The sequence below is a fragment of the Mycolicibacterium boenickei genome (assembly GCF_010731295.1).
GTDB lineage: Bacteria > Actinomycetota > Actinomycetes > Mycobacteriales > Mycobacteriaceae > Mycobacterium > Mycobacterium boenickei.
This window is the reverse complement of the sequence record NZ_AP022579.1, coordinates 1,242,836-1,358,178: the sequence shown is the minus strand read 5'-3', so window position 1 is coordinate 1,358,178 and position 115,343 is coordinate 1,242,836. Positions and strand designations below refer to the sequence as shown.

110 protein-coding genes and 3 tRNA genes (2 of these 113 running past the window's edge) are annotated in these 115,343 nt (G+C 67.1%); 48 read left to right on the top strand and 65 right to left on the bottom strand.

The window, feature by feature from the left end; all coding sequences use genetic code 11:
* The 10 genes from G6N57_RS06325 to G6N57_RS06280 all read right to left on the bottom strand — a co-directional run.
* A protein-coding gene (locus G6N57_RS06325; RefSeq protein ID WP_077739743.1) for a PPE family protein crosses the window boundary here: on the bottom strand, positions 1–92 show its start. The gene continues 1,237 nt to the left of window position 1, outside the view; 92 of the gene's 1,329 nt are visible here — the first part of the coding sequence; it begins with the start codon at positions 90–92; its stop codon lies beyond the left edge, outside the window.
* 42 nt (positions 93–134) lie between these two features.
* Positions 135–428, bottom strand: coding sequence for a PE family protein (locus G6N57_RS06320; protein ID WP_077739742.1), 294 nt, complete (start codon positions 426–428; stop codon positions 135–137).
* A 180-nt stretch (positions 429–608) separates the two neighbouring features.
* Positions 609–2,360, bottom strand: coding sequence for a type VII secretion protein EccCb (gene eccCb, locus G6N57_RS06315; protein ID WP_077739741.1), 1,752 nt, complete (start codon positions 2,358–2,360; stop codon positions 609–611).
* 2 nt (positions 2,361–2,362) lie between these two features.
* On the bottom strand, positions 2,363–4,591 hold the full coding sequence (eccCa, locus tag G6N57_RS06310) for a type VII secretion protein EccCa (protein WP_077739740.1): 2,229 nt from the start codon (positions 4,589–4,591) through the stop codon (positions 2,363–2,365).
* Entirely contained in the window at positions 4,588–6,030 is a 1,443-nt protein-coding gene (gene eccB / locus G6N57_RS06305; RefSeq protein ID WP_077739739.1) for a type VII secretion protein EccB, read from the bottom strand. The genes eccCa and eccB overlap by 4 nt, the downstream gene beginning before the upstream one ends.
* 2 nt (positions 6,031–6,032) lie before the next feature.
* Positions 6,033–7,757, bottom strand: a complete 1,725-nt coding sequence (gene eccA, locus G6N57_RS06300; protein ID WP_077741793.1) for a type VII secretion AAA-ATPase EccA — start codon at positions 7,755–7,757, stop codon at positions 6,033–6,035.
* Positions 7,750–8,307 carry a secretion protein EspD gene (locus tag G6N57_RS06295; RefSeq protein WP_077739738.1) on the bottom strand — a complete coding sequence of 186 codons (558 nt, stop codon included), beginning with the start codon at positions 8,305–8,307 and terminating at the stop codon, positions 7,750–7,752. The genes eccA and G6N57_RS06295 overlap by 8 nt, the downstream gene beginning before the upstream one ends.
* Before the next feature lie 14 nt (positions 8,308–8,321).
* Positions 8,322–9,170 carry an ESX secretion-associated protein EspG gene (locus G6N57_RS06290; protein ID WP_077739737.1) on the bottom strand — a complete coding sequence of 283 codons (849 nt, stop codon included), beginning with the start codon at positions 9,168–9,170 and terminating at the stop codon, positions 8,322–8,324.
* Positions 9,171–9,179: 9 nt separating this feature from the next.
* A complete protein-coding gene (locus G6N57_RS06285) occupies positions 9,180–9,491 on the bottom strand; it encodes an ESX-1 secretion-associated protein (protein WP_077739736.1) in 312 nt (103 codons plus the stop codon).
* A gap of 31 nt (positions 9,492–9,522) precedes the next feature.
* A complete protein-coding gene (locus G6N57_RS06280; protein WP_077739735.1) occupies positions 9,523–11,028 on the bottom strand; it encodes an EspA/EspE family type VII secretion system effector in 1,506 nt (501 codons plus the stop codon).
* A gap of 392 nt (positions 11,029–11,420) precedes the next feature.
* Between G6N57_RS06280 and G6N57_RS06275 the strand changes: the two genes are divergently transcribed.
* Complete coding sequence (locus G6N57_RS06275; RefSeq protein ID WP_097926321.1) at positions 11,421–12,917, top strand: MinD/ParA family ATP-binding protein; 1,497 nt, start codon at positions 11,421–11,423, stop codon at positions 12,915–12,917.
* 13 nt (positions 12,918–12,930) lie between these two features.
* Here G6N57_RS06275 and G6N57_RS06270 read toward each other — a convergent pair whose 3' ends face one another.
* Entirely contained in the window at positions 12,931–13,713 is a 783-nt protein-coding gene (locus G6N57_RS06270) for a transcriptional regulator (protein WP_077739734.1), read from the bottom strand.
* 386 nt (positions 13,714–14,099) lie between these two features.
* Here G6N57_RS06270 and G6N57_RS06265 point away from each other — a divergent pair, with 386 nt between their 5' ends.
* Positions 14,100–14,393 carry a WhiB family transcriptional regulator gene (locus G6N57_RS06265; protein WP_019344794.1) on the top strand — a complete coding sequence of 98 codons (294 nt, stop codon included), beginning with the start codon at positions 14,100–14,102 and terminating at the stop codon, positions 14,391–14,393.
* Between the two features lie 234 nt (positions 14,394–14,627).
* On the opposite strand, the gene G6N57_RS06260 is transcribed toward G6N57_RS06265, so the two are convergent.
* Entirely contained in the window at positions 14,628–14,894 is a 267-nt protein-coding gene (locus G6N57_RS06260; protein ID WP_077739733.1) for a DivIVA domain-containing protein, read from the bottom strand.
* Between the two features lie 44 nt (positions 14,895–14,938).
* On the opposite strand from G6N57_RS06260, the gene G6N57_RS06255 reads away from it, so the two are divergent.
* Complete coding sequence (locus G6N57_RS06255) at positions 14,939–15,904, top strand: pirin family protein (protein WP_077739732.1); 966 nt, start codon at positions 14,939–14,941, stop codon at positions 15,902–15,904.
* Here the strand turns inward: G6N57_RS06255 and G6N57_RS06250 are convergent.
* The 4 genes from G6N57_RS06250 to G6N57_RS06235 form a co-directional block, all read right to left on the bottom strand.
* Positions 15,901–16,404 (bottom strand): pyridoxamine 5'-phosphate oxidase family protein, encoded by a 504-nt coding sequence (locus G6N57_RS06250; protein WP_077739731.1) that lies wholly within the window; start codon positions 16,402–16,404, stop codon positions 15,901–15,903. The two genes, G6N57_RS06255 and G6N57_RS06250, sit on opposite strands and share 4 nt — an antisense overlap.
* Positions 16,405–16,486: 82 nt before the next feature.
* Complete coding sequence (locus G6N57_RS06245) at positions 16,487–17,644, bottom strand: hypothetical protein (protein WP_077739730.1); 1,158 nt, start codon at positions 17,642–17,644, stop codon at positions 16,487–16,489.
* Between the two features lies 1 nt (position 17,645).
* Positions 17,646–20,105, bottom strand: coding sequence for a GAP1-N2 domain-containing protein (locus tag G6N57_RS06240; protein WP_077739729.1), 2,460 nt, complete (start codon positions 20,103–20,105; stop codon positions 17,646–17,648).
* A complete protein-coding gene (locus G6N57_RS06235; protein WP_077741792.1) occupies positions 20,102–22,045 on the bottom strand; it encodes a SaeA-related protein in 1,944 nt (647 codons plus the stop codon). Before G6N57_RS06235 ends, G6N57_RS06240 begins: the two co-directional genes overlap by 4 nt.
* A 226-nt stretch (positions 22,046–22,271) precedes the next feature.
* Between G6N57_RS06235 and G6N57_RS06230 the strand changes: the two genes are divergently transcribed.
* The 3 genes from G6N57_RS06230 to rfbA are packed head-to-tail and all read left to right on the top strand — an operon-like array spanning position 22,272 to position 24,638.
* Positions 22,272–22,913 (top strand): nitroreductase family protein, encoded by a 642-nt coding sequence (locus G6N57_RS06230; RefSeq protein ID WP_077739728.1) that lies wholly within the window; start codon positions 22,272–22,274, stop codon positions 22,911–22,913.
* Positions 22,914–22,943: 30 nt separating this feature from the next.
* Entirely contained in the window at positions 22,944–23,717 is a 774-nt protein-coding gene (ygiD, locus tag G6N57_RS06225) for a 4,5-DOPA-extradiol-dioxygenase (protein ID WP_077739727.1), read from the top strand.
* A gap of 54 nt (positions 23,718–23,771) precedes the next feature.
* Positions 23,772–24,638, top strand: coding sequence for a glucose-1-phosphate thymidylyltransferase RfbA (gene rfbA / locus G6N57_RS06220; RefSeq protein ID WP_077739726.1), 867 nt, complete (start codon positions 23,772–23,774; stop codon positions 24,636–24,638).
* Here rfbA and G6N57_RS06215 read toward each other — a convergent pair whose 3' ends face one another.
* A complete protein-coding gene (locus G6N57_RS06215; protein ID WP_077739725.1) occupies positions 24,639–25,442 on the bottom strand; it encodes an alpha/beta fold hydrolase in 804 nt (267 codons plus the stop codon).
* 89 nt (positions 25,443–25,531) lie between these two features.
* Positions 25,532–25,614: transfer RNA gene (locus tag G6N57_RS06210), tRNA-Leu, on the bottom strand.
* A gap of 275 nt (positions 25,615–25,889) precedes the next feature.
* Here G6N57_RS06210 and G6N57_RS06205 point away from each other — a divergent pair.
* The 7 genes from G6N57_RS06205 to pknB all read left to right on the top strand — a co-directional run bounded on the left by G6N57_RS06205 (position 25,890) and on the right by pknB (position 35,580).
* The gene (locus tag G6N57_RS06205; protein ID WP_097926322.1) at positions 25,890–27,329 is read left to right on the top strand and encodes an FHA domain-containing protein; all 1,440 of its coding nucleotides are present in this window, start codon (positions 25,890–25,892) and stop codon (positions 27,327–27,329) included.
* Between the two features lie 131 nt (positions 27,330–27,460).
* Entirely contained in the window at positions 27,461–27,928 is a 468-nt protein-coding gene (locus tag G6N57_RS06200) for an FHA domain-containing protein FhaB/FipA (RefSeq protein ID WP_029110475.1), read from the top strand.
* An 85-nt stretch (positions 27,929–28,013) separates the two neighbouring features.
* Positions 28,014–29,528: a PP2C family protein-serine/threonine phosphatase gene (locus tag G6N57_RS06195; RefSeq protein ID WP_097926323.1), complete on the top strand. Its 1,515-nt coding sequence runs from the start codon at positions 28,014–28,016 to the stop codon at positions 29,526–29,528.
* Positions 29,525–30,940, top strand: a complete 1,416-nt coding sequence (locus G6N57_RS06190; protein ID WP_077739724.1) for a peptidoglycan glycosyltransferase RodA — start codon at positions 29,525–29,527, stop codon at positions 30,938–30,940. Before G6N57_RS06195 ends, G6N57_RS06190 begins: the two co-directional genes overlap by 4 nt.
* Complete coding sequence (gene pbpA, locus G6N57_RS06185) at positions 30,937–32,412, top strand: D,D-transpeptidase PbpA (protein WP_077739723.1); 1,476 nt, start codon at positions 30,937–30,939, stop codon at positions 32,410–32,412. Before G6N57_RS06190 ends, pbpA begins: the two co-directional genes overlap by 4 nt.
* A gap of 22 nt (positions 32,413–32,434) precedes the next feature.
* Positions 32,435–33,712, top strand: a complete 1,278-nt coding sequence (locus tag G6N57_RS06180) for a serine/threonine-protein kinase (protein WP_097926324.1) — start codon at positions 32,435–32,437, stop codon at positions 33,710–33,712.
* Positions 33,709–35,580 carry a Stk1 family PASTA domain-containing Ser/Thr kinase gene (gene pknB / locus G6N57_RS06175; RefSeq protein WP_077739721.1) on the top strand — a complete coding sequence of 624 codons (1,872 nt, stop codon included), beginning with the start codon at positions 33,709–33,711 and terminating at the stop codon, positions 35,578–35,580. The genes G6N57_RS06180 and pknB overlap by 4 nt, the downstream gene beginning before the upstream one ends.
* Here the strand turns inward: pknB and G6N57_RS06170 are convergent.
* The gene (locus tag G6N57_RS06170) at positions 35,558–36,232 is read right to left on the bottom strand and encodes an aminodeoxychorismate/anthranilate synthase component II (RefSeq protein WP_077739720.1); all 675 of its coding nucleotides are present in this window, start codon (positions 36,230–36,232) and stop codon (positions 35,558–35,560) included. The genes pknB and G6N57_RS06170 overlap by 23 nt on opposite strands.
* A 31-nt stretch (positions 36,233–36,263) precedes the next feature.
* Complete coding sequence (locus G6N57_RS06165) at positions 36,264–37,013, bottom strand: DUF881 domain-containing protein (protein ID WP_077739719.1); 750 nt, start codon at positions 37,011–37,013, stop codon at positions 36,264–36,266.
* 94 nt (positions 37,014–37,107) lie between these two features.
* Between G6N57_RS06165 and crgA the strand changes: the two genes are divergently transcribed.
* Both crgA and G6N57_RS06155 read left to right on the top strand, forming a co-directional pair.
* Positions 37,108–37,392 (top strand): cell division protein CrgA, encoded by a 285-nt coding sequence (crgA, locus tag G6N57_RS06160; protein WP_036443688.1) that lies wholly within the window; start codon positions 37,108–37,110, stop codon positions 37,390–37,392.
* 155 nt (positions 37,393–37,547) lie between these two features.
* Positions 37,548–37,964 carry a PH domain-containing protein gene (locus G6N57_RS06155; RefSeq protein WP_077739718.1) on the top strand — a complete coding sequence of 139 codons (417 nt, stop codon included), beginning with the start codon at positions 37,548–37,550 and terminating at the stop codon, positions 37,962–37,964.
* A 76-nt stretch (positions 37,965–38,040) separates the two neighbouring features.
* Here the strand turns inward: G6N57_RS06155 and G6N57_RS06150 are convergent, their stop codons facing one another.
* Entirely contained in the window at positions 38,041–38,568 is a 528-nt protein-coding gene (locus G6N57_RS06150; protein ID WP_036443685.1) for a peptidylprolyl isomerase, read from the bottom strand.
* 147 nt (positions 38,569–38,715) lie between these two features.
* Between G6N57_RS06150 and cwsA the strand changes: the two genes are divergently transcribed.
* Complete coding sequence (cwsA, locus tag G6N57_RS06145) at positions 38,716–39,117, top strand: cell wall synthesis protein CwsA (RefSeq protein WP_077739717.1); 402 nt, start codon at positions 38,716–38,718, stop codon at positions 39,115–39,117.
* 107 nt (positions 39,118–39,224) lie between these two features.
* Positions 39,225–39,521 carry a hypothetical protein gene (locus G6N57_RS32285; RefSeq protein WP_174814459.1) on the top strand — a complete coding sequence of 99 codons (297 nt, stop codon included), beginning with the start codon at positions 39,225–39,227 and terminating at the stop codon, positions 39,519–39,521.
* Positions 39,522–39,744: 223 nt separating this feature from the next.
* Here the strand turns inward: G6N57_RS32285 and G6N57_RS06130 are convergent.
* The 11 genes from G6N57_RS06130 to dnaA all read right to left on the bottom strand — a co-directional run bounded on the left by G6N57_RS06130 (position 39,745) and on the right by dnaA (position 52,211).
* Positions 39,745–39,817, bottom strand: a tRNA-Ala gene (locus G6N57_RS06130).
* Positions 39,818–39,970: 153 nt separating this feature from the next.
* Positions 39,971–40,044: transfer RNA gene (locus G6N57_RS06125), tRNA-Ile, on the bottom strand.
* Between the two features lie 56 nt (positions 40,045–40,100).
* Complete coding sequence (locus G6N57_RS06120) at positions 40,101–41,009, bottom strand: DUF3566 domain-containing protein (protein ID WP_077739716.1); 909 nt, start codon at positions 41,007–41,009, stop codon at positions 40,101–40,103.
* Between the two features lie 52 nt (positions 41,010–41,061).
* Positions 41,062–43,569, bottom strand: a complete 2,508-nt coding sequence (gene gyrA, locus G6N57_RS06115; RefSeq protein ID WP_036443680.1) for a DNA gyrase subunit A — start codon at positions 43,567–43,569, stop codon at positions 41,062–41,064.
* Between the two features lie 95 nt (positions 43,570–43,664).
* Complete coding sequence (locus G6N57_RS06110) at positions 43,665–43,946, bottom strand: putative quinol monooxygenase (RefSeq protein WP_077739715.1); 282 nt, start codon at positions 43,944–43,946, stop codon at positions 43,665–43,667.
* Between the two features lie 12 nt (positions 43,947–43,958).
* Positions 43,959–45,986, bottom strand: coding sequence for a DNA topoisomerase (ATP-hydrolyzing) subunit B (gene gyrB, locus G6N57_RS06105; protein WP_077739714.1), 2,028 nt, complete (start codon positions 45,984–45,986; stop codon positions 43,959–43,961).
* 211 nt (positions 45,987–46,197) lie between these two features.
* Complete coding sequence (locus G6N57_RS06100) at positions 46,198–46,776, bottom strand: DUF721 family protein (RefSeq protein ID WP_077739713.1); 579 nt, start codon at positions 46,774–46,776, stop codon at positions 46,198–46,200.
* On the bottom strand, positions 46,773–47,927 hold the full coding sequence (recF, locus tag G6N57_RS06095; RefSeq protein WP_077739712.1) for a DNA replication/repair protein RecF: 1,155 nt from the start codon (positions 47,925–47,927) through the stop codon (positions 46,773–46,775). Before recF ends, G6N57_RS06100 begins: the two co-directional genes overlap by 4 nt.
* Positions 47,928–47,939: 12 nt before the next feature.
* A complete protein-coding gene (gene gnd, locus G6N57_RS06090) occupies positions 47,940–48,833 on the bottom strand; it encodes a phosphogluconate dehydrogenase (NAD(+)-dependent, decarboxylating) (RefSeq protein ID WP_077739711.1) in 894 nt (297 codons plus the stop codon).
* A 25-nt stretch (positions 48,834–48,858) separates the two neighbouring features.
* Entirely contained in the window at positions 48,859–50,052 is a 1,194-nt protein-coding gene (gene dnaN / locus G6N57_RS06085) for a DNA polymerase III subunit beta (RefSeq protein ID WP_036443673.1), read from the bottom strand.
* 623 nt (positions 50,053–50,675) lie between these two features.
* Complete coding sequence (dnaA, locus tag G6N57_RS06080; RefSeq protein ID WP_077739710.1) at positions 50,676–52,211, bottom strand: chromosomal replication initiator protein DnaA; 1,536 nt, start codon at positions 52,209–52,211, stop codon at positions 50,676–50,678.
* 515 nt (positions 52,212–52,726) lie between these two features.
* On the opposite strand from dnaA, the gene rpmH reads away from it, so the two are divergent.
* The 11 genes from rpmH to G6N57_RS06025 all read left to right on the top strand — a co-directional run bounded on the left by rpmH (position 52,727) and on the right by G6N57_RS06025 (position 61,315).
* Positions 52,727–52,870 (top strand): 50S ribosomal protein L34, encoded by a 144-nt coding sequence (rpmH, locus tag G6N57_RS06075; protein ID WP_003898363.1) that lies wholly within the window; start codon positions 52,727–52,729, stop codon positions 52,868–52,870.
* 21 nt (positions 52,871–52,891) lie between these two features.
* Positions 52,892–53,248, top strand: coding sequence for a ribonuclease P protein component (gene rnpA, locus G6N57_RS06070; protein WP_077739709.1), 357 nt, complete (start codon positions 52,892–52,894; stop codon positions 53,246–53,248).
* Entirely contained in the window at positions 53,245–53,598 is a 354-nt protein-coding gene (yidD, locus tag G6N57_RS06065; protein WP_077739708.1) for a membrane protein insertion efficiency factor YidD, read from the top strand. Before rnpA ends, yidD begins: the two co-directional genes overlap by 4 nt.
* On the top strand, positions 53,591–54,667 hold the full coding sequence (gene yidC, locus G6N57_RS06060) for a membrane protein insertase YidC (protein ID WP_077739707.1): 1,077 nt from the start codon (positions 53,591–53,593) through the stop codon (positions 54,665–54,667). Before yidD ends, yidC begins: the two co-directional genes overlap by 8 nt.
* 39 nt (positions 54,668–54,706) lie before the next feature.
* Positions 54,707–55,249, top strand: a complete 543-nt coding sequence (locus G6N57_RS06055) for a Jag family protein (RefSeq protein WP_077739706.1) — start codon at positions 54,707–54,709, stop codon at positions 55,247–55,249.
* Between the two features lie 58 nt (positions 55,250–55,307).
* Positions 55,308–56,024: a 16S rRNA (guanine(527)-N(7))-methyltransferase RsmG gene (rsmG, locus tag G6N57_RS06050; protein ID WP_077739705.1), complete on the top strand. Its 717-nt coding sequence runs from the start codon at positions 55,308–55,310 to the stop codon at positions 56,022–56,024.
* Between the two features lie 2 nt (positions 56,025–56,026).
* A complete protein-coding gene (locus tag G6N57_RS06045) occupies positions 56,027–57,013 on the top strand; it encodes a ParA family protein (RefSeq protein ID WP_097926326.1) in 987 nt (328 codons plus the stop codon).
* Between the two features lie 68 nt (positions 57,014–57,081).
* Complete coding sequence (locus G6N57_RS06040) at positions 57,082–58,122, top strand: ParB/RepB/Spo0J family partition protein (protein WP_077739703.1); 1,041 nt, start codon at positions 57,082–57,084, stop codon at positions 58,120–58,122.
* 222 nt (positions 58,123–58,344) lie between these two features.
* The gene (locus tag G6N57_RS06035) at positions 58,345–59,220 is read left to right on the top strand and encodes an acetyltransferase (RefSeq protein WP_077739702.1); all 876 of its coding nucleotides are present in this window, start codon (positions 58,345–58,347) and stop codon (positions 59,218–59,220) included.
* A 90-nt stretch (positions 59,221–59,310) separates the two neighbouring features.
* Positions 59,311–59,892, top strand: a complete 582-nt coding sequence (locus G6N57_RS06030; RefSeq protein ID WP_077739701.1) for a TetR/AcrR family transcriptional regulator — start codon at positions 59,311–59,313, stop codon at positions 59,890–59,892.
* 40 nt (positions 59,893–59,932) lie between these two features.
* Positions 59,933–61,315 carry a family 1 glycosylhydrolase gene (locus G6N57_RS06025; RefSeq protein ID WP_077739700.1) on the top strand — a complete coding sequence of 461 codons (1,383 nt, stop codon included), beginning with the start codon at positions 59,933–59,935 and terminating at the stop codon, positions 61,313–61,315.
* Between the two features lie 44 nt (positions 61,316–61,359).
* On the opposite strand, the gene G6N57_RS06020 is transcribed toward G6N57_RS06025, so the two are convergent.
* The 8 genes from G6N57_RS06020 to G6N57_RS05985 form a co-directional block, all read right to left on the bottom strand.
* Positions 61,360–62,553 (bottom strand): N-acetylmuramoyl-L-alanine amidase, encoded by a 1,194-nt coding sequence (locus tag G6N57_RS06020; protein WP_077739699.1) that lies wholly within the window; start codon positions 62,551–62,553, stop codon positions 61,360–61,362.
* A 111-nt stretch (positions 62,554–62,664) separates the two neighbouring features.
* The gene (gene trxA / locus G6N57_RS06015; RefSeq protein WP_077739698.1) at positions 62,665–62,997 is read right to left on the bottom strand and encodes a thioredoxin; all 333 of its coding nucleotides are present in this window, start codon (positions 62,995–62,997) and stop codon (positions 62,665–62,667) included.
* Between the two features lie 34 nt (positions 62,998–63,031).
* On the bottom strand, positions 63,032–63,967 hold the full coding sequence (gene trxB / locus G6N57_RS06010; RefSeq protein ID WP_036443651.1) for a thioredoxin-disulfide reductase: 936 nt from the start codon (positions 63,965–63,967) through the stop codon (positions 63,032–63,034).
* Between the two features lie 81 nt (positions 63,968–64,048).
* Entirely contained in the window at positions 64,049–64,801 is a 753-nt protein-coding gene (locus G6N57_RS06005; protein ID WP_097926327.1) for an RsmA family anti-sigma factor, read from the bottom strand.
* A complete protein-coding gene (gene sigM / locus G6N57_RS06000) occupies positions 64,752–65,414 on the bottom strand; it encodes an RNA polymerase sigma factor SigM (RefSeq protein ID WP_077739696.1) in 663 nt (220 codons plus the stop codon). The genes G6N57_RS06005 and sigM overlap by 50 nt, the downstream gene beginning before the upstream one ends.
* A 99-nt stretch (positions 65,415–65,513) precedes the next feature.
* Complete coding sequence (murJ, locus tag G6N57_RS05995) at positions 65,514–69,233, bottom strand: murein biosynthesis integral membrane protein MurJ (protein ID WP_163646612.1); 3,720 nt, start codon at positions 69,231–69,233, stop codon at positions 65,514–65,516.
* Complete coding sequence (locus G6N57_RS05990; protein ID WP_220098785.1) at positions 69,233–71,725, bottom strand: DUF6049 family protein; 2,493 nt, start codon at positions 71,723–71,725, stop codon at positions 69,233–69,235. The genes murJ and G6N57_RS05990 overlap by 1 nt, the downstream gene beginning before the upstream one ends.
* A complete protein-coding gene (locus tag G6N57_RS05985) occupies positions 71,722–72,525 on the bottom strand; it encodes an NUDIX hydrolase (protein ID WP_077739694.1) in 804 nt (267 codons plus the stop codon). The genes G6N57_RS05990 and G6N57_RS05985 overlap by 4 nt, the downstream gene beginning before the upstream one ends.
* Before the next feature lie 84 nt (positions 72,526–72,609).
* Here G6N57_RS05985 and G6N57_RS05980 point away from each other — a divergent pair, with 84 nt between their 5' ends.
* Both G6N57_RS05980 and G6N57_RS05975 read left to right on the top strand, forming a co-directional pair.
* Positions 72,610–74,076, top strand: coding sequence for a CCA tRNA nucleotidyltransferase (locus G6N57_RS05980; protein ID WP_077739693.1), 1,467 nt, complete (start codon positions 72,610–72,612; stop codon positions 74,074–74,076).
* 18 nt (positions 74,077–74,094) lie between these two features.
* Entirely contained in the window at positions 74,095–74,589 is a 495-nt protein-coding gene (locus G6N57_RS05975; RefSeq protein WP_097926550.1) for a pullulanase, read from the top strand.
* Between the two features lie 26 nt (positions 74,590–74,615).
* Here G6N57_RS05975 and G6N57_RS05970 read toward each other — a convergent pair whose 3' ends face one another.
* From G6N57_RS05970 to G6N57_RS05960, 3 genes are all read right to left on the bottom strand, one after another.
* On the bottom strand, positions 74,616–75,671 hold the full coding sequence (locus tag G6N57_RS05970) for an IS110 family RNA-guided transposase (RefSeq protein ID WP_163646610.1): 1,056 nt from the start codon (positions 75,669–75,671) through the stop codon (positions 74,616–74,618).
* Positions 75,672–75,980: 309 nt separating this feature from the next.
* The gene (locus G6N57_RS05965) at positions 75,981–76,757 is read right to left on the bottom strand and encodes a TIGR03084 family metal-binding protein (RefSeq protein ID WP_077739692.1); all 777 of its coding nucleotides are present in this window, start codon (positions 76,755–76,757) and stop codon (positions 75,981–75,983) included.
* A gap of 23 nt (positions 76,758–76,780) precedes the next feature.
* Positions 76,781–78,064 carry an MFS transporter gene (locus G6N57_RS05960; RefSeq protein ID WP_077739691.1) on the bottom strand — a complete coding sequence of 428 codons (1,284 nt, stop codon included), beginning with the start codon at positions 78,062–78,064 and terminating at the stop codon, positions 76,781–76,783.
* An 89-nt stretch (positions 78,065–78,153) separates the two neighbouring features.
* On the opposite strand from G6N57_RS05960, the gene G6N57_RS05955 reads away from it, so the two are divergent.
* Positions 78,154–78,759 (top strand): YqgE/AlgH family protein, encoded by a 606-nt coding sequence (locus tag G6N57_RS05955; protein ID WP_036390722.1) that lies wholly within the window; start codon positions 78,154–78,156, stop codon positions 78,757–78,759.
* A gap of 17 nt (positions 78,760–78,776) precedes the next feature.
* Here the strand turns inward: G6N57_RS05955 and G6N57_RS05950 are convergent, their stop codons facing one another.
* Both G6N57_RS05950 and G6N57_RS05945 read right to left on the bottom strand, forming a co-directional pair.
* Positions 78,777–79,127, bottom strand: coding sequence for a hypothetical protein (locus G6N57_RS05950; protein WP_077739690.1), 351 nt, complete (start codon positions 79,125–79,127; stop codon positions 78,777–78,779).
* A 58-nt stretch (positions 79,128–79,185) separates the two neighbouring features.
* Positions 79,186–80,085, bottom strand: coding sequence for an LpqN/LpqT family lipoprotein (locus G6N57_RS05945; RefSeq protein WP_097926180.1), 900 nt, complete (start codon positions 80,083–80,085; stop codon positions 79,186–79,188).
* A gap of 211 nt (positions 80,086–80,296) precedes the next feature.
* Here G6N57_RS05945 and leuS point away from each other — a divergent pair, with 211 nt between their 5' ends.
* The gene (gene leuS, locus G6N57_RS05940) at positions 80,297–83,170 is read left to right on the top strand and encodes a leucine--tRNA ligase (protein WP_077739688.1); all 2,874 of its coding nucleotides are present in this window, start codon (positions 80,297–80,299) and stop codon (positions 83,168–83,170) included.
* 48 nt (positions 83,171–83,218) lie between these two features.
* Here the strand turns inward: leuS and G6N57_RS05935 are convergent, their stop codons facing one another.
* Entirely contained in the window at positions 83,219–83,893 is a 675-nt protein-coding gene (locus G6N57_RS05935) for an SDR family oxidoreductase (protein WP_077739687.1), read from the bottom strand.
* Between the two features lie 77 nt (positions 83,894–83,970).
* On the opposite strand from G6N57_RS05935, the gene ggh reads away from it, so the two are divergent.
* On the top strand, positions 83,971–85,311 hold the full coding sequence (gene ggh / locus G6N57_RS05930; RefSeq protein WP_077741790.1) for a glucosylglycerate hydrolase: 1,341 nt from the start codon (positions 83,971–83,973) through the stop codon (positions 85,309–85,311).
* A 6-nt stretch (positions 85,312–85,317) separates the two neighbouring features.
* Here the strand turns inward: ggh and G6N57_RS05925 are convergent, their stop codons facing one another.
* The 7 genes from G6N57_RS05925 to G6N57_RS05895 form a co-directional block, all read right to left on the bottom strand.
* On the bottom strand, positions 85,318–85,800 hold the full coding sequence (locus G6N57_RS05925; RefSeq protein WP_077739686.1) for a MarR family winged helix-turn-helix transcriptional regulator: 483 nt from the start codon (positions 85,798–85,800) through the stop codon (positions 85,318–85,320).
* 90 nt (positions 85,801–85,890) lie between these two features.
* Positions 85,891–86,628: an amino acid ABC transporter ATP-binding protein gene (locus tag G6N57_RS05920; RefSeq protein ID WP_077739685.1), complete on the bottom strand. Its 738-nt coding sequence runs from the start codon at positions 86,626–86,628 to the stop codon at positions 85,891–85,893.
* The gene (locus G6N57_RS05915) at positions 86,628–88,400 is read right to left on the bottom strand and encodes an ABC transporter substrate-binding protein/permease (RefSeq protein WP_077739684.1); all 1,773 of its coding nucleotides are present in this window, start codon (positions 88,398–88,400) and stop codon (positions 86,628–86,630) included. Before G6N57_RS05915 ends, G6N57_RS05920 begins: the two co-directional genes overlap by 1 nt.
* Positions 88,401–88,445: 45 nt before the next feature.
* Entirely contained in the window at positions 88,446–89,111 is a 666-nt protein-coding gene (locus G6N57_RS05910; protein WP_077739683.1) for a GntR family transcriptional regulator, read from the bottom strand.
* 88 nt (positions 89,112–89,199) lie between these two features.
* Entirely contained in the window at positions 89,200–90,009 is an 810-nt protein-coding gene (locus G6N57_RS05905; protein ID WP_077739682.1) for an LLM class F420-dependent oxidoreductase, read from the bottom strand.
* Between the two features lie 15 nt (positions 90,010–90,024).
* Positions 90,025–92,097: a PhoX family protein gene (locus G6N57_RS05900; protein ID WP_077739681.1), complete on the bottom strand. Its 2,073-nt coding sequence runs from the start codon at positions 92,095–92,097 to the stop codon at positions 90,025–90,027.
* Positions 92,098–92,223: 126 nt separating this feature from the next.
* Positions 92,224–93,123 carry an Rv0045c family esterase gene (locus G6N57_RS05895; protein ID WP_036443620.1) on the bottom strand — a complete coding sequence of 300 codons (900 nt, stop codon included), beginning with the start codon at positions 93,121–93,123 and terminating at the stop codon, positions 92,224–92,226.
* A gap of 47 nt (positions 93,124–93,170) precedes the next feature.
* Here G6N57_RS05895 and G6N57_RS05890 point away from each other — a divergent pair, with 47 nt between their 5' ends.
* Positions 93,171–93,491, top strand: a complete 321-nt coding sequence (locus tag G6N57_RS05890) for an antibiotic biosynthesis monooxygenase family protein (protein ID WP_077741789.1) — start codon at positions 93,171–93,173, stop codon at positions 93,489–93,491.
* 71 nt (positions 93,492–93,562) lie between these two features.
* On the opposite strand, the gene G6N57_RS05885 is transcribed toward G6N57_RS05890, so the two are convergent.
* The 3 genes from G6N57_RS05885 to G6N57_RS05875 form a co-directional block, all read right to left on the bottom strand.
* Positions 93,563–94,654, bottom strand: coding sequence for an inositol-3-phosphate synthase (locus tag G6N57_RS05885; RefSeq protein WP_077739680.1), 1,092 nt, complete (start codon positions 94,652–94,654; stop codon positions 93,563–93,565).
* Between the two features lie 59 nt (positions 94,655–94,713).
* Positions 94,714–95,259: a PadR family transcriptional regulator gene (locus G6N57_RS05880; protein ID WP_077741788.1), complete on the bottom strand. Its 546-nt coding sequence runs from the start codon at positions 95,257–95,259 to the stop codon at positions 94,714–94,716.
* Positions 95,260–95,387: 128 nt separating this feature from the next.
* The gene (locus tag G6N57_RS05875) at positions 95,388–96,263 is read right to left on the bottom strand and encodes a DUF1707 SHOCT-like domain-containing protein (protein ID WP_077739679.1); all 876 of its coding nucleotides are present in this window, start codon (positions 96,261–96,263) and stop codon (positions 95,388–95,390) included.
* Positions 96,264–96,332: 69 nt separating this feature from the next.
* On the opposite strand from G6N57_RS05875, the gene G6N57_RS05870 reads away from it, so the two are divergent.
* The 3 genes from G6N57_RS05870 to G6N57_RS05860 all read left to right on the top strand — a co-directional run bounded on the left by G6N57_RS05870 (position 96,333) and on the right by G6N57_RS05860 (position 100,964).
* Complete coding sequence (locus G6N57_RS05870) at positions 96,333–96,755, top strand: DUF5318 domain-containing protein (protein ID WP_036443617.1); 423 nt, start codon at positions 96,333–96,335, stop codon at positions 96,753–96,755.
* 241 nt (positions 96,756–96,996) lie between these two features.
* Positions 96,997–99,300: a transglycosylase domain-containing protein gene (locus G6N57_RS05865; protein WP_322790649.1), complete on the top strand. Its 2,304-nt coding sequence runs from the start codon at positions 96,997–96,999 to the stop codon at positions 99,298–99,300.
* Entirely contained in the window at positions 99,297–100,964 is a 1,668-nt protein-coding gene (locus G6N57_RS05860) for a glycosyltransferase family 87 protein (protein WP_077739677.1), read from the top strand. Before G6N57_RS05865 ends, G6N57_RS05860 begins: the two co-directional genes overlap by 4 nt.
* A gap of 166 nt (positions 100,965–101,130) precedes the next feature.
* Here the strand turns inward: G6N57_RS05860 and G6N57_RS31830 are convergent, their stop codons facing one another.
* Positions 101,131–101,805 (bottom strand): hypothetical protein, encoded by a 675-nt coding sequence (locus tag G6N57_RS31830; protein ID WP_179968387.1) that lies wholly within the window; start codon positions 101,803–101,805, stop codon positions 101,131–101,133.
* A gap of 157 nt (positions 101,806–101,962) precedes the next feature.
* Here G6N57_RS31830 and rpsF point away from each other — a divergent pair, with 157 nt between their 5' ends.
* The 6 genes from rpsF (at position 101,963) to G6N57_RS05825 (ending at position 106,537) form a co-directional block, all read left to right on the top strand.
* The gene (rpsF, locus tag G6N57_RS05850; protein ID WP_003884149.1) at positions 101,963–102,253 is read left to right on the top strand and encodes a 30S ribosomal protein S6; all 291 of its coding nucleotides are present in this window, start codon (positions 101,963–101,965) and stop codon (positions 102,251–102,253) included.
* A gap of 69 nt (positions 102,254–102,322) precedes the next feature.
* On the top strand, positions 102,323–102,826 hold the full coding sequence (locus G6N57_RS05845; RefSeq protein WP_077739675.1) for a single-stranded DNA-binding protein: 504 nt from the start codon (positions 102,323–102,325) through the stop codon (positions 102,824–102,826).
* A gap of 36 nt (positions 102,827–102,862) precedes the next feature.
* Complete coding sequence (gene rpsR, locus G6N57_RS05840) at positions 102,863–103,123, top strand: 30S ribosomal protein S18 (RefSeq protein ID WP_003884147.1); 261 nt, start codon at positions 102,863–102,865, stop codon at positions 103,121–103,123.
* Positions 103,124–103,134: 11 nt separating this feature from the next.
* Positions 103,135–103,590: a 50S ribosomal protein L9 gene (gene rplI / locus G6N57_RS05835; protein WP_077739674.1), complete on the top strand. Its 456-nt coding sequence runs from the start codon at positions 103,135–103,137 to the stop codon at positions 103,588–103,590.
* 500 nt (positions 103,591–104,090) lie between these two features.
* The gene (gene dnaB, locus G6N57_RS05830) at positions 104,091–105,476 is read left to right on the top strand and encodes a replicative DNA helicase (protein ID WP_036443607.1); all 1,386 of its coding nucleotides are present in this window, start codon (positions 104,091–104,093) and stop codon (positions 105,474–105,476) included.
* A gap of 302 nt (positions 105,477–105,778) precedes the next feature.
* Positions 105,779–106,537, top strand: coding sequence for an alpha/beta fold hydrolase (locus G6N57_RS05825; RefSeq protein ID WP_077739673.1), 759 nt, complete (start codon positions 105,779–105,781; stop codon positions 106,535–106,537).
* Between the two features lie 76 nt (positions 106,538–106,613).
* On the opposite strand, the gene G6N57_RS05820 is transcribed toward G6N57_RS05825, so the two are convergent.
* Positions 106,614–107,453 (bottom strand): SDR family NAD(P)-dependent oxidoreductase, encoded by an 840-nt coding sequence (locus tag G6N57_RS05820; RefSeq protein ID WP_077739672.1) that lies wholly within the window; start codon positions 107,451–107,453, stop codon positions 106,614–106,616.
* Positions 107,450–107,788 carry a hypothetical protein gene (locus tag G6N57_RS05815; RefSeq protein ID WP_077739671.1) on the bottom strand — a complete coding sequence of 113 codons (339 nt, stop codon included), beginning with the start codon at positions 107,786–107,788 and terminating at the stop codon, positions 107,450–107,452. Before G6N57_RS05815 ends, G6N57_RS05820 begins: the two co-directional genes overlap by 4 nt.
* Before the next feature lie 242 nt (positions 107,789–108,030).
* Between G6N57_RS05815 and G6N57_RS05810 the strand changes: the two genes are divergently transcribed.
* The 3 genes from G6N57_RS05810 (at position 108,031) to G6N57_RS05800 (ending at position 109,756) form a co-directional block, all read left to right on the top strand.
* Complete coding sequence (locus tag G6N57_RS05810; RefSeq protein WP_097926183.1) at positions 108,031–108,858, top strand: MerR family transcriptional regulator; 828 nt, start codon at positions 108,031–108,033, stop codon at positions 108,856–108,858.
* 108 nt (positions 108,859–108,966) lie between these two features.
* Positions 108,967–109,302, top strand: coding sequence for a hypothetical protein (locus G6N57_RS05805; RefSeq protein ID WP_077739669.1), 336 nt, complete (start codon positions 108,967–108,969; stop codon positions 109,300–109,302).
* 31 nt (positions 109,303–109,333) lie between these two features.
* Positions 109,334–109,756: a hypothetical protein gene (locus tag G6N57_RS05800; protein ID WP_077739668.1), complete on the top strand. Its 423-nt coding sequence runs from the start codon at positions 109,334–109,336 to the stop codon at positions 109,754–109,756.
* Positions 109,757–109,814: 58 nt separating this feature from the next.
* Here G6N57_RS05800 and G6N57_RS05795 read toward each other — a convergent pair whose 3' ends face one another.
* Positions 109,815–110,495, bottom strand: coding sequence for a maleylpyruvate isomerase N-terminal domain-containing protein (locus G6N57_RS05795; RefSeq protein ID WP_077739667.1), 681 nt, complete (start codon positions 110,493–110,495; stop codon positions 109,815–109,817).
* A complete protein-coding gene (locus tag G6N57_RS05790) occupies positions 110,488–111,870 on the bottom strand; it encodes an FAD-dependent oxidoreductase (protein ID WP_133118343.1) in 1,383 nt (460 codons plus the stop codon). The genes G6N57_RS05795 and G6N57_RS05790 overlap by 8 nt, the downstream gene beginning before the upstream one ends.
* A 190-nt stretch (positions 111,871–112,060) precedes the next feature.
* Here G6N57_RS05790 and G6N57_RS05785 point away from each other — a divergent pair, with 190 nt between their 5' ends.
* Positions 112,061–112,774 carry an SDR family oxidoreductase gene (locus tag G6N57_RS05785; protein ID WP_077741787.1) on the top strand — a complete coding sequence of 238 codons (714 nt, stop codon included), beginning with the start codon at positions 112,061–112,063 and terminating at the stop codon, positions 112,772–112,774.
* Positions 112,775–112,791: 17 nt separating this feature from the next.
* Here the strand turns inward: G6N57_RS05785 and G6N57_RS05780 are convergent, their stop codons facing one another.
* A complete protein-coding gene (locus tag G6N57_RS05780) occupies positions 112,792–113,682 on the bottom strand; it encodes a serine hydrolase (protein ID WP_077739665.1) in 891 nt (296 codons plus the stop codon).
* Between the two features lie 173 nt (positions 113,683–113,855).
* Here G6N57_RS05780 and G6N57_RS05775 point away from each other — a divergent pair, with 173 nt between their 5' ends.
* Positions 113,856–114,293, top strand: a complete 438-nt coding sequence (locus G6N57_RS05775; RefSeq protein WP_077739664.1) for a hypothetical protein — start codon at positions 113,856–113,858, stop codon at positions 114,291–114,293.
* A gap of 6 nt (positions 114,294–114,299) precedes the next feature.
* On the opposite strand, the gene G6N57_RS05770 is transcribed toward G6N57_RS05775, so the two are convergent.
* The 3 genes from G6N57_RS05770 to G6N57_RS05760 form a co-directional block, all read right to left on the bottom strand.
* Positions 114,300–115,061, bottom strand: a complete 762-nt coding sequence (locus tag G6N57_RS05770) for a DUF1906 domain-containing protein (protein ID WP_036443583.1) — start codon at positions 115,059–115,061, stop codon at positions 114,300–114,302.
* A gap of 119 nt (positions 115,062–115,180) precedes the next feature.
* Positions 115,181–115,321: a hypothetical protein gene (locus G6N57_RS05765; protein WP_162563923.1), complete on the bottom strand. Its 141-nt coding sequence runs from the start codon at positions 115,319–115,321 to the stop codon at positions 115,181–115,183.
* Between the two features lie 21 nt (positions 115,322–115,342).
* Position 115,343, bottom strand: partial view of a DNA gyrase subunit A gene (locus G6N57_RS05760; protein WP_077739663.1) — a 1-nt sliver only. Its footprint extends 2,156 nt past the window's final position; just 1 of its 2,157 coding nucleotides falls inside the window; its start codon lies off the right edge, out of view — the gene reads right to left on this strand; the stop codon is cut by the window's right edge — 1 of its three bases falls inside, at position 115,343.

The window sequence follows — 115,343 nt, the reverse complement described above, 5'->3', positions numbered from 1 at the left end:
GGTGCCGGACCGGCACCGACCATCAAGCGGGCGGTGTTGACCTCGGGAGGCAGCGCGAACCAGGTCGGTGGAACGGGCGGTACCGCAACCATGACTCGATGACCCTATCTGAAGACGAATTTGCCTGCGGTTTGCTAGAGCGTGGTGGCCTGAGCCGCGTCGACCGCGTTGTAGATGCCGGCGATCTCCTGGTACGCCGCGCCTGCCCGGGTGAGCTCCTCCTGGGCGAAAGAGTTCGCCGCAAGAGCCTCGACGCCCTCGCTGGCGAAGGCCATGGCGGCCAATGCAGAGACCTCGTCGGCGCCGGCCGGAACCAGCGCGGTGACGGCTGCAGCAGCGGTGGTGCCGCCGGCCAAACCGCGGGCCGCGTTTGCGATCACCTGTGCCGCAACACCTTCGGCACCCGGGTTGTGCATCATCGGTTGCATTTGCTTGCTCCCCTGTTTCGATTGCAAATAACCAGGGACAAGCACTCAAGACCGGCTTGGCATGGAGTTTGCCAAGCCGCCAAGGAATCTGTCCCCCGATCCCTTTGCTGGCGGGCCGCCGCCAGCGTTGCTGAGTGCGTTGGATAAATACTAACTGCCGTTCTGGGGTGCTGAGAACACTTATTCCGCGGGAGGGTCCACGTAGGAGGCCTGGATGACTTCCTTGCCGTCCGGCCCGACCATAAATGCCTGGCCAGGAGGCCTTTTCTTGACGATGATCTCTCGCGACGGGAAGTCGTTCTTCTCACCCGAGAGGAACAGCGTCGGCGAACCGGCACCGTAGGCGGCGCCGACGAACTTATCCATGGTCGCCCGGTGTGCCAGGCTCATCTGGCACGCCACGATGATGTGCAGGCCGATGTCGGCCGCTGCCGGAAGCAGCGGACCCAGCGGTGCCATCGGCGACATCATGCCGGCAGCGGCGGTGATCATGTGCCAGTCATCGACCAGCAGCACGATGTCCGGCCCACTCCACCATGACCGCGCGCGCAGCTGCGCGGTGGTCAGGTCCGGCGGCGGCAACCGCTTCTTCAAGTTGGTCGCCAGGGCCTTGATCGCCTCTTCCAACGACGCGCTGTTGCGGTTGATCGCGCCGGCGGCCAGCAGATGCGTCTCGGGCACCGCGTCGAGCAGGCCCGACCGGTAGTCGGCCAGCATGAACCGGACCTGGTCGGGGCTGTTGCGACTGCAGATCGCCTTGGCCACCGCATGCGCGATGGTCGTCTTGCCCGACTTCGGGGCACCGAAGATCAGCAGATGCGGCGTCAGGTTCATCTGGTTGTAGGCCACCGTGAGGTCGGACTCGCGCACGCCCAGCGGCACCTGCCAACGCGTCCGGTAATCGGAATCGGGTCCCGGCGGATTCGGGTCGAGCTGATGCAGGTAGATCCGGTCCGGCAGCACGCGCACCTGCGGTGCCTGGTCGGTGTGGCGCGCGGCCACCTCCTGCACGCCCGCCGTGATCGCGTCGACGATGTTGGCGGCGCTGTGGACGCCGTCCAACCGGGGCACCCCGATCATCAGGTGGTGCTTCTCGAGGGAAACGGCCCGGCCCGGACGGTTGGCCGGGATGTCCCGGGTGATCCGGTCGATCTGGGTCTCGTTCACGTCACCGAGCCGGAATTCGATCTTGGTGCCCAGGTAGTCACGCACACGTGACTTGAGCTCGGTCCAGCGCGGCGTGGAGATGATGACGTGCACGCCGTACGCCAGACCCTGGCCGGCGAGATCCTGAACGGCCGGTTCCAGGTCGGGGAACTCGGCGACGAAGGCCGGCCAGCCGTCGATCACCAGGAAGACATCGCCGAACGGGTCCTGCGCGGCCGGGTTGTTCGGATCATTCCGCATCTCGCGGTAGGCCGAGATCGAGCCGACGCGGTACTGCTTGAACACCTGCTCACGGGCCCTCAGCACCGCTTTGACCTCGGCCACCACGCGGTTCACCCGGTCCGGCTCGGCACGGGTCGCCACGCCACCCACGTGCGGCAGATCCTCCATGTACATCAAGCCACCACCACCGAGATCGATGCAGTAGAACTGCACCTCCCGCGGCGAGTGGGTGGCCGCGGCCGACAGCATCAGGGTCTGCAGGAACGTCGACTTCCCGGTCTGCGGTGCACCGCCGATCGCGATGTTGCCGCCGGCCGCCGAGACGTCGACGCCCCAGATGTCCTGCCGGTGGCGACGCGGCTCGTCCATGATGCCCAGCGCGAAGCGCAACGGCGCCCGCTGGTAGTCACGCTCGACGAGCTCGTTGACCGGTGTCGGATCGGTCAGCGGCGGCAGCCACATCTTGTAGGCACGGCTCTCACCGGTGCCCAACTGCTCGAGGACGACCTCGCGCAACACCCTGGGTTCGGCGTCTGTACTCATGGCTAGCTCACCGCCGTATCAAAAATCGGGGTCGTCGTGAACTGGTGGATCCGCACCCGGGCCTGCCGCTTCTCCCGAGGCCTGGCCTCGCCGTCCGCGGAGTCCTCCACCTCGGGCACATAGTTGGCGCCGGTGTAGAGGGTGCTGAACTTCACCGGGTCCTCCATGCCCACCCGGAGGAAGCCGACACCGCTCTCCTTGTTGGTGATGTACTGCGCCTCCGGCGTGCCGATCACCGCCTTGGACTCGGCGGAACTGGTGGTACGCAACGCGATTCGGTAGGTCAGGTTGGGCTCGAGCTTGTCGATGCGGACGCCGCCGGTGTTCAGCGACTGGGTGGCGAGCAGCAGGTGGACACGCAACGAGCGGCCGACGCGGCAGATCCGGTCGAACAACCCGATGAAGTCCGGATGGTTCTGCAGGAGCTCGGCGAACTCGTCGACCACCACGAACAGCGTCGGCAACGGCGGAAGGTCCGCACCGCGCTCGCGGTGCTTCTCGTACTCGGCCACACCCGAGAGCGCGCCCGCGGCGCCGACCTGCATACCCGCCTGACGCAGGATCTGCTGGCGCCGGTCGAGCTCACCGGTGAGCACCTCGCCCATACGGCCGACGAGCTCGGCTTCCTCTTCCATGTTGGTGACGACGGCCGCGGTGTGCGGCAGCTTCTCCATACCCAGGAAGGTCGAACCGCCCTTGAAGTCGGTGAGCAGCAAGTTGATCTGATCCGGGTGATGGGTCGCCACCAGCGACAGGATCATGGTCCGCAGGAACTCCGACTTACCCGAGCCGGTGGTGCCGATCAGCATGCCGTGCGGGCCTGCGCCGAACTCGGCGCCCTCCTTGATGTCGAGCTTCATCACCTCGCCGGTCTTGAGCTCGTGACCGAACGGGATCTTGAGCCGGTCCCGGTCGGTGTCGGTGAACATCCGCCAGCGCGCGGGCGTCACTTCCTCCACCGACTTGGCGCCCACCAGGTGGTGCCATTCTTTGGAGACCTTCTTCTGTACCCGGACGTTCTTGTCGATGATCGTCCCGGTGATCGACCAGCCGGCCAGCTTGCGGGCGACCCTGCCGGCCTGCGCCGGGGTCATCCGGTCGACGACGCGCGTCACCTCGCGGTAGTTCTGGTTCGGAAGCTTGTCGTCGGCCGTACCGTCCGCATCGACCCGCAGCCGGTAGGCCGAGCCGCGGTGATTGCCCAGCGTGAGCACGGTGACGCCGGCCCGGCCGTCGACCGGGAAACCGGCCTTGCCGCCGGTCAGATCGACCACGATCACGTAGGGGCCGCCTGGCGCGGAGTCGGCGCTGTGCGGGCCGCGCGCGGTCAGATCGCTCAGCCCGTCGGGACGGGTGTAGACCAGCCGGGTGGGCCCGGCCGCATCGGTATCGGTCTGGTGCTGGACGTGCGGCAACCACTTGAGCCACGACCAGTTCGGATCCTCCGGGTTGTCGGTGAGCACCCGGATCTGCAGCAGGTCTGGCGGATGGAAGACCGCCAGATGACAGATCATCGCGGTCAGCAGCCCCGCCGCGCCATCGATGTCGCCACCCACGGCGATGGTCGGAAATGTCCGCAGCTGAACAAGTTTCGGGCAATCCTGGATCAAGCCGTGGGTGCGCAGGAACTTGGTCACCCACATGTGGCTGACGGGCTCCAGGTGCGGCTGCGGCGCGCCCTGCGGGCCGGCGAGCTCGCCACTGGTGTTCGGCTTGAGCAGCCGGTCGACCGCGATCTCGGCACCGATGCCGATCCGGGTGGCGGCGTAGAAGTCCGAGTTGGCCTGACGCGACCACTGCCGGTGCGTTCCGATGATCGACAACAGATCCTCGGGATGCGGTGCGTGGTAACCGAAGAACGCCACCTGAGCCGACGCCGACGACGTCACGCGGGTACGCAGGCCGGCCAGGTACCGCAGGTATTCCTTGCGGTCGGCGTTGATCTCGGGAACCCGCTTGCCGCCCTGACCGCCGCCGGACATGAAACCGACGGTGCCCATGATCATCATCAGCGGCATCATCAGCATGTACGGCGACAGCTGACGCACGCCGGTGAAGATCATGATCGCGATCATGCCGAGCATGCAGCCGCCCATGACCCAGGGCATGGCCTTCTGCATGCCCGACGGCGGGATCTCGATCCCGAGGTCATCCGGTGCGGCGACGTTGATCTCGCCCGGTGTCAGCCGCGGCCCGCGCTTGATCGTCGGGGTGAACTTCTTGGTCGTCATGAGCCTTGCTTGCTTTCGACTTTGCGCGGATGTGGGTCGGCAGGCAGCGTGTCGTGCTCAAGCAGCGCCGCGTCCTTCGACAACACCGGGCCCTCCACCAGCAGCCCGACGACTTGCCACGGTGCGTTCACCGAACCGGACAAGCCCAGATTCTTCGCGGCATCGTCATTGGCGATGCCGTACCGCACCCCTTGCGGATCGATGTAATACAGGCTTTCGCCCACCCGGGGATCCGGCGACTGCAGCCGCACGAACTGACCGCCTTCGATGTACACCGTTGAGTCACCGCCGATCTGGTCGATCCCGGTGCCGACGGCCGACGACGGGATCGGCAGGCGGCGGCCGGCGATTACCGTGGTCTTCGGCGCCTGATCGCCCGGCTCACGCTGCCAGGCCCAGCACAACACCGGCGAGTCCTGCCGCAGCAGCACCTCGAGCGGCTTGTCCGGGAGCGGCGACACGTACACCTGCTCGGCGATCTTGGCCACCACGCTCGCCTCGACCGAGGGCGGTTGCAACAGTCCGTAGGAGTTGGTGGCGCGCAAGGCCGCCGCAGTGGTGGGGTTGACGCGGGCGACACCGTCCGGCAACACCACGTAGTGCTGCGGATCGGACTCGGTGGCCGTCTGGAACACCGACCCGATCACCAGATTCTCCGGCAGCCCAACGGTATTCGGCGCTCCGGCGGCCGGGATCGCCGGCAGCTGCCACGGGCCCATGTTGGCCAGCGCGTTGAACAGCCCCTCCGAGACCGGGGTGGCCTTGGCGGTGACCGGGATGCCCACCGCCGAGCTCACCGCGCGGTCGCCCAGGTCGATGCTGTGCCGGCCGTCGGCGGTGACCAGCCAGTTACCGCCCTCGAACGACACCAGCATGCCCTGGTTCGGGCGCATCGGGCCGACCGCGAGATCCGTTGCCAGCGACCGGATCAGGATGGAGGTTTCCACCTTGGGTGCCGAGCTGTCGGGCTTGGCGACGGTGTCGCACAGTGTCCAGCGCGATGCGGGCACACCCGTCGGCGTGGCATACGGCGCACCGGGGATACCGATCGGCTGGCCCTTGGGCAGCCGATTGAGCTCCTCGGACTTCACCGCCGACGGAGTCCCCGAATTGCCGAGGGCCAGCCGGGCCGACGTCAGGTTGTACACCGGCCGCAGCACGTTGCTGCCGGGCAGCATCACGTAGAGCTGATTGGTGGTGCGGTCGACCAACAGCTGGTCACTGCCCTGCTTGCCCAGCGGCTTGAAATACGCCATCAACGCCGCGCCGAGACAGATGAGCACCGAGACCACGACACCGGCGAACACCGCGCGGCTGTAGAACTGCAGCGGATCGTCGAACATCCGGGTGTCCCGGCGCACGATGGCGTGCTCGACGCGGCGCAGCAGAAAGCGCCAGCCGCTGACCTGGACCTTGGTGGTGAGCCGGAAGCCTGCCATCCCTATTCGCCGATGTTCAGGCGGCTGTGCACCGCCGCGATCGCTGCCGCCATGTCTTCTCCGTTGACCTCACTGAGCTGATCGACACCCAGGTTCTCGAAGTCCAGCGACCGGGCCAGCCGCATGTCGCGGTTCTGCTCACCGGCCTCCACCAGCTGCCGGGCGTAGCGCCCGTTACCGGCGATGTCCAGGGCCGGCTTGCCGTTGAGGGTGCGCTGACTCAGCAGGCTCGCCGCCTCGTGCACCCTCTTGGCCGCCTCGTCGTCGAGCTGTGAATCATTGGCCTTGGCAATGACTTTCGTGATCTCAACGATGTCGTCGGGCGAGTACGAGTCGAACTCGATCCGGGTCGCGAACCGCGAACGCAGGCCGTCGTTGGTCTCCAGCAGGCGATCGATGTCGTTGCTGTAGCCGGCGATGATCACCACCAACCGGTCGCGGTCGTTCTCCATCCGGGCCAGCAGGGTGTCCAGCGCCTCGGTGCCGAACGGGTCGGCGCGGCCGTCGCGCTCCTGCACCAGTGTGTAGGCCTCGTCGATGAACAGCACGCCGCCGAGCGCGCGATCGATCGTCTTGGCCGTCTTCACCGCCGACTGACCTTCGTACTCCGCGACGAAATCCTTACGCGAGGTCTCGATCAACTTCGGTTCGGCGATGACGCCGAGACCGGCCAGGATGTTGGCCACCACGCGCGCGATCGTCGTCTTGCCGGTACCTGGGGGACCCGCGAAGATCATGTGCTTGGAGGTCTGGGCCACCTTCATGCCGCGCGCGGCACGGATCCGGGCCATCTGGGTCGCTGCCCGGTAGGCCTCGATCTGCTCCTTGACCCGGCCCAGGCCGATCTGCCGGTCGAGCTCGGCCTGCGCCTCGGCCAGCAGCTTGTCGCGTCCCGAGGTGTCGGCCACGACGCTGGACGGGTCCCAGGGATCGGTGCGGGCCGCGATCTTCTCGGGAGTGAGAGTCTCCAGCCGGTAGGCCGGATCACGCAGTGCCGCAGTGACTTTGGGCTCGGGGAAGTTCGCCTGCAGCCATTCCAGGAGTACCTGGGCGGATTCCTCGTTGCCCTGGTAGCGCCGGGCCATTGCCAGGTACCAGGCGATCGCGGGTGCGCACGCTTGGCCGGCCGGAGTGTCATTGGCCTCGGTGAGCCTACGATCGGCCTCGGTGAACAGCCCCAGGTTGGCCGCCGCCACCCCGTGGGCCACACCCGCCGCGGCAGCAAGGAACTTGTCGGGCCACTGGTCGGCGCCGCGCACCTGGTCGATCACATCGGTCCAGCGTTGCGCCGCACCGTAGATCACTGCCTTCACCCAGGACACCAGATGATCGGACCCGGCGGCCGGTGCTCCTTCCAATGCCTCCATCGCGTCGGCGAAGTTTCCTTCTGCCGCCTCCTGCACGGCAAAGCCCATGGTGATCGACAGCGGCGAGTTGATCGGGTAGGAGATGTCCTTGCCGTAGATGCCGCCGATCGGGATCCGTGCGCCGACACTGTTCATCGAGATCTCGGCGGTGCCGGCCAACTGCCCGAAGTTCGAGCGCGAATACCAGGCCCGGAACAGCGTCACCCGATCGTTGTCACCGCACCGAATCCGGCCGATCCACGCGTCACACGCGGTTTCGTCGTAATTGGTGATCTCGGTGAACATCTCGAGCGAACGGGCCGGGGAACTGCTCAGCATCCCGACTGCCGAGCCGAACATCCCAGCGAGGTGGTCAACCATGATCGCCTCCATAGCGAGTCGAAAAGACCTGGGCCCGAGCATCATCGGCTTGCTCCGGGGTGAGCAGATCCAGGTCGCGGGTCAGAAAGTCGCGGGTCGCCGCGTCGTCGTGCCCATGCTCGCGCATACCGGCGAGCATGAATGAGTACTGGGCGGACTTGGCCTGCTGAGCAGCCAGGCCCGCGATCACCAGGATCTCCTCGGCGAGATCCCGTTCGGTCAGGGTGGTGACTTTGGGTGCCAGCTCGATCTGATGCACCCGACCGTCCATGAACGCCGTCACCGTGACGGTTTCGGGCGGGTTGGTGACGGTGAACAGCGGCACTTCAAGGTTCTCGTCCTCGTCGACAGACCCTTCTGAATACCCACCGTCGTCGGACTCTGCCTCATCCGACCCCAAATCGCCGAAGACGACACCGTCGTCGCTGTACGTCCCGAGCGCATCGAGACCCGCGGCGTCCGAGGTGTCGTCCGAGGACGCGAAATCCAGCGCCGATAGATCGTCGTAGTCGTCATCGTCGTCCGGATGATGTGGCGGAAAGTCACCCACCGTGGCGGCCTCTTTCAGTGCAGGTAGGAGCTATCCGGTTCGGACTTGTCGAACCACGAGCCCGAAGGCAGGAATTCGATCAATCCGTCCAGGGCCCGCTGCAGATTGTCCTTGGTTCCGGTCAGGAAGCTGCCGTAGAGCTCCCCGTTCACCCGGCGCGGGATGGACACGATGCGTCCCTGCTTCGAATCGAGCACCCCAGCGGCGACGTCGACCTGAGATGTGGTGCCGCCCGGATTGCGCTCGGACACCACGAGCTCCACCCAGCTCTCGGGCTCGGAGATGATGTTCGCGTAGACCCGCGCCGAGGTGGGCGGAATCCCGTAGCCGGTCAGCTCGTCGGCGGTCCGGCAATTCGCCAGAGTCGCCGCGACACCGGTCAACGGCTCGACGTTGGCCGGCATGCCTTCCCCGAGCACGGTCATCACCATGCCGGCCAGGCCCACCTGTGCGGCCACCCGCTGCAGCACCAGCATGTCGTTGTCACGCGCGGCGACCACATGCCGACCGCCCTTGCGGCACACCACAAACCGGATCATCTTCCCGCCCACGTCGCGGCGCCACCAGCGCCCCTCCAGCGTGCGTTCGGGCCGGCTCAAGGTGTCGAGCATGGCTGCCACCTCGGGGTGGGGGCTACCGAAGACGTCCAGCACCCCCTGGGCCATGAGATCCCGCTCGACCTGTTCCCACACGGTCTTGCGCAGGTCAGGTTGTGGGATGTTCAGCCGGATGCCCATCGAGGGCGGAAAGTCCGACAGTCCCAGCTTGTCGGCGACCACCAAGATTCCGTCGATGGTCAGTTCGGCCCCGACGACGTCGTCGATAGCCGCGGTATTCGCGTCAGCGCTGAAAGGATTCGTCATCGGTCCGCCCTACCGAACGGTTCCACGGAGGGCGCCGGCCATCGTCGCATCCGTCCGGTCGTAGCCACCCGCGGCGCGAGTGAGCTTCTCCCCCAGATCCCGCGACACCTTGGCCATACCGGTTCCCGCAGCTCGACGCGCGTTGAGCGCGGCCGCGACGGCAGCGGCCGTCGACGACGAAATCGGCCCGTGCGTGACGCGCACCGAGGCGTCGACACCGTCGACAACTCCGGTGGCCACGGCCAGGCTGCTGGCAGCCTGGCCTTGTTTGGCCGATAGCTCGTGCAAATGAGCGGTGGCAACCCGCAAATCACCCGCCATGAAATTCCCCTCGATCCCTGTCCCCGGATTCTTACCTGTCGATCACGGCCGCAGATCCGGGTACACCGCGATCTAATGTAGCCGCCGCTGCCATGTGCAGCTGGCCCTGCTCGAAATCCGCCCCGACATGCACCGGAGCCGGGCCCGCGACGCCGCGGCCGGCGGCCACGGCCTCCAGGTCAGGCGGCAGTGTCTTGGCGGCCTCGTCGTCCCCTCCGGCGTCGGGCGGATCAGCCGGTTCACCGGCGGAATCCGCTGCGGGCGGGCCGCCCGCCCGACCCTCGTCAGGCTCGTCCTCTCGGCCTTCGCCGTCCTTGTCGTCCTTTTCGTCCGCCTCGTCGCGGCCGGCCTTGTCGTCGTCCTGATCGTCCTTGTCGCGGTCGTCCCGGTCTCCGTCGGCGCGGCCGTCGGCATCGGCGCTGTCGGACACCTTGTCGAGCTGGGCCGCGTCGGTACCGGCGCCGCCCACCTGCCCGGCGGCCTGACTGCCCAGCTGCGCCGCCTGGGTCCCAGCCTGTGCCGCCTGGGTGGCCGCCTGCCCGGCGGCCTGCAATACGCCGCCGAGAATCCCGCCGAGCGGGCTCACCAACGACCCGAGAATCCCGCCGAGCGCGCCGGCAGCTTCGGAGGCGGCGGCTGAGTTCGGAGGGGTCGCGGATGCCGGCACGGTCGACGGCATCGAGGGCGCCGATGCGGAAGTCGGCGCACTCGTGGGTGCGCCACCTCCGCCACCGCCGGACGGTGCACCTCCGCCGGACGCGCCGCCACCGGAGGGGGCGTCGGCGCTGCTCGGGGAGCCGCCCGGCACGTCTGCCTCGGGGTCTGCCGGTGCGGGCGCCGCGTCCGGGTCCTCCCCGGCCGGCGGGGCGAACTCCGCGCCGTTGGGGGCGGCAGCGCCGGCCAGCGTCGCGTATTGCGCTGCCGCGGTACGCAACACGGCCGCGTTCTGATCGATGTGCCCATGCAAGGTTTTCAGGTCGCCGCTCGAATCGCTGATGGCCTTGGCGACCATCGCGACCTCGGCCGACATCTGGGCCGCCGTTCCGAAACCCGGGATGATGCCCGCACTCGTGGTGAGCAGGCTCATCGCGCCCAGCCAGTCGGAATGCCCATCGAGGCTGTCGCGGGCAGCCGCGATCTGGCCGGCCTCGGCTGACAACACCCCGGCCACCATGTTGTCCAGCCCGAGCATGGTCTGAACGCGGCCGACCTGCTCGGTGTTGCGGCCGGCGTAGGCGCTGGCCCCGCCGCTGTTCCAGCTGTCGTCGGGGAAGGCCGACGCGAGCACCTGCCCGACCGCGCCCATCTGCTCTGCCCCGTCACCGAAGCGCTGCCCGCTCTCCGGATCCCCGACTCCGGTGCTGCGCTTCATCGACTCGATGGTCTGCTGACCGGCGACCATGATGGGCGACCGGGCCGCCCTGATCAGACGCGGGCCGATCTGGGATGCGAAGAAGTTGGCGGCGCGCTCGGCCAACTTCAGATTGTTCTCGATCACGCCTTTGCCGAAAGCGGCAATATCACCCAGCAGCCCCATACCCCGTATCCCCTTCGCCGGAACAGAGATTACCAGCGCATCAGGCCCGGTCAGCGCACCAATTTCGGCACTCCGACCCGGCTTGATGGACGGTCCCGGAAGGGACTCCGACCACCGTTTATTGCAGTTGAGAGAGCGTTTTCCGGGCGGTGCCCAAATCGCGACGCACGGGCTCCGTACGCGGCGCGCAATGTGGCGCCGCCGGTGTCCCGCGCCGTCCCTGGCTCGCCACTTTGCACCCGGGTTCCGGTGTGCGCCGGGGTTTGCCGCGCAAATTTGCTGCACCGTCATTTCGGGTCGATTGTGGGCGGATCATGCATGCCGGACCCGTTGTGGTCGATACTTGAGCACGTTCAAAGTTCCCGTGTGTGAGTTCCGGAGGAGATTCAGGCGTGCCCGACCCCGACGACACCTTGCGTAGAGAGCTCGGCTGGACGGGTCCGGAGGAATCCCATTTCGAGCCCGACACCCGGCCAACCCGTCGTAAGCCGCCAGAGCCGCCATCGATCCCCGGCCGTCCGCCGGTCAATTTCGTGCCGTCCAAAGCTCCGGAGAACACCGATCCCGACGACTCCGGCTCCCCTCACGGCGTACCGACCGATCCCGACGCCGAGCGGGCCCGCAGCACGTTCCGGGAAGCGCCTCCCGCTCCGCCGGCCCCTCCGCAACAGCAGGCACCGCCGCCGCCACCGCCCGCACCGACCCAGCCTCCGCACGATGCCCGCCAAGCGCCGCCGAACCAGGCGCCGCCCGCCCCTGGACACCCGGAAGGCCGTCCGGATGCGTGGGAGCAGCATCCTCCCGGCTGGCAGCTTCCGTCTCAGCGGCCGCCCGGACCCGGGGGGCCTCCGCAGCAGCCCTATGGGCCGCCGCCCGGCCAACCCTGGCCTGCCGAAGGCGGATTCGCGCCCGATCCGGCTGCCGCACCTTCCGTTCCCCCACTGCCGACCGGCTCTTACGCCGACCGCATCCGGGTCAACGACCTCGTGCCGCCGAAGCGACAGCCGCCCGGCAGTGGTTGGCGACTGTTCGTCTACCGGGCGACGTTCGGACTGGTCAATCCCGGCCCGTCACCCGAGGACCTCCGGATGGCCGAGTTGGAGACCAAGATCAAGGGCCTCCTGCGCGGTCACTACAAAGTCGGCGTGATGGGCAAGGGCGGGGTCGGCAAGACCACCGTCTCGGCCAGTGTCGGGTCGATATTCGCCCAGCTGCGCCAGGACGATCGCGTGGTGGCCATCGACGCCGACACCTCGTTCGGCAAGCTCGGCAGCCGCGTCGACCCGCAGGCCCAGAGCTCGTACTGGGAACTCGCCAACGACCGCCACCTGGACTCGTTCGCCGATGTGCGCAGTCGGGTCGGCACCAACGCCGCCGGGCTGTTCGTCCTGGCCGGCGAGGGCACGCCGGCCCGGCGCCGGGTGCTCGACGCGGCGATCTACCGCGAGGCGACCACCCGTCTGGACAAGCATTTCTCGATCTCGGTGGTGGACTGCAGTTCGACCATGGACTCGCCGGTCACCCAGGAGGTGCTGCGCGACCTCGACGGCCTGATCGTGGTGTCCTCACCGTGGGTCGACGGCGCCGCCACCGCGGGCCAGACGCTGGACTGGCTGGCCGCCCACGAGATGACGGATCTGCTGCAGCGCACCGTGGTGGTGCTCAACGACTCTGACGGCCACGCTGACAAGCGCACGCGGACGATCCTGGCCGGACAGTTCTCTGGTCAGGGCCAGCGGGTGATCGAGGTGCCGTTCGACGGGCACCTGCGGCCCGGCGGCGTCGTCGATCCCAGGGAGATGTCGACTCCGACCCGCCGCAAGTTCTTGGAGATCGCCGCGGCCTTGGCCGAGCACTTCCCCACCTCCGACGAGCGGCGGGACCACTAGCCGGACAGGCTGATCAGCGCATTGCGCCGATCAGCGCCTCCAGGGCGTGGACGGCGGGGGCGTCGACGGGGTATTCCGCCTCGGCGCGGGCCACGATGTCCTCGGGAACGCCTGCCGCCGTGGCGGTTTCACTGAGCGTCAAGTTCGCCTGGCGACGCGCGGCGTAGAGCCGCTGTCCGAGGGTGGCCCCGGGCGCGGTAGCGGCAAGCGTGGTCAGCTCGTCGATCTGGCGCCGCACCGCGCTGAGCGCCTTGATCAGCGCGGGCGTCACCATGCTGAGCCGCGCGGCGCGGGCCGCGACCGCCTCGAGCTGACGAAGGTCGGCCAGCACAGACGTGACCCGCGGCGTGAACTCGGGTTCCCCGACGGCCGGCAGGGTGGCGATCGTCGACTCCAGGGTGTTCACCGCCGTCAGGACCGCCTGCGCGATCAGCGGGACCTCGTCACTGGCGGGCGGCGTCGTCGTCAACTGCGGTTGGGCGGTGACCACGGTCGGTGGTTCCACGGGTACCGGTGCCGGCATCGTCGGATCCGGTACCGGCCCACCCTGACGTAGCCGGGCGATGGTGCCCGGCGGCCAGCGCAGTACCTCTTCCAGCTTGAGCCGGGTGCGCTCGCGGGGCCAGCTGCGCCCCTTCTCGAATGCGATGAGGGCTCCGGCGTTGATGATCCCGTCCGCCGCGAGGCTGCGCTGACTGATGTCGAGTTCACGGCGTCTGGCCGCGGCTGCGGCGCCGGCGCGGATGAGTCCGACATCGAACTCGCCAGTGGCGAGGTCGTACTCAGCGTCGGTCATACGGGGCTGTTTCCTCGCCAATGTGCTCAGCCTCAGCCGAGTGCTGAAGCGGTTGCCGGGACCCCTCAATCCTAACCCCAGACCGCAGCACCGCTACGCAATGGGTTTTTCGCATCCGTAGCAAACAACCCCGACGCTACGGCTTCTCTCCAGCCCAAACCGCACTCATGCTACGGGTACACAAAGGTACCTCTCGGCGGTCTGACGTGCAGTTTTAGATCTAAACGGACTTTCCGCTGGTGGTTCACCATCGTTACCAATGCAAATTTCCGTAGCGTTGCACCGCTGCGGTTTCGACCAAACTGTTGCATCGCTACGGTTCTTGCTATAGCGTTCCCCCCAACGCGGTACACACCGCAACACAAGTCCTAACCAGGAGCAGCAGCATGAACGCACTGATGGCAAACGGCATCCCGCTCGGCGTGTGCACCAGTGACCCGGAGCGGTGGACCTCCACCCCCGACGATCAGGCGAAGGTCATCTGCCGGGAGTGCCCGCGGCGCTGGCTGTGCGCCCGCGAAGCCTGCGAACTGCCCCGCGCTGAAGGACTTTGGGCCGGCATCATGGTTCCCGAGGCGGGCCGCGGCCGAACCTTCGCGCTCAAGCAGCTCCGATCGCTGGCCGAGCGCAACGGCTACCCGGTGCGCAAACTGGGCCTGGTCTTCCCCGAAGCCGCCTGAACCCGCGACCGGCGCAACACACCAGTACTTTTATCTGGCCTTTACGCTGCCGATTCGAGGGGACGGCAGGGCAGGGGCGAGTTTCCACCGGGGGAGGAATAGGGGCCCGGGGTATGTCGTTACACCCGCAGACGGTGTCGGGCATTGCCCCGGGCCCCACACCAGAACAGTCGCTTCGAGCGACCACTCGCCGAGAGGCGCAGTGACGGCACCGTCCCCCAACTTCTCCTTGGATTATCGCTCGAGCTGGGCGACCACCGCATCGAGCAGAGCGTCGACATCGTCCTCGTCGTAGCCGCGCTGAAACATCGGCGGCTTCGGGAACACGATGTTGCGGACGTCATCGGCACCGAGGTGCCCACGCCCGTCCAGCCTGCGGGCCACCAGCGCGAGAAAATCGTCGACCGACTTCTTGTCGTAACCCCGCTTGCCCAGCGGCGGCTTCGAAAATTCGGTGCTGCGAACGTCTTCGGCTGTCAATCCCCCGGTCATGCGGGTCATGCTAACCGCGTCCGGTTCGCCTCAACGCGGTTACCGTGAGGATCATGAGCAATACCGATACGGCGCCTGCCGAAGTCACCTGCGCCAACTCGGAGTTCACCGGGGTGCTGCACCCGCGCGAGGTGCCGCTGGGCGGGCCGAGGGCGATGCTGGTCCGGCGCACTCTGCCACAGCGGGACCGGTCGATGATCGGGGCGTGGTGCTTCGCCGACCACTACGGGCCGCACGACGTCCGGGCCGCGGGCCGGGGCATGGACGTGGCGCCCCATCCGCACACCGGATTGCAAACGGTGAGTTGGCTTTTCGAAGGCCTGATCGAACACCGCGACAGCGCAGGAGTGCACGCCATGGTCCGCCCGGGTGAGCTCAACCTGATAACGGCGGGCGCAGGCATCTGCCACTCGGAGGTCTCCACGCCGGACACGACGCTCCTGCACGGGGTGCAGCTGTGGGTGGCCCTGCCGGACTCGGACCGCGACACCGGGCGCGACTTCGCCCACTACGCACCACGACCCCGGGCGGTCGACGGCGCCACCATCCGGGTGTTTCTCGGCGAGCTGGTCGATTCAGCGTCGCCGGTGCACACCTTCACACCGCTGCTGGGCGCGCAGATCGACCTGGATGCCGGTGCGGTGCTTACGCTCGATGTCGACCCGAGCTTCGAACACGGCGTCCTGCTCGACCAGGGTGCGATCGAGGTATGCGGCACCACGCTGGCCGTCGCCGATCTGGCCTACCAGGCGCCGGGGCGGGCACAGCTGCAGCTGGCCAACCGCTCAGACGGCCCGGCCCGGGCGATCCTGCTGGGCGGGCCGCCGTTCACCGAAGAGCTGGTGATGTGGTGGAACTTCGTCGGCCGCAGCCACGACGACATCGCGACCTACCGTGAACTGTGGCAGGCCAACGATGCCCGGTTCGGTGACGTGCAGGGCTACGAAGGCCCCATCGCACGGCTACCCGCACCGCCTTTACCCAACGGCAGGCTCAAGCCGCGCCCGCGGCCGTCTTAGGCGTTCAGGTACTGGGCCGTGCTGCCGCCCAACGGCATTTCTCCCAGCCCGAGCTTGCGGTGGTCCCAGCTGCGCTGCCGGTTGGGCACCACCCGCACGGCGATGCGGTTGTTCATCATCTGGTCGACGAACGGGCGCATCTCGTCGGTGTAGGGACCGGTGTAGCGCTCCCACACGCTGATACCCACGCGCAGAAGGGTTTCCGGATCGTCAACGATCTCCGCGGTGCCGTCGATCGACACGCCGCGCAGGGTGTCGTAGGTGTCGCCGTCCTCGATCATCACCGTGATCGTCGGGTCGCGGCGCAGGTTGACCGCTTTCTGCGACTTGGCCTTGGTCTCGAACCAGATCTCACCGTCGACGACCGCGTACCACATGGCGACCAGGTGGGGCCGGCCGTTGGGCAGCACCGTGGCCATCGTGGCGGTCCGACTGCGTTCGATGAATTCGGCGATCTCGTCGTCACTCATGACGATCTTCGTGCGCTCGTTCTTGCCCACCTGTCACCTCTCTGCTCGGTCAGCCCACCATAGCCACGGACCCACCGGGCCCCGGAAGCCCGGTCGGATACCGGGCTTCCGACTACAACACGCCGAACTGCGAGGTCACCCAGCGCACCGGATCCACGCACCGGAACGGGGCAATGCCCCTGGCGTGCAATCGGTTCCCGGTAGGCGCATGACCGAGCGCCGACACCGCGAAGTACCGGCTCGTCAGCCGCGGACCCGCGGCCGGATTTTCGACGCCGGCGACGATCGACCCGCCGTGCAGCCGGACCAACAAGCTGCGCACCTCCTGGTCGAGCAGTTGGCCGTCCACGTCGTCGTACCGCTTGCCGTCGGAGGTGTCGCGCAGGAAGGCCGCTCCCCCGTTCGACATCACCAGCGCCCATTCCGAACCCTGCACGTCCCGTAGCGCCCGCAGCACGTCGAACTTGGACAGGATCACCGCCAGCTTGGGCTGGCCCGGGTTGACCGCCAGCAGCAGATTGCCCAGCACCGAGCGGGGTTCCCCGCCGCTGAACGGCTGGGGCGGCAGCAGGTCCTGCAGTTGGTCGCGGATGGCCTTTACCCGCAGCGGGTCGAACATGAAGAACACCCCGTCGGCATGGCCGAAGAACTGGAAGGGCGGCGCACGCAGGTCACCGTTCTCCAGGTCCTCGCCCGCCACGTCGCGCAGCACCAGGAAGCGGCGCACCCCGTGCCAGACACCGATCGAGAACACCAGTGGCTCACGCTGATTCGGGGCCTGGGTGTGCACTGTCGGAGTGGGCGGCAACAGACCCCGCTGTACGTAGAGCGGCCCCTCGTAGTTGGTGGCGTAGTTCTGCACGGTGGCCCGGGTGACCGGTTCCATCACCACACCGAACCGCTCGCACAACAGCTCAAGCTGCTTGACCAGCACCGCGATATAGAGGCTCTTGCCCGTGGCCCGCGCGCCGGCGAGCGCGATGCAGATCGCGTGTCCCTCCCGGAAGCCTTCGGGAAGCGTGAAGTGGCAGACCGGACAGATCTCCACCGCGTGCCCCTGCAGTGCCCGGCTGGCCTCGGACACCGGCGGTGGCGGGCCGTTGTAACCGGGCGTGCGGGTCCAGGTGTAGAGCGGACCGCAATCGGCGGGTGCCCCCACATAGGCGGAGGCGACGTCGTCGCGATAGCGGGTGCCGCCGGCCTGCGCGGGCAGCGTCCACAGGTGATTGTTCGGGCTCAGCGGGGTGAAGCACCGCGGGCATTTGCTCATGTCAGCCCCGGCTCCCCCTCAGTCGCTCCGCCAGCGACGGTTGCTCAGCCCGCCGCGTCACCAGCCTGTTCACCATTTTGCGGTATCCGCGCATCGTCCCCTCAGAGGCATCGCCCGACAACTGCGCCATCAACACCACCACGGATTCCGCGTCCGCGCCGCCCATGGTGGCCGCAACCTGGCCGGCAAGCACACCCGCAAGCTGATCCACGGGGTCGAGCGCATGCGCGGTGGCCTCGGCCGCGGCGGCACGGAGCAGGCTGACCGCCACCACCGTCACCGGCGCCAGCTCGCCGCCGTCGACGAGCGGCAGCACTCTGGCCACCGCCTCTGCGCCGCAACCGTTTTCAGTGGCCAAGGCGTTGCAGGCCTGCGGATACGGCTGGCCGGCAAGCACGCCCAACAGCGCGAACGCCAGCAACCGCACCGCGAAATCCGGGTGCACCGACCCCGGCTCCAAACCGGCCAGTACGTGATCCCACAGCGGCACATAGGCACTCTGATGCGTGTACAGAAAACGCTGATGCAGCCAGTCGCGCGGCTCGATGTGGCGCACGGCCGCACAGGCCACCGCCACGTTGTCGCCGTTGTCCTCGATCACCTTGCCGGCGAGCTGGTGCAGCGCGTCCGAGTCCGCGGCTCCCACCAGGGTGCGCAACGCAGCCATCCTGGGCAGCGGGTCGGCACCGATGGCCAGCAACAGATCCGACGGGTTCCAGACCGAGGCCGCGGCGGCCGCGGCGAAATGTCCGGGCTCTGTCGTCCGCAGCCACCACAGCTGCGCGCCGAGGTCACCCGCGAGTTGCGGTCCGTGCCGCTGCGATCGCAACCCACGCAGCGCGGCGCGAATCCACACCGGGTCCCACGGCTGCGCCCCCGCCAGCTCGGCAGGCTCGGGCACCGTGGCCGCGTCGGCCAGCCAGTCCAGCAGGTCGTCGTCGATGGCGGTGCCTCCGGCATCGCCGTCACGCAGCAACCACGTCCCCAGCGACAACCGGTCCACGGCACCGATCCGCCCGCGCACCCCCGGATCCGCCAGGCCGGGCAGCACACCGTCGGTCAGCGCCGACCACAGCCGGTCGTCGGCGACCCCGGCGCGCAACAGCAGGTCAACGACCCGCAGCAACCGGTCGGGCCCCTGGGTCCGACCGTTCTCCAGGGCAGGCCCGATGGCCTTCCGCAATGACGAAGGTATTGGTTTCCCGTGAAACATCCTCGGCCCCAAGGGGATTGGTCCGCTCTGGGACAACCAGGCGTCATCAGCAATCGCCCGGGCGATGTATGTGGCATCGGCGAACGCCGCGCCGGCGCCGTCCGGCAACTCGTGCACGGCCCGCCAGGCATCGGCCGTCGTGGCGCCGACCACGGCCGAGAGTACGTCGGCGATGGTGTGCGCGGCCTCGGACCCGACCAGCGCACCCGACGGGGAATGCGCGGCGATCACCTCATGGGCCTCCACCTGTGCGTCGGCGAATTCGGGGTGCCGGGCCACCGCCATGGCCATGGGCCACGCGGGATGCAGGCCGTCGTCGCGCACCTGTGCGGAGAAGGTGTCGATGTCGTCGAGCACCCGCCGGGCCGATGCCACGTCGAGCAGCACCACCTGCGCCATAACCGACCACCGCGTCACCTCGATGCGGTGTCCGCCCGCGGTCCGGTGCGGATCGCCGCCGAGTTCACCCAGCGATACCGTCTCGGATTCGCTGATCACCACCAGGCCCGGTTCCACCGCGGCCACATCCTCGATCGGCACCGCGCTCAGCACCTGACCGTTGTGCGGCGCGACCTGCTCGGCCCGATCGAAGGTGGAGAAGCTCAGGCTCGCCGCGGTGCCCGGCGACATCAGGAAACTCGCCAGGCCGATCCACTGCGCCGCCACATCCGGAGACTGCACGCCCAACACCACCGGAGGCCCGCCGGCCAGTGCCGCGGCCACCGCGTCCAGCAGGGCGAACAACGTCGCCAACCGCCAGTGGGCGGTATCCAGCGCGAACGCCACCACGCTGTCCTTGGTCACCGCACTGCCGAGCTCCGGCAGCACCCCGGGAAGGACGGCCCGCGCCACCGCGGCAGCACCATAGGGCTGCAGCCAGTACGAGGACCGCCACCGTTGGATGGCCCGGGATCGCGGGTGGGTTTCGGGCGCCCGGTCCAGCAACACGTGGGCGAACACATTGCCCGGCCGGCCCGTACTGTCCGACCCGGCCGGGAAGGTGTGCCAGTAGCCGGCGCCGCCCCCGAGATGGCGGTAGGCCAGCCGGCGGGGACCCTGCTCGAGCTGCTCAGGAGTGGGGAAATCGGGCACCTGACCCACCGTGCGGAACACCGTGTGAACCCCGGCGATCAGTGCCTGCGTCTCCGTGGGCGTGAGACCGCCGCTGGTTTCCTTGACCTGCCAGCCACCGACACTCCCCACCGCATCGAACGACGTATAGGCGAGCTGGCCGTAGCGCGACGTCATAACACCGTCGTGGTGAGCTGCAGGGTCTGCACCGGCGGGTCCAGCAAGGCCACAGTGCGCAGCTGCGCCGGATCCGGAATGTTGAGGAACAGCCGGATCCAGCCGTGCAGGCCACTGACGTTCGCGGCCCACAGCTCGCCGGTGCCGGACGCGGTCAGCGCCGTCCAACGCAGCTGCTTGGACGGCTGGTCGGCCAGCTGTCCCTGCGCGTCCAGCGGCGCCACATCGACCGGCTGGCCGTCGTGCACACTCAACGGCATGCGCTGAGGATTGTTCACCAACACGAACGAAGGCGAGCCGGGCACGTCGTGTTCGGATCGCACGGCGACAGTCGCCGTGGTGGGAAAACCATTGGGGTCGCGCCCGATTCGCACCGCGTACTGCAGCCGCAGCATGCCCGGGTACTCGATGCTGGCCACCGGCCCCGTCACCCGGCGTCCGCCGGAGAACGCCACCGGCGCCAGGTGCAGCGAGCATCCACCCACCGGAAGCGCCCCGGTCAGGTGCATGCCGCCGTACTTCTCGTAGTCCTCGAGCGAGATCTCGAACGATCTGCCGGTGAGGCCGGCCCGGGGATCATGGCCCGTGGCCGCCAAGGTCACCACCACACCGGCGGCGCCGTCCGGCCACTCGAACGTCAGTACCTGCTTGTTGCAGTACTCGACCAGCTCGATGTCGCGGATGGTGCCGGTGCGCACCGCCGACACGGTGCGGCCGAGCACGGCATGCCCCGCCAGGATCGTCACCGGCGTGACGTAGGCCCGGCTCCAGCCCCGCGGCCAGGCCACCCCGGCCATCAGCGTGCGGTGGCTGCCATCGGGTTGAGCCTGATCCGTCACCGGTTGCCGCAACCGCAGGTCCGGCGTCAGGCCTACCTGTTCCAGTGCGTTCTCGGGGAGCTCGGTGGAGACACCGCCGGCACTCGGACCCGTCTGGCTGAGGTAGATCGCCACCTCGGCTCCGGGAGCGGCCCAGGACACGTCGAACGTCTCACCGTCGAAACCGGTGTCGACGCTGATATCGGTGACCGCGGCCAGCACCGCCGAGACTTCGATGTCGGCGTCGGCGGGCTCGGAAAGCCGCACGACCCCGTCGACCTCGACGGCGCAGCGCACCCGGTAGCGGTACCGCATCCCCCGGGCCGCTCCGGAGTCGACGAAACCGGTCCGGTGCTCGCCATCGGCCAGGATCCGGTACCGCGACTCGTCGATCCCGGATTCGTCCGCCGCATCGTCGGCCGGAATGCGGTACACGTGCACGGAGCTCGCCGCGGGCGGCGCCGTCCACTTCCCCATGACCAGGCCGTTGTCCTCACGAATCGTCATGTCGCTGACCGGGGCGACCAATACGCCACTGGCATAGAGCACCGGTCGGGTGCTCAGGGCGTCCGCTCGCGACGTCCCGGTGATGACCCACACCTGGTAGTAGCGCACCGGACCGGTCATCGCCCGGTCGTCGCTTGCCGCCGACAGCGGTGTCGCCGCGACGAGGTCGGCGTTCTCCGGGGACTTCGGCGCCCGGTCGTCGGCGCTGACCACCCGGTACAGCACCACTCCCCCGTTGGCCTGGTAGTCCGGCCAGCTGAGATCCACGACGCCGGGCCGCGCCGTGTCGTGGCGGAACGCGATGGCGTGCACGTCATCGGCAGCGGGCACCGCCGGCTCCGGCGGACTGACCGGCGGATTGACCGGCGCCCCGGCCTCGAGCTCGGCAAGCAGGCGGGCCATCTCGTCGGCGTGTTCGGCCACCGACCCCGGCAGCATCTCCCGGATCTGCTCTACCTCGGTGCGTCCGGACCGGAGCACCAGACGCAGGTGCGCCTCTTTGAAACTGCGCGCCGCGACCGCGCCGGAATCGACCAGTTGCTGACGCCAGGCCAGCAACGGTGCCAACCGGGGATCCGCGTCGTCGGGATCGTCGACGGGATACAGATCGGGCATCAGAACACCAAATCCCCGCCGGACGTGATCGCTGCGCGTCACGTGCTCCGGCAGCTCGAACAGCGCGAACTCCTGAGGTGTGTAGACCGACACTGGCCTGCACACTCGGAAACGCTACCGCAGCAGCGGCTTGGTCACCGCGACATGGTGGGTCACGTGGATGCCAGGGGTTGCGCAACACCACATATGGTCGGCACATCGGATGGATCGCGATCTGAGGAGGGACATGTCCCCTGCCCGCTCCACCAGCAACGACGTGTGGGAAGTGATGTCGACATCGCGGACCATCCGGCGGTTCACCAGCGAACCGGTGGACGACGCGACGCTGACCCGCTGCCTGCAGGCCGCGGCGTGGGCGCCATCGGGAGCGAACGCGCAAGCCTGGCGGTTCGTGGTGCTCGGCTCGGCCGAGCAACGTGCCGTCGTGGCCAAGGCCGCAGCCCAGGCGCTCGCGGTCATCGAACCGGTCTACGGCATGACGCGACCGGCCGAGGACGACACCAGCCGGCGCGCCAGAACCAACCGCGCCACCTACGAATTGCACGACCGGGCAGGCGAGTTCACCTCCGTGCTGTTCACCCAGCAGCGCTTCCCCACCGCCTCGGAACTACTGCTCGGCGGGTCCATCTTTCCGGCCATGCAGAACTTCCTGCTGGCCGCCCGGGCCCAGGGACTGGGTGCCTGCCTGACCAGCTGGGCCTCCTACGGCGGTGAACAGCTGCTGCGCGCGGCCGTCGGGGTGCCCGAGGACTGGATGCTGGCCGGCCATGTCGTGGTGGGCTGGCCGCGCGGATCCCACGGCCCGGTGCGCCGCCGTCCGCTCAGCGAGCTGGTCTGGCTGGACCACTGGGACAACCCGGCGACCTAGGCTTCATTCATGGGTCCAGCGTCAGCCCCGATGCCCGCGGCGTTCATCGGCCACGGCAGCCCGATGAACGCGCTCGAGTCCAACCGCTTCACCACGGCCTGGCGTGGTTTCGGGCAGGCCGTGCCCCGGCCCCGGGCCATCCTGGTGATCAGTGCGCACTGGTACATCAACGCCACCGCGGTCACCGCGATGCCGCACCCGCGCACCATTCACGACTTCTACGGATTTCCGCATGAGCTGTTCGAGGTCCGGTACCCGGCACCGGGACTCCCGGAGTTGGCCGAGGAGGTCAGCGACGTGGTGCACCCGACCTGGGTGGGTGCCGACGTGGACAGCTGGGGTATCGATCACGGCACCTGGTCGGTACTGGTGCACGCCTTCCCCGACGCCTCCATACCCGTTGTGCAACTGGCGATCAACGCCAACGAACCGGCCTCCTACCACCTGCAACTCGGGGCGAAGCTGGCGCCGCTGCGTGAGCGCGGTGTGCTGATCGTGGGCAGCGGCAACATCGTGCACAACCTCGCCGGCATGGACCCGGCGCAGCCCGAGGACGGTTTCGACTGGGCCCGCCGGTTTGACGACGCCGCCCGCGAACAGCTCACCCACTCCCCCGCCGACGTCCTCACCCTGGAGGCGCATCGGGACTACGCGGCCGCGGTTCCCACCCCGGACCACTTCATCCCGATGCTGTACTTCGCCGGGCTCGCCGGTGCCGCAGCGGATTCCGCTGGCACGGTCGACACCCTCGTCACCGGCTACGCCTACGGATCGCTGTCGATGACCTCCTACCTGCTGCGTTGACGCGGCTGATTCGGACGAGGCCGCCGATACCGGCGCGATAGGGTGACGGGCGTCATGCGCGGAATTCTTCTGGCCGGCGGATCCGGCACCAGGCTGCATCCGATCACCACGGGTGTCAGCAAGCAGCTACTGCCGGTCTACGACAAACCGCTCGTCTACTACCCGCTGTCGACCCTGATCATGGCGGGGATCCGCGACATCCTGGTGATCACCACGCCCACCGATGCCCCGGCGTTCCAACGCCTCTTGGGTGACGGCTCGGCGTTCGGCGTGAACCTGAGCTACGCCGCCCAACAGCAGCCCGAGGGGCTGGCCCAGGCGTTCATGATCGGCGCCGAGCACATCGGCACCGATTCGGTGGCACTTGTGCTGGGCGACAACGTCTTCTACGGCCCGGGCTTGGGCACCAGCCTGCGCCGTTTCCAGAACGTCAGCGGCGGAGCGATTTTCGCGTACTGGGTGGCCGACCCGGCGGCCTACGGCGTCGTCGAGTTCGGCCCCGACGGAACCGCCCTGTCCCTCGAGGAGAAACCGGCCGTACCCAAGTCCCAGTACGCCGTGCCGGGGCTGTACTTCTACGACAACGACGTCATCGAGATAGCGCGATCGCTGCGCAAGTCGGCGCGCGGTGAGTACGAGATCACCGAGATCAATCAGACCTACCTCAAGCAGGGCCGGCTCTCGGTCGAGGTGCTGGCCCGCGGGACCGCGTGGCTGGACACCGGGACCTTCGACTCACTGCTCGATGCCAGCGATTTCGTGCGCACCATCGAACGCCGCCAGGGCCTGAAAATCGGTGTACCGGAAGAGATCGCGTGGCGGGCGGGCTACATCGACGATGCGCAGCTGGCCGCCCGCGCCAACGAGCTGCCCAAGTCCGGCTACGGCGACTATCTGTTGGAGCTGTTGGCACGCAAGTAGTCACACCGTGGCGAAGAAGCGTCCGAGGGCGTCGGCAACTCGTTCGGGCGCCATCGCGGTCGCGAAGTGGGACTGGTCGGGCCAGGTGACCCGCTGCGCGTGCGGGATCACCTCGGCCAGGCGGTCCATGCCTTCCGGAAGTGGTGACCAGCTCAAGCCACCCTGCATCAACAACACCGGCAGCTCGATGGCGGCCCAACGGTCGATGTCTTGTCCGTCGTGCGCCATCGCTTCCAGATCCGCACCCGCAGAGCGCGTCACGGTTCGGCCGAATTCTTCACTCGGCATCTCGATCGGCGTCCCTTCGATCACCTCGGCGGGGACGCGCGCAACCTCGCGGGCGAAAACTGCGAGTGCTTCTATATAGCGGCCTTCCCCGCAGAACCGCCGGAAGCGCTCGAGAACGGGTAACAGGTGGGGCCCCGACAACAGCAACGGCGGCTCGAACAACGCCAGCGAGGCGATCCGATCGGCGTCGGCCAACGCGGCGTGAAGGGCCACCGAGGCGCCGTAGGAACCGCCGACGACGTGGACCTTCTCCCCCGCGGCGACAGGCACCGAATTCAGCACACAGCGCAGATCGGCCGCCTCGGTGGCGTACCGGTTCGGTGACCGGCCGGCCCCACTCGGCGAGTGATTGCGGCGGGCGTAGCGCACGATCCGATAGCCGGAGAGATGCTCACCGACCGCGTCCCACGAATCCAGGCCGCCGTTGGATCCGTGAACGAACACGACCGGTGGCCCATCGCCCGTCGCGTCCAGAACCAGTTCGGTGCCGTCGGGCGCTGTCAGTTCTGAAGGCACGACGTCAGTATCTATGCCCCGACAAACACGAAGGCCGCGAACTCTGTTGAGTCCGCGGCCTTCGTCGCAGTTCGTGAGAACCGCTTCTGTGGGCGAAGGGGGACTTGAACCCCCACGTCCCGAAGGACACTGGCACCTGAAGCCAGCGCGTCTGCCATTCCGCCACTCGCCCGAATGACCGAGGCAGCGTAACACTGCGAGCGCGTCGTTCCCAAACCGGCCGATCAGCAGGCCGATCAGGGTGCTGTCAGATTGTCAGAAAATCCTTAAGCTCATCTAGATCAGGTCACTGACCTGCATCGATCGGATTCTCAGAGTTCTGTTGGTCCCGCATAACCGCACCAGGCCGATACCATGCTTGTGAGCAGTGTGGCCAGAGCGACACGCGGGAGCACGGGTGGCCCGTGCCGAGGCGACGAACGACAACGAGAAAAGGCGGGCGGTGACATGGGTCTGGTCGACCGCATCGAACGCAAACTCGAGTCAACCGTCGGCGATGCGTTCGCCCGGGTCTTCGGCGGCTCGATTGTGCCCCAGGAAGTAGAGACGGCGTTGTACCGGGAAGCCGAGTCCCGAGCCCGTACCGTGGCCGGTGGACAAGTTTTGGCACCGAACGACTACGTAATTACGCTCAGTGGCACTGACTATCAGAAAGTAAGCGCCGATACTGACCTGACCTCGACCGCGTTCGCCAAGCATCTGGGGGGATTCATTCGTGATCAGGGGTGGCAAACGTATGGTGATGTGGTCGTTAGATTCGAGCAATCACCGAACTTGCACACCGGACAGTTCCGCGCACACGGCGCGGTCAACCCCGATTCGACCGCTGGCGAATCCGCGCGAGCCCAAGGCGACCATGCGTTCACCGCAGAATCAGGAGAACCACCTATGACCGATAACCCGAATTACCGCGGCGGCCAGGGACAAGGGCGGCCCGGCGACGACTATTACGACGACCGCTACGGCCACCCGCAGGACGATCCCCGCGGCGGCCAGTACCCGCCGGAACAGGGCGGTTACCCCCCGCAGGACCAGGGCGGTTACCCCCCTCAGCGCGGCGGCTACCCCGCCGGCGGCGACCGGGGTGGGTACCCCGATCAGGGCGGCTACCCGGACCAGGGTGGGTACCCGGATCAAGGCGGTTATCCAGACCAGGGTGGCTACCCCCCGCAGTCTTACGAGCAGCAGCGTCCGCCCGCCGGGTACGGCGGCCAGCAGGGCGCCGGTTATGACCGTGGCTACGGCGGCCAGCCGGGCGGCGGCTACGGCCAGCCCGCGCCGGGTGGTCAGCCCGGGTACGGCGGCGGCGAGTACGACTACGGACGTCAGGACCCGCGCCAGGGTGGCGGCTACCCCGAGCAGGGCGGCGGCTACGGCGGCGGTCAGCCCTACGGGCGCCAGGAGTACGGCCAACCGCAGGATTACGGCCGCGGCTACGCCGAGCCTCAGCAGGGTGGTTACCCCGAGCAGGGCGGATACGGCGAGCCCGGTTACGGCGAGCAGGGCGGCTACGGCGGCGACTACGGCGCACCGCAGGGGGGTCAGCCGGGGTACGGCGGCCAGCAGGGCGGCTACGGCGGCGGCGACTATGCCGCAGGCGGCGCTGCGGTCACGCTTCAGCTCGACGACGGCAGTGGTCGTACCTACCAGCTGCGCGAGGGCGCCAATGTGATCGGCCGCGGTCAGGACGCCCAGTTCCGGCTCCCCGACACCGGGGTGTCGCGGCGGCACCTGGAGATCCGGTGGGACGGGCAGGTCGCGTTGCTGTCAGACCTCAACTCCACCAACGGCACCACGGTGAACAACGCTCCGGTGCAGGAGTGGCAGCTGGCCGACGGCGACGTGATCCGGCTGGGCCACTCCGAGATCATCGTGCGCGTGCACTGAGCGTCTGAGACCGGACACACCTGAGTGGCAAGCACCCCGCTTCGCCCTCACGGCGATCGGCGTCCAAGTATCGTGACGTTGCCGACGGTAGCTGAGCGGTGCCAGCGGGGCGGATACGGAGAGGACGTCAGATGCAGGGGTTAGTGCTGCAACTGACGCGCGTCGGTTTCCTCCTGCTGCTGTGGCTGTTCATCTGGTCGGTGTTGCGCATCCTGCGGACCGATATCTATGCGCCCACGGGCGCGGTGATGGTCCGCCGGGGATTGGCTCTCCGCGGTTCCCTGCTCCCGAGCCGGGACCGACGCCATATCGCGCGGCAATTGGTGGTCACCGAGGGCGCGCTGGCCGGAACCCGCATCACGTTGGGTGCCCAGCCGGTGCTGATCGGCCGTGCCGACGACTCCACCCTTGTGCTCACCGATGATTACGCTTCGACGCGCCACGCCCGTCTCTCGCCACGAGGTTCGGAGTGGTACGTCGAGGACCTAGGATCGACCAACGGCACATACCTTGACAGGGCGAAGGTGACAACAGCGGTAAGGGTTTCGATCGGTACACCGGTTCGAATCGGTAAGACGGTAATCGAGTTGCGTCCGTGACGCCGCGCACGCGAGGAGCAGATCTGGCACCGCGCAGGCGAGGAGCAGGTTCGATACCGCGCACGCGAGGAGCGCGAGACACACTATGACCCTCGTTCTCCGATATGCCGCGCGCAGTGATCGCGGGCTGGTTCGCGCCAACAATGAGGACTCGGTGTACGCCGGGGCGCGGCTGCTGGCGCTGGCCGACGGCATGGGTGGCCATGCCGCGGGTGAAGTGGCCTCCCAGTTGGTCATTGCTGCGCTGGCCCATCTCGACGACGACGAGCCGGGCGGCGATCTGCTCGGCAAGCTCAACACCGCGGTCGGGCAGGGCAACGCCGCGATCGCGGCCCACGTGGAGGCCGACCCCGAACTCGAAGGCATGGGCACGACGCTCACCGCGATCCTGTTCGCAGGCAACCGCCTGGGCCTGGTCCACATCGGCGATTCCCGGGGCTATCTGCTGCGTGACGGCGAGCTGACGCAGATCACCAAGGACGACACGTTCGTCCAGACCCTGGTCGACGAAGGTCGTATCACCGCCGAGGAGGCCCACAGCCATCCGCAGCGCTCGCTGATCATGCGGGCGCTGACCGGTCACGAGGTCGAGCCGACCTTGATCATGCGTGAGGCCAAGGCCGGTGATCGCTACCTGTTGTGCTCGGACGGCCTGTCCGACCCGGTGAGCCACGAGACCATCCACGAGGCCCTGCAGATCGAGGATGTCGCCGAGAGCGCCGACCGGCTGATCGAGTTGGCGCTGCGCGGCGGCGGCCCGGACAACGTGACCGTGGTGGTCGCCGATGTCGTCGACTACGACTACGGGCAGACGCAGCCGATCCTGGCCGGCGCCGTATCCGGGAACGACGACCAGAGCGCACCGCCGGACACGGCTGCCGGGCGGGCCTCGGCGTTCAATCCCCGCCGCAACGAACCCAAACGCGTGGTCCCCCAGCCGGCCGAGCCGGATCGCCGGCCCCGGTCGCGCCGCCGCATCCTCATCGCGGCGGTGCTGCTGGTGCTGGTGCTCATCGGCGGGCTGGCCATCGGCCGGGAGATCATCCGCAACAACTATTACGTCGCCGAACATGAGGGCACCGTGTCCATCATGCGCGGGGTGCAGGGCACCTTTCTCGGCGTCTCGCTGCAGGAGCCCTACCGCCTGGGCTGTCTCAACGCCCGCAACGAACTGTCGCTGATCAGCGCCGACCAGGATCGCGGCCGGCTCGACTGCCGCTTGATGGCGGTCGACGACATGCGTCCCTCGGCCCGGGCCTCGGTACGCGCCGGACTGCCGGGCGGCACCCAGGACGAGGCCATCCAGCAGATAAACGACTTGGCCCGCAGCTCCGTCCTGCCCGTGTGCGCCCCCCGCACCGCGACCACGACGTCGAAGCCCACCCCGGCGCCCAGTCCCTCACCTTCCCCGTCGCCGTCGCCCGCGCCCGGTGCGAGCCCGGCCCCGACGCCGACGCCCAGCGGGGAGCCGCCAGCCCCCGAGACCCCCGCACCTGAGACACCGGGGCCCGTGGTCCCGACTCCGGCGCCGTCACCGACCGTCACCGCACTGCCTCCCCCACCACCCGAACCGGGGACGAACTGCCGAGCGGTGTCATGACAACTCAGCCCCAGTCGCCGGTTACCGTCATGCCGCCGCTACCCAATCGGCGCAACGCGGAACTGCTGCTTCTGGGGTTCGCAGCCTTCATCACCACCGTCGCGCTGCTGATCGTCGAGGCCAACCAGGAACAGGGCATCAGCTGGGACATGGTGAGCTACGTGCTCACCTTCATCGCATTGATGGGCGCCGCCCACCTGGCGATCCGGCGATTCGCGCCATACGCCGACCCGCTGCTGCTTCCGGTCGTGGCGCTGCTCAACGGCCTCGGCCTGGTGATGATCCACCGGCTCGATCTGGCCAAGGGCCAAACGGCCTCCGACGGGCTCGGCGGCACCGCCAACCAGCAGATGATGTGGACGCTGGTGGGGGTCATCGGATTCTCGGTCGTGGTGGCCTTGCTGACCGACCATCGCATGCTGGCCCGGTACGGATACATCTGCGGACTGACCGGCCTTGTGCTGCTTGTCATTCCGGCACTGTTGCCGGCGAAGTACTCCGAGCAGTACGGCGCCAAGATCTGGATCCAGTTTCCCGGCTTCTCCATTCAGCCCGCCGAGTTCTCCAAGATTCTGCTGCTCATCTTCTTCGCCGCGGTGCTGGTGGCCAAGCGTGACCTGTTCACCAGTGCCGGAAAGCATTTTCTCGGGCTAGACCTGCCGCGGCCCCGCGACCTGGCTCCCCTGCTGCTCGCCTGGGCGGCCTCGGTAGGCGTGATGGTCTTCGAAAAGGATTTGGGCACTTCACTTCTGCTGTACGCATCGTTCCTGGTGCTGCTCTACGTCGCCACCGAACGGCTCAGCTGGGTGGTTCTCGGGCTGGCCCTGTTCGCCGCGGGAAGCGTTGTGGCATACCAGGTTTTCGGCCATGTTCGGGTTCGCGTGGAGACCTGGCTGGATCCGTTCGCCGATCCTGACGGCGCCGGCTACCAGATGGTGCAATCGCTCTTCAGCTTCGCCACCGGCGGCATCTTCGGCACCGGGCTGGGCAATGGACAGCCCGGCACCGTGCCCGCCGCGGCCACCGATTTCATCATCGCCGCGATCGGCGAGGAACTCGGATTGGTCGGTCTGGCAGGCGTTCTCATGCTCTACACGATCCTGATCATCCGCGGCATGCGCACGGCGATCGCGGTGCGGGACAGCTTCGGCAAGCTGCTGGCCGCCGGGCTGGCCTCAACGCTGGCCATCCAGCTGTTCATCGTGGTCGGTGGCGTCACCAAACTGATCCCGTTGACCGGTCTGACCACCCCGTGGATGTCCTACGGCGGTTCCTCGCTGCTGGCCAACTACATCCTGCTGGCCATCCTGGTGCGCATCTCGCACGCCGCCCGCAGGCCGATCACCACCACCCCGACGCCGAACCCCACTCCCATCGCCGCGGCCAGTACCGAGGTGATCGAGAAGGTATGAACACCTCCCTGCGCCGGGTTGCAGTCACGATCATGGTGCTGATCGTGCTGCTGTTGGCCAACGCCACGATCACCCAGGTCTTCACCGCTGACGGATTGCGCGCCGATCCGCGCAATCAGCGGGTGCTGCTCGACGAGTACTCGCGCCAGCGGGGCCAGATCACCGCGGGCGGCCAGCTGCTGGCCTATTCGGTGGCCACCGACGGCCGCTTCCGGTTCCTGCGGACCTACCCCGAGCCCGAGGCCTACGCCCCGGTGACCGGGTTCTACTCGCTGGGCTACTCCAGCACCGGGTTGGAGCGGGCCGAGGACGCGATTCTCAACGGCTCCGACGAGCGGTTGTTCGGCCGCAGGCTCGCCGATTTCTTCACCGGCCGCGATCCGCGCGGGGGCAATGTCGACACCACGATCAAGCCGCAGGTGCAGGAGGCGGCCTGGGATGCGCTGCAGCACGGCTGTGACGGCCCCTGCAAGGGCTCTGTGGTGGCCCTGGAGCCCTCGACGGGCAAGATCCTGGCCATGGCGTCGTCCCCGTCGTACGACCCGAACCAACTCGCCACCCACGACCTGAACGCCCAGAGCCAGGCCTGGCAGCAGCTGCGGGACAACGAGCAGTCCCCACTGCTGAACCGCGCGATCTCCGAGACCTACCCACCGGGCTCGACGTTCAAGGTGATCACCACTGCGGCCGCGCTGCAGTCCGGCAGCACCCCCGACACCCCGCTGACCGCGGCGCCGCGCATCCCGCTGCCCGACAGCACCGCGACGCTGGAGAACTTCGGCGGCGCCTCCTGCGGCCCCGGCCCGACGGCCACGTTGCGCGAGGCGTTCGCCAAATCGTGCAACACCGCTTTCGTCGAGTTGGGGATCAAAACCGGGGCCGACAAGCTCAAGTCCACCGCCCAGGCATTCGGCCTCGACTCGCCCCCGCCGACCATCCCGCTGCAGGTGGCGGAGTCCACCACCGGGCCGATCGCCGACGCGGCCGCCCTCGGCATGTCCAGCATCGGCCAGCGCGATGTCGCGTTGACGCCACTGCAGAACGCGCAGGTGGCCGCAACCATCGCTAATGACGGCATCGCGATGCGCCCGTATCTTGTGGATAGCCTAAAAGGACCCGACCTGACCACCATCGCCACCACCGCGCCCGCCCAAGAGCGCCGGGCGGTGTCACCCCAGGTCGCAGCTACACTTACGGACTTGATGGTCGCCGCCGAGCAGGTGACTCAGCAGAAGGGAGCCATCGCCGGCGTGCAGATCGCTTCGAAGACCGGTACGGCAGAGCACGGGACGGATCCCCGTAACACCCCGCCGCATGCCTGGTACATCGCATTCGCACCGGCCTCCGACCCGAAGGTCGCGGTCTCGGTGTTGATCGAGGACGGCGGGGACCGGTTGTCGGCCACCGGCGGCGCACTCGCCGCCCCGATCGGACGCGCCACGATAGCCGCGGCGCTACGGGAGGATTCATGAGTCACCTCGCCGGAGGCGAGAAATGAGCCCGCGGGTTGGAGTCACGCTGTCCGGGCGGTACCGGCTGCAGCGGCTGATCGCCACCGGCGGCATGGGTCAGGTCTGGGAGGCCGTCGACTCACGGCTGGGCCGGCGCGTCGCGGTCAAGGTGCTCAAGGCCGAGTTCTCCACCGATGCCGAGTTCGTCGAGCGCTTCCGCGCCGAGGCCCGCACCGTGGCCATGCTGAACCACCCCGGGATCGCCAGCGTGTACGACTACGGCGAGACTGAGCTCGACGGCGAGGGCCGCACCGCGTACCTGGTGATGGAACTGATCAACGGCGAGCCGTTGAACTCGGTGCTCAAGCGCACCGGCCGGCTGTCGTTGCGGCACGCCCTGGACATGCTCGAGCAGACCGGGCGGGCACTGCAGGTGGCCCACACCGCCGGCCTGGTGCACCGCGACGTCAAGCCCGGCAACATCCTGATCACCCCGACCGGCCAGGTGAAGCTGACCGACTTCGGTATCGCCAAGGCGGTCGACGCCGCCCCGGTCACCCAGACCGGCATGGTGATGGGCACTGCCCAGTACATCGCGCCCGAGCAGGCCCTCGGCCACGACGCCACCGCCGCCAGCGACGTCTATTCGCTGGGAGTCGTTGGCTACGAATCGGTTTCGGGCAAGCGTCCGTTCACCGGCGACGGTGCGCTGACGGTGGCGATGAAGCACATCAAGGAGACGCCGCCGCCGCTGCCCGCCGATCTGCCGCCCAACGTCCGCGAGCTGATCGAGATCACCCTGGTGAAGAACCCGGGGATGCGCTACAAGTCCGGCGGACCGTTCGCCGACGCGGTCGCCGCGGTGCGCTCCGGCCGCAGGCCCCCGCGTCCCAACCAGGCTCCGACACTTGGCCGGGCTGCCCCGGCCGCGGTGCCGTCGGCCGCACAGGCCCGCGCCGCAGCAGATCTCTCGGGCCGCACCCCGGTGACCGCCACCAGGGCCAGGCCGACCGCGGCCGCCCATCGGCCCGCGCCACCCGCCCGGCGCACGTTCTCGTCGGGTCAGCGGGCCCTGCTGTGGGCCGCCGGGGTACTCGGCGCGCTGGCTATCGTGATTGCCATCCTGATCGTGCTCAACGCTCAGGACCGCAAGGACCAGCAGCAGTCACCACCGCCCACAGTCACCGACACGGTGACCGAGACGACGCCCTACCAGACCCCGGCAGCGTTGCCGGACCTGGCATTCCACGTGATCGTGCCCAGTGCGGCCGGGGTTGATGCTCCGGCCACATCGGGGGCACCGGAACAGATACTGCGATGACGACGCCTCAGCATCTCTCTGACCGATATGAACTCGGTGAAATTCTCGGCTTCGGCGGCATGTCCGAAGTTCATCTGGCACGCGACACGCGGTTGCACCGCGACGTCGCGGTCAAGGTGCTGCGCGCCGACCTGGCCCGCGACCCCAGCTTCTACCTCCGTTTCCGCCGCGAAGCACAGAACGCGGCGGCGCTGAACCATCCCGCCATCGTGGCGGTGTACGACACCGGCGAGGCCGAGACACCCAACGGCCCGCTGCCCTACATCGTCATGGAGTACGTCGACGGTGTGACGTTGCGGGACATCGTGCACGGCGAGGGCCCGATCCCGCCGCGCCGGGCCATCGAGATCATCGCCGACGCCTGCCAGGCCCTGAACTTCAGCCACCAGCACGGGATCGTGCACCGCGACGTCAAGCCGGCCAACATCATGATCAGCAAGAACAACGCTGTGAAGGTGATGGACTTCGGTATCGCGCGCGCCCTGGCCGATACCGGCAACAGTGTCACGCAGACCGCCGCGGTGATCGGCACCGCGCAGTACCTGTCGCCCGAGCAGGCCCGCGGTGAAACCGTCGACGCGCGCTCCGACGTCTACTCACTGGGTTGCGTGCTCTACGAAATCCTCACGGGCGAACCACCTTTCATCGGTGATTCCCCGGTGGCGGTGGCCTACCAGCATGTCCGCGAGGATCCGATCCCGCCGTCGCGCCGGCACACCGGCATCTCCCCGGAACTCGACGCCGTGGTGCTCAAGGCGCTGGCCAAGAACCCGGACAACCGCTACCAGACGGCGGCCGAGATGCGCACCGACCTGATCCGGGTGCACAGCGGTGAGGCGCCGGAGGCCCCCAAGGTGCTGACCGACGCCGAGCGGACGTCGATGATGAACTCCGGGCCGATGCTCGCCCAGGGTGGGGCCGCACCCACCCAGAACATGGTCGTGCCCCGACCGGCCGACCGTAACGCCTCGGTGGCCCGCTGGTTGATCGCTGTCGCGGTGCTGGCGGTGCTGACCGTGGTGGTCACGGTGGCGATCAACATGTTCGACGGCAGGCCCCGCGACGTGCAGGTGCCCGATGTGAGCGGCCAGCGTTCCGCCGATGCGGTGGCCGCTCTGCAGAACCGGGGATTCAAGACCCGAACCGAACCCAAGACCGACAACAAGGTGGCCCCGGGTGTCGTGATCGGTACCGACCCGGCCGCCAACAGCATGGTGGCTGCCGGCGACGAGATCACTGTGAACGTGTCGGGCGGCCCCGAGCAGGCCCAGATTCCCGATGTCGCAGGGCTGACCCCGGCCCAGGCCCGGCAGAAGCTCAAGGACGCCAAGTTCGAGAAGGTCAAGGAGACCACGAGCCCGTCGACGCCCGAGCAGAAGGGCAAGGTGCTCGCCACCAATCCGCCGGCCAACCAGACCGCGGGGATCATCTACGAGGTCACCCTTGTCGTGGGTTCGGGTCCGGAGAACACCACGGTTCCCGACTGCAAGGGCCAGAGCGCCGATGTGTGCAAGCAGATCCTGACCGCGTCGGGATTCACCAACACCGTCGTCATCGACATCGACCACACCGCACCCGCGGGTCAGGTGGTCGACACCGAGCCGACCTCGGGGACCTCGGTACCCAAGGACACGCCGGTGCAGATCCACGTGTCGAAGGGCAACCAGTTCGTCATGCCCAACCTGGTCGGACAGTTCTGGGATGACGCCTACCAGCGCCTGAGCGCGCTGGGTTGGACCGGTGTGCTGGACAAGGGGCCGGACGTACGGGACAGCGGTCAGCGCACCAATGCGGTGGTCACCCAGAGTCCGCCGCCGGGCACCGGGGTGAGCTTCGGTTCGAAGATCACGCTGAGTTTCGCGTCGTAGCCGCGGCGACGGCGCGGGCCACCTCGGCTTCGAGCGTGGCCACCAGGTTTTCCTCGGGAGCGGCACCGCACACGCCGAGCCAGTTGGCCAGCATGCGGTGCCCGCCCTGGGTCAGGATCGACTCCGGGTGGAACTGCACCCCGTGAATCGGCAGCTGCCGATGACGCACGGCCATGATGACGCCGCCGTCGGTCTGCCCGATGACCTCGAGCTCGTCCGGCACGGTCTCGGGCAGGATCGTCAGCGAGTGATACCTGGTCGCGGTGAACGGATCCGGGAGACCTTTGAGCACACCGGTGTCGGCGTGGTGCACGACGCTCGTCTTGCCGTGCAGCAGTTCGGGTGCCCGGTCGACGGTGCCGCCGAATGCCACCCCGATGGCCTGGTGACCGAGGCAGACGCCGAGTAGGGGAGTGCCCGCCGCGGCGCAGGCACGCACCAGCGGGATGGTGGCTCCGGCGCGTTCGGGGGTACCCGGGCCGGGGCTCAGCAGGACGCCGTCGAAATCGGCCGCCACCTTGGCAAGGTCGGCTTCGGTGGCCAGGCGATCGTCGTCGTTGCGCCACACCTGCGCGTCAACTCCGAGCTGGCCCAGGTACTGGACCAGGTTGAACACGAAGCTGTCATAGTTGTCGACGACCAGAACCTGCATTGACTTAGGCTACCGGCCCCGGGAAACGGCTTTAATAGCCGACGGGGCCCGCGGGTTTCGCGTAGCGCATCCGCAGCGGGTCGGTGTGTCCCACCAGCTCGACCTCGGCCCGCGGCTCTTCGGTGTAGCCCAGCCCGAACCGCACCACGTATTGCTTGTACAGGGTGACGTTCGGGGCGGCGGCCAGGGCGGCCTGCATGGCGGAGGCGTCGCCGATCGCGGTGATCACGTAGGGCGGGCTGTAGGTGCGGCCGTTGAGCAGCAGGGTGTTGCCGACGCAGCGGGGCGCAGAAGTGGCGATGATGCGCTGGTCCTGCATTTGGATGCCCTCGGCCCCGGCGCTCCACAGTGCATTCAAGACGGCCTGGATGTCTTGTTGGTGCACCACGAGGTCGTCGGGGGAGGCGTCGCGGGGAAAGCGCCCCTGAGCGTCGCGCTGGGCGTCGTTGAGGGTGACGACCAGCCCGGGGCCCCGCATCGGGACCGTGCCCGCGTCGGCGGCCAGTTCGGCCGAGCGGCGGGTGATCGCCCCGAGTGCGGCGTGCGATCCAGGGGATCCGCCGTGGTGGCTGTCGATCTCGGTCGACAGCGAATCACGCTGGGCGGTGAGCCGGTCCACCGACTGCTGAGCCTCGCGGACCAGGTCGACGAGCCGGGGCGCGTCGCTGCGGCGAATCTCGTCACCGCCGGAGACCCCGTGGGTGGCGGCCAGCAGCAAGCCCGCGGCCAGGCAGACCACCGGGACGCCGAAGCGCCAGGGGGATCGATCCGGTTGGTCCATCGCAGTCTCTCCTGGACGTGCAGCTACGTTAGGCTCGTGAGGCATCCTGCCTCATCGTCGCACCGTGTGACGCCGACTGTCCGCGAAGGTACCCATGCCCAAGTCCAAAGTCCGTAAGAAGAACGATTTCACCATCAAGCAGGTGAGCCGGACCCCGGTCAAGGTGAAAGCCGGGCCGTCGAGTGTGTGGTTCGTCGCGCTGTTCATCGGTCTCATGCTGTTCGGCCTGTTGTGGCTGCTGGTGTTCCAGCTGGCCGCGACCAATCCCGTGGACACCCCGTCCTTCCTCCAGTGGATGGCGGATATGGGTCCGTGGAACTACGCGGTCGCCTTTGCCTTCATGATCAGTGGGCTGTTGCTCACCATGCGCTGGCGTTGAGCGCGGACACCGCCATAATGAATTCATCTTACGGTTTTAGCGTTACCGGTTCAGCAACCTCGGCGATGCTCAATCACATCGTTGTGATTCATCCCCATTGGGGATAGCACCTGTGGATAACTCCATTAGTCGCGGTAAGAGGGTGTGAAGAACCCGTGCAGCAAACTCATTGGGGCCCACCCGCCGCCGGAGTCGCAGGTTGCGGCATAGGCGGACTTATGATGGCTATCGCAGCTGTGACCCTGATCACAGACCCGCCCGGACGTGTTCTTGCCGGCATAGCTGGGGTGGGATTGCTCACGTTCGCAACATTGTCGTGGCGGGCACGACCCAAACTGGCAATTAACCAAGACGGTCTCACGGTCGCCGGTTGGTGGAGTACCCGGACATATCGCCGCAATGAGATCCGGAAAATTCGCATCACGGAGTTCCGCCGAATCGCCCGCAAGGTCCGCCTGCTGGAGATCGACACCGTCGACGACCGCCTCGTGGTCCTCACCCGATGGGACCTCGGCACAGACCCGCTCGACGTCCTGGACGCGCTCACGGAGGCCGGCTACGCAGCCCCGTGACGAAAGGACCCCACACAACACGCGACGCCCCCGGCTTCGGGGGCGTCGCGCATTTGCAGGTGCGGGGTTGATCCCGTTATGACACGGTCACCGATTCGATGACGACCGGCTCGGTCGGCCGGTCGGAGCGATCGGTGGCGGTGGACGCGATGGCGTCGACGACCTTCTGGGACTCCGGATCGACTACCTCGCCGAAGATCGTGTGGCGCCGGTTGAGGTGCGGGGTCTGGCCCACCGTGATGAAGAACTGGGAGCCGTTGGTGCCCGGCCCGGCGTTGGCCATCGCCAGCAGGTAGGGCTTGTCGAACTGCAGCTCGGGGTGGAACTCGTCGGCGAACTGGAAGCCCGGGCCGCCGCGACCGGTGCCGGTCGGGTCGCCGCCCTGGATCATGAAGCCGTCGATCACCCGGTGGAAGATGACGCCGTCGTAGAACGGACCGGAGGTTCCGCCCGAGGCATTCTCGGTGCTGTAGTCCTTGGTGCCCTGCGCCAAGCCGACGAAGTTGGCCACGGTCTTGGGAGCGTGGTTTCCGAACAGTGCGATCTTGATGTCGCCGCGGTTGGTGTGCAGTGTCGCCGTCGCGGTCTGAATGGGGCTCGTCACGGCTACTCAGTCTGCCATCCCGGCCGCCGGCGACGGTCAGATACCCCACCAACGCCCCCAGACTCCCGCCGAGATGGCAATGTGGATCTCAGCCGACAAACCCCGGCCGCAGCTCACCTCCGCCGCCCGTGCCCAGAAAGGTGCCAGATGACCGCGAACGTCGATACCCGGTTGGCCCCCCGTCAGCGCCTAGCCCGCGGTTTGAAATACAGCACCGTCGGTCCGGTCGACGTGACCCGTGGCGTGGTGGGCATCAGTGCCAACACCGTGTCCGCCGCGGCCGCCGGCCTCCGTAAGCGCTACGAATCGGGCAAGCTGCGGCGTCAGCTCGCCGCCGCCGCAGGAGCGGTCGCGGCGCTGCCCGAGGTCCTGCAGGAGGCTGCTGCAGCGCCACAGGCCAAGCCGCGGCGCCGTCGCCGTCTGCTCCTGGCCGGGATCGCCGTGGCAACCCTGGCCGGTGGGGCCGTGGCATTTTCGATCGTTCGCCGGTCCACGAAGCCCGAGCCGTCGCCGTTGCCGCCCAGCGTCGAGGTCACCCCGAAGCCCTAGGGCGCCAGGGGAGGGGCGGCTATCCGTCCCCGTCCGCCGGGGCCGGCACCTGCGCCCCGCCGTTCTCGTCCGGGTTGTCCCCGGCACCGTGGTTCGGATTCGTGCAAATGGTGCCCTCACACGGGACGTCCGAGCCGTCGCCGTTCGGATTCGGCATCACCGCCCCGCCGTTCTCGTCCGGGTTGTCCCCGGCACCGTGGTTCGGATTCGTACAGATCGTGCCCTCACACGGCACCATCGAGCCGTCGCCATTGGGGTTGGGCATCATCGGCATCGTCGAGGTGCCGGGTGCACCCGGCGGGTGCGGCGCCGCAGGCACATTCGGTGTGCGTGGGGCCGCAGGCGCGGTCGGCGCGTGGCTGGTCGAGGTCCCCGGAGCCTCGGTGCCCGAGGGCGCCTGCTGACTGTCGTCGGTACCGCACGCGACGCCGCAGAGTAGGAGTGCCGCCGCGACAGGAATTATCTTGTGCAAACACAACATGTGAGGCGACGGTATCAATTGACGCCCGTGTTCTCGGGACATTGCTCAAGCCGTATCGGAAATGCTTGTTGCACAGGATGGTTCGCGTCAACGAGAAAAGCGGCTCCGGCAGCTGACCGGAACCGCTTCGCGACTGGATGGAGTTGTGGAGCCTAGGAGATTCGAACTCCTGACATCTGCCTTGCAAAGGCAGCGCTCTACCAACTGAGCTAAGGCCCCGTCTTCGGCTCGGACGGCTCTACGTCCGCCTCGTGCCAAATCTCGTCACCGTGACGTGATCGCCAGACGATCACCGCTGCGGCTGCGATGCCGGCCAGAAGTATGAACCGCATGGCGCAACCTCTCGATGATCACCGGTTACACCGGGTGTCGTGGGCCTAGGAGGACTCGAACCTCCGACCTCTTCGTTATCAGCGAAGCGCTCTAACCGCCTGAGCTATAGGCCCGAAAATTGGGATCGACCGAGCGCAGAGATTACCGCACCGAGGCGCAGACTCCCAAATCAATCCCGGTCGGCCAGCGTGACCTCGACTCCACCGACCAGATCGGTGGTCAGGTTGTAGATGAAGGCACCGATGGTGGCCATCGCACACAGCACCACGATGTTCACCAGGCCGATGAGCGCGGCCCCGCCGAAGATCGTTCCGCTGGAGACCAATTCGCCTCCTGAGGCGCCGCTCGCGCTGGTCAGGAGATCACCCACATTGCTGTTCAGCTTGCTCCACACACCCATCGCGCCGAGCACGAGGTACAGGAACGCGACCGCGATCATCCAGACGAAGAACAGCACCACCGACAGCACCAGTGAGACCTTCAGCACAGTCCACGGGTCCACACGGCGGATCTGCATGCTGGCCCGGACCGGCCCCTGATGGGCGGTGCGGTTGGCCACCTGGATCCGGGTGGTCGGGGTGTTGCTCGAGGATCTGGCCGCCGGAGTCTCGGCGGAGGGCTTGCGTTGCGCCGGACGCGGGGAGGGCCCGGACAGGTCCGGGATCTCACTCGCGTAGGCCTCGGACCGCACCGGCTCGCTGCGGGGGGCGGACGCCGCCGGTGCCGGCGACGACGGACGTGCCGGCCGGGGCTGCTGCTCGGTCTCCTGGTTCTCCGTGCCCGCGACGAAGCGCTGCAGCCGGGCCTCCACACCGGGGGAGTGGGCGCTCGGCGTACGGGCACTCTCGTCACGCGTCTCGGTTGCCGGGGGCGGCGGCGTGGTCCTGGCGGCTCCGCGCTGCCACGGCGGTGCCTCACCGGTTTCGGTGATCTGACCGCCGGCAGGCCGCGCCTGGACTCCGGCGGCCTTGCCGGTGGTCGAGGTGCCTTCGGCTCCCGCGGCCCCGGCACCTGAGCCGTTGGAGCTGCCGGGCCGGTCGCCCGCTCGCGGGTAGCCCGGCTCGCTCGGTGAACTCACCTAACAGCTCCTTAGCTCAGGCCGAGGTCCGCGTCGGACCCCGGCGACAGCGTCATTCCTCTTCAGCAGACTCGTCACCATCCGGATCCGAGTCCTCCTCGGCGTTGCGCGCGATCGCAATCAGTGTGTCGCCGTCGCCCAGGTTCATCAAGCGGACACCCTTGGTCTGGCGGCCTGCCTTGCGAACCTGACGTGCGGCGGTACGGATGACGCCGCCACCGGAGGTGATGGCGTACAGCTCCGTCTCGTCATCGACGATCAGCGCTCCGACCAGACTGCCACGTTTGCGGTCGTACTGGATCGTCAGGATGCCCTTGCCGCCGCGGCCCTGGACCGTGTACTCCTCGATCGCGGTGCGCTTTGCGTAGCCGCCCGCCGTCGCGACCAGCAGATATGTGTCCGGCTGGACCACATTGAGGGACAGCAACCGGTCATCCTCGTTGAACCGCATGCCCTGCACACCGGAGGTGGCCCGGCCCATCGGCCGCAGCGCCTCATCGGTCGCGGAGAACCGGATCGACTGCCCGTTCGCACTGACCAGCAGCAGGTCGTCCTCGGCCGAGCACAGCACCGCGCCGACCAGTTCGTCACCGTCGCGCAGGTTGATCGCCACGATGCCGCCGGATCGGTTCGAATCGAAGTCGACCAGCTTGGACTTCTTCACCAGGCCATTGCGGGTGGCGAGCACCAGATACGGCGCATCCTCGTACGTCTTGAGCTGGATGACCTGGGCGATGCGCTCCTCGGGCTGGAAGGCCAGCAGGTTCGCCACATGCTGACCGCGCGCGGTACGCGAGGCCTCGGGCAGCTCGTAGGCCTTGGCCCGGTAGACCCGACCCTGCGTGGTGAAGAACAGGATCCAGTCGTGGGTCGAGCAGACGAAGAAGTGGTTGACGATGTCGTCGGCCTTGAGCCCCGCGCCCTGGACGCCCTTGCCGCCACGTTTCTGGCTGCGGTACAGGTCGGTCTTGGTGCGCTTGGCGTAGCCCGTCTCGGTGATCGTGACCACGACATCTTCGCGGGCGATCAGATCCTCGTCGCTGACATCGCCGTCGGCAGGCATGATCCGGGTACGACGGTCGTCGCCGTACTTCTCCACGATCTCGGCCAGTTCGTCATGGACGATCTTCCGCTGGCGTTCCGGCTTGGCCAGGATGTCCTCGAGGTCGGCGATCTCAGCCTCGATCTTGGCCAGGTCGTCGACGATCTTCTGCCGTTCCAGGGCAGCCAACCGGCGCAGCTGCATGTCGAGGATCGCCTGGGCCTGGATTTCGTCGATGTCGAGCAGCTCGATCAGGCCGGCCCGGGCGATCTCGACGGTCTGCGACGCCCGGATCAACGCGATCACTTCGTCGAGCGCGTCGAGGGCCTTGACCAGACCGCGCAGGATATGGGCCCGCTCGTTGGCCTTGCGCAGCCGGTACCGGGTGCGCCGGACGATGACGTCGAGTTGGTGCGCGACGTAGTGCCGGATCATCTGGTCCAGGCGCAGTGTGCGGGGCACCCCGTCGACGATCGACAGCATGTTCGCGCCGAACGACGTCTGCAGCTGGGTGTGCTTGTAGAGGTTGTTCAGCACGACCTTCGCGACGGCATCGCGCTTGAGCTCCACAACGATTCGCAGGCCGACGCGGTCGCTGGACTGGTCCTCGATGTTGGAGATGCCGGCCAGCTTGCCGTCGCGCACCTGCTCGGCAATCGAGGTGATGAAGTTGTCGTGGTTGACCTGGTACGGCAGTTCGGTGATGACGATGCCGGTGCGGCCCCGGCTGTCCTCTTCGATCTCCACCACACCGCGCATCCGGATCGAGCCGCGGCCCGTGGTGTAGGCGTCCTGGATGCCCTGCGAGCCGACAATCAAGCCGCTGGTGGGGAAGTCCGGGCCCTTGACCCGCTCGCACACGGCGGCGAGAGTCGCCTCTTCATCCGCCTCGTGGTTCTCGAGGCACCAGTAGACCGCCTCGGCGAGCTCCCGCAGGTTGTGCGGCGGGATGTTGGTGGCCATGCCGACGGCGATACCGCCGGAACCGTTGGCCAGCAGATTGGGGAAGCGGCTCGGCAACACGGTGGGCTCTTGCACCCGGCCGTCGTAATTGGGGATGAAATCGACTGTCTCCTCGTCGATTTCACGCAGCATCTCCATGGCCAGCGGCGTCAGCCGGGCCTCGGTGTAACGCATGGCGGCCGCCGGATCGTTACCCGGCGAGCCGAAGTTGCCCTGGCCGTCGACCAGCGGGTAGCGCAGTGACCACGGCTGGGCCATGCGGACCAGGGTGTCGTAGATCGACGCGTCACCGTGCGGGTGGTAGTTACCCATCGTCTCGGCCACGGAGCGCGCGGACTTGGCGTGGCTGCGGTCCGGGCGGAAGCCGGAGTCGTACATCGCGTACAGCACGCGGCGGTGCACGGGCTTGAGCCCGTCCCGCACCTCGGGCAGCGCGCGACCCACGATCACGCTCATCGCGTAATCGATGTAGCTGCGCTGCATTTCGTGCTGGATGTCGACCGGTTCGATGCGGTCGGAGGCGCCGTCGCCGGGTGGCAACGTGGTGTCAGTCATGAGTTCCTCGCTCGTTGGCTCGGCTTGATGCGGTCAATGGCCATCTGGACGCGCCGTGAATCACGGTGGCGCACAGGGCAGATGCGTACTCGGAGTCACAGTGCCGCCGTGTGGTTGTACTCCCACTTTTCGATACTCGGCCCCAGCTCGGTGAGAAAAGTGGCGACGTGCGGTGTGGTTCCGTGCGCATCCATCGACTCCCTCGAGTCCCAATGCTCGAAACACAGGAACAGCGACGGGTCCTCGAGATCCCGGTAGAACTCGTAGGTGATGCAGCCCGGCTCGGCGAGCGTGGGTGCGACCAGACTCTGCATCGCTTCGGCGGCACGCTCGGCCGCGTCGGGGGCGACTTTGACCCGGATGAATGCTGTGTGCATCGGATGTCCTGCCTAAACGTCCAGGAAGCGAACGTCTTTGGCGTTGCGCGTGATGAAGCTGCGGCGCGCTTCGACGTCTTCACCCATCAGGATGGAGAACAACTCGTCGGCGGCGGCCGCGTCGTCAAGCGTCACCTGACGCAATACCCGCACAGTCGGATCCATGGTGGTTTCCCACAGTTCCTTGGCATCCATCTCGCCGAGACCCTTGTAGCGCTGGATACCGTCGTCGACGTTGATCCGCTTGCCCGCCGCCTTGCCTGCCTCGAGCAGACCGTCGCGCTCGCGGTCGGAGTAGGCGAATTCCGGTTCCTGACGCTGCCACTTGAGCTTGTACAGCGGCGGCTGCGCCAAGAAGATGTGCCCGTGCTCCACCAGCGGTTTCATGAAGCGGAACAGCAGGGTCAGCAGCAGGGTGGAGATGTGCTGGCCGTCGACATCGGCGTCGGCCATCAACACGATCTTGTGGTACCGCAGCTTGGAGATGTCGAACTCGTCGTGGATGCCGGTGCCCAGGGCGGTGATGATGGCCTGGACTTCGGTGTTCTTCAGAACGCGGTCGATGCGGGCCTTTTCGACGTTGATGATCTTGCCGCGCAACGGCAGGATCGCCTGGAACATCGAGTCGCGGCCGCTCTTGGCCGAGCCGCCGGCCGAATCGCCCTCCACCACATACAGTTCGGACTTCGTCGGGTCGGTCGAGCGGCAGTCGGCCAGCTTGCCCGGCAGGCCGCCGATGTCGGTGGCGCTCTTGCGCCGGACCAGCTCGCGGGCCTTACGCGCGGCGATACGCGCCTGTGCTGACGAAACCGCCTTGTTCACAACAGTTTTCGCCTCGGCAGGATTCGCCTCGAACCAGTGGGTGAGCTGCTCGTTGCAGATCTTCTGGACGAACGATTTGACCTCGGTGTTGCCGAGCTTGGTCTTGGTCTGACCCTCGAACTGCGGTTGGGCCACCTTCACCGAGATGACCGCCGCCAGTCCCTCGCGGATGTCGTCGCCGGTGAGGTTCGGGTCCTTGTCCTTGAGGAGCTTCTTGTCCTTGGCGTACTTGTTCACCACGGTGGTCAGCGCCGAGCGGAAACCTTCCTCGTGGGTGCCGCCCTCGTGGGTGTTGATCGTGTTGGCGAAGGTGTGCACGGACTCTGAGTAACCGGCGTTCCACTGCATCGCGATCTCGACCTCGTGGCCGGGGCCCTTGCCGTCGAAGTCGATGACGCTGGGCTGGATCGCGGTCTTGGTCCGGTTGATGTGCTTGACGAAGTCGACCAGGCCGCCGGGGTAGTGGAAGGTCCGGTGCTTCACCTTGTGCGGGGCGGAGGCTTCGGCCGCCGTCTCCTCGGCAGACTTGGGAGCGGCCGCGGTGTCGGCGACCACCTCGTCGACGACCTCGTCCTGGGTCACCCGTTCATCGGTGAGCTCGATGGTCAGGCCCTTGTTCAGGAATGCCATCTCCTGGAGCCGTCGGGCGATGGTCTCGAAGTCGTACACCGTGGTCTCGAAGACATTCGGGTCGGCCCAGAACCGGATGGTGGTACCGGTCTTCGTTGTCTTGTCACCCTGCTTGAGGGTTCCCGGCACCGAGTTGTCGTAGGTCTGGAACCACTCGTAGCCGTCCTTGTATATGTCGGCCTCGAGCCTGGTCGACAGGGCGTTGACCACCGAGACGCCGACGCCGTGCAGACCGCCGGACACCTGGTAGGCGCCCTCCTCGAACTTGCCGCCGGCGTGCAGGACCGTCATCACCACGTCGACGGTCGGGATACCCGTGGCGTGCATGGCGACCGGAATGCCACGGCCGTCGTCGGTGACCTGGACCCCGCCGTCCTCGAGGATGCGGACGTCGACCTTCGTGGCGAAGCCGGCCATCGCCTCGTCCACCGCGTTGTCGACGACCTCCCACACCAGGTGGTGCAGACCCCGCTCACCGGTGGAACCGATGTACATGCCCGGACGTTTACGAACCGCCTCCAATCCTTCGAGCACCTTGATCGAATCGGCGCCGTACTCGGTTGGAGCATTCTTCTTCTGGGCAGCCACGTCGGACGCGTCTCCTTGGGGTTCGCGGGAGGCGGTTGCGTCACCGCCCTGCAGATCTCGCCACAGTCTACCGGTCGACACCTACAGGGCCCACTCTGTAGCGGCGTTTCCACCTACCTAACTGCGCCGTGCGCGGAATTTCTCGGCCATTGGTGCCTCCGGACGCTCGGGAAGATTCATTTCGCGCGTCTCGGCGTTTCTGAGCGCAGTCCTACCCGTAGGTGTCCCGGGGACCGCGGCCGGCGACGTGATACCGGCCCTTCCGCCACGACGGGCCGACCGGGCCGACGATCTTCAGCGAGGTCACCACCCCGTCACCGACGGCGGCGGCGATCTTGGCCAGCAGCTGGGACTGCACCATGCGCAACTGGGTCGCCCACGCGGTGGACTCCGCCGAGACGGTCAACACGCCCTCGTTCAGACCGGTCGGGTTGGCATGGTCGGCGATCTGGTCGCCGACGACGGCCCGCCACCGGCCGAACACCGAACCCTCGGCGACCCTCGAGGACCAGCCCCGCACCCTGGCCAGGTCCTGCGTCGCGGCCCCGAGCGGTTGCGGATCGCGGACATCGGGACCCGGACCCGACCAGCTCCGGCGCCGCCCGGCATTACCCGCCACCCGCCGTACCGGCGCGCTGCGACCGCGGCCGACGTCCTTACCTTGACTGCGTGCCGCGCCTCGAGCCTCTTCCAGGGTGCGCCGCACCAGATCCATGCCCCGCATCCGGGTGAGATCTTCGGGAGACACCGCGGGTGTGGGCTCGGGGGTTTGTCCGGAATCGTCCGTCATGACTGCACCACCGATATCCGTCCCTGGTCGCCCTCGGTCATCCTGATCTCGACGCGGTTGACCGCCCAGTCCTGCGGGATGTCCTCGCCGACTGCCGCGGTCACCAGTACCTGCTCGGCTTCACCGGCGACGGCGGCCAGGGCCTGCCGGCGCGCGGTGTCCAGCTCGGCGAACACATCGTCGAGCAGCAACACCGGGTCGACACCGTCCGACCGCAGCAATTCGTACGCCCCCAACCGCAGGGCCAATGCCATCGACCACGATTCACCGTGACTGGCAAAGCCTTTCGCGGGCTGATCGCCGAGCCACAGCTCGAGATCGTCGCGATGAGGACCCACCAGGCAGACCCCGCGATCCAACTCCGCGTCGCGGCGCCGCGCCAAGGCGTCCAACAATGCGGCCTCGTAGAACTCCGCGGGTTCGGGGCCGGGAGCGTTTTCGATCGCCTCGACACTGCTGCGGTACCGGATGGCTGCGGGCCTGCTGGACGGCGCCAACAACTGATAGGCCTTCTGGACTTCCGGATGTAGCTGTTCGACGAGCGCGATGCGGGCCGCGATCAACGCCGCACCGTGCGCGGCGAGGTGCCCGTCCCAGACATCGAGAGTGTCCAGTACGCTGCGATCACCTCGATAACGTGCTCCCGCAGCGGTTTTCAGCAGCGCCGTACGTTGGCGCACGACCTTGTCGTAATCGGCACGGATACCGGCGATGGCCGGCCTGCGCGTGGTCGCCAGCTCATCGAGATAGCGTCGGCGTTCACCCGGGTCGCCGCGGACCAGCGCGAGATCCTCCGGACTGAACAGCACCGCCCGCAAGACGCCGAGAATTTCGCGGGGTGAGCGGACCGGCGACCGGTTCAGCCGGGCCTTGTTGGCGCGACCGCTGGTGATCTCGAGATCGACAGCCAGTTCCCGCCCCTCGTTGACCACGATGCTCGAGACGATCGCGCGTGGCGCGCCCGCGCGGATCAGGGGCGCGTCGGAGGCCACCCGGTGCGACCCCAAGGTGGCGCAATACCACAGTGCCTCAACGAGATTCGTCTTGCCGAAGCCGTTCGATCCGACGAAGACCGTGCGGCCGGGCTCGAGCTCGAGCTCGACATGTGCCCAGGACCGGTAATCGGTCAGTCCCAGGTGACGGACATACATCGGAATTCGCGCCTAACCGGACTCACTGATGCGGTGTACCGCGTGGCCACCGAACTGGTTGCGCAGCGCCGACACCGCCTTCATCGTGGGGGAGTCCTCTTGTCTCGAGGCGAACCGGGCGAACAACGATGCCGCGATCACCGGCATCGGAACCCGGTGGCTGATCGCCTCCTCCACGGTCCAGCGGCCTTCCCCGGAATCCTCGGTGTACCCGCTGATGGCGGCGAAGCCCGGATCCTCCTTGAGAGCCTTGGCCAGCAGCTGCTGCAGCCAGGACCGCACCACGGTGCCATTGGTCCAGGCCTGGATGACGGCCTGGGGGTCGGTGATGAGCTCCTCCGCCGCGAGCAGTTCGTAGCCTTCGGCGTAGGCGTGCATCAGGCCGTACTCGATACCGTTGTGCACCATCTTGGCGTAGTGACCGGCACCGACCGGGCCGGCATGGACGAAGCCGTCGGCCAGATCACCTTCGGGACGCAGCGTGTCGAAGATCGGCATGGCTCGAGCCACGTCGGCGTCGCTGCCGCCGACCATCAACCCGTAACCCTCGTGCAAACCCCAGACGCCGCCAGAAACTCCGGCATCGACGAAGTGGATTCCTTTGTCGCCCAACAATTTTGCGTGCGGGCCGTCTTCGGTGTACCTCGAGTTGCCGCCGTCGATCACCAGATCGCCGGGCTCCAGCACATCGGCGAGCGCGGCGATGGTCTCGTGCGTCACCGTGCCCGAGGGCACCATCACCCAGACCACCCGCGGCGCCCCGAGCGCGGTGGCGAGATCGGCCAGGCTGGCGACGTCACTCACTTCCGGCCGCGGGTCGTATCCCACGACCTCATGGCCACCGGCACGCAGGCGCTCGCGCATGTTGAAGCCCATCTTGCCCAGGCCGATCAACCCCAGTTGCATGTGCGCCCTCTCTCGCCCGCGCCGGTCAGCCCGGAAGGCGGACCGGCATCAACAGGTAGACGTAATCGGTCTTGGCGGCCGGGAACGGACCCGAACCACCACCGGTACCACCATCCTCGCCCGTGGGCCGCAACACTGCGGGCCGGCTCGGCGTGGTGAAACCGAAAGTCACGCGGTCCGAATGCAACGAGCTCAACCCGTCGGTCAGGTATGTGGGGTTGAACGCGATGGTCAGCGGATCCCCGGCGAACTCCACCGGCAGGTCTTCCTCGGCCCGGCCCACGTCGTCGGCGCCGGCCGACAGCCGCAGCACGTCGTCGCCGAATTCCATGCGGATCTGCGCACCCCGATCGGCCACCAGCGCCACACGCTTGATCGCCTCGGTGAGCTCGGCCACTCCGATGGTTGCCACCGCGGTGTGTTCGGACGGCAGCAGCTGACGGAACTTCGGGAACTCCGCGTCGAGCAGGCGCGTGGTGCTGCGCTTGCCGTTACTGCGGATACCGAGCAGACCGTCCTTGCCGACGGAGTCCCCGGAGCCCAACGACAGGTGCACCTGGTTGCCGTCGGTGCCGGCCTTGGCCGCCTCGGCCAGTGTCTTCGCCGGCACCAGCACGGCCGCTTCGACGTCGGTGGCGCTGGTTTCCCAGGTCAGCTCACGCACGGCCAGCCGGAAGCGGTCGGTCGCGGCCAAAACCACTGATTCACCGGAGATCTCGACCCGGATACCGGTCAGCATGGGCAGGGTGTCGTCACGGCCCGCGGCGACGGCCACCTGGCCGATGGCCTCGGCGAACAGATCCGACGACACCACGCCGGTCTCTTCGGGCAGGGTCGGCAACGCGGGGTAATCCTCGACCGCCAGGGTCGGCAGGGAGAACCGGGCACTGCCACAGGTCAAGGCCACCCGGGTGCCGTCGACGCTGAGCTCGACCGGCTTGGCCGGCAGCGCCTTGGTGATGTCGGACAACAACCGCCCCGACACCAAAACGCTTCCAGGAGAAGCGATTTCAGCACTGACACGCACCTCGGCGGAAACTTCGTAATCGAAGCCGGAGATGGTCAGGCCGTCATCGGTGCCGGTCAGCAGGACGCCGGCCAGCACCGGGATGGTGGGCCGGGTCGGCAGATTGCGGGCCACCCAGGCCACCGCGTCCGCGAAGTCCTCACGCACCACGCGGAACTTCAAGTCGGTCAGCCCAGCCGTCGTCGTCGCCACGTGCTATGCGCCCCTTCGATGATCCCCATTACAAGCTCTACCTGCGTCTTCCGAAAACCGCACCACGCAGCATGACGCTGAATGACAAAGCTGGAAACCGCTGTCGATGAACCACCGTAGAGCTTTCCGCATCAACTTGAAAGCTAATCGATCGGGGTGACATGGGGGACTGGCTCGTGCTCTGGGACCCCGATCGGACGTACGGTCCGTCCTGTGTCCCCAACACCCTTCTTCTAGAGAGAATTCTTAGAAGATATTTGAGTAACAGTATTAGGGGCTGTGAAAACTGGGGATGAACGGGTGTTTGCCCAGCACCGTCGGTGTGTCGCAATGTGAGTCCGCTGTGGAGACCGGTGGATGGACCGGCGCTCGAGTGTGGACAGATGCGGGCGTGTGGATGATTTTGTCATTCATCCCGTGGTTTGCCCGCAGGTTGTGCACAGCAGTATCCACAGCGGTCGGCTGTGACTTGTGGTACGTAATGGGGCGAAAGTTGTTACAAGATTTTTCGCCGGACGGCCCCGAAGAGACCACGATGTGAGACGCCGAAGACGGCATGAGGGCAGCATCGAACCCCGGCCGGGGTGTCGTCTCGAGGGGGGAACAGTGAGATACAGCGCGGCTCAGCGCTTGGCGCGCTGGCGGATCCGCGTGGTGAGTTCCTTCACGTGGTCGAAAACCTCGCGCCGCTCGGCCATCTCGCCGCGGATCTTCTTCTCCGCATACATGACCGTCGTGTGATCACGTCCGAACGCCTGGCCGATCTTGGGCAGGGACAGATCGGTGAGCTCGCGACACAGGTACATGGCGATCTGCCGGGACTGCGCCAGGGCCCGGGTCTTACCGGGGCCTCGCAGCTCCTCCACCGTGGTCTCGAAGTACTCGGCGGTGGCGGCCATGATGGCGGCCGTACTGATCTGCATGGTGGTGGCGTCGGCGATGAGATCGCGCAACACGACCTCGGCCAGTGCCTTGTCGATCCGGGTCTTGTTGAGCGAGGCGAAGGCCGTGACGCGGATCAGCGCACCCTCGAGCTCACGGATGTTGCGCTCGATGCTGCTGGCGATGAGCTCGAGCACGTCGTCGGGAACGTCGAGCCGATCCATCTGCGCCTTCTTGCGCAGGATGGCGATGCGGGTTTCCAGTTCGGGCGGCTGAACGTCGGTGATCAGGCCCCACTCGAAACGGGTCCGCAGCCGGTCCTCGAGGGTCGCCAGCTGCTTGGGCGGGCGATCCGAGGAGATGACGATCTGCTTGTTCGCGTTGTGCAGTGTGTTGAAGGTATGGAAGAACTCTTCCTGGATACCTTCCTTGCCCTCGATGAACTGGATGTCGTCGACCAGCAGGATGTCGATGTCGCGGTAACTCCGCTTGAACGAGGCCTTGCGGTCGTCGCGCAGCGAGTTGATGAAGTCGTTGGTGAATTCCTCTGTGGAGACGTACTTCACGCGCATGCCGGGGAAGAGACGTTGGGCATAGTTCCCGGCCGCGTGCAGCAGATGCGTCTTGCCGAGGCCGGACTCGCCCCAGATGAACAACGGGTTGTACGCCCGGGCGGGTGCCTCGGCGATGGCCAGGGTCGCGGCGTGGGCGAAGCGGTTCGACGCACCGATGACGAAGGTGTCGAAGGTGTAGCGCCGGTTGAGGTTGACCGCGTTGTCGTCGCTGACGGTCGAGTCACGCTGCGGGCTGCTGAAGTACGTCGGCCAGCTTTCTTCGGCGCTGACCTTGGCGGCCCGGTCGTCGTCGATCTCGTCCACGTCGGCAGCAGGCGCACTCGAGGCGCCCTCCGGTTCGGCGGAGCCCCGGGAATCGGCAGGCGTCTCCGCGGCGGAATCCTGTGGTTCCTCGGATGGGGTGGCGATGCGCACACCGAGTTCGACGCGCTGGCCCAGTTTGCGACTGAGCGCGTTGATGATGGGCTCGCGCAGATGACGCTCGATCTCGTTCTGGACGAACGTGGTGGGGACCGACAGCAGAGCAAACCCCTCGGCGATCACGAGTGGTTCGACCAGCTTGAGCCAGGCCCTTTGCTGAGGAGTCAGCTGGGGGGCGGCGGTGTCTCCGGAGAGACCGGACTCTGGGTCGCGGTCACCGTTGAGTTCGGCTACGACGCTGTTCCAGACGGCGACGAATGGTGGGTCGGGGTCCGCTGTCAACGACCGTTTCCCCCTTTGAGGTGCTTCGAGGTCGACCCGGTGACGACCAAAAAGAACGATGACGAACTGTCCACATATTTATCCACAGCTTGTGGAGAAAGGACAGTCGTCGTCGCTCTGTTGTCTGTTGTGTGAGAGCGTCGTGCCGGGTTCGTCACATGCTGTGAGGCTTGCGGCGGAGCGACGTCCTCATCTTATTGTCCGGGGCCGGTCCAGGCTCGGAACGGCATTGCCAGAAGCTAACAGTTTTCTCTCGATGTGCCAACAGTTCTGCAACATCGAATGCCGACGATGTAGGCGCATCGGCGCAGGTTTGACCGAGGGAAATCTCATCAGTACCCTCGAGCAGTCGCCCGCACGTGGCGGTACGGCTGCGCCCGGGAGGTTTCCGGAGAGCGCGCCGGTTAGTAAAGCACGACGGACGAGCTTAAACCGAGCTTGCACGGTGACCGTGTTCTCGACGACATGTTGTCGTCGGTGAGCGCGGTCGCCAAATGGAACAAGGAGAGATTGACGTGGCCAAGGGCAAGCGGACCTTCCAGCCCAACAACCGCCGCCGTGCGCGCGTGCATGGGTTCCGGCTGCGGATGCGCACTCGCGCCGGCCGCGCCATCGTCGCCAACCGTCGTAGCAAGGGCCGTCGCGCACTCACTGCGTGATTCGACGCAGGATCTAGCGCGGTGCTTCCGGCTCGATACCGGATGAGGCGGTCCGCGGAGTTCAGTGCCACCGTCAGTCGTGGCGTGCGTGCAGTACAACCTGACGTTGTCGTACACGCGCTACACGAAGGGACGGACGCTACCGGCCCGCGGGTCGGTCTGATCGTGTCCAAAGCCGTCGGGAACGCCGTGGAACGTCACCGGGTGTCCCGGCGGCTGCGTCATGCCGCCCGCACCGTGATACCCAAACTGGATGCCACGGACCTCGTGGTGATCCGGGCGCGGGCCGGCAGCAGTCAAGCGCCGTCACCGCGGTTGGAGCAGCAGTTGCAACGCGCTCTCGAGCGCCTTGAGGCTCGGCGCAGGACGTCACCATGATTCGCAGAGCGGGTGTCGGTGCTGCCCGCGGCGCGATCTTCCTGATTCAGCTCTACCGTCACACCATTTCTCCGCTTCGACTGCCGTCGTGTCGATTCATGCCGACCTGCAGCCAGTACGCGGTCGATGCCCTCACCGAATACGGCTTGTTCCGCGGCGGGTGGCTGACGTTGATCCGACTGTTGAAATGCGGACCCTGGCACCCCGGTGGATGGGATCCCATCCCGGACCGGTGCCCACATGATCACGAGTCGAAGATGTCTGATGAGACCGTGTCTGGCGATATAGCCGCCGAAAACCTTGTCTGGGAGACCCCAGCGAAGCGAGGGGAGAGCAAGTCGCGTGTTTAATTGGTTCAGCCTGGACATCATTTATTACCCGGTGTCGGCGATCATGTGGGTTTGGTACAAGGCGTTCGCCTTCGTGCTCGGCCCCGAGAATTTCTTCGCCTGGGCGCTGTCGGTGATGTTCCTGGTGTTCACCCTGCGCGCGATCCTCTACAAGCCCTTCGTCAAGCAGATCCGCACCACGCGGCAGATGCAGGAACTGCAGCCGCAGATCAAGGCGCTGCAGAAGAAGTACGGCAAGGATCGCCAGCGGATGGCGCTGGAGATGCAGAAGCTGCAGCGCGAGCACGGGTTCAACCCGATCCTCGGCTGTCTGCCGATGCTGGCGCAGGTGCCCGTGTTCCTGGGCCTGTACCACGTGCTGATGTCCTTCAACCGGACGCAGACCGGCATCGGCCGGCTGGGGCTGTCGGTGGAGGAGAACCGCAGCCTGGCGAACTATGTTTTCAGCGCGACCGACGTGGGCCACTTCCTCGACGCGAACCTGTTCGGTGCACCGCTCGGCGCGACGATGGTCCAGCAGCACGGGCTCGAGGCGTTCACGGAATTCAACCGGCTGTCGGTCGTCCTGGTCGGCGTCCCGATCATGATCCTCGCCGGCATCGCCACGCACTTCAACAGCCGGGCCTCGGTGGCCCGCCAGAGCGTGGAGGCGGCCGCCAACCCGCAGACCGCGATGATGAACAAGCTGGCGCTGTACGTGTTCCCACTCGGTGTGGTGGTCGGTGGCCCGTTCCTGCCGCTCGCCGTGATCATCTACTGGTTGTCCAACAACATCTGGACTTACGGACAGCAGCACTACGTGTTCGGGATGATCGAGAAGGAAGAAGAAGCCAAGAAGGCCGAGGCGCTGGAACGGCGCTCTGCGAACGCGCCCGCCCCTGGCGCCAAGCCCAACCGGGCCAAGAAGGCCGACGCTGCGAGCCCGGCCGAGATCACCGAGTCTGCGGCCCAGGACGAGACGAGCGCCGCGCAGACCGACGAGCAGAAGAACACGGCAAGCGGATCGGGAGGGTCGAGCGTGAACCGCACACCCAAGCCCGGTGCGCGCCCCAAGAAGCGGAAACGGTGACCAGTTCTCACACTGGCTACAAGTAGGGAGAAGACGGATATGACGGACGCACAGACGACCGAGCCGGACGCCGAGCTGGAGGAGGGCACCGCGCCCGCGCCGAAGAGCGAGGACGACCTGGAGGAGCGACTGGTCGCCGAAGGCGAGATCGCCGGCGACTATCTCGAGGAGCTGCTCGACCTGCTGGACTTCGACGGGGACATCGACCTCGACGTCGAGGGGGACCGGGCCGTGGTGAGCATCGACGGCGGTGGCGATCTGAGCAAGCTGGTCGGTCGCAAGGGTGAGGTGCTCGACGCCCTCCAGGAGCTGACCCGCCTGGCCGTGCATCAGAAGACCGGCGAGCGCAGCCGGCTGATGCTGGACATCGCACGGTGGCGGCGTCGCCGTCGTGACGAGCTGGCGGCACTGGGCGATAAGGTGGCCCGTCGCGTGCTGGAGTCGGGCGAGCGCGAGGAGCTGGCTCCGATGACTCCGTTCGAGCGGAAGATCGTTCACGACGCGGTCGCCGCGGTCGAGGGTGTCCGCAGCGAGAGCGAGGGTGTGGAGCCGTCGCGCCGCGTCGTCGTTCTGCTTGGCTGAGTTTTAGTTACAAAGGTGTAGTTCGTTTGCGGCGACGGTGCCGTAGGGAGTGCGGAGGATGTTTCACGTGAAACATGGACCGGTCCCCGCGGCACCGGACGCCGCGGCGGGGGTCTTCGGAGATCGGCTGGAGACCGCCGAGCGGTACGCGGCAATTCTGGCCGGTGCCGGTGTCGAGTGGGGTCTGATCGGTCCGCGGGAAGTGGACCGGCTCTGGGATCGACACATTCTCAACAGCTCAGCTCTCGGAGAGCTTCTCGCTCCCGATGAGCGCGTCGCCGACATCGGCAGCGGCGCCGGCCTCCCGGGTATCCCGTTGGCGATGGCGCGCCCCGATATCCATGTCACGTTGATTGAGCCCCTCCTGCGTCGCAGCGAGTTTCTGCGCGAGGCGGTCGATGAGTTGGGCCTCGACGTGACGGTGGTCCGCGGACGGGCCGAAGACTCTGAGGTACGCAAATCTGTCGGCGAGTTGGATGTGGTGACTTCGCGTGCGGTCGCCTCGCTGGACAAGTTGACGCGCTGGAGCATGCCGCTGCTGCGTGTCGACGGAAGGATGCTCGCCCTCAAGGGCGAGCGCGCTGAGGCTGAGATAGAAGAGCATCGGCGTGTGATGGCTTCCCTGGGTGCAGTCGATGCCAGGGTGGTGAAATGTGGCGTGAACTATTTGAACCCGCCCGTAACCGTCGTCGCCGTGCGGCGCGTAGCGGTGAGACCGGGCAGCCGGTCGACGGGCAGAGCCTCCGGGTCGCGGGGGAGATCGGGCAGGAGATGAGGATGGGTTCTGATCGGCAGGCAGCCGCAGGCGCGGATGCTACGCCCGCCGTTTCACGTGAAACGGTTTCACGTGAAACGTGGAACAGCTCCGGCGGCACCGCGTGGTCCACGGACGCCAGCATGGACACCCCGATAGCGGCGGAGGCGGAGCAGGCGACGCGCGTGCTCCATACCTCCCACGGGCAGCTTCCCCGACCGGCACGCCAGCGCGTGTTCACGATCGCGAATCAGAAGGGCGGCGTCGGCAAGACCACCACCGCCGTGAACGTCGCCGCCGCGCTGGCCCTGCAAGGACTGCGGACGTTGGTGATCGACCTCGATCCGCAGGGCAACGCCAGCACGGCACTGGGCATCGAGCACCGCCCCGGCACGCCGTCGTCCTATGAGGTCCTCATCGGTGACATCCCGGTGGAGGAGGCGCTGCAGCAGAGCCCGCACAGCGACCGCTTGTTCTGCATTCCCGCCACGATCGATCTGGCAGGCGCCGAGATCGAGTTGGTCAGCATGGTGGCCCGCGAGGGGCGGCTGCGGTCGGCGCTCGCCGCCCTGGCGAACCACAACTTCGACTACGTGTTCATCGACTGCCCGCCGTCCCTGGGCCTGCTGACCATCAACGCGTTGGTGGCCGCGCCCGAGGTACTCATCCCGATCCAGTGCGAGTACTACGCGCTGGAAGGTGTGGGGCAGCTGCTGCGCAACATCGAGATGGTGAAGGCGCATCTCAATCCGGAACTGTCGGTCTCCACGGTGATACTGACGATGTACGACGGGCGGACCAAGCTGGCGGATCAGGTCGCCGAGGATGTGCGCGAGCACTTCGGGGACAAGGTGTTGCGCACGGTCATCCCGCGGAGCGTGAAGGTATCCGAAGCCCCCGGCTACGGGATGACGATCCTCGATTACGATCCGGGATCTCGCGGTGCGTTGAGCTATCTCGACGCCAGCCGCGAGATCGCAGAGCGTGGGGCTCCGCCCCGCGGGCAGTAAACACGCGCAGTAGATCAGCAACCAGACAACAGCAGACAGCGGACGGCAGCAATGAGCAGGAGACGACCATGAATCAGCCGGCACGGAAGCGGAGTGGCCTGGGCAGGGGATTGGCAGCCCTCATTCCGACCGGTCCCGCTGAGGACGGCACCGACGCGCTGAGCCCCAGGATCGGTGCCACCGCGGCCGACGTTCTGCTCGGTCCGTCAGCGACGTCGGGTGACGGGGGACCACCGGCAGCGGTCACGACACCCGCCGCGCACGATGGGGACGATCCGGTCCTCGCCGGCGATGTCGGTGCCACCTACCGGGAGATCGATCCCAGCCTGATCCAGCCGAACCCGCGCCAGCCGCGCCAGGTGTTCGACGAAGAGGCGCTCAACGAGTTGGTGCACTCCATCCGTGAGTTCGGATTGATGCAGCCGATCGTCGTCCGTGCTGTCGAGGAGAACGGCGAGCGACGCTATCAACTGGTGATGGGGGAGCGGCGTTGGCGCGCGGCCCAGCAGGCCGGCCTGGAAGCCATCCCCGCGATCGTCCGGGAGACCGGCGATGACAGCATGCTGCGCGATGCCCTGCTCGAGAACATCCACCGGGTACAGCTCAACCCACTGGAAGAGGCTGCGGCCTACCAACAGCTGCTCGACGAGTTCGAAGTCACCCACGATGAACTGGCCGCCCGGATCGGTCGCTCGCGACCACTGATCTCGAACATGATCCGGCTGCTGCGTCTGCCGATCGCCGTACAGCGCCGGGTGGCGGCGGGCGTGCTGTCCGCGGGTCACGCCCGGGCCCTGCTAGCCCTCGAAGGGGGAGCGGAGAAGCAGGAGGAGCTGGCCGCCCGGATCGTCGCCGAAGGCATGTCGGTGCGCGCCACCGAGGAAGCCGTGACCCTGGCCAATCGCGAGGGCAACACCGCACCGCCCGCACCGCGGCGCAAGCCCATCCAGATGCCCGGCCTCCAGGATGTTGCTGAACGGCTCTCGTCAGCCTTCGATACCCGGGTGACGGTGAGCCTCGGCAAACGGAAAGGCAAGATTGTGGTCGAGTTCGGGTCGGTCGACGATCTGCAGCGGATTGTCGAGATCATGAGCGCGGAAGAGCACTGAAAACCCACGACCGAGGACACCAGGTTGTTCCGTCACTGTGACACAACAGTGATCAGAGCTTGCAGTTGTGAGCACCACATAGCGCAAAGCATCTGTGCGGCATAGCATTTCACTTCGGAGGCGGAGCTCGATGATATTTTCAGGGCGCAGTGGGCCGACTCCGGCGGACTCTCCTATTCTTGAGGGGCAGCCACGCACACAGTGTGAAAGCCAGGGACCTCAGTGACAGCACGAATCACGCCGCTTCGACTCGAGGGCTTCGAGCAGCTGCCCAAGCATGCCCGGCGGTGTGTGTTCTGGGAAGTCGACCCGTCCACGGTGGGTGACGATCACCTCACGGACCCTGAATTCGAAAAAGAAGCCTGGCTCTCGATGGTGATGCTCGAGTGGGGGTCATGCGGTCAGTTGGCGGTGACGGCGCGCCCGGACAGACCGGAAGGGGAGACCGGTGCCGGGCCGGACGCCGGCTCCGATGCCGACGTCGATTTGGCGAAGCGCACCGGTTCAGCTGACTTCGAGGTGCCGGGAGCGGACGACTGGACGCCCCCGGCCGTCATCGACGATCCGTGCCTGGGCTTCGCGTTCTATGCACCTCCGGGTGCGGTACCTCGAGCTCGGCTGTTCCCGACTGCTCCGGTGAGTGCCGACGCGATTCTGTTGACCACGGTCGGGGTGGAGTGCGCCGACGATCGCGAACTGCTGTCGCAGAGCCTGCTTGCCGCGGTGGTCAACGACCTGGTGCGCCGCGGCGTTCGGGCACTGGAAGCGTTTGGCTACACCGCGGCCGTGACCGAAATGGCCGACTGCGGAAAGCTTCCCGACGAGTTGGCCCCGGTGGTGGCGGTGCTGGGGGACTGTTCGGTTGACGAGTGCATGCTGACCTCCGATTTCCTGGAGGACGTCGGTTTCACGGTGGTGGCGCCGCACCCGTACTTCCCGCGGCTGCGCCTGGAACTCGACAAGGGACTCGGCTGGAAGGCCGAGGTCGAAGCCGCGCTTGAACGCCTGCTCGAGAACGCCCGGATCGAAGTGCCCATCGGCGCGGGGATGTCATCGGCCGGCTTCGGAGCTGAAAGCGCTGTCCGACAGCAAGGTTGAGGATCGCGGTGGCAGCGATCCGGCCACTCGTGGCCACGGAACGGACGCCCGGACACCGGCTGACCGGGCTGAAGTCATAGCCTGTTGCTCATGCCAGCGGTAGGGCGGTACGCCAAGGGTGAGGCCAAGCGCGCGGAAATCAAGGTGGCCGCACTCGCGGTGCTGGAACGCGATGGCGAGGCCGGTGCCTCGATGCGGGCGATCGCGAAGGAAGCCGGGATCAGCCTGGCGGGCCTGATGCACTACTTCCCGACCCGTGACCTCCTACTCACCGAGATCCAGCGCGACGGCGACGCGAAATTCGAAGAGTGGTACCGGAATTCTGGCGACGATACCGATCCGGGGGAGGCGTTGGCGCTGGCCATGGTCGACAAGGCGAGCAAGCCCGGGTCGGGGACGGTCTATCTGTCGTTGGCGGCCGCTGCTGCGATCGACCCGGCGCATCCGGCCGCAGAGTACCTTCGCGGCCGCTACGACTGGATGCGCAGTGTCATCGCTGATCATGTCGCTCGGCGACAGGCGGAAGGAACGGTGCCACCGCATGTTGACGCGGAATTCGCCGCCGCCGCACTGATTTCCGCAGCCGATGGCATCCAGATCCAGTGGATGTCGGATCCCTCGATCGATATGGGTGCCCACGTCCGGAAGGTGTGGCAGAGACTGCTTGCCTGACGGGCCGCACCAATAAAACCGTGCAGTGTATGGTTTTGGCATGCAGTGGAACAAGGTGGTGTTGGCGTCGGCACTCGTCGTCGCGATGGGCATGTCCGGATGCGGTACCCGGCACGAGCAGGCCGACAAAGCGTCGGGGTGGGACCGCAACTTCTACTGGGGCACCGCCACCGCCGGCTACCAGGTGGAGGGCGCCGCGCCCGACAGCAACTGGCGCCGGTACGTCGACCGGACAGCGGGCAAGCCGGCCGGACCCGGGTCCGACCCGCTGACGGACGGCGAGGTCGAGCCGTACCAGCAGGCCGACGACTTCCGGCACCGCTATCAGGAGGACATCGCCAACGCACATGCCATGGGTGTCAACACCTTCCGGTTCGGGCTGGAATGGGCGCGGGTGATGCCCGAACCGGGCAAGTGGGACGAGAAGGAGCTGGCCTACTACGACGACGTGGTTGCAACTCTTCGCGAGAACGGCATGACGCCGATGATCACGCTGATGCACTGGGTCTACCCCGGATGGGTCGCCGACCGTGGCGGGTTCATGAACAACGTGGACGCGTTCGAGGAGTTCGCCACCGCGATCACCAAACGCTATGCGGGGCAAGGTGTGCTGTGGGTCAGCATCAATGAACCGCTGGCCTTCGGGGCGATGGAGGTGCGGACAGGCGCCGTCCAGCCCGACGAATTCGAAACGTTCCTCGACCGGGTGGCCGACGCGCACCGTGCCGTCTACCGTGCGGCGCACGACGCCGATCCCGACGCCAAGGTCACCACCAACGAGGCGTACCTTCCGCCGGAGGTGTTGGCGCAGTTCGCCGGACTGGGCGTCAAGGGTATCGACACATCGTTCTTCGACCGGGTCGACGACAGCCTCGACTACCTCGGATTCGACTACTACACCGGGACGGCGCAGGACAATCCGGCTTCCGGCCAGAGCCTGGCCGCCCGCTGGAACATCAAACTGCAGCCCGAGGACATCTACTACGTGGCGCGCCACTACGCCCAGCAGTATCCGGGCCTACCCATCTATGTCGTCGAGAACGGGATGGTCACCGACAACGGCAAGCCCCGATCCGATGGAGTGACGCGGTCGCAGCACCTCTCCGACACGGTCTTCTGGCTGCAGCGGGCCAAGGCCGACGGGATCCCGATCGTCGGCTACAACTACTGGTCGCTACTCGACAACTACGAATGGGGAAGCTACCGGCCACGTTTCGGCCTGTACACCGTAGACGCGCTGGGCGATCCGGCGCTGAAGCGCGTGCCCACCGATGCGGTAGCGACCTACACGCAGATCACTCGTGACGGAGGTACCGCGCCGGGATACCGGCCGGTGCTCCCCACAGCCCACTGCTCGACGACCGTCGGGGAGGACAGCTGTGCACCGCTCGATCCCAACGGGCCTCTCGCCGAGTTACGGTGATTCCCAGCTCGATTGGCGCTCACGCGCTCACGCTTGATTGGCGCTCACGCGCCGCGGCCCGCCTGTTGCTCGACCGACAACTCATGCGCCAACAACTCGGCGAACGTGAAAGTTCCTGTGGGGCGGTCGTTCTTGCCCAGCAGGTACAGCCGCTTGACCGCGGCCAGGATGCCCTCGGCGATGGCGTCGCGGGTCTGGGTGGACAACAGCAGCCCGCGGTCATGCGGATTTGTGATGTACCCGATGTCGACCTGGACGGTGGGCATCCGGGTCAGACGCAACAGATCCCAGGTCCGGGCGTGTGATCGGCAATCGCGAAGACCGGTGCGGGCCACCACTTCTCGTTGAATGAAGTCGGAAAGATTGCGGCCGATGGTGGACACCGAACCATGGGAGTTGCCGAAGTGGAAGGAGGCCACCCCGTTGGCAGCGGGGGAGCATTGGCTCTCACACCGCAGGCTGATCATCAGATCGGCGCCGACCCGGTTGGCGGTGGCGGCCCGTTCGGGATCCAAGGGACTACGGTTGGCCGGCCGGGAGATGAAGGTCTCCATGCCGATCGCGGTCATCCGGCCTTCCAGCCGACTTGCCAAGTCCCACAAGATGTCTGCTTCGCTGATCGGTCCGTCCGGCCCGTTCATGATCATGCCGTGGTCGGCACCGCCGCGGCCCGGGTCGATGATGACGTGCTTACCCGACAGCTGAGGACCGGAGCGGCGCACCAGCTCCTCTTCGCGGATTGCGTGCGGCGACCCGCCGGTAACCCGGGAGCCGAGGAAATACAACGAGCGCAACGTTTCCGGTCCGCAGATACCGTCGGGGTAGAGCCCGTACTCGCGCTGATAAGAAGACAACGCGTTGTGGGTCTGCAGGCCGAAATGGCCGTCCACCATTCCGGTGTAGAAGCCGAGGTCCTGCAAGCGGGCCTGCAGGGTCGCCACGTCGTCGCCGTACATGGGCGCACCGAACTGGTGGGTCAGGGTGCGTGCACCGAGCCGGTAGGAGGCCTCGCGCAGGGCGCGATACGTGGCCTCCCCGACGATTCCGTCGACCAGCAAGCCGCGGCGCTGCTGAAACGCCCGGACGGCGCTGTCGAGCTCGTCATCGAACGCGTCGAGCGCAACATGCCTACCGGTGCTCAAATCGGCGTCCGGATTGTCGATCAGGCCTAATGCGGCCAACGCTGCCCGGATCTCGGTGACTGCTCCGCCACGGTCACCGCGACGCAGACTCGACATTCGGCCCCTCCATGCTGGTCTCCGGCCGTCTGCCGGACTAGCTAGCCAGCATTGTCTCAGATTTCGGCCACATACCGGAAAACGCCAGGCGTATCCGGGGTGTGAGTGAGGTCAGAGCGCGTCGGCGAGTTCCCGCAGCAGTGCGGCCTTGCCCTTGGCGCCGACGATCCGCTTGACCGGCTGGCCGTCCTTGAACAGGATCAGCGTCGGGATCGACACCACCTGGAAGTCGCGGGCGGTGGCGGGGTTGGCGTCGACGTCGATCTTGGCGACCCGCAGTTCGCCGGCCTTCTCGCCGGCGATCTCCTCGAGCACCGGGGCGACCATCTTGCACGGCCCGCACCAGGTGGCCCAGAAATCCACCAGCACTGGGGTGCTGCTGGTCAGGACGTCGGTGGAGAACGAATCGTCGGTGACGGTTACTGTCGCGCTGTCCGCACTCATGGAACTCTCCTGTCAGGTCGAAATCGGTTGGTGATCAGTCGTTTTCGGCGAGCCAACGCTCGGTGTCGATTGCCGCCGAACAGCCGCTGCCCGCAGCGGTGATGGCCTGGCGGTAGGTGTGGTCGACAAGGTCGCCCGCGGCGAACACGCCGTCGAGCGTGGTGGCGGTGGTGCGGCCGATGACCTTCACGTAGCCCTCGTCATCGAGATCGATCTGCCCGCGCACCAGTTCCGAGCGCGGGTCGTGACCGATCGCGACGAACACGCCGGTGACCTCGAGCTTGGACTCCTCACCGGTGACCGTGTCGCGAAGCCGAACACCGGTCACCTTCGGATCGCCCTCGATCTGGGTGATCTCGGTGTTGGTGAGGAAGGTGATCTTCTCGTTGGCGCGGGCCCGCTCCAGCATGATCTTGGAGGCACGGAACTCGTCGCGCCGGTGGATCAGCGTCACCGACCGGGCGAACCGGGTGAGGAACGTCGCTTCCTCCATCGCCGAATCGCCGCCGCCGACCACGATGATGTCCTCGTCGCGGAAGAAGAACCCGTCGCAAGTGGCGCAGGTGCTCACACCCATGCCGGTCAGGGCTTCCTCACCGGGAACGCCCAGATGCCGCGCCGCGGCACCCATCGCCAGGATCACCGACCGGGCCTGGTGGGTTTCGTCGCCGACGGTGACCGATTTCACCGGGCCGGTGAGGTCGACGGCGTCTACGTCTTCCATGCGCAGATCCGCGCCGAAGCGCAGCGCCTGCTCGCGCATCTCGTCCATCAGCTCGGGGCCGGTGATGCCCTCGCGGAATCCCGGGTAGTTCTCCACCTCGGTCGTGGTCATCAGCGCGCCACCGAACTGGGTGCCCTCGAACACCAGCGGCTTGAGCTGGGCGCGGGCGGCGTAGATCGCCGCTGTGTATCCGGCGGGGCCGGAACCGATGATGATGACGTCGTGAACCGTCGCTGAGTTGGACATGTAAGCCTTTCTGCCGTACTCGGCACGGGTTGCAACGTCAGCCTAGGCCGGATGTGTTCCCAGGTGAGTTCGTAGGACAGACTACGGATGCCTCGCCGGGCGTTTGACCACGGTCTGGGCCAGTGACCCGGCATGACCGGCGTCGCAGTCCGCGGCGAGCGCCACGGCAACGACAGATTCGGGTGTGTCGGGTGGATTCGGGGGCATCAGGACCAGCACACCGCGCTGACCGGCTACTTCGACCGGCTGGGCGCCCAGAATCCGGACCCCGGGAGAGTATCCCAGCGCGGTGAGGCAGGCGGTGCGGCGTTTGGCGTCGGCCAGCGGCCCCAGATCAGGAGGCTTGGACAGCAGGCCCAGGATCTGGGCCTCGGACAGGCCGACCGCGGCCCGCGGCGGTGACACCGTGATCTGGCCCAGGCTGACGCGCGCCGAGGGCGCCTCACCTGCCGGGCGGGTCAGTACGACTCCGCCCAGGACCGCGGCCACCACGGCGGCACCGGCTCCGGTCACCGCGGCGATCGACTTCCAGCGTCTCGTGGGCGGGGTTCGCGGGGCCGGTTCGGCCCGCAGCGCCTCGGTCAGCCGGGCGCTGACCTCGGCGGGCACCGGCGGCGCAGACTGCGAATCCGCCCCGAGCTCGCGCAGATCGCGGCGGACCCGATCGAGGGCGGCCAGCGTGTTCCTGGCGTCGGGGCCGGCCAGCGGGTCGGTACGCACGCGCCGGCGCACATCCGCGGCGGTGGTGTCGTCGAGCAGCCCGGCCTGCAGGTCAGCCAGCAGCTCAGCAGGAATCGGGCCGTCCGACGGCACTCGGGGCGTGCTGCCGTTCATCGGCTTCAAAATACTGGAGTAGGCGAGCCAGTTTGTGTCTGGCGCGGGCGCAGCGGCTCTTCACGGTGCCCTCGGCCACCCCGAGCAGCTGTGCGGTCTCGGCCACCGAATAGCCCTGCATGTCGACCGCCACCACCGCGGCGCGCTGTTCGACCGGCAGCTGCATGAGTGCCCGCTCCACCACGATCGCGGTCGCCACCCGCGGCGCCGGGTCACCGGCGGGGTCGTGCACGTGCAGCAGATGACTGAACTCGTGCGAGGACGCGGCGGGCTGGGTGCGCGACCGGCGCACCCGGTCCAGGCAGGCGTTGACCACGATCCGGTACAGCCAGCTGCTGACCGCCGAGTCGTGCCGGAACGATGCCGCGGTGCGGTGTGCCGAAAGCAGGGCTTCCTGCACCGCGTCGTCGGCGTCCTCGTGATGGCGGCTGGTCAGAAAGGCCAGGCGACGCAGCTGCCGGTGATGTCGGTGCACCAGCTCCTCGAACGCGTATCGGTCGCCGGCGACGTGGGCGGCCAGCAGTTCGGCATCAGAACGCGTGACGGTCGCATCTTCCCCGTGCCCCCGCGTCGTCGCCGTCTCCGGCTTGCCGGCTCCCCCGAACCTTCCCACCCGCTGAACTTAAACGCTGTGGGGCACCGGCCTGGACACTTGTTTGCCCAGCGGGTTATATCGCCTGGTCAACGCTCCGGAGCGGCTGTGGATGACGGGTCAGGAGGCCGCTTTGAGGGTGATTTCGGAGATGTCGGTGCGGCTCTTGCCGTCCACGGTGCCCAGCGTCGAGATCCACACCAGCACGTAGGAGGTCGACGACGCCTTGTTCACCGAAATGGTGTTGGAGCCGGGCTTCAGCGGGGTCGGCGGGGCCAGCTCGGTGGTGTCCGACAGTGACGACGGGGTGGCGGACTGGGCCGAGCGGATCTGTACCGAGGTGCCGGTGCTCGTCACGTTGAGGGTGACCGCACCGATCACGGTCGGCTGCGGCAACTGCAGCATCAGGCCGACGCCGTTCTTGAACCCGGGGAACGGGGCCGGATCCGAATAGGTGTCGGTGGACCACGCCGTGCTGGAGTTGCCGTCGATGGCCTGCCCGGCGGTGGCCGGCGAATCGGCTTCGCCTTCGGGCGAGAACACCGTGGCCCGAACGGGTTTCACGGTGCTTCCGGTGGCAGCGTTCGAATTGTCCTGGGATTCTTCGGTGCTCGCCGACGGCGCGTTGAGGCCGAGCTCGTCGCGGTTCAGGCCGCCGCCGACATCGCCGAAGATGCTGTTGAGCACCGAAGCCATCACGATCAGGGCGACCAGGATGATGGCGGCGCCCACGCTGATTCCGATGATCAGGCCTTTGCGGCGCCGGGCCTCGGCGGCTTCGTGTTCCTCGGGCGTCTCATGTGCCCGGACCGGGGCGGCCGGAGCGGGAGTCTCCTCGACCGAGCCCAGCAGCTCGGTGCGGTCGGCGATCGCGGTGGCCTGTTGCAGCAGGTTCAAAAGTGTTGGAGCACTGCGGATCCCACCGCCGGGCTGAACGGCGCGCGCGGCGGCCGCCGAGATCTGGAACGGGATGTCCCGGTCGATGGCGCGCGGCTCGACCGGTTGGCCGGCCTGGTCCAATGCGGCCGGCTCCAGCCCGCTGCGCGTGCCGGACTCGGGCAGCGGCCAGCGGTTGACCAGAAGTGCGTAGAGCGCGGCTCCGATGCCGCGGATGTCGTCGTCGGGGGTGGCGTCGGGCATGGTGGCCGGAAACGCCAGTGCCACATCGCCTTCGATGCTGACGCGCACCCGGCTCGGGTGATCGATCGACAGCGCGACGCCGGCGCGGTGGGCCGCCTCGGCGGCAGCGGCCAGCGACTGGATGGCCCGGGCCCCGCCGATCGGGGACGGCGAGGTGTCGGCCACCTCGGCCAGCGACCCGCCGCGGATCCACTCCGAGACGATCAGGCCGCCGGACCCGCTGTGGGCCACGTCGAGCACCCGCGCGATCCCGGGAACGTCGAGACGGCTGAGTTTGAGGGTGCGCGAAAGGATCTCCTGCACCTTGGCATCGGGCATGGTGGCGTCGGGATCGACGAAGGTCAGTGCCACCTGGCGGTCCAGTGCGGTGTCGAGCGCCTGCCAGAACTGCAGGTGCGGTGGACCGCCGTGGAACACGAGCAGGCGGTAGCGCCCCTCGGCGATGGTCGCGCCAGGAATGAGGTGCACGTCGTCTTCGGCGGATTCCAGCGCGGCGTCGTGCGGCGGGGCGAACGAGATGGGCTCACGGGTCGGGTCGCCGCCGAAGTCGGTGAGCGGGCGCGTCGCGCCGTTCGACCGGGCCGCGGCCGGCTCGTCGGCTGCGTCGTCGTCAGCTGGTGTGGCGGCTGCCGGGCCGGCCGGGGGCACGTCGGGCTGGAACTCGTCGGCGGCCGGGCGTGGCAACTTCGTCGTCTCGGTTGTCATCCCGGTACTCGACGTGGAGTCCAGTGCCGGGCCGTCCGCAGATTCGTCGGTCACCGGTGATCCTTTCCACATCCCCGCCCCGGCAACACCTGCCGGACTCCCGCCTCCGGCGGCTGCCGGGCTTGACGGCCACCCAGTGGGAGAAGAATTCCTCTGATCAGGGTACGTGACGGGTGCTGAGGGATGAGGCCCGACGGGCGGCGAAATTGTTTGCACGGCTACCTTTGCGCCCCCCGGCGGCGGAGCGACACGCCCCCGCGCGAGCCGGCGGCGGACCACGGCCAGTGCCGACTGGGCCTCGGGCACGCGCGCCGCGAGCATCACGCCGGCGATGATCGGGACCATGATCACGCCGAGCGCGACCAGGCGCAGCAGTGAACCGGCGGCTCCGGCGCGCTCGGTCAACGAGTCCAGCCCCAGCAGCCGATCCGCGGCGTGGGCCACCAGGCTCGCGACCAACGACGCCGCGATGGTCACCAGGATCGTGCGGATCACCGCGTCGCGCAGCAGCCGCCCGCCGCGCGGACGCAGGTTGGCCTTCAGCAGCACGTAGCCGACCACCGCACCGGCCAAGAAGCCCAGACCGTTGGCCAGGCCCAGGTAGCCGGCCACCATGTTCGGGTTGTCGGTCAGGTGCGGCGCGGCGATCGAGGCGACGATCTTGACGATCGTGATCACGACGATGATGACGATCGGGGTCCACGGCTTCTCCCGCGCGTAGAACACCCGCAGCTGCAGCAGCACCAGCGCGTAGGGGATCAGCGTGAAAGCCGAGAGCGTGATCGCCATCCCGAGGTAACCGGCGTCGGTGGCGCTGAAGTTGCCGTAGGCGAACAGCGCGCTGCCGATCGCCGGTCCGCCGACGGTCATCATCGCCACGATCGGGATCAGCGTCACCATCGTCAGGCGGGTGGCCAGGGACAGATCGTCGAGGACGGCAGGGACGTCATCGGCCGCCGCGTTCCGGCTCAGGCGCGGCATCACCACGGTCAGCACGGTGACGCCGATCATCCCGAACGGCAGCTGCAACACCAGCCAGGTGTAGTTGTAGATCGCCGGTCCGGAGGCGGCCGCCGTGCTGGCGATCTGGTTGCCGACGATCAGGCCGACCTGGCTGATCAGCACGTAGAGCACCATCGCCGAGGCCATGGTGCCGAACTTCTTGAGCCGGTCGTCGATGCCCCACAACGGTCGCAGGCTCACCCGTTCGGCGCGGATCGCCACGAACAGCACGACGGCCTGCACCACCACGCCCAGCGTGGTGCCGACACCGAGGACCACCAATTTCGCCGTGCCGAGCTGGACCGGATCGCTCGACAGCTCGCCGGGCACCAGGACGAAGACGCCCAGCGTCACGATCGCCACCACGTTGTTGAGCACGGGGGCCCAGGCCGGGGGACCGAACACGTTGCGGGTGTTGAGGATCGCGCCGAACACCGACGTCAACCCGTAGAACAAGACCTGCGGCAGCAGCAGGTAGGCGAATGCCACGGTCAGCGGGTTGTTCACCTGCGGATCGTTGCCGAGCATCAGCCGCACCAGCAGCGGCGCGCACAGCACCGACAGCACGGTGGTGACCAGCAGCAGGGTGGTGGCCAGCGTCACCAGCCGCCGGATGAAGGCGGTGCCGCCGTCGGCGTCGTCGCGTTCGGCGCGGGCCAGTACCGGCACGAAGATCGCGGTGAAGGTGGCCTCGAGCACCAGCGCGGCGACCATGTTGGGCAGCTGGTTGGCCACCGAGAACGAACTCGTCAGGGGTCCGCCGAGCAGCGCCATGAGCAGAACGAACCGGAGGAATCCGGTGATGCGGGAGATCAGCGTGGCGAACGCCATGCCCCACGACCGGGACACCACCGCGGCGTCGGACAACTCGGTGCGCCCCGCCGGTCGGGCCGGCCCCGTGGCATGCGGGATCCTCGGCGGGCCGGGTGGGCGGGCCGGGTTCGGGATGGGCGGGCCCGGCTGGCGGGTCCCGGGTTGGTCGGGCGGGATCATCAGGATCGATCCGGGCTGGTTTCGGAGGTCGGCGGGGCGGTCGGCGCCGCGGCGGGCGCGACGCTGTCTCCCGCGTCGGCGTTGAATGCCATGGCGACGTCGAGCGGATCCGGGTGTTCGCCCGGTGGGATGAGGTCGGCACGGTCGGGCTGTCCGCGGAAGCGGTGCCACAACCGGCGCCCGGCGAGCGTCACCAGCACCGCCCCGGCCGACAGCGTGATGAAGAACAGCACCTTGCCGTAGGCGTTGGAATGCACCGACAGCCGCACCGGATCACCGAGGGTGAGGCCGTCGGTGGTCTGCAGGCTGACATCGACGGCCACCCGCTGGGTGAAATGCACTTCGATCGGCACCCGCAACGGCAGGTAGCCCGGTGGCAGCTCGATCTCGCCCATGTCGGTGACGGTCATGCCGGGCGGGGCGTCGACGTGCAGCCGGACGCGCACCGGAACCGGCAGATCGTTGCGCAGCGCCAGCGGCAGCGGACTGCGTTCGGTGGCCAGCGTGTACGCCCCGCCCGGGTTCACGATCGTCACCGCGCCGAACATGTCGTTCACGCTGCGGCTGACGGTCTGCAGCCGCTGCTCGGCCAGCCCGTCCCGGGACTCGGGAGGTACGGATTGGCTCAGTGCCCGCAGCATGTCCTCCCGTAGTGGGGCGGTGTACTGCATGCCGGTCAGGCCGGTGCGCTCGTCGGTGGTCAGCGCGGCGGTCAGCCCCCACAGCCGGCTGATCACGGCCGCGATGCCGCCGTCGATGTTCTCGTCGATGTTGCCGCGCGGGTTGCCAAGGGAATCCGGCGGCGCGGGGGCCACCGGCTCCGGGGGCACGGCATTGCTCTCGGCGATCACCGCGGGCAGCGGGCGCGGTACGGCCAGCCCGGCGTGGATCGTGGTGGCCACCGACGTCAGGATGGCCTGCGCGTCGTCGGCGTCCAGCGACCACACCAGCGGCGGCATCAGGATCTGGGTCCGAGGCTCCTCGGCGGGCGTGAGCCCGCGCCAAAGCAGCGCGCCGAGGGCGTCCTGGCGCCGCGCGGTCTGCGAGTCGTGGCGCACCGGGATCTCCAGCGACGGATCCAGGTAGGACGGTGCCACCGGGTCGGTGCCCGCACCTGCCAGCGCGGCACCGACGGCCGGATCGAATCCCGCGGCCACGACTTCGGGCCGGTACCGCAGCGGCGTGACATCGGCGGTCTCGGGAGCGCCGGTTTCCGAATCCTGGGCGGTGATGTGTGCGGCTGAGATGCTGACCGTCTGGCCCTGCGCGGCCAGGAGATCCAGCGCGGGGCGGGTGAGCGGGCCGTCGCCCAGGAGGCTGGCCCCCCGGACTGAGGCGACGCCGAGAATCTGGTCGACGATGTCGCCGGCACCGTTGGTGGCGATCGCGCTCAGGCCCGGATCACCGACCCGCTGCAGGGCGGTCAGGTCGGCTTGCGCGTAGTTGGTCGGCGCCACGCAGAGCCGCGCTGCGAGGGCACGCAGTCGATTCAGCCACCCGAGCGCGGCTTCCTGACCGGTGCCGGGTCGCGTCGGGGTGCCCGGCCCGGCGTCGGGCCCGTCGTTGACGACGTAGCCGCCGGTCATCGCGTTGACCGTGACCAGCAGGTCGGGGTCGACGGCAAGGCACAGGGTGGCCCGCATCTGGCCGCCGGAGTCGACGGTCGGCCCGGTGGCGAAGTCGGCCGCGGACAGCAAGGTGTCGAGCCGCCCGCCGGGGGCCAGTGAGGCGGCGAGGCTGTCGTCGACGAGGCGCACGGGTGTGGTTCCACCGGGTGCGCCCGGGGCCAGCCGGGGCCGGTCTGCCAGCGGCCAGAGCATGGTCATCCGCACCGGCTGCGACGTGTCCGGGGGCACCACCGAATTGAGGGTGTCGGCCGCCGACATCGAGTCAGGGGTGTCGCCCGCAGGCCGGTCGGGGGGTACGCCGAGCACCGGTAGCAGGAAGCGTGCGTCGTCGAGTTTGGCCGGCGCACCGTAGTCGGGTGTGCCGTTGACGTTGATCAGCACCGGGTAGACGCCGGGTTCGGTGATGTTCAGCGATCCGGCACCTTCGGTGCGCAATGGGTAGGACAGCGTGAACCCCACCGACTGGCCGCGATCCAACTCCGGTGCCAACGTGACGAAGTCGGCCACCGGTTCGAATCGGGCGACGTCCCCGGTCAGGTCGGTGCGCAGCTGACTCGAGGAGGTCACGGCCTTCGCGTGTTCCATCCGGATGTCCACGTCGCGAACCGGCCGGTCGCCGACGTTGAGCACGGCCCCGCTGACCGTCACCACCGATTCGCTGGTGGTGGTGACGACATCGGGGGTGACCCGGTCGATGCGGATCTGGAGGAACGGCAACGCTCCGGGTTCGCTCGCGTGCGCGCGGGGCAGCAGTACGGGGAGCGCGGCGGTGGACCACACCGAGAACAGCAACACCACCGCCACAAGCACCACTGTGTGCGCGAGGAGGGAAACCCCTCGGCGCACCGCCGGGGCCGCGGTCACGGTCCCTGTCCGCATCCGTTCGTGCGCCGGCGGGGCTGGGGTTGCGCAGGGTCGTCGCGGCGGTGATTGCGGGCGTGTGAGTGGGTCTGGGGACGGCGCCGGGGCGCGCTGCGGGGCAGCGGCGGCAGGGAGCCCGGTCCCTCGGTGTGCAGTTTGTCGATGAGTTCCCCGGCCACCTCGGCGAGCTTGCGCTCGTCGGCGTAGGCCAACCGGGAGGGTAGGTCCCGCAGCGGGACCCAGGCGACCTCGGTCACCTCGACGTCGTCGTCGGACAGTTCCCCGCCCTGAAAGCGCAGGAGGTAGTGGTGCACGGTCTTGTGCACCCGGCGGCCCTCGGTGACGAACCAGTAGTCGATGCTGCCGAGCGCGGCCAGCACGTCACCGCGGATACCGGTTTCTTCGGCGACTTCGCGGATCGCGGTCTGCTCGGCCGTCTCGCCGAGCTCGATGTGGCCCTTGGGCAGCGACCACAGCATCCGGCCGCGCCGGTCGACCCGGCCGATCAAGGCCGCCACCTGGGTGTCCTTGGGGCCGTCGATTCCGTCGATGACCAGGCCTCCGGCCGAGGTCTCGTGCACGGTGCGTAGCCGTTCCGGTGGCCGACGCGGCCGCGACTTGTGTTGCTTGGACTGGTCACGAGGGGTCGGCGGGGGATTCGCGGAACCGACGCTCGCTTCGCTGGGGGCGGCGGCATCCGTGCCCTGATCACCCGCGGGCGGCCCGGCCGCCCTTTGTGCACGACGACGGCCACGACGCCGACTGCGGCGCCGTCGTGGTTTGGCCTGTTCGCCGTCCGACACCCAAGCGATAGTAGCTGCCACGGGGTGGGCCTCCTGCCACACTCGCCGGTTGTGACCACACTGGGAGCATTAGGCTCATCGAACGTGGCCGACGCTGTTGTTACTGATGCCGAATTGCTGGCGGGCGCACTGGTCTCGCTGAACCAGCGCGCCGAGGTGTTGCGCGAGCTCGGTGCGGTGTTCGCTGCGGCGGGCCATGAGCTGTATCTGGTCGGCGGCAGTGTGCGTGACGCACTGCTGGGCCGGCTGACCGAGCAGAGTGATCTCGATTTCACCACCGATGCCCGCCCCGAGCAGATGGTGAAGTTCCTGCGGCCGTGGGCCGACGCGCTGTGGGACACCGGCATCGAGTTCGGCACCGTCGGTGTGGGCAAGGGGGAGCACCGGCTCGAGATCACCACGTTCCGCGCGGACAGCTACGACCAGGTGTCACGGAATCCGACCGTCGAGTTCGGCGACAACCTCGATGACGATCTGGTCCGCCGCGACTTCACGGTGAACGCCATGGCGGTTCGCATCAGCCCGGATCAGCCGGGCGGGATCGGCGACTTCATCGATCCCCTCGGCGGTTTGGCGGCGATCCAGGCGAAGGTGCTCGACACTCCGTCGGCGCCGCAGGTGTCTTTCGGGGACGATCCGCTGCGGATGCTGCGTGCGGTGCGGTTCGTTTCGCAGCTCGGGTTCGAGGTGGCGCCGCGGGTGCTTGAAGCATTGCTGGAGATGGCTCCGCAGTTGGAGCGGATCACCGTCGAGCGGATCGCGGCGGAGCTGGACAAGATGCTGCTGGGCAAGGATCCCGTCGCCGGGGTCGATCTGATGGTGCAGACCGGGCTGGGGGATGTGGTGCTGCCCGAGGTCGGCGAGATGCGGATGGCCATCGACGAACATCACCAGCACAAAGATGTCTACTGGCATTCGCTGACGGTGCTGCGGCAGGCCGTCGATTTGGAGGATGACGGTCCGGACCTGGTGTTGCGTTGGGCCGCGCTGCTGCACGACATCGGCAAGCCCGCGACTCGCAAGCATGAATCCGACGGCGGGGTCAGCTTCCACCACCACGAGGTGGTCGGCGCGAAGATGGCCCGCAAGCGGATGCGGGCGCTCAAGTACTCCAAGCAGATGGTCGACGACGTGTCGCAGCTGGTGTACCTGCATCTGCGGTTCCACGGCTATGCCGACGACAAGGGCACCGGCAAGTGGACGGACTCGGCGGTGCGCCGCTATGTCACCGACGCCGGCCCGCTGCTCGGCCGGCTGCACAAGCTGGTGCGTGCCGATTGCACCACCCGCAACAAGCGTCGCGCCGCGCGGCTGCAGGCCAATTACGACGATCTGGAGAACCGGATCACCGAGCTGGCGGCCAAGGAAGACCTGCAGCGGGTCCGGCCGGATCTCGACGGCAACGAGATCATGGAGATCCTCGGCATCCCGGCCGGCCCGCAGGTCGGCGAGGCCTGGAAGTACCTCAAGGAACTGCGGCTCGACCACGGGCCGCTGTCCCGCGAGCAGGCCATCGACGAATTGTTGAAATGGTGGAACGCCAGGGGCTGATCGTGCGTCTGATCAGTCATGGACTACTGCCTGGGTGAGCCCGACGGGACCGCGACCATCGTCACCGGCACACCCGATGTGGATGTGGATGGCGACGGCAGCCCGGACGGCATCGGTCTGGATTTCGACGGGGACGGCCGGGTCGACGACGTGATGGCCGATTTCGACGGCGACGGTATAGCCGAGCGGGCGGTGCTCGATGTCGACGACGACGGGCAGGCCGAGAGCTATTTCTCCGACGACGGTTCGGGCACCTGGGCGGTGCGGGTGGACCGGTCGGGGCAGGTGCGCTGGTTCGGGTTGGACGGGGTCGAGCGCGCCCCGGGCGGGCCGCTGGTCGATTTCGACGCCGACGGCGCGGCCGATGACCGGCTGCTCGACGCCGACGGGGACGGGTTGGCCGATCGGGCGCTCGGTCCGGGCCTGGCGTACGTCGACACCGACGGTGACGGGCGTTGGGACCTGAAGCTGGCGGACACCGACGGAGACGGCCGCGCCGACTCGGTCTCCTGACTTGCCCCGCGAGCATTGCTCCTATGTCAAGCGGCGGCTGGGTGTGGGTCGTTGAGGCGGGCTTGTTCGTCGGTGTGGAGTCGGTGGTAGACGGTGCGGGCGAGGCGGCGTTTGAGGCAGCGGAGGGCTTCGGTTGATGAGTCGCCGTGGGCGAGGCGTTTGCGGTAGTAGAGCTGTCCGGGGCTGTTGGCGATGCGGATCTGGGTGAGGGCGATGCGGTAGAGGGCGGCATTGAGTTGGCGGTTGCCTGAGCGTGTGAGGCGGACGCGGCCGGCGGTGTTGCCCGACCACACGGGGATGGGGGCGGTGCCGCTGTGGCGGGCGAAAGCCGCCTCGTTTTTGAACCGCTTTACGCCGGCGGTTTCGCCGACGAGTTTGGCCGCGGTCAATTCACCGCAGCCTTGAAGGGCCAGCAGTTCGGGGGCGACATCGTGGACGTGCTGGCCGATTCGAGCGGCCAGGGCGTTGACGGTGTCGGTCAGGCGGGTGATGTCGTCGAGTTCGTCGCGGGCCAGCTCGGCGAGCAGTCCGTGCAGGGTGTCGAGCCAGTTGCCCAGCTCGGCACGGGTCTTGGCCCGGTCCAGGGCACCGCGTTTGGGGGTGCGGGCGGGGTCGAGTTCATGGATTCGTCCCAGCAGTCGGTTGATTGTTGAGGTCCGTTGAGCCACAAGGTCTTCGCGGCGATCCACCAGTAGTTTCAACTCCCGTGACACCGCGTCGTGGGCGGCGACGGGCAGATCGGGATACCGCAGCACTGCGTGTGCGACGGCCAGAGCGTCGATCGGATCGGACTTGCCGCGGGTGCGGGCGCAGGCTCGGGTCTGGGCCATCAGTTTGGGCGCTACCCGGACCACCCGTTGGCCCGCTGAGAGTAAGTCGCGCTCGAGGCGGGCCGAGAGATTGCGGCAATCTTCGACGCCCCAGAGCAGGTCTTGGCCGAACTGGCTGCGCGCCCACTGCAACGCCGTGTGGTGCCCGGCGGTGGTCGCGGGGACGACTTTTTCACCCAGTTTGGCGCCGGCCTCGTTGACTGCGACAAAGGTGTGGGTGCGCTTGTGTACGTCGGTGCCAACAATCACCATGGACAGTGCCTTCTTTCATCAAGAGGTGGATGAGTGAAGGTTGGGCCGGCCGGCGGACACATCTCAGTGGGGGCGGTGCCACGCTCCTATCAAGTCACGCCGGTCGGTCCTTCCCACCTGATGTCGGCAGAATGCTCGAATGCCAACCCAGACGGATGGCAGTGCGTGTTTGAGCCAGACACCAGGTGGAAAGAACCCAACCACCGCAACAGCGGCAATCACCACATTGACACTGAGTGCGTGTCTGCCCCCCGCCACGCCGTGAAATGTCAGCAGTTCGCGCACCCTCGCGCCACGACGACCGTGCGCTCAGCCCCGGCCGGCTCCCGGCGGTCCGGCGAAGGCCTGCGCGATGGTCAGCCACTTGGCGGCGTCGTCGCCCACCGCCGTCACGTCCAGATCGGCGGGCGCCCGGCGCTGGGTCACCAGCATGCAGAAGTCCTCGGCCGATCCCGTCACGCGTTGCCGCGCATCTTGCGGCCCCCACTCCCACAACGAGCCGTCGGGCGCGGTCAGCTCGACCCGGAACGGCTCGGCCGGCGGGGTCAGCCCGTGCACTGTGAACGCGAAATCCCTTGTGCGGACTCCGATGTGGGCGATCGAGCGCAGCCGTGCGGTCGCGGGCCGGTGTACCCCGAGCGCGTCGGCCACATCGAGGCCGTGCGCCCAGGTCTCCATCATGCGGGCGGTGGCCATCGAGGTCGCGCTCATCGGCGGGCCGAACCACGGCAGCTTGCGGCCCTCGGCCACGTTCACCAGCTCGGTGTGCAGCCTCGCGCGGGTCGCGCGCCAGTCGGCCAGCAGTTGTTCGGGCGGTGTGAGCGCGAGTTCCTCGGCGGCGGCGTCGACGAAGCCGGCCGGGTTCTGCATGGCCTCGGCGAGAACCGCGTCGAACCCGGCTTGGTCGGTGATCGCGATGACCGACACGCGATCGGTCCACAGCAGATGCGCGATCTGGTGGGCGATGGTCCATCCCTCGGCCGGGGTGGCCGTGGCCCAGCGCTCGGGCGCGAGGTCGGCCACCAGGGCATCGAGTTCGTCGCTCTCGGCGGACAAGTCGGCCACGATCGGCTCGGCGCTCACCATGGCGGTCAGCCTAGACCGCAGCGTCACACCCGCTTCGGGGATGCCACCGCGGCATGTAGTCCGAGCCCGACGAGATAGGCCGCGGCGCCGGCGACCACCAGCGCCGGCGAGCGTCCGTCGGCGGGAATCACCGCGGCCGCCGCGGCGATCGCGGCGACGAACGACATCCAGAACAGCGCGTCCTGCACGGTGAACACGTGACCGCGCAGCGCGTCGTCGACATCGAGCTGCATCGCAGAATCCGCGCACAGCTTCACGAGTTGTCCGGCCGCGCCGAGCAGGAAGCCACAGGCCAGCATCACCGGCACATGCAGCCCGATCGCCACCAGCTGGATCAGCACCGCGAAGGCCAGCGCGCCGTTGGCGGTCGCGTACCGCCCGATCCGGCCGATCACCGCCGGGGCGGCCACAGTCGCCAGGAACTGTCCGACACCTCCGGCCGCCACGAACAGCACCGCGGTGCCCAGGCCCAACCCGGTCACGTCCGGGTTGTCGGTGTGCCGGACGATCACCAGCACCAGAAGCGAGTTGATCCCGAAGGCCATGCGGTGCGCGGCCAGTCCGGCCAGGGTGCCCGCGACCGGAGGGACGGCCCACACCGTCCGGATGCCGTGCACCCAACCGGTGGCCACCGCATAGACCACCGAGCCGTGGATCGCGCGCTTGCTCTCGTGCGGGCCGAGCACGTGCGGGCCGAAACGCACCGACAGCCACAGCGCCAGCGCCACCGGGAGCGCGACGATGAACATCACCACCGAGGCGCCGGTGTCGTCGGCGCCGAACAACTTGCGCGGCACCAGCATGAAGTCCGCGCCGAGAAAGGCTGCCAGCGCGCCGATGGCGGTGGCCACCGAGTTCATCGTCACCACCCGGTCGCTCGGCACCACATCGGGCAGTGAGGCCGACAGACCCGACGAGACGAACCGGGTCAACCCGTTGACGATCAGCGCGCAGCACAGGATCGGTATGTCACCGGCGCCGAAGGCCAGCAGCACACCCACCAGCAGCACCACGAGCAGCCGGCCGAGGTTGGCGCCGATCAGGACCAGACGCCGGTCCCAGCGGTCCAGCAGCGCTCCGGCGAAGGGGCCGAGCACCGAGTACGGGAGGAACATCACGGCGAACGCGGCGGCGATCTGCCACGGCTCGGCCTGGCGCTCAGGGTTGAACAGGATCGCGCCGGCGAGCCCGGCCTGGAACAGGCCGTCGCCGAACTGGCTGACCGCGCGCAACTCCAGGAGGCGGCGGAATTCGGTCATGCCGCGCAACGAGTGCCACAGGGCACGGGGAGCACGCGCATGAATCACCCGATCAACAGTACAAAGCTGAGTCGAAATCCGACCGCGCCCGGGCTTGTTCGCCACGTCGAGGCAGTCGCGGTGCCATGATGTAGGGCGTGGCGCAGTCAGAAGATCCGGAGGATTTCATCGCGCCTGCGGCGCATCGGGTACGCCCGGGCACACTGCTGCTGGCCAATACCGATCTGCTGGAGCCGACTTTCCGGCGCAGCGTCATCTACATCGTGGAGCACAACGCAGGTGGAACGCTCGGCGTGGTGTTGAACCGGCCGAGCGAGACGGCGGTCTACAACGTGCTGCCGCAGTGGGCGAAGCTCACCACCAAACCCAAGACCATGTTCATCGGCGGCCCGGTCAAGCGGGACTCGGCGTTGTGCCTGGCGACGCTGCGGGTGGGCATGCAGGCCGACGGTGTCCCGGGGTTGCGGCACGTGCAGGGCCGCGTGGTGATGGTCGATCTCGACGCGGACCCGGACACGCTGGCCCCGGTGATCGAGGGCGTGCGGATATTCGCCGGGTACTCCGGCTGGACCATCGGCCAACTGGACGGTGAGATCGAACGTGACGACTGGATCGTGCTCTCGGCGTTGCCGTCGGATGTGCTGATCGAGCCGCGGATCGACCTGTGGGGCCGGGTGCTGCGTCGTCAGCCGTTGCCGATGTCGCTACTGGCCACGCATCCGATCGACGTCAGCCGCAACTAGCGGGCTGTCTGCGTCCGTCACTTACAGGACAACGTGCAGCTGGCGCACGAGCCGGCGCAGCCCGCACCGGAAGCCGAGGTGGCCTCCGCTGCAGCCACTGCCTTGGCGCTCTGCCAGCAGCCTGCGGCCACGGTGGCGATGGCACCGATGATGCACACCATGACGACCATCAGGCCGGTGTGGGGCGCGGCGGCCAGGGCGGCGGCGCCACCGGCGGCGAGCATCACCGCGGCGGCCAGTTGGGTGGGGGCCACGGCCCTCAACACGGAGCGCACGGGATCACCGGTGCGAGGTCTGGTCAACAACCACAACCCGAACACGCCGACGATGACGGCGGCGCTCAAACACAGCAGCGCGGCGATCAGCATGCGCCACACAATACGAGGCGCCGCGCATTGATGCGAGGCCGGGTTTGGTCCGGGTGATTCAGCGCTGCAGGCCCAGGAGCTGGGGCAAACCCGGTGCCGGCGCGGGTGCGGCCGGGGCCGGAGTAGCTGGCGGCGGCGCGGCCGCGGGGGCCGGGGCGCTGACCTTGAACCCGGACACGATCGCGTCGGCGGCGTCGGCAGCCGCTGAAACACCTTGGTTGGCGGCCGAGGAGTTCACCGACAGCGACACCAGGTAACGGTCGGGACCCGCGGTGGCCAGGATGTGCCTGCGCGAGGTGTTGAGCATCTGACTGCCCGACATATAGCTACCTTCGATGAACGCCGACGGGAAACCGTTGAAATCGCCCATCGCCATGTCGGTCGGACGCCAGCTCTGCAACTGCTGGGTGTCGACGAAGCCGTGGCTGATCGCTTCGGCGGGGTCGAAGTTGCCGACGAGCTTGTAGACCACGACCTGTGCGTTGGGGGTGTAGAGGTCGGTGCTGGACCGGTCGGCGATCACGGCGAACGCGTCGGGCACGTTGGGATCGGGCACGTTGGTCCAGCCGGACGGCAGCGGCAGGACGATGCTCAGCGCCTTGAAATTGTGGCTGACCTGAGGCTCCATCTTGACGCCCTTGCTCTTGAAGAACTCGGCGAAGGTGCCTGACGGGGCCGGGGTGATGGTCTGGGCCACCGGGGCCGGCGCCGCGACCGCGGGTGCCGGGATCGTCGCCGCGCCGGGCGCGACCGCCGCACCCGGGACGCCGGGGGCCGCGGGTGCCGCCGCGGCGGGTGCGACCGTGACGGTCTGGGTCACGGTCACCGGGCCGGGGACCACGGGAGCCGGGAGCAGGGGTTCGGCTGAGGCGGTCTGACCGGCGAAGCCGACGACCGCCGCGACACCGACGGCCGTGCCTGCTGCCAGCACCCGCCACCGGCTGGCCAACTCGATCATCACTCGTTTCCTCCGCAAACCGTGCCCTCACCAGGCAATCTCTCCACTAGGCGCCGAGAATATCCACGGCTGACCGCCTACCACCAGCAACTCAATCGACCTGGAACCAACCCCTGACAGTGCCGCGACGAAACCGATACCAAGCTGTGGCCGACGCAACCGTGAGACGGGCGGTGAGCTGCTCAAACTGTCGCCTTATACCCTGAACGGCGTGATCGAACCCGCCACCACCTCACAGTCAGGGCAGTCTGGCCCGGAAACGGATACCCCTCAGCACCGGTACACCGCGGAGCTGGCGGGCCAGATCGAGCACTCCTGGCAGGAGACCTGGTCGGAGCTCGGCACATTCAATGTGGCCAATCCGGTGGGCTCGCTGGCACCGCAGGACGGCTCCCCGGTGCCGGCCGACAAGATGTTCGTCCAGGACATGTTCCCGTACCCGTCCGGTGACGGCCTGCACGTCGGGCACCCGTTGGGTTACATCGCCACCGACGTCTACGCCCGGTACTACCGGATGACCGGACGCAACGTGCTGCACGCGCTGGGCTTCGACGCGTTCGGTCTGCCCGCCGAGCAGTACGCCGTGCAGACCGGGACCCACCCGCGTATCCGCACCGAGGCCAACATCGTCAACTTCCGCCGGCAGTTGGGCCGGCTGGGGCTCGGCCACGACTCGCGGCGCAGCTTCGCCACCACCGATGTCGATTTCTACAAGTGGACGCAGTGGATCTTCCTGCAGATCTACAACGCCTGGTTCGACACGGCCGCCGAGAAGGCCCGCCCGATCAGTGAGCTGGTGGCCGAATTCGACTCCGGCGCACGCACTCTCGATGACGGAAGGGCCTGGGCCGAGCTGTCGGATGCCGAGCGCGCCGAGGTGGTGGACGGCTACCGCCTGGTGTACCGCGCCGACTCGATGGTGAACTGGTGCCCGGGCCTGGGCACCGTGCTGGCCAACGAAGAGGTCACCGCCGACGGGCGCAGCGACCGCGGCAACTTCCCGGTGTTCCGGAAGCGGCTGCGGCAGTGGATGATGCGCATCACCGCCTACTCGGACCGGCTGCTCGACGATCTGGATGTGCTGGACTGGCCGGACAAGGTCAAGGCCATGCAGCGCAACTGGATCGGCCGGTCCACCGGCGCCTCGGTTGAATTCGGTACCGCGGCAGGCGATGTCGAGGTCTTTACCACTCGCCCGGACACCTTGTTCGGCGCCACGTACCTGGTGCTGGCTCCCGAGCACGATCTGGTCGATGCGCTGGTGGCCGACGCGTGGCCCGAGGGCACCGATTCGCGGTGGACCTTCGACGCGGCGACTCCGGCTGAGGCCGTCGCGGCGTACCGCGCCGGGATCGCGGCCAAGTCGGATCTGGAGCGCCAGGAGAACAAGGCCAAGACCGGCGTGTTCCTCGGTGCGTACGCCACCAATCCGGTGAACGGTCAGCAGGTTCCGGTGTTCATCGCCGATTACGTGCTGGCCGGTTACGGGACCGGGGCCATCATGGCGGTGCCCGGCGGCGACCAGCGCGACTGGGACTTCGCTACCGAGTTCGGCCTGCCCATCATCGAGGTGGTCTCCGGCGGCGACATCACCGAGGCCGCCTACAACGGCGACGGCACCATGGTGAACTCCGGTTATCTCGACGGGCTGTCCGTGGCCGAGGCCAAGGCGAAGGTGATCGAGCACCTGGAGGCCGACGGCCGCGGCCGGGCCCGGATCGAGTACAAGCTGCGGGACTGGCTGTTCGCCCGGCAGCGGTACTGGGGCGAGCCGTTCCCGATCGTCTACGACGCCGAAGGCCGCGCCCACGCGCTGCCGGAATCGGCTCTGCCGGTGGAGCTTCCGGATATCCCCGACTACGCGCCGGTGTCGTTCGACCCCGACGACGCCGACAGCGAACCCTCGCCGCCGCTGGGCAAGGCGACCGAATGGGTGCATGTCGAACTCGATCTCGGTGACGGGTTGCAGACCTACACCCGCGACACCAACGTGATGCCGCAGTGGGCCGGCAGCTCGTGGTACGAGCTGCGCTACACCGACCCGCACAACTCAGAAGAGCTGTGCGCCAAGGAGAACGAGGCCTACTGGATGGGCCCGCGACCGGCCGAGCACGGTCCCAACGACCCGGGCGGCGTCGATCTGTACGTCGGAGGCGTCGAGCATGCGGTGCTGCACCTGCTGTACTCGCGCTTCTGGCACAAGGTGCTGTTCGATCTCGGGTTCGTCAGCTCGAGCGAGCCGTACCGCCGACTGGTCAACCAGGGCTACATCCAGGCCTTCGCCTACACCGATTCCCGCGGCAGCTATGTGCCCGCGGCCGAAGTGGTCGAGCGCGAAGGGAAGTTCTTCTGGACCGGGCCGGACGGCGAGATACAGGTCAACCAGGAGTTCGGCAAGATCGGCAAGAGCCTGAAGAACTCCGTCTCGCCCGACGAGATCTGCGACGAGTACGGCGCGGACACCCTGCGCGTGTACGAGATGTCGATGGGTCCTCTGGAGGCGTCGCGGCCGTGGGCGACCAAGGATGTCGTCGGTGCGCACCGGTTCCTGCAGCGGGTGTGGCGCGTCGTGGTCGACGAGGAGACCGGGGCGACCAGTGTCAACGAGCACGAGGCACTCGACACCGACACGCTGAAGATCCTGCACCGCACCATCGCCGGCGTCACCGAAGACTATGCGGCGCTTCGTAACAACACCGCGGCAGCCAAGCTGATCGAGTACACCAACCACCTGACCAAGGAGGGGGTGTCGGCCCGCGGCGCGATCGAGCCGCTGGTGCTCATGGTGGCCCCGCTGGCCCCGCATCTCGCCGAGGAGCTGTGGAAGCGGCTGGGCCACGACGCCTCGCTGGCGCACGGCCCGTTCCCGGTGGCCGATCCGCAGTACCTGGTGGACGACACCATCGAGTTCCCGGTCCAGGTCAACGGCAAGGTGCGCGGCAAGATCACCGTGGCCGCCGACGCTGACAAGGCGGCGCTCGAGGCGGCGGCGCTGGCCGACGAGAAGGTGCAGGCCTTCCTGGACGGCGCCACCCCCAAGAAGGTCATCGTGGTCCCGGGTCGGCTGGTCAACCTCGTCGTCTAGCGATTTGGGTGCATCCAGCGGCGGTCAGCGTCGCTGCATGCACCCGAATCACCCGGGGCGGACCACGATTTCGTGTACGTGTCCGTCGGGCGGGGTGTTGACGGCCGTCGCCACCAGCCCGGCGACCGTCTCCGGCTTGAGGAATTTCGCCGGGTCGTACTTACCGACGCCATCGGATTCGTAGGCCACCAGGTCGCGCTGCATCTCGGTGTCCGTGCGCCCGGGGAAGATCGAGGTGACGCGTAGGGACGGCTCGTCAGTGCGCAACGCGTCGGCGAATGCCCGCAGCGCGAACTTGCTGGCCGAATAGGACGCCATCCCTGGTGAAACCTTCTGTCCGGCACCGGAATTGATGAATACGACGTGTCCGCGGGCGGTGCGCAGCGCGGGCAGCAGGGCCAGGGTGAGCGCCACCGCGCCGGTGACGTTCACCTCGAACGAGGCCCGCCACTGTTCGGGGATGGACTCCGATACCCGGCCCGGATAGAGTACGCCGGCGTTGTGGACCAGCACGTCGAGCTCGCTGAGCACCTCGGCGGCCGACTCGATCGAATCGGCGTCGGTCAGGTCCAGCGGCCAGGTCGGTGCACCGAGCCGCTCGGCGAGCGCGTCGAGGCGCCCCGACGGGCGGCCGCCGAGAAACAGCGTGTGGGTGGGAGCAAGGGCGGCGGCGATGGCCGAACCGATGCCGCCAGCGGCTCCGGTGATCAATGCAGACGGCACGACTGCAACGTTACTGTGACGCCGAAGAGCACGGGGCCGACCTGCGGACCGGGGCCCGGCGTCGCATCATGGTATGGATGCCACCGGACCCCAGCTTCGCTCCCACCCAGCTCGCCGCGCGCGCCGCCTACCTGCTGCGCGGCAACGACCTGGGTGTGATGACCACTGCCGCGCCGTTGCTGTATCCGCACATGTGGAGCTGGGACGCGGCGTTCGTCTCGATCGGGCTGGCCCCGCTGAGCGTCGAGCGTGCCGTGGTGGAACTCGACACCCTGCTCTCGGCGCAGTGGCGCAACGGGATGATCCCGCACATCGTGTTCGCCAACGGCGTCGACGGCTACTTTCCCGGCCCGGCCCGGTGGGCCACGTCGGCCCTGGCGGCCAACGCCCCGCGGATCCGGCACACCTCAGGCATCACGCAACCACCCGTGCATGCGATCGCGGTCCAGCGCATCCTCGATCACGCCCGCAGCCGCGGCCGGTCCACCCGGGCGGTGGCAGCCAGCTTCCTGGATCGGCGGTGGGCGGATCTGGTGCGCTGGCATCGCTGGCTGGCCGAGACGCGGGATCAGGACGGCCGTGGCCGCATCACGCTGTATCACGGGTGGGAGTCCGGTATGGACAACTCGCCGCGCTGGGACAGCGCCTACGCCAACGTGGTTCCCGGCCCCGTGCCGGAGTATCAGCGTGAGGACAACGCGATCATCACCGACGCCACGCAGCGGCCGAGCGATCTCGAGTACGACCGGTACCTATGGCTCCTCGAGGAGATGAAATCCGTTCGCTACGACGATGATCTGCTTCCGAAGGTGATGAGCTTCGCGGTCGAGGACGTGTTCGTCTCGGCGGTCTTCTCGGTGGCGTGCCAGGTGCTCGCCGAGATCGGCGAGGATTACAAACGCCCGCATGCCGATGTCCGCGATCTCTATTCGTGGGCGGAGCGGTTCCGGGCCGGGGTCGTCGAGACCACCGATAAACGCAGCGGCGCGGCAAGGGATTACGACGTCCGCGCGAAGAAGTGGGTGGCCACCGAGACGGTCGCGCAGTTCGCGCCGCTGCTGTGCGGCGGCCTGCCGCACGATCGTGAACGTGCTCTGCTGCGGCTGCTGGAAGGTCCGCGCTTCTGCGGGCATCCGGACCTGCGGTATGCGCTCATCCCGTCGACCTCGCCGGTGTCGCGCGATTTCCGGTCGCGCGAGTACTGGCGCGGCCCGGTGTGGCCGGTGATGACCTGGCTGTTCTCGTGGTGCTTCGCGCGCCGCGGCTGGGCCGAGCGGGCTTCGACGCTGCGCCGGGAAGGGTTGCGCCAGGCAAGTGACGGGACCTTCGCCGAGTACTACGAGCCGTTCACCGGGGAGCCACTGGGCAGCATGCAGCAGTCGTGGACCGCGGCGGCGGTGCTGGATTGGCTGGGCTAGCCCGGCCTACTCGGACTTGGCGGAATTGGCCGGAGCCTGCTCGTTCTGGCTGGCCAGTCGCTCGAGCGGGGCCAGCGCGGTGGCCAGCGTCGCGAGATCGTCGGAGCTCAGGTTGGCCAACCGGGCGGCCAGGTCGGCGCGCCGGGCGGCCAGCGATTCACGGTGCTGCACCAGCCCGCGCGGGGTGACCTCGACGAGCACGGCACGCAGGTCGGAAGGGTCACGGGAGCGCTTGACCAGGCCGAGCTTCTCCAGCCGGCGGATCGCCACGGTGGTGGTCGGGGTGCGCACGCGCTCGCGGGCGGCCAGCTCGGTCATCCGGATCGGGCCCTGGTCGAGCAGGGTGAGCAGGATGGACAGCTGGGCCAGCGTGAGTTCGCCGGCAGTGCCCTTGTTGGTGTCGCCGCGGCGCAGCACCGAGAACACCTTGGAGAGAACGCGTTGCAGCTCTCCGGCCAGCTCTGTGACCTGTGAATCGGGCTCCACCATAATTCGCTAGTCTAACCTGTCTGGAGCAGACAGGTCGGCAGCTTGTTGGGTTTGGCGGAGGGGTTTCCCGTTGCCCTCACAGCATTGCCCTCACAGCACCTGCGACAGGAAGCGGCGCAGCCGATCCGTCTCGGCCGCTTCGAAGATCTGATCCGGGGTACCCGATTCGACCACTTTGCCGTGATCCATGAACACCACCGAGTCGGCGGTGGAGCGGGCGAAGCCCATCTCGTGGGTGACCGCCAGGATCGTCATCCCCTCGCCCGCCAGCTCGGCGATCAACTCCAGGATTCCCTTGACCAGCTCCGGGTCCAATGCGGAGGTGGCCTCGTCGAAGAACATCACCTGCGGGGCCATGGCGAGTGCCCGGGCGATCGCGACCCGCTGCTGCTGGCCGCCGGAAAGTGTGCTCGGACGCACATCGGCCTTGTGCCGCAGACCAACCCGGTCGAGTTGCTCGAGGCCCACCGTGCGGGCGTGGTCGTGGCTGAGCTTCTTGAGCTTGCGCGGGCCGAGCGTGACGTTGTCCAGAACGGTCTTGTGCGGGAACAGGTTGAACTGCTGGAAGACCATGCCGATCCGCTGGCGCAGCTGGTCGGGATTGTCGGCCAGCACGGAGCGGCCGTCGAGCAGGATATCGCCGCTGTCGGGTTCGTACAGGCGGTTCAAGGTGCGCAGCAGCGTCGATTTCCCGGATCCGGACGGGCCGATGACGGCCGTCGTGGTGCCGGCGGGCACGTCCAGGTCCACCCCGCGCAGCACCGCGTTCGGCCCGAACGAGAGGTGGATGTCCTTGGCGGCCAGCGCGACTGGCTGTGGAGCCGACATCAGATCATCTCCTGGGTGGTCGCGGCGGGCGGCAGTTCCTCTTCGACGGGTGCGCGGCCGCGCCGCAGCCGGTTGTCGACGAAGTTCACCAGATGTGTCAGCGGGATGGTCAGCAGCAGGTAGAACAGCCCGGCGGCCACCAGCGGTGACAGATTTCCGGTCTGGGCGTTGAGATCTCGGCCGACCTGGAACAGCTCGCGCTGGCTGGCCACCAGGCCGAGGAAATACACCAGCGACGATGCCTTGAGCAGTGAGATGAACTGGTTCATCAGGGCCGGCAGCACCCGTCGGATGCCCTGCGGGACGACGACCAGGCGCATCGACGAGGCATAGCTGAAGCCCAGGGCGCGTGAGGCTTCCAGTTGTCCGGCCTCGACGCTCTGGATGCCGGAGCGGAAGATCTCCCCGACGTAGGCCGCCGCCATGAGCCCCAGCGCCGCGATGCCCAGCGGATAGGGGCTGTTGCCGGTGAGCGATCCGACCACGGGCCCGATACCGAGCCCGATCAACAGGATGATCACCACTTCGGGAAGGCCGCGGAAGATGTCGGTGTACACCCGGGCGGGCCAGCGCAACCACCGGGACCGGGAGATACCTGCCACCGCCAGGATCATCCCGAGCACCAACCCGATGACGCTGGCGCACACGGTCAGGATCAGCGTGTTGGGCAGGCCGGTGCGCAGCAGATCGGGGATCGCCTGCTTGTAGAGGTCCCAGTCCAGGAACGAGTCCCTCAGTTGCGCCAGTGTCGATTTGGGCGCGGCGGGGGCGCCTGCGGCGGGCTTCTCCTTGGCGGCGGCGATCGCGGCGAAATCGGGTAGCTGAGGTGCGGGCGCGGCCTTGGACCCGGGCTTCCAGCCCGGGGGGAGGGCCCGGGGCACCCAGTCCGAATACAGCTTGGCCCAGGTGCCGTCGGCGATCACGGCGTCCAGCCCGGAGTTCAGCGCGTCGATCAGCGGCTGGTTCTCCTTGGCCACCGCCCATGCCACGAAATTGTCCAGGCTGAAGGTGTTTTCGATGATCTGCGCCGGGTCACCGGGTTGCACTGTGCCCGAGGCCTGCTGCGACGGCGCCACCCAGGCGTCGATCTGACGGGTCTTGAGGCTGGCGTAGACGGTGTTGTAGTCGGGGAACTTCACCGGCTGCAGGTGCAGCGTGTCGATGACGTAGGCCTCCTGCACGGTGCCCTGCACCACCCCGATGCGCTGGCCGGGGGCGAGTTGGCTGAACCCGGTGATCGGAGAACCGGTGGGAACCACGAGAGAGAAGTATCCGAAGTCGTAGCCGTTGGTGAAGCCGACGGTACGGCGCCGGGCGTCGGTGGTGGTGATCGATGAGGACGCCACGTCGAAGCGCCGGGACGCGGTCTGGGCCAGCAGGCCGGAGAAGTCGGTGCCGACGAAGTTGATCCGCAGGCCGAGCTTGTGGGCGATGGCACGCAGCAGTTCGTTGTCGAAGCCGGTGAACTGTCCGGCCGAGTTGATGCAGATGCTGGGCGGTGCGTCCGACAACGTGCCTACGGTGAGCACGCCTGGGGTCCCGAGGCCGAGATTCTCAGGCCGGACCGCATCGAGGGGGACCACGCCGGCGGTGGTGTATTTGTCGGCGCCGGGCCCGGTGGCCGCGGCTGCCAGGTTGGTGGGCAGTGCGCTGGCACTGTCCACTCCGGGGGGTGCGCACTGATCGACGTCCGCGCTTGCCGGTGCCGCACACAGCAGACCGAACAGCATCAGGACCGTGGTCAGCAGCGCGGCCGATCGTCTGGCGTCCATCTGATGCAACCTAGTGGGCGGACGCCCGGTCATGAGTGATTCCGATCAAGGGGACCGCAAGTCGCCGAACACGCCGCGGCGGGTGAGCTCGGCGATCATGATCTGGGCCATCTTCTCGGCGCGTTCGGTGCAGGCCTGGCGGGCGCCTTCGGGGTCGCGGGCGTGGATGGCAGCGGTCTCGGCCTCGTAGCCGGTCAGGAAGTCGGCCTTGGCTTTCGGGTAGTTGATCCAGAATTCCGAGGGCGCGAAGCTCTTACCGGCCCGGATGGTGGCATGCAGGCGCGGCCCGGCGTACTCGTCGTTGATCGCGTCGCGGAACACCCAACACGCCTCCTGGAAGGTCTTGGTGTCCTTTGCTGAACGCATCACTCGCAACGTGTCATCGAGGTGGGCGACGATGCGGGGGGTGGGACTCGCAGCACAGCGCGCCGAGGCGATGCCGTTGAGGATGCCGTACAACTCATGGTGCTCGGCAACGGTGGCCTCGTCGAACCGGGACACGAATGCGCCGCGGTGGTACCGCGTCGAGAGGATGCCGTCGTGCTCGAGCTGAACCACGGCTTCCTGGATGGGGACGCGGCTGAGCCCGAGGTCACGAACGATCTCGTTGCGGTCAATACGGTCGCCGGATCGCAGCTTGCCCGTCATCACCAGATTGATGATGTGCGTGACAACCTGATCCTTCTCCTTGACCCCGTAGTTCTTGGGCACCCTGGCGTGTCTCCCCCTGTGCGGTTGTGATGCGCAAGTTTCTCACGTGTCTGTCCGATCGGGGACCCGAGTTGTTACAGCTCAGTCGCTAAACTTTGCGCGCTCGACCGTCGCGCCAGCGGCACAGGGCTTCGGCGGCGGTCAGGTCGTAGTCGGGTCCGTTGACGCCCACGGTGAGGATGCTGACGCCCAGATCGGCCAGTGCGTCGGCCTCGGCGAGCATCGCGTCGATGCCACCTGACTCCTGCACCCCGGCCGAGCGCTGCACGGTGGACGGATCGCGGCCGGTGATGCCGCAGTGCTCGGCGAGGACCTCCGCCTTGCCCGGGTAGGTGTTGCGGTCGACGAACGCGTGCCAGATGTCGGCGTGTTCGGCCACCAGGCGCAGCGTCTTGCGTTCGCCCTGACCGCCGATGAGGATCGGGATCTCCCGGGTGGGCGCCGGGTTGAGCTTGGCCAGCCGGGCCTCGATCCGGGGCAGGGCCTCGGCCAGGTCGTCCAGGCGGCTGCCCGCGGTGCCGAACTCGTACCCGTACTCGTCGTAATCCTTTTGTTTCCAACCACTTCCGATGCCGAGAATGAGGCGTCCGTCAGAGATGTGGTCGACGGTGCGGGCCATGTCGGCCAGCAGCTCGGGGTTGCGGTAGGAGTTGCAGCTGACCAGGGCGCCGATCTCGATGCGTGAGGTCTGCTCGGCCCAGGCGCCGAGCATCGTCCAGCATTCGTAGTGCGCACCGTCGGGATCACCGTAGAGCGGGAAGAAGTGATCCCAGTTGAAGGCGATGTCGACGCCGATGTCCTCGCAGCGGCGCACCGCGTCGCGGATATGGCTGTACTTGGGGGAGTGCTGTGGCTGCAGCTGCACCCCGATACGGATGGGAGACGACGGCTGGTTCATCTCACAACCGTAGCGCTAGACGCCGATCTGACCCTCGGGCTTCCACACGGCGACGACGGCAGGGCGCGCGGGTGTGTCACCGCCACCCGGCCAATGCGACAGCGGCGTGTGAAGGCTGTAGTCGTCACCCTCGCCGGGGTGTTGGACACATACCGTCACCAGGTCGTCGGTCACCACCGGGCCGCACGTCTCGGCTCCGATCGGCACCGACAGGAACTGTTTGGTCTCACCGCGGTTCGGTCCGTCGAGGGCGACGGCGAACAGTCCGTCGTTGGAGTCGAGAGCGTTGCCGTCAGTGGAGATCCAAAGATTGCCGTGGCTGTCGAAGGCGAGGTTGTCGGGACACGAGATGGGGCTGACCTTGGTCTTGTCGAAACCTGCGTAGTAGGTATCGGCCGCCGTCGGGTCACCGCACACCAGCAACAGGTCCCAGGTGAACGTCGTGCCTGCGTGCTCGTCGGTGATCTCCAGGATCTGGCCGTTCTTGTTCTCGTTGCGTGGGTTGGCCGCATCCACCCCGGCCTTGCCTTCAGCGCCGCGTTTGTCGTTGTTGGTCAGCGCGACATAGACCTTGCCGGTGTGAGGATTGGCCTCGAAGTCCTCCGGGCGGTCCATCTTGGTGGCGCCTGCCTTGTCGGCGGCCATGCGGGTGAACACCGCGACTTCCTGTGCGGTGAAGCCGTCGACCAAGGATTCCCCGGCCCCGCCGGGCCCGGATCGCAACAGCGGCAACCAGGTGCCCGACCCGGTGAACGAGCCCTTCGCGGGCAGCTTTCCGGATCCGTCGATCTCGGCGGCAGGAATATCGCTGGACAGCTTGGCCACATATAGCGTTCCCTCGTCGAGCAGGGTCATGTTGTGTGCCATGGCCGCGGGATCGTGTCCGGGTTGAATTTTCTTGGCGGACACGAATTTGTACATGTAGTCGAAGCGCTCGTCGTCACCGGTGTAGACCACGACGGTGCCGTCGTCGGTGACGTAGACGTTGGCGGCCTCGTGCTTGAGCCGTCCGAGCGCGGAGTGTTTCACCGGGGTCGAGTTCGGGTCCCACGGGTTTATCTCGACGACGTAGCCGAAACGGTTGACCTCGTTGGGGGATTTCGCCAGATCGAACCGGGGATCGAAGTTCTCCCACTTGAGTTCTGTCGGCTCAAGCTCGATGCCGTAGCGGTTGAATCGGTCGGCGTCCACCGGCTTGGGTTCCGGACTGCCCTCGGGCGCGCCGAAGCGGCTGTTGAAGTTCTCTTCGCCGGAAAGCACCGTTCCCCAGGGGGTTACGCCGCCTGAGCAGTTGTCGAATGTTCCTGCCACTGTGCGGCCGGCCGGGTCGGCCGCGGTCTTGACGAAGTCGGTTCCGGCAGCGGGACCGGTGAGCGTGAACGGGGTTTCGGCGGTGATTCGCCGGTTGTAACGGCCCATCACCGGTTTGAGTGCACCGTCGGGACCGCGTTCGACCTCGACAACGCCCATGCCGACCGCGGCGATCTCGATGTCGAACTGCTCACGGGTCGGCGCGTCCGGGTTGTAGCCGGGAAACATGAACTGGGGAGTGACGTACTCGAAGTTGGTTACCAGCAGAAAGTGGTTGTCGCGCCCCTCGATCGGCATGAGGGCAGCGAAGTCATTGTTGAAGCCGAATTGCTTGCGCTGGGCTTCGGCCGTCTGCTTGTTCACGTCGAATGCCGGAGCATCGGGCAGGATCGGATCGCCCCACGCGATCACCACGTGCTGGCGGTAGCCCTCGGGGATCACCACGGCATCTTCGACATTCGGCCGCACCGGGCCGAACTTCATTCCTGGGGGCGTCTCGGCGGGGGCTGCCGGAGCCGTCGGCGTCGTTACGGGCTGCCCGTCGGTCCCGCACGCGGCAAGCGCCGATCCGGCGCCGACTGCCAGGACGGTCACACCGGTCGCCCGCAGCATCGAGCGCCGCGAGAGCTGCTGGACGATGTCGCCGAAGTACTCGTTCTCAGTGTTGTTGGGGACTGGCTTCGAGCATGCGTCGCCACACCGGAATCGGCAGGTCACATGCTGGCGCGACGAGGTTCCACGATGAGTGAGAAAGAGGTTCAACGGTATCAGCGCCATTGCGCGCAAGTTCCTTCCGACCGATACCGGTCGAGGGCTGGCGACCGGGTCCAGTCGGAACCTACGGGTAGCTGGCAAAGTGCCGTGAACGAACTGGTTAACCGCTGGTGGCCGAACCAGCGACAACTAGCCGCTGAGCAGACCCCGCAGGATCTCCACGAGCTTGGCCGGCTGATCGCCCTGCACGGAGTGGCCGGAGTCGGCGACGACGTGGGTGCGCCGGAATCCGGGCGCGGTCCTGGCGAAGGTGTCGGCGTCTTCGTCGTTGACGAAGAACGAGTTGGCCCCGCGGATCAGGGTGGTGGGCATGGTGATCGCCGGGACGTCGTCCCATAGCCCCTCAAAGCCGTCACCTTTGCGGAACGAGTCGTAACGCCATGTCCAGGTGCCGTCGTCGAGCTGCTTGGAGTTGTGGAATACACCGCGCCGCAACGACTTCGGATCCCGGTGCGGGGCGGCGGCGATGGTCAGGTCCAGCATCGCCTGGAAGCTCGGGAAGGTGCGGTCCTCCTGGACCAGCGCGACCGTGCCCATCTGGGCCTTGGTCATCTCGTTGTGGCGTTCGGGTGCCGACGGGGTGACGTCGACGAGCGCGAGTTCGGGCACCAGCCGGGGCTCGGTCGCCGCGATCCGCAGCGCGGTCAACCCGCCCAGCGACATTCCGACCACCAGACGTGGGGTGGGGGCATGCTCTTCGAGCACCGGAATCAGGCTTGCGGCATTGAGTTTCGGGCCGTAATCGCCGTCCTCGCGCCAGGCGGAACGGCCGTGGCCGGGCAGATCGACGGCCAGCGCGGGTTCGCCGAGGCCGAGGATCACGGTGTCCCAGGTGTGCGCGTTCTGGCCGCCGCCGTGCAGGAACACGATCCGGGGGGCGTCGGTGCCGAACTTCAGCGCGCTGATCGGCCCATGCTCGATGCGTGCGACCGGCGGCAGCGGGCCGGTCGCCCCGATCTGCTCGGCGTTCTCGTCGAGGAGCCCGAACTCGTCAAGGCCGGTCAATGCGTCGTCAGATATCCCCGTCACGGCTTCGACTGTACGACCACCCGCTGGGCCGAACTATGGTCGGAATCATGACGAACACCGAACCGGTCACCTTGATCAACGTGTTCGAGGTGCCGCAGGACGAGCTGGATGCATTCGCCGCCGACTGGCACACCCGCGCCGAGTTCATGAGCAGGCAGCCGGGGTTCCGTTCGTTCCGGTTGCACCGGGCCCTGGCGCCGGACTCGAAATTCCAGCTGGTCAATGTCGCCGAGTGGGACAGCGCCGAGGCGCTGCAGGCCGCGCTCGCACAGCCGGAGTTCCAGGCGGGGATCCACCACGTCGCGGAGACGTTCTCGACCATCGCCCACCCCGGGCTGTACCGCGTCGTCGAGGAATTCACGGCCTGAAAACGACTCTGCGCCCAGGGCGTTGATGTGCGGGAAGCACACGCCCTGAGCGCAGAATCGAACGCGAAGAACTAGCCCTTGATGAAGGTCTCCAGCTCGATGCGCGCGACGTCGTCGGCGATCTGCTTCGGCGGGCTCTTCATCAGGTAGGCCGAGGCCGCCTCGATGGGGCCGCCGATGCCGCGGTCCTTGGCGATCTTGGCGGCGCGCACCGCGTCGATGATGACGCCTGCCGAGTTGGGGGAGTCCCACACCTCGAGCTTGTACTCCAGGTTCAGCGGCACGTCACCGAAGGCGCGGCCCTCCAGGCGGACGTAGGCCCACTTGCGGTCGTCGAGCCACGCCACGTGGTCGGACGGGCCGATGTGGACGTTCTTGTCCTCGACCTTGCCGGCGAGCGAGCCGGTCAGGTTGGAGGTGACGGCCTGGGTCTTGGAGACCTTCTTGGACTCCAGACGTGAGCGCTCCAGCATGTTCAGGAAGTCCATGTTGCCGCCGACGTTGAGCTGGTAAGTGCGGTCCAGCGTGACGCCGCGGTCCTCGAACAGCTTGGCCATGACGCGGTGGGTGATGGTCGCGCCGACCTGGCTCTTGATGTCGTCGCCGACGATCGGGACGCCGGCGTCCTCGAACTTCTTGGCCCACACCGGGTCGGAGGCGATGAACACCGGCAGCGCGTTGACGAAGGCCACGCCGGCGTCGATGGCGCACTGGGCGTAGAACTTGTCGGCCTCTTCCGAGCCGACCGGCAGGTAGGAGACCAGCACGTCGACCTTGGCGTCCTTGAGCGCCTGGACCACGTCGACGGGCTCGAAGTCGGAGATCTCGATGGTGTCGGCGTAGTACTTGCCGATGCCGTCCAGCGTCGGGCCGCGCTGCACCGTCACGTTGGTCGGCGGCACGTCGGCGATCTTGATGGTGTTGTTCTCGGAGGCGAAGATGGCCTCGGACAGGTCGAAGCCGACCTTCTTGGCGTCGACGTCGAACGCGGCGACGAACTTGACGTCACGCACGTGGTAGGGGCCGAACTTCACGTGCATCAGGCCCGGCACAGTCGTGTTCTCATCGGCGTTGTGGTAGTACTGCACGCCCTGGACCAGGGATGATGCGCAGTTACCGACGCCGACGATGGCGACCCGGATTTCTCCTGCGTGCTCAGACATGGACGATCTCCTTACTCGTTCTGTGTGCTCGGCCTGGGGGGCCGCGTTCGGAGCTGTGCTCATATGTTTTCCGGGCGCCCCTGCGCCGTACGTTCGGCCGCGATCAACTCGTTGAGCCATTTCACTTCTCGTTCGCTGGACTCCAGGCCCAGCTGGTGCAGCTGACGGGTGTAGCGGTCGAAAGAACTACTGGCCCGCGCCACGGCTTCGCGCAGACCTTCCCGGCGTTCTTCCACCTGGCGGCGGCGCCCCTCCAGAATTCGCATCCTGGCCTCGGCCGGGGTGCGGTTGAAGAAGGCAAGGTGGACACCGAACCCGTCGTCGGAGAAGTTCTGTGGTCCCGTGTCGGCGACCAACTCGCTGAATCGCTGCTTGCCGGCATCGGTCAGCTGGTACACCCGCCGAGCCCGGCGCACTTTGGTCGGCCCCGAGGGTGCGGCGTCCTCGACGATGAGGCCGTCGGCCTGCATGCGACGTAATGCCGGGTAGAGCGATCCATACGAGAACGCCCTGAACGCCCCCAACAGACCCGTCAAACGTTTGCGCAGCTCATAGCCGTGCATGGGTGACTCGAGCAGGAGTCCCAGTACTGCGAGCTCAAGCATCAAGATCACCCCTTTCGACAGATCAGATGGAATTGATCGCTACGACGGATCAACACCTCGCCAAACTGTATCGCGCCGATATATTTGGCGCCAAGTGTTCGCCGAGATTGGTGCTCGATGGGGGCGGGTCACCCGTTGTTGCGGTACATCCCCTTGACCGTGCCGTCGGGGTAGAGGTCGATGCTCCCGCCGCCGAAATCGCTGCTCACGATGACGGCGATGTTGATGGCGTCAGGCGTCGCGGGGTCTTCCGAAGGGGTGATGCGCAGCCAGGTGCTCTTCACGTCGGCACGTTTGGTGTTGAGGGTGTCCGGTGCGCCCCGCATGATCCCGAGGACCTTCTCGTAGTCGAATGCGGCGAGGTCGACGAGGCGGTCGTCCTTCTCGACGTTGCGCGGATCGGTGCTCGGGTCGCCCCAGCCGCCGGTGTACCGGTAGTAGAGCTTCTTGCGGCTGTCCTGCGGGTCGGGGCGGTAGAGCAGAGCCGAATCGGGATCGATGTGCAGCTCGAAACCCGTGGTGGCACCGAACTTCTTGCGCATCTGCTCGAAGAGTCCCTTGACCCCGTTGAGCGATTGCAGCTGTGTCGGCGGGGTCAGCACGACCGGGTCGATGCCGTCGGGCACCGCGCCCGGGTCGGGATTGAAACTCAGCGGCGATGCGGTGTTTCCGTACAGACCCCAGCCGATGCCGATGCCGAGCACGACCAGCACGGCGGCCGAGGCCAGCCGCAGGCCCCACCCCGAGCCTGCGGCCGGTTTACGGACGCGCGGCAGACGGGGTTTGGTCAGCGTCGGCAGCTGCACCGGCGCGCCGGAGGTCTGCAGGTCCTCGACCAGACGGGCCAGATCGCCCAGCGTCGTGGCGTTGGTGGCCGCCGACACCCGCTGGCGGTGTTCCTCCATGGACAACTGGCCCTCGCCCAGCGCGTTGTCGAGCACTTTGCAGGTGTCGTTGCGGTCACTGTCTTTGGCCCGCGTGTTCGAGGGTTGCCGTGTTGCCACGCCGATGATCGTAGGAGGTGTGACGCGGTCGCGCCTCGGTGTGGAGGGGGCCGACGTACTCTGGTCTTCGTGCGATTGCAGAGACAGGTGGTGGATTACGCGCTTCGGCGGCGGTCCCTGCTGGCTGAGGTCTATTCGGGGCGCACCGGCGTCTCGGAGGTCTGTGATGCCAACCCGTACCTGCTTCGCGCGGCAAAGTTTCACGGCAAGCAGAGTTCGGTGATGTGTCCGATCTGCCGTAAGGAGCAGCTCACGCTGGTGTCGTGGGTTTTCGGTGATCATCTGGGCCCGGTGTCGGGCTCAGCGCGCACCGCGGAGGAGCTGGTGATGTTGGCAACTCGTTACGACGAGTTCGCAGTCCATGTGGTTGAGGTATGCCGCACCTGCAGTTGGAATCATTTGGTCAAGTCATATGTCCTGGGCGCGCCTCGGCCGCCGAAGGCACGTGGCACTCGAGGCACGCGCAAGTCGGCGCGTACGGCCAGTGAATAACGAAGGGCGCCATAGCCGGTCAGCCAACGACATCCGTAGTGCGGCTGACCGCCTTGGCGCGCGCGAAAACAGGCCGCCTGCCCGGGAGAAGCCTCCGGTCCGAGAGCCAAGGCCGCCGGCACGCGAGGCGGGACCCACGGGACGCGAGAACGGTCCGGTAGGACGGGACAAGGGGCCCACGGGCCGTCCCGGTCGTCCGGCGTTACCCCCCGACGATCGGCTCACCACGGTGCTGCCACCGGTGCGTGACGGTGGACCGGCTCCGCTCGATGTCGTCAGGGCTGCGATGGACGGGACACCCCCGCCCAAACCGCAGCCGCCGAAGTCTCCGCCACCGCCGCCACCGGGCGGCGGTCGCGGATCGGGGCCTTCGGGTCCGTCGGGGCCGGGCCCCAAGCCGACGCGGCAGTTCCACATCAACTGGAAGTTGGTGCGGCGGCTGTCGATCGCCGGGGTGGTGGCGATGATCCTGCTTCCGCTCGTGACGTTCGGTATGGCGTACATGATCGTCGACGTCCCGCAGCCCGGAGATATTCGCACCAACCAGGTGTCGACGATCCTGGCCAGCGACGGCAGTGAGATCGCCAAGATCGTTCCGCCAGAAGGCAATCGGGTCGACGTCGGCATCGACAAGATCCCGGAGCACGTCCGCAACGCGGTGATGGCCGCTGAGGACCGCGATTTCTACACCAATCCGGGCTTCTCGTTCACCGCGCTGCTGCGCGCGATCAAGAACAACTTGGTCGGCGGCGATCTGCAGGGTGGGTCGACCATCACACAGCAGTACGTCAAGAACGCACTCGTCGGTGACGAGCGCTCAGGCATCGGCGGTCTGATCCGTAAGGCCAAGGAGCTCGTCATCTCGACCAAGATGGCCAGCGAGTGGTCCAAAGACGCTGTGATGCAGGCGTATCTGAACATGATCTATTTCGGCCGCGGCTCGTATGGAATCGCCGCGGCGGCCAAGTCGTACTTCGACAAACCGGTCGACCAACTCACCGTCGCCGAAGGCGCCCTGATGGCAGCGCTGATCCAGCGCCCGTCGGGGTTGGACCCCGCCGTGAATCCGCAGGGTGCGGCCGACCGGTGGAACTGGGTGCTCGACGGCATGGTCGACATGGGTGCGCTGTCGGCACAGGAACGCGCCGGCCAGGTCTTCCCGCCGACGGTGCCGCCGGACCAGGCTCGCCAGGCGAACCAGACGACGGGCCCGAACGGGCTGATCGAGCGTCAGGTCACCAAGGAACTGCTGGATCTGTTCGACATCAGTGAGCAGGCGCTGAACACGGAGGGTCTGCAGGTCACCACCACGATCGACCCGCAGGCGCAGCAGGCCGCCGAGAACGCGGTGTCCAAGTACATGGACGGGCAGGACCCCGACATGCGGACCGCGGTGGTCTCCATCGATCCGCATGACGGAGCGGTCAAGGCCTACTACGGCGGCTCGGACGCCAACGGCTTCGACTTCGCCCAGGCCGGTCTGCCGACAGGCTCGTCGTTCAAGGTGTTCGCGCTCGTCGCCGCCCTGCAGCAGGGCATCGGTCTGGGCTATCAGGTCGACAGCGGGCCGGTCACCGTCAACGGCATCAAGATCAGCAACGTCGAGGGTGAAGGCTGCGGCACCTGCTCGATCGCCGAGGCGCTCAAGCGGTCCCTCAACACCAGCTACTACCGACTGATGCTCAAGCTCGAGCACGGTCCCGAGGACGTGGCCAAGGCCGCCCACGATGCCGGCGTCGCCGAGAGCTTCCCCGGCGTGGAACACACGCTGTCCGAGGACGGCAAGGGTGGCCCGCCGAACAACGGTGTGGTGCTGGGCCAGTACCAGTCCCGGGTGATCGACATGGCCTCGGCGTACGCCACGCTCGCGGCGTCCGGGACGTATCACAAGCCGCACTTCGTCCAGAAGGTCGTGAACTCGTCGGGGCAGGTGCTGTTCGACGCGTCCAGCCAGGACAACGGCGAACAGCGCATCGACAAGGCCGTGGCCGACAACGTGACCTCGGCCATGCAGCCGATCGCAGGCTGGTCACGCGGTCACAACCTGGCCGGCGGCCGTGCCTCGGCCGCCAAGACGGGCACCAACCAGCTCGGCGACACCGGCGACAACCGTGACGCCTGGATGGTCGGTTACACGCCGTCGCTTTCGACCGCGGTCTGGGTGGGTACCTCCGACGGTGTGAAACCGTTGAAGACGGCATCCGGCGGACCGGTCTACGGATCGGGCCTGCCATCGGACATCTGGAAATCCACGATGGACGGTGCGCTGAAGGGCACTGACAACGAGACGTTCCCGAAGCCGACCGAGATCGGTGGCTATGCGGGTGTGCCGCAAGCCCCGGTCGCCCCGCCGCCAGGGACGCTGCCGAACGGCCCCGGGGTATCGGTGATGCCTTCGGAGACCGTGATCCAGCCGACCATCGAAGTGGCCCCGGGCATCACGATCCCGATCGGCCCTCCGACGACCGTGCCGATCGGACCGCCGCCGGGAGCTCCCGTTGTGCCCGGCGTGCCGGAAGTTCCGGTGGCCCCGCCGCCTCCGTGACGGACCGGGTAGCGCAGGACTCGCCGGCGCCGCCGGCAGGGTTCGACTCGCCGGCCCCGCCGGCGGAAGACCGCCGGAGCGCCGACGACCGCGACCTCCCCAGCCGCACCGACCGGCTGGGCGAGGCACTGTCTCAGACCGTCGGCGGGCCCGTCGGCCGGCACGCGTTGATCGGCCGGTCCCGGTTCATGACCCCGCTGCGGGTGATGTTCGTGATCGCCGTGGTGTTCCTGGCGTTGGGCTACACGACCAAGGCCGCGTGTCTGCAGACGACCGGCAAGGGCAGTGCGGGCGAACGGGTGGCCAACTGGGAGAACAACCGGGCCTATTACGAGCTGTGCTACTCCGACACCGTTCCGCTCTACACCGCAGAGTTGTTGAACCTCGGCAAGTTTCCCTACAAATCCAGTTGGGTCGAGAACGACGCGACCGGCAAGCCGCGCATGCAATACGACGGCAGTCCGGCGATCCGCTACATGGAGTATCCGGTACTGACCGGTCTCTACCAGTACGTGTCCATGTCGTTGGCCAAGACCTACACCGCGGTGACCAAGTTGGTGTCGGTCCCGCTGGTGGCCGAGGTGGTGATGTTCTTCAACATTTCGGCGTTCGGCTTGGCGCTGGCCTGGTTGGCCACGATCTGGGCCACTTCACGAATGGCGGGCAGGCGGGTGTGGGATGCCGCACTCGTGGCGGGCTCGCCGATCGTGATCTTCCAGGTGTTCACCAACTTCGACGCGCTCGCGACCGCGACCGCGGCGGGCGCGATGCTGGCGTGGGCTCGACGAAAACCGGTATGGGCCGGGGCGCTGATCGGAATCGGCGTGGCGGCCAAGCTGTATCCGCTGCTGCTGTTCGTCCCACTGGTGCTGCTCGGGCTGCGCACCGGGCGCCTGCGAGAGGTCGGCAAGGCGGCGCTGACCGCAGTCGCCACCTGGCTGTTGATCAACCTGCCGATCATGGTGCTCTTCCCGCGGGGATGGTCGGAGTTCTTCCGGCTCAACACCCGTCGCGGCGACGACATGGACTCGCTCTACAACGTGGTGAAGTCGTTCACCGATTGGCGCGGCTTCGATCCCGACCTCGGCTTCTGGCAGCCGCCGACGGTGCTCAACACGGTCACGGCAGTGTTGTTCGCGGCGTGCTGTATCGCGATCGGCTACATCGCGTTGACGGCGCCGCAGCGGCCGCGGTTGGCGCAGCTGGCGTTCCTGGTGGTGGCCGCGTTCCTGCTGACCAACAAGGTGTGGAGCCCGCAGTTCTCACTGTGGCTGGTGCCACTGGCGGTCCTGGCGTTGCCGCATCGCCGAATCCTGCTGGCGTGGATGACGATCGACGCGCTGGTGTGGATACCGCGCATGCTCTATCTGTACGGCGAGCAGAACAAGGGCCTGCCCGAGCAGTGGTTCACCACCACGGTGTTGCTACGCGACCTCGCGGTGATCGTGCTGTGTGCGTTGGTCATTCGCCAGATCTACCGTCCCGAACTCGATCTGGTGCGCCACGGCGGACGCATCGACGACCCCACCGGTGGGGTGTTCGATCGGGCGCCCGACGAGCCTCCGCGTTGGTTGCCGGATTGGTTGCGTCCCTCGGCCGGCCGCGTTCGGATCGAGCCCAAGCCACAGCCCGAGCCGGAGTCTGAGTTGGCCGACGCGAAGTAGACGCGCCAGCTGGGTCTGCGCCGCGCCGGCGTCCGCGCCGGCCGAGCCTGCGGCCGCGTCCGCGCAGCGCCCGCGCCGGCGCCGATTTCTACACCAGGGCTGCGAATTTGTTTTTTCGCGACCCTCAGGTGGAAAACGGCGAGCCGGAACCAAGTTCGAGCACGACTCAGCGCGGATACGGCGGGTAGAACTGGGGCGCAACCGGATTCTGCTTGGCCCGGATCCAGGCTGCGGTCGGCGGCACCAAGACCAATACGAGCGTGGTGACGGGGAAGATGAGGGCCACGAAATCGGATGGACCGCTGCGGTACTGGTAGTCGGCGATCGTCGCGGGCAACGCGAGGCTGATCAGCGCGCTCAGGATGGAGACGGAGCATCCGACGGCCACGAGCCAGCGGCCGGCCATCTTGCGGACGAACAACAACACTGCTCCGACCAGGAGCAGGACTCCGGCGACGATGTTCAGCGCCGTGACGGCGATCAGCCCGGCCCACCCGTCATTGGAGCCATCGGTCGAGTCGTTGACGATGACGGCGAGCCCGAAGGCCATGGCGAGGCCGCCGAAGACGTTGGCCACTCCGCCGAGCGCGGCTAGAACACCCGCGATGATGCCTGTCACTCCGCTAGGCGACGGGATCGGAGCCGGCGCCAGGCCGTACGGGGTCGGCTGTCCGACCGGATATCCGGGCGGCGGTGGATACCCGGGCTGTTGCGGATAGCCCGGCTGAGGCGGGTATCCGGGCTGAGGTGGATAGCCCGGCTGCTGGGGGTGACCAGGCTGTTGGGCGTGGCCGGGTTGCTCGGGAAATCCCTGACCATAGGGCCCGTTGGGATAGGTCACAGATTCCCCCGATCTTTGAAGACGACGGGCTCACCTTATACGGATTTCGCAGATCAGGGCGGTTTCGGGTAGCCTGGGCCGGTTGCCGACGCAGGCGACCCTCCTGCCACGGAATCCACCGTGGCCGTACACGACCAGAGGAGGTGATGAGGTTCTAATGCGTCCATACGAAATCATGGTCATTCTCGACCCCACACTTGACGAGCGCACCGTAGCTCCGTCGTTGGAGACGTTCCTGAACGTCGTCCGCAAGGATGGCGGCAGTGTCGACAAGGTCGACATCTGGGGCCGTCGCCGGCTGGCTTACGAGATCGCGAAGCACGCCGAGGGCATCTACGCCGTTGTCGACGTCAAGGCTGAACCGGCCACCGTTTCCGAGCTCGACCGTCAGCTCAACCTGAACGAGTCCGTGCTTCGGACCAAGGTGATGCGGACCGACAAGCACTAAAGGCTGTCAGTCGTCGGCGGGGCTACGTAGGCTTCGCGCAAACGGACATGCCTATCCCAGGAGGATCTCGTGGCTGGTGACACCACCATCACAGTTGTCGGAAACCTGACTGCTGACCCGGAACTGCGTTTCACCCCGTCCGGCGCAGCTGTCGCCAACTTCACCGTTGCTTCTACGCCGCGAATGTTCGACCGGCAGAGCAACGAGTGGAAAGACGGCGAGGCGCTGTTCCTTCGGTGCAACATCTGGCGTGAGGCTGCCGAGAATGTGGCCGAGAGCCTCACCCGGGGTTCGCGGGTGATCGTCACCGGTCGGCTCAAGCAGCGTTCCTTCGAAACCCGCGAGGGTGAGAAGCGGACCGTTGTCGAGGTCGAGGTCGACGAGATCGGTCCGTCCCTGCGTTACGCCACGGCCAAGGTCAACAAGGCCAGCCGTAGTGGCGGCGGAGGCGGCGGCTTCGGCGGTGGTGGCGGCGGAGGTTCGCGCCAGGCCGAGCAGCCCAAGGACGATCCGTGGGGCAGTGCACCGGCGTCCGGCTCCTTCAGCGGGGCCGACGACGAGCCGCCGTTCTGATCAACAACGAAAATTTTTGCAAGGAAGAGATAACCAATGGCCAAGTCCACAAAGCGACGGCCGGCACCGGAAAAGCCGGTCAAGACTCGTAAGTGCGTGTTCTGCTCCAAGAAGGGTAAGGGGCAGGTCATCGACTACAAGGACACTGCGCTGCTGCGCACCTACATCAGCGAGCGCGGCAAGATCCGTGCCCGCCGGGTGACCGGCAACTGCGTCCAGCACCAGCGCGATGTCGCCATCGCGGTGAAGAATGCCCGCGAGGTGGCTCTGCTGCCGTTCGGCTCGTCGACGCGGTAGGGGGTAGACCAATGAAGCTGATTCTCACTGCTGAGGTGGAACACCTGGGTGTCGCGGGCGACGCCGTCGAGGTCAAGGACGGCTACGGCCGTAACTACCTGCTGCCCCGTGGGCTGGCCATTGTGGCTTCCCGCGGCGCCGAGCGCCAGGCCGACGAGATCCGCCGGGCGCGCGAGGCCAAGTCCATCCGCGGCGTCGAGCACGCCAACGAGCTGAAGACCGCTCTGGAGAACCTGGGCGAGGTGTCGCTGCCGGTTCAGGCCGCTGCCGACACCGGCAAGCTGTTCGGTTCGGTCACCGCGGCGGATGTCGTGGCCGTGATCAAGAAGGCCGGCGGCCCGAACCTGGACAAGCGCACCGTGCAGCTGCCCAAGGCGCACATCAAGTCGGTCGGCACGCATCCGGTCGTCGTCCGGCTGCACACCGGGGTGGAAGCCAAGGTGTCGCTGAACGTTGTCGCGGAGTAATCCCGTAGCGGAGTAGATCCGCCAGCACTCGATCGCCCGGGTGGGAGCCTGCAGAGGTTTCCACCCGGGCGTTTGCTGTATCTCTGGCGAACGCGTTGCGCAAAACTCTGGACAGCGAAGCTCACCCGGTGTTAACCGGCGTGGTTCCTGTGCGCAACACAACACGCCCGGGACGGCAACCCGGCACGACACGCCGAAGAACTTCCCATACACAATCATTGACAGCCTCTATGGCACCCTGACCTGGGAAAACAACAGATAGTTCTGGAATGATCCACAGGTTCTCCCCAGAGCCTCAACACTGCGACCGAGACCTATCCCCATACCATCCACAGGTTGATCAACAGGGGCGGTTTCGAGCGGCGCCAGCAACGTCTACCGTGGTGCGTCGCAGCGCCGTCATGAAGCTTTGTCGGAGCCCTGTTTTACAGTCGCAGTACCGATTCGAATAGACGTTCGAGCCTGTCGTCAGGCGGGTCTCGGAAGGGGGTGGGGAGTCCGTGGCGGTGGTGGACGACCTGGGTTATCCGGATTCGGACACGGATGGCCCTCCGCCTGGGGAGGACTTCGGCCGGCAGCCGCCGCAGGACATGGCGGCCGAGCAGGCGGTCCTCGGCGGCATGCTGTTGAGCAAGGACGCGATCGCCGACGTCCTCGAGCGGCTCCGTCCCGGCGACTTCTACCGCCCGGCACACCAGAACGTCTACGACGCCATCCTCGATCTGTACGGCCGGGGTGAGCCGGCTGACGCCGTCACGGTCGCCGCCGAGCTCGATCGCCGCGGGCTGTTGCGTCGGATCGGCGGGGCCCCGTATCTGCACACGCTGATCTCCACCGTGCCCACTGCGGCCAATGCCGGTTTCTACGCCGGCATCGTGGCCGAGAAGGCGCTGTTGCGCCGGTTGGTGGAGGCGGGCACCCGGGTGGTCCAGTACGGCTACGCCGGGGCCGACGGCGCCGATGTCACCGACGTGGTGGACCGGGCGCAGGCCGAGATCTACGACGTCACCGAGCGGCGCGCCTCGGAGGACTTCGTCGCGCTAGAAGATCTCCTGCAGCCCACGATGGACGAGATCGATGCGATCGCCTCGCAGGGCGGCATCTCGCGCGGTGTGCCGACCGGGTTCACCGAGTTCGACGAGATCACCAACGGCCTGCACCCCGGGCAGATGATCATCATCGCGGCACGTCCCGGCGTCGGGAAATCGACGCTGGGACTGGATTTCATGCGGTCCTGCTCGATCAAGCATCGGATGGCCAGCGTCATCTTCTCGCTGGAAATGAGCAAGTCCGAGATCGTCATGCGCCTGCTCTCGGCCGAGGCGAAAATCAAGCTGGCCGATATGCGTTCGGGCCGGATGAGCGATGACGACTGGACCAAGCTGGCCCGCCGGATGAGCGAGATCAGCGAAGCTCCGCTCTACATCGATGACTCGCCGAACCTGACCATGATGGAGATCCGGGCCAAGGGCCGGCGTCTCGCTCAGAAGGCGGATCTCAAGCTCGTGGTCGTCGACTACATGCAGCTGATGAGTTCGGGTAAGAAGTACGAGTCACGCCAGCAAGAGGTTTCGGACTTCTCCCGAAGCCTCAAGCTGATGGCCAAGGAACTCGAAGTGCCGGTGATCGCAATCAGCCAGCTGAACCGTGGTCCCGAGCAACGCACCGACAAGCGTCCGCAGGTCTCGGACCTTCGTGAATCCGGCTCGCTGGAACAGGATGCCGACATGGTCCTGCTGCTGCACCGTCCCGATGCGATCGACCGGGAGGACCCGCGCGGCGGCGAGGCCGACATCATCCTGGGCAAGCACCGCAACGGACCGACGGCGAATATCACTGTGGCGCACCAGCTTCACTTCTCGCGGTTCACGAACATGGCGCGCTAACCGACAACTGTCGAGATGCAATGAAGATTGACAAGCAGGCACTGATTGTTTAACAACATTGTTAGCCGTCCTCGCTTTATTCGACGAAATGGCCGAGGTCAGCAACGAGCAGTCCTTCGGTGCGGTGTTCCGCCTCTCTGAGCGCGACTGGCGGCGCTAGCGTCGCGCGAACAAATTAGATCGTGCGATGGATCGACATTGAAATTGACTGTGGCCCGTTCGGGTGGCGAAAACTGGCGCGCCGTCGCGTCGAGGGCTTTACGCTGCGGTCCAGCGCCCCCGGGCGCTGAAGGAGGCCCGCCATGGCACTGCCCGCTTTGGTCCTGGTGCACGGAGGCGGTTTTGCCGCCGATTGTTGGGAGCCCACAGTAGACGCTATCCAAGATATGGAACCGATGCTAAGGGTGCTGGCCGTTGATTTGCCAGGTCGGCGAGATAGGGCCGGTGACCTGATAACGGCTTGTATCGACGAGTGGGTCGACTCGGTGGTGTCGGACATCGAGGATGCTGCGCTCGATGACCTCGTGATTGTCGGCCATTCGCTGGCTGGGGTGACCGTCCCTGGTGTTGTCACCAAGCTCGGCTCGGCGCGGGTGCGGGAGATGATCTTGGCTACCGCGCAAGTGCCAACCAACGGCAGCGCCCTAGTGGACACATTTCCCGGGGCGATGAGCTGGTACGCACGTCGCACCGCGAAACGCAAAGTGCAGAAGGGCCGTTCGGTCCGTCCGGGAGGTTTGCCTACTGCGTTGGCGGGGTTTGTATTTTGCAACGGAATGACTCCCGCACAGCGCAGGTTCACGCTGGCTCGGTCCTGTCAGGAATCACCCTCCATCATGATAGAAAAAGTTGACGGCAGCGGTATGCCCGACGATGTGCCACGAACGTGGATACTCACTCGGCGTGATCGTGCCGTCCCGACAAAGATTCAACACGAGTGCATCGCTGCGCTTGGCGGAGTGCAGACGCTCATCGAGATCGACACCTGCCACATGCTGATGGTCAGCGAACCTGAACGGCTGGCCCAGATCCTCGTCGAGCGCTGCCGGCTGTACGCGTAGTGCCAATCGGCAACAGCGCAACCGCCGCAGCGAATGACTTCTCTTGTAGCACCAGATACTCGCTCATGCCGCCCGACTAGGCGGGGAAATCCGCACTGCGAGAGAGTGTTTCGTTGGCCCGGATGTCGGCCAGGTTCTTCTCCAGGGCATCGATCACGGCGTCGTATCCGCTATTGCCCAGGATCAGCCGGCGGGGCGGCGGGTCCTGGGCCATCGCCGCGATCACCGCACGAGCTCCGCGGCGCGGATCGCCGGGCTGCACACCGTCCATCCTGACGAAGACGGCGCGGACCTGCTCCAGCATGTCGTGATACTCCGGAATCGCTTCCGCGACAGGCTCGTTGGCGAAGCCGGCGTAGGCGTTGGTGCGGAACGCCCCCGGTTCGACCGTCAACACGGAGATTCCCTGTGCGGCGACCTCGTCGCGCAGCGCATCGGTGATGGCTTCGATGGCGAACTTCGTCGCGCTGTAGTAGCCGAATCCGACCGCCGACACGAGCCCGGCCACCGAGGACACGTTGACGATCCACCCGTTTCCGCGGGCGCGCATGCCCGGCAACACTGCACGCGTCACGGACAGCACCGCGAAGAAGTTCAGTTCGAACATCGCCCGCAACGAGGACTCGTCCATCCCTTCGATCGATCCGTACCAACCGCGGCCGGCGTTGTTGACCAGCACGTCGATACCGTCGAAGTGCTCCTCGGCGACGCGCACCGCGCGCTGCACCTGCGCCGCATCGGTGAGTTCTAGCGGCACGACGAGAACGCGGTCGCCGTACTGGTCGGCCCAGGCCGCCAGCTCCTGCGGACGCCGGGACGTGAGCACCACGCGGTCCCCCGTCTCCAGCGCCGCCTCGGCGAACGCCACCCCGAAGCCGCCGGGCGTGCCCCCCGTGATGAACCATCTCCTGCTCATGGCTCGATCACCAACCGGCTGATCGACGCGCCGTCGAGGGTGAAGCGGAAGTGCAGGTCGACGACCCCGCCGGGGAAGTTGCCCTCCAGGTGCTGCCCGACGTCGATGGTGTTGTCGGTTGTGGTTGCGCCGGTGAACTCGGAGGTGTAGGTGTACTCGCCGGCCGAGGCGGTCAGCCAGGCCCCGATCTCGTCACGTCCCGTGTAGTCGCGCCCCTCGTCGGTCACGACCGCATCGGCGGTGAATGTGTCGAGCGCTCGGCCGTCCTGCGGGGTGGTGAGCGAGTTCATGAACGTCTTGATGGTGTCCGGGAGTGCATCCCATTCTGTGGTCATGACCCCACGGTGGAGCTTTCCCTAAGGGGAAGGTCAAGCTGGGCGCAAAAATTCGTGTTCGTGCCACCCGGACCGCCAGACCGCCCTTCCCCAGGGCAGCGACTCGCTGGCCAGTGGCCTGCAGATGGCGGTCTCGAACGGATTTGTCGGACTCAGGCCGCAATGTTGACCTTGCCCTAGGGGGAAGCTGCACGATGGCCTTACCCGATAACGCGGGCGGCGGATCGCATGAGGAGGACGTTGTGGGCGCACAGGTCTCGATCGGTGACTTCTCGGTGATGACCAGCCTGAGCAGGAAGGCGCTACGGCACTACCACGATATCGGTATTCTCGAACCAGCCCACGTCGATTCGCACACCGGCTACCGCTTCTACGACACCAGCCAGGTCGATCACGCGCACATCATCCGCCGGTTCCGCACCCTGGGCATGTCCATTCCCGACATCAAGGCGCTGCTGAGCACAGACGACGCCGCGACCCGCGCCGAGATCATCACGACTCATCTCCAACAGATGGAGGAGCAGCTGCAGCAGACCCGTGACACCGTCGGTGCGCTGCGCGAGTTGCTGTCCCCCGTGCACACCCCCGCCTTCGTGCAGGTGCGCCAAGAGCCAGCACTCGCTGTGTGGTCGATCGGTGCCGCCATCGAGGTTTCCGAGATCGACCCCTGGTTCGCGGCGACGCTGAGGACACTGCTAGACGCAGTTGTCACGGCAGCAGGCGCACCGTCGGCGGTGGTGCCGGGTGGCCTTTACGATCGCGCACTTTTCCTCGAATCGCGCGGCAACGCAACCCTCTTCGTCCCCGCGCCGCAAACCGCGGACCCCCCGGAGGGCATCCGCGCCGAGGTCCTACCCAAGGCCGAATTCGCCGTGCTCACCCACTCCGGCGGTCACGAGGAGGGCATCGACCGCAGTTACGCGGCCCTGGGCATATACGCAAACGAGCATCTCATCAGCGGCCAAGGACCGATCCGCGAACACTACATCGGTGCCACGCCCTCAGATCCGACAACCTTCACCGCCACAGAAATATGCTGGCCGATCTTCAGCACCTCACTGCCAGAATGACAGCAGCCCGCGACCAGGCCGACCCCGGAACTGGTTGTGACGCAGTTTCATCCGTTCGGCCCTCATCAACCTCGATGACGGCACCGGCCCGCCGCGGTTACCCCCAACGTGCGGTACCTCAATCCCAGGGCAGTATTCCGTGACCGCGCCGGGAAGCTGAGTTGCCGCGACTGCGCACAGCGCGACCTGCTACAAAGGCAGCCACAGCTGCGCCCCTCCAACCCAGCCCAGCAACGCGCTATCGACGCCAACCGGGTCAACGCCGTCACCAACCGCCAACGCCTCAATGCCGTGCAGAAGGCCGGGGTCATCTCCGCCCGGGAAAACCGCAACAATGACAACGGCAACCACTCCGCGTCATCGAACAAGAACCACGACCAGAAGAAGAAGCAGAAACCCAAGAAAGACAAGAAGAGCAAGCAACACCACAAAAAGCCCAACTGACACTGAAACCAGGAGAGGGGCCGGGCCCACAATGGCAGGCAACGAACTAATCGCTCAAGCCACCATCATCCCCGACTATCATCAAGTGCGTTTCGCTGCGCTCGGCTCCAGGAGCGTTCCCGAACTCGAAGATGACCCAGTGGATTTCATAGCCGACGAATCCAGCATCCACGTCTTCACCTTCGCCGACGACCAAGACGAAGACGGTGATCGCACGGTCGATGTCTATGTCTACCGCGGCGCCGACATCACCGGCCTTGGACGTCTTGTCTTCGATGCACCGTTGACCTTTCCGCAACCCGAATGCACCTTCGGCAGCGGACTCGCAGCCGAAGCTGACCGCCATCACGTTTCACTCAGGCGGACAGGCTCCATACCCATCCGCGTGCTCACCCGAGAAACCCAACCCGGCAACGGAACCGATATCATCAACGTCCTCATCGACGACAGCTAAACCCGTTCGCCTAGGCTCAGATTTTCCATCGCGGTACTGTTTCATGTCTAAATCGTCGTCAGGTCTTGGCGGGCACCGGTTGGTCATCGTCGCGGGGTCCGAAGAAGCCGAAGCAGTCGATGACTTGCTGGCCCGGAGCGGGCGACCAGTCCCAGTCGGCGATCTGCCGGCGCGAGCGTCGACTGAACATCGCTCGCAGAAGTTCGTATCCATCCGCACGAAGCGTGAGCGTGGGTTCGGCTGACCCGCAGTGCCATTCGTTGCCGTGTTCGTCGTGGATGAGGACTGAGGTGAACGGCTGGAGCCGTTGGACCAGTAGCCACATCATCACGTTCAGGAACGGTTCATGCCAATGGATGCGATCTACCCGGGGCAGGCCCAGCGCCTCGTTCAGGTCGGCTTCGTGGCAGATGAGGTCGGCGGCGACGCTGGGTCCGGTGAACTGTTTCCCGGCCAGGCCCGCCTCGACCACGGGGCTCACCCGCTCCCACTCGGCCAGCAGCGAGTCGACCGAATCGTGTTGGCGCTCGGCAACGTGGCGTGCTGTCCATCGCCGCCCGCCGGCCCCGTCCATGCGACCGCAGGAGCTGTCGGCGGCGCCACCGACCAGGTGCGCCAAGAGATCGTGCACGGACCACTCGGGAGTAGCCGGGACCAGCTCCAGCAGCTGTGACTCGTCGAGCCCGGCCGCGATCGCGGAGACGCGAATGCGGGCGTTGCGATATGACGTGTCAAGCACGGGCTTTCGTCCTCACGCGCCGTCGGGGTGCTGGCAGGGGCAAAGACTTGAGGAAATGGTAGGCCGCCACCCGGGCGAGCACACGCGGTTCGAGCAGTCGCCGCGGCGGGTCGACCATGTTCACGATCCGAACCAGGCGTTCGGTGACGACGATGTCGCCGGCGGCCTCAAGGATCTTGCGGCGACTCCAGTCCAGAGCGCGCCGGCGGACCCTCGCCTTCACACTCCGGTCCGATACGTGTCCGGAAGGTTGATTGGTGGCCCAGACCGGGGCGATGATGCGCGCCAGCGATTGGTAGAACCGTTGCGGGTCAACGCTTCCATGGTCGCGGAGGTGGCTGCGTAACACCTGGGCATGCCGTGCGGCCATGGTGACCCCTTGCCCGTGGATGGGGTCCAGGCAGCACAGCGCGTCGCCGATCACCACCAGGCGGTCAGGGTGGCGGGTGCAACGGTCGTAGCGATGCCAGGTGCCGCCGGGGTAGCGGTAGACCGCGACATCTGACAGCGGCGTAGCCTCGCGAAGTGCCGGTTGAATGTGTGGTGGCACGAATTCCGCTGCCAGGGTGAGCATTTCATCGAATGCGACCGGTGGTGCGTTGTCGTACGCATGGGCCGCGACCGTCAATGTCCAGGTGTCGTGCTCACAGGCAACCAGGCCGCCGCGGCCGGCGCCGTCGGACGGGATGACCAGGACGAGGCGCTCGGGAAAGGTGTCCTGGTCGGGGATGGCGATCTGTTGGCTGTAGTACACGCCGCGCACGGTGAATGAGCGCTGCGGCGGCCGGCCGTAGCCGAGCATCTCGAGGAGCAGGGGGGTGCGCGTCGCGCGACCGGTGGCGTCGACGACGAGATCGGCCTCGAGCGTCCGAGTCGCGCCTGTCTGTCGGTCTGCCAGCGTGACACCGGTGATGCGATCCGGTTGCCCGGCGACAAACGCACCGACGTCGTGCCAGTCTATGACAACGACATTGGGCAGGGCCGTGACCCTTAGCCGCAGGGCATGTTCGAGTAGCGGTCGCGTCACCAGGTAGTTGGCGAGTGCGGCTGGATCCGTGACCGGATCGGTGCGGTTGAAGGCGTACCGGCCGTTCTGGATGTGCATGCGCGCACCGAGGTGGGCATCGCCGAGGACGTGGCAGCCTGCGTCGATCAGGTCTTGGATCAGGCCAGGTACCAGCTCCTCGATGATCTGCCAGCCCAGGGACAGCAGACTGTGCAGGTGTGGCCCCTGCGGTATGCCGCGACGCTGGGAAGGGCTGTCCGGCAGACGGTCTCGTTCGACGACTGTGACGTCGTGACCGGCATCGGCGAGCGCCGCCGCGGCCAGGAGGCCGGCGATCCCTGCGCCGAGGACAACAGAGTGTTCCGTCATGTCGTGCACGCCTCCCCTGCGTGGCGGACCGAGCGATGAAGTTGACGCTAGCACTAGATTAAGAAAAATAAGGCCAAAATAAGTAAACTCTAAGGCTCGCGACGCGAGGAGGAATTCGGTGATCAGACCAGACGTAGCGGACGATGTGCTCCCCGGAGCCGCGTCCCCCGAGGAGGAGAGGGCGCACCGGGTGGCCCTTGTCACGGGTGCGTCCCGCGGAATCGGCGCCGAGGTGGCGCGGATCCTCGCGGCGTCAGGCCTCCATGTTCTGGTCAACTACCGCGAGAAGGCCGCACGGGCCAACACCGTGGTCGACGGCATTCGCGCGGCCGGCGGACAGGCGTCGGCCGCAGGCGCTGACGTCTGCGACGAGGCAGCGGTCAACGCGCTGCTGACCGATATTCGTGAGCGGTTCGGCACGCTCGATGTGTTGGTTCTCAACGCTTCCGGTGGCCTCGAGCGCGGAGCCGATCCGGGTTATGCCATGCGTCTCAACCGCGATGCGCAACTACGCCTGGCCACACTGTGCCTTCCCCTCATGCCTTCAGGGGCGCGGATAGTCTTCGTCACCAGCCATCAAGCGCACTTCTACCCCGGCAAACCGGTGCCCGACGGCTACGAGCCGATCGCGCAGAGCAAACGCGCCGGCGAGGACGCGTTGCTGGCCGCGAAACCCGGTCTGGCCGAGCGGGGAATCGCGCTGAAGGTGGTGTCCGGCGACATGATCGACGGGACGATCATCGTCCGGTTGCTGCAGCGGCGTGATCCCGCGGCTGTGGAAGCCCGCCGCGACCAGGCGGAACTTCCGACCGTCGAGGAGTTCGCCACCGAAATCGCCCGGGCGGCATTGGATGCCGACCACCAGGAGATGACCTACGTCGGCGGTGCGGACTACCTGAACTGACCGAGGAGCAACGGCGTCTAGATGCGCCCGCCCGGGAACATCGTCTTGACGGCCTGGGTGACGGTGTCGCGAGCCGCGCCGGCGTCACCGGGTTCCAGCGAGCTGATCGCCATGACGTAGCGGCGTTCGGGTCCGATGGCGCCGGTCGAAACGTGCAGCTGGTTGGCCCCGTTCCAGCAGCAGAACCAGCCTTGCTTGACCGCGACCGGCTCGGCGTAGAGCCCGTCGGGGATGCCGAAGCGCTGGGGGTATCCGTCGGTTCCGGTCGGTGTGGACTGCGCCAGGTTGCTGATGATCACGTCGGCCTGCTCGGGGGGTAACCCGCCACTGCCGTCCAGCAGCATGTCGTAGTAGCGCACGAGATCGCTTGCGGTGCTCTGCGTGACGTCCCAGTGTCCGTTGTACGGCGCGGTGGTGCCCTTCAACCCGTAGCGCGCCACGATGCGCGAGATGACGGCGTTTCCTCCGCTGCGGTCCCAGAAGGTCTGGGCCGCACCGTCGTCCGAGGAGCGCAGCATGACGTCGAGCGACCTGCGGTCGGCAGCAGTCAGTTTCGTCTCGCCCTTCGATTCCTGCAGCAGCAGGTCGTCGGCGATGAACAGCTTCACCACCGAGGCGATCGGGAAAGGCTGGGTCGCGCCGTTGGAGACGATCTGGCCGGTGTCGCGGTCCAACACGACGACCTCGATCTTGGCCCCGGACTTGGCCGCCCCAGCGGTGGCTTGCCGGGTACGGGCATCGAGCCCCTCGAAGGGCGCCACGGCGGCCTCGTCTGGCGGATTCAGGGGTAGGACGCGAGTCGTGGCCTGCGGGGCGATGACTGGTGCCTGCGGAAGGTTGTCAGCCTTGACCTGTGCCTCGCAACCATTGACGAGCGTCGCCACGCTGACGACTGCCACGCTCGTCATCGCCCACTTCGACAGCTGCCTTCGCACAAATCCTCCGATCGGTCCGCGCCAGGGGAGCTGGGAATGGACACTGCGCCCGACGGTTGGACTAGCTTAACCGGCCCACCCGGATGAGCCAGTTGACGGCGACTGCGCCCGGTAACGGTGGCCCGCGGGAAGTCGATAATCGGAACATGATTGCGCTCCGCGCTGCCGGCATTCTCGGCGTCGTGGTGGCGGCTCCCTGGTGGTGGGTGGCCGCGGCCCACGCCGAGGGTTCCGCGCAGCTCGGTCCGGTCCCGGTGGTCGCGTCCCCGACGTGTGCCGGGAGCGTCAGCGCCGAGGCGCAGGTGACTCCCGTGCAGGTCCGGGATCGGGTTGAAGACGGTGTACGCGTGGCGATCCACTACGACGCCGGTATCTACGACGGTTCGTGTGCACTCACAGTTACGGCCGCCTGGGTGAATCTCGACACCGGCGGCTCAGGCCGCGGTGACATCACCGCCGTGTCGACGATTGACGGCCATTACGGCTTCATCGGTTACGCCAACACCACGTTCGAGACGGGCAGCGGCACAGTGGTGGTCACGCTCAGTTCGCATCCGGGAGCTGAGCTGCGGGTCACCCCCTGAACCGCCTCACGGATGTAGGTTCCATTGGCCCACATCGGAGGCCAAGGCATCGTTGACGTCGACGCGGAGGCCGCCGACCACTGGTCCGGGATTCGACGCGGTGTCGATCACTCGCTGGTAGAGCACCGCGGCGGGATGGACCTGACCGCCGGACCAGGACCGGGTCTGCCAGGCCCAGGCGCGGCCCGGGGTGCCCGACCTGCCGATCACTCCATCCTCGATCGCCCACTGGCACGGCCGGATACCCGCGTAGATGCCGGTGCGCTGGACTCCGATGACCGAGTTGATTCCGCGAAACCACGGCAGCGCAACGGTGTTCCAGGTGTTGCGGTCGATGTCGTCGTCGACGCTGAAGAAGACCGGGGCGCTCTTTCCGCCACCTGCCGCGGTGTGCAGTTGCCAGGCGGTGCGTGCGTCGGCGACGCCGCCGGGGTACCCGCGGGTGAAGTCCGATGGTGCCGTCCCGCCCGGCTTGCCGTATTGGAAGTTGCTGACGATGACGAGCCCTGCGGCGGTGAGCTGGCGGGCATAGGGCAGGGTGATCGGCTTGGCGCCGAAGGACGATCCGGGACGTGACGTCGCGACGTAGTTGATCACCCCGGAGTGGCCCGCGGCCCGGATGTCCTGCGGCGGAATCTGGCGCATGGCGAAGTCGATCAGCGTGGGAGCGGCGGCCGACGCCGGAGGCGCGCCGAGGCCCGCTGCGGCCACACCCAGCCCGGCCAGCGCCGCGGCACAGCGCAGCGCGTCACGGCGGGAAACCTCCACGACGCGATGTTAACAATGTGGCTGCTGCGACAGCTGTGGCGACTCGCGAACCCCTCCGGTTTCGATGCCGCACCGTTATCCAGGCAAGGCCTGAGGGGACCCCGCAAGGCAACGCGCCGTTACGACAACAGCAAGGCCAGAGCCGCGAGCACCACCAGGACGGCGACCAGGACCAGGGCGGCGACCGCCCAGCGGTTGTTCTTGGCCCAGATCCGTACCGACGGCACGGTGATGTAGATGTGCGGTTCCGCGCTGACCATGGAGCCTCCTCGTGCGGTTGTC

Coding starts and splice junctions, on each gene's coding strand:
- G6N57_RS06320 (WP_077739742.1), bottom strand. CDS start 428: ATGCAACCGATGATGCACAACCCGGGTGCCGAAGGTGTTGCGGCACAG.
- eccCb (WP_077739741.1), bottom strand. CDS start 2,360: ATGAGTACAGACGCCGAACCCAGGGTGTTGCGCGAGGTCGTCCTCGAG.
- eccCa (WP_077739740.1), bottom strand. CDS start 4,591: ATGACGACCAAGAAGTTCACCCCGACGATCAAGCGCGGGCCGCGGCTG.
- eccB (WP_077739739.1), bottom strand. CDS start 6,030: ATGGCAGGCTTCCGGCTCACCACCAAGGTCCAGGTCAGCGGCTGGCGC.
- eccA (WP_077741793.1), bottom strand. CDS start 7,757: ATGGTTGACCACCTCGCTGGGATGTTCGGCTCGGCAGTCGGGATGCTG.
- G6N57_RS06290 (WP_077739737.1), bottom strand. CDS start 9,170: ATGACGAATCCTTTCAGCGCTGACGCGAATACCGCGGCTATCGACGAC.
- G6N57_RS06285 (WP_077739736.1), bottom strand. CDS start 9,491: ATGGCGGGTGATTTGCGGGTTGCCACCGCTCATTTGCACGAGCTATCG.
- G6N57_RS06280 (WP_077739735.1), bottom strand. CDS start 11,028: ATGGGGCTGCTGGGTGATATTGCCGCTTTCGGCAAAGGCGTGATCGAG.
- G6N57_RS06270 (WP_077739734.1), bottom strand. CDS start 13,713: ATGACCGACGCTGAGTACGACCTCGCCACTGGCGAGTTCGATGTCGGA.
- G6N57_RS06265 (WP_019344794.1), top strand. CDS start 14,100: ATGAACGCACTGATGGCAAACGGCATCCCGCTCGGCGTGTGCACCAGT.
- G6N57_RS06260 (WP_077739733.1), bottom strand. CDS start 14,894: ATGACCCGCATGACCGGGGGATTGACAGCCGAAGACGTTCGCAGCACC.
- G6N57_RS06255 (WP_077739732.1), top strand. CDS start 14,939: ATGAGCAATACCGATACGGCGCCTGCCGAAGTCACCTGCGCCAACTCG.
- G6N57_RS06245 (WP_077739730.1), bottom strand. CDS start 17,644: ATGAGCAAATGCCCGCGGTGCTTCACCCCGCTGAGCCCGAACAATCAC.
- G6N57_RS06240 (WP_077739729.1), bottom strand. CDS start 20,105: ATGACGTCGCGCTACGGCCAGCTCGCCTATACGTCGTTCGATGCGGTG.
- G6N57_RS06235 (WP_077741792.1), bottom strand. CDS start 22,045: ATGCCCGATCTGTATCCCGTCGACGATCCCGACGACGCGGATCCCCGG.
- G6N57_RS06230 (WP_077739728.1), top strand. CDS start 22,272: ATGTCCCCTGCCCGCTCCACCAGCAACGACGTGTGGGAAGTGATGTCG.
- ygiD (WP_077739727.1), top strand. CDS start 22,944: ATGCCCGCGGCGTTCATCGGCCACGGCAGCCCGATGAACGCGCTCGAG.
- rfbA (WP_077739726.1), top strand. CDS start 23,772: ATGCGCGGAATTCTTCTGGCCGGCGGATCCGGCACCAGGCTGCATCCG.
- G6N57_RS06205 (WP_097926322.1), top strand. CDS start 25,890: ATGGGTCTGGTCGACCGCATCGAACGCAAACTCGAGTCAACCGTCGGC.
- G6N57_RS06200 (WP_029110475.1), top strand. CDS start 27,461: ATGCAGGGGTTAGTGCTGCAACTGACGCGCGTCGGTTTCCTCCTGCTG.
- G6N57_RS06195 (WP_097926323.1), top strand. CDS start 28,014: ATGACCCTCGTTCTCCGATATGCCGCGCGCAGTGATCGCGGGCTGGTT.
- G6N57_RS06190 (WP_077739724.1), top strand. CDS start 29,525: ATGACAACTCAGCCCCAGTCGCCGGTTACCGTCATGCCGCCGCTACCC.
- pbpA (WP_077739723.1), top strand. CDS start 30,937: ATGAACACCTCCCTGCGCCGGGTTGCAGTCACGATCATGGTGCTGATC.
- G6N57_RS06180 (WP_097926324.1), top strand. CDS start 32,435: ATGAGCCCGCGGGTTGGAGTCACGCTGTCCGGGCGGTACCGGCTGCAG.
- pknB (WP_077739721.1), top strand. CDS start 33,709: ATGACGACGCCTCAGCATCTCTCTGACCGATATGAACTCGGTGAAATT.
- G6N57_RS06170 (WP_077739720.1), bottom strand. CDS start 36,232: ATGCAGGTTCTGGTCGTCGACAACTATGACAGCTTCGTGTTCAACCTG.
- G6N57_RS06165 (WP_077739719.1), bottom strand. CDS start 37,013: ATGGACCAACCGGATCGATCCCCCTGGCGCTTCGGCGTCCCGGTGGTC.
- crgA (WP_036443688.1), top strand. CDS start 37,108: ATGCCCAAGTCCAAAGTCCGTAAGAAGAACGATTTCACCATCAAGCAG.
- cwsA (WP_077739717.1), top strand. CDS start 38,716: ATGACCGCGAACGTCGATACCCGGTTGGCCCCCCGTCAGCGCCTAGCC.
- G6N57_RS32285 (WP_174814459.1), top strand. CDS start 39,225: ATGGTGCCCTCACACGGGACGTCCGAGCCGTCGCCGTTCGGATTCGGC.
- gyrA (WP_036443680.1), bottom strand. CDS start 43,569: ATGACTGACACCACGTTGCCACCCGGCGACGGCGCCTCCGACCGCATC.
- G6N57_RS06110 (WP_077739715.1), bottom strand. CDS start 43,946: ATGCACACAGCATTCATCCGGGTCAAAGTCGCCCCCGACGCGGCCGAG.
- G6N57_RS06100 (WP_077739713.1), bottom strand. CDS start 46,776: ATGACGGACGATTCCGGACAAACCCCCGAGCCCACACCCGCGGTGTCT.
- recF (WP_077739712.1), bottom strand. CDS start 47,927: ATGTATGTCCGTCACCTGGGACTGACCGATTACCGGTCCTGGGCACAT.
- gnd (WP_077739711.1), bottom strand. CDS start 48,833: ATGCAACTGGGGTTGATCGGCCTGGGCAAGATGGGCTTCAACATGCGC.
- yidD (WP_077739708.1), top strand. CDS start 53,245: ATGATTCGCAGAGCGGGTGTCGGTGCTGCCCGCGGCGCGATCTTCCTG.
- G6N57_RS06055 (WP_077739706.1), top strand. CDS start 54,707: ATGACGGACGCACAGACGACCGAGCCGGACGCCGAGCTGGAGGAGGGC.
- rsmG (WP_077739705.1), top strand. CDS start 55,308: ATGTTTCACGTGAAACATGGACCGGTCCCCGCGGCACCGGACGCCGCG.
- G6N57_RS06045 (WP_097926326.1), top strand. CDS start 56,027: ATGGGTTCTGATCGGCAGGCAGCCGCAGGCGCGGATGCTACGCCCGCC.
- G6N57_RS06040 (WP_077739703.1), top strand. CDS start 57,082: ATGAATCAGCCGGCACGGAAGCGGAGTGGCCTGGGCAGGGGATTGGCA.
- G6N57_RS06030 (WP_077739701.1), top strand. CDS start 59,311: ATGCCAGCGGTAGGGCGGTACGCCAAGGGTGAGGCCAAGCGCGCGGAA.
- G6N57_RS06025 (WP_077739700.1), top strand. CDS start 59,933: ATGCAGTGGAACAAGGTGGTGTTGGCGTCGGCACTCGTCGTCGCGATG.
- G6N57_RS06020 (WP_077739699.1), bottom strand. CDS start 62,553: ATGTCGAGTCTGCGTCGCGGTGACCGTGGCGGAGCAGTCACCGAGATC.
- trxA (WP_077739698.1), bottom strand. CDS start 62,997: ATGAGTGCGGACAGCGCGACAGTAACCGTCACCGACGATTCGTTCTCC.
- trxB (WP_036443651.1), bottom strand. CDS start 63,967: ATGTCCAACTCAGCGACGGTTCACGACGTCATCATCATCGGTTCCGGC.
- G6N57_RS06005 (WP_097926327.1), bottom strand. CDS start 64,801: ATGAACGGCAGCACGCCCCGAGTGCCGTCGGACGGCCCGATTCCTGCT.
- murJ (WP_163646612.1), bottom strand. CDS start 69,233: ATGATCCCGCCCGACCAACCCGGGACCCGCCAGCCGGGCCCGCCCATC.
- G6N57_RS05975 (WP_097926550.1), top strand. CDS start 74,095: ATGGACTACTGCCTGGGTGAGCCCGACGGGACCGCGACCATCGTCACC.
- G6N57_RS05970 (WP_163646610.1), bottom strand. CDS start 75,671: ATGGTGATTGTTGGCACCGACGTACACAAGCGCACCCACACCTTTGTC.
- G6N57_RS05965 (WP_077739692.1), bottom strand. CDS start 76,757: ATGGTGAGCGCCGAGCCGATCGTGGCCGACTTGTCCGCCGAGAGCGAC.
- G6N57_RS05950 (WP_077739690.1), bottom strand. CDS start 79,127: ATGCTGATCGCCGCGCTGCTGTGTTTGAGCGCCGCCGTCATCGTCGGC.
- G6N57_RS05945 (WP_097926180.1), bottom strand. CDS start 80,085: ATGATCGAGTTGGCCAGCCGGTGGCGGGTGCTGGCAGCAGGCACGGCC.
- ggh (WP_077741790.1), top strand. CDS start 83,971: ATGCCACCGGACCCCAGCTTCGCTCCCACCCAGCTCGCCGCGCGCGCC.
- G6N57_RS05925 (WP_077739686.1), bottom strand. CDS start 85,800: ATGGTGGAGCCCGATTCACAGGTCACAGAGCTGGCCGGAGAGCTGCAA.
- G6N57_RS05920 (WP_077739685.1), bottom strand. CDS start 86,628: ATGTCGGCTCCACAGCCAGTCGCGCTGGCCGCCAAGGACATCCACCTC.
- G6N57_RS05915 (WP_077739684.1), bottom strand. CDS start 88,400: ATGGACGCCAGACGATCGGCCGCGCTGCTGACCACGGTCCTGATGCTG.
- G6N57_RS05905 (WP_077739682.1), bottom strand. CDS start 90,009: ATGAACCAGCCGTCGTCTCCCATCCGTATCGGGGTGCAGCTGCAGCCA.
- G6N57_RS05900 (WP_077739681.1), bottom strand. CDS start 92,097: ATGGCGCTGATACCGTTGAACCTCTTTCTCACTCATCGTGGAACCTCG.
- G6N57_RS05890 (WP_077741789.1), top strand. CDS start 93,171: ATGACGAACACCGAACCGGTCACCTTGATCAACGTGTTCGAGGTGCCG.
- G6N57_RS05885 (WP_077739680.1), bottom strand. CDS start 94,654: ATGTCTGAGCACGCAGGAGAAATCCGGGTCGCCATCGTCGGCGTCGGT.
- G6N57_RS05880 (WP_077741788.1), bottom strand. CDS start 95,259: ATGCTTGAGCTCGCAGTACTGGGACTCCTGCTCGAGTCACCCATGCAC.
- rpsF (WP_003884149.1), top strand. CDS start 101,963: ATGCGTCCATACGAAATCATGGTCATTCTCGACCCCACACTTGACGAG.
- rpsR (WP_003884147.1), top strand. CDS start 102,863: ATGGCCAAGTCCACAAAGCGACGGCCGGCACCGGAAAAGCCGGTCAAG.
- rplI (WP_077739674.1), top strand. CDS start 103,135: ATGAAGCTGATTCTCACTGCTGAGGTGGAACACCTGGGTGTCGCGGGC.
- G6N57_RS05825 (WP_077739673.1), top strand. CDS start 105,779: ATGGCACTGCCCGCTTTGGTCCTGGTGCACGGAGGCGGTTTTGCCGCC.
- G6N57_RS05820 (WP_077739672.1), bottom strand. CDS start 107,453: ATGAGCAGGAGATGGTTCATCACGGGGGGCACGCCCGGCGGCTTCGGG.
- G6N57_RS05815 (WP_077739671.1), bottom strand. CDS start 107,788: ATGACCACAGAATGGGATGCACTCCCGGACACCATCAAGACGTTCATG.
- G6N57_RS05800 (WP_077739668.1), top strand. CDS start 109,334: ATGGCAGGCAACGAACTAATCGCTCAAGCCACCATCATCCCCGACTAT.
- G6N57_RS05790 (WP_133118343.1), bottom strand. CDS start 111,870: ATGACGGAACACTCTGTTGTCCTCGGCGCAGGGATCGCCGGCCTCCTG.
- G6N57_RS05780 (WP_077739665.1), bottom strand. CDS start 113,682: ATGACGAGCGTGGCAGTCGTCAGCGTGGCGACGCTCGTCAATGGTTGC.
- G6N57_RS05775 (WP_077739664.1), top strand. CDS start 113,856: ATGATTGCGCTCCGCGCTGCCGGCATTCTCGGCGTCGTGGTGGCGGCT.
- G6N57_RS05765 (WP_162563923.1), bottom strand. CDS start 115,321: ATGGTCAGCGCGGAACCGCACATCTACATCACCGTGCCGTCGGTACGG.